This is a genomic window from Rothia koreensis, assembly GCF_004136575.1.
In the GTDB taxonomy this organism is placed as follows: Bacteria; Actinomycetota; Actinomycetes; order Actinomycetales; family Micrococcaceae; genus Rothia; species Rothia koreensis.
Genome location: NZ_NOIQ01000001.1, coordinates 1 through 114679 on the forward strand (window position 1 = coordinate 1; position 114679 = coordinate 114679).

The window sequence follows — 114679 nt, forward strand, 5'->3', positions numbered from 1 at the left end:
GGAGGTCCCGCGACTGCCGCCTCGGTGGGTGACGCCGCGGGTGGGTCTCGGTTCTGCCGCACTGTGAGACAACGTGGCACGAATCGTTATCGAATCGTCACCCGATTCCTGTGGTCCTCACAGGTCCGCATCCCACACTTGAATCATGAACACCTCATCGAGATTCAATGGGAGTCCTCGCGGCTCGTTGGCCGGTGCGAGAAAACGGCTCGCCGCCGATGCGGCCACGCACCGCGTCGTCTCGGAACGGTCGGTCGTGATCTCGCACAGCCGCCGGGCCTGGTCATCCAGCGAGCCCCAGTCCTTGATGGCGACGCCACGTGGCAGGCTCGTCGAGCCGGACCTTGTCCGGCGCCTGGACGGAGTCCGTGAAGACTTGGAAGCGTCTCTGTCTCGCGGTGAAATCACGCAGGAGCAGCTTGAGAAATTCCTCGATCGCATGGAGGGCCGGCTCCTGGAGGAACAGGGCTCGAATCCCAACTCCTAGCCCCGCTTCGCCCCTGCGACGCAGCGGGTGCCTTTGATCACAATGGAGATCCGGGCCCGCCCTCGGTTTGTGCATCCCGCGAGTCTTTGGGTACTGTTGAACCCGCTCCCGTTGCCGGGGGCATGGATCCTTCCGGGCCGAAACGGTTCGGTGGAACACTCGGCAGATTACCCGAGCGGCCAAAGGGGGCTGACTGTAAATCAGCTGGCACTGCCTACGGGGGTTCGAATCCCTCATCTGCCACCGCAGCACAAGCCGCGAACTCTCCGAAGAGTTCGCGGCTTGTTCGTTTTAAGACGTCGTCGGCCGGACAACCGTCCCGGACCCGGCACCTGATCACTGGTTCGCGTTGCGAATCGTACCCAGGAATGCGGCGGCCCGATCCTGCACCTGCAGAAAAGTCCCGGCGGGTGAGCCGTGGGTGAACGTCCTGGGCTGCTGGAATCTCGAAATGTAGTGTCGGGGCCATGCCGACTATTGAATTGACGCAAGACAACCTCAACGACACGATTTCGAACAACGACATCGTCCTGGTGGATTTCTGGGCCGAATGGTGCGGGCCGTGCAAGCAGTTCGCTCCGGTCTTCGAATCCGCATCGGAAAAGTACGAGGACGTCGTCTTCGGAAAGGTGGACACCGAGGACCAGCAGCAGCTTGCTGCCGCTGCGGGAATCACCTCGATCCCTACTCTGATGGCCTTCCGCGAGCAGACGCTCGTCTTCGCCCAGCCCGGCGCCCTGAACGGGTCGCAGCTGGAACAAGTGATTGAGGCCGTTCAGGGCCTCGACATGGACGACGTGCGCCGCCAGATGGCCGAGGCCGAGAAGGAAGCCGCCGAACAGCAGGGCCAGCAGGAGGCCGACCCCGGCCAGGCCTGATCCTTCCGGGGCGGTAGGCCCCGGGTCACAGACTTTTCATCACCCGGCGAGCGACCGAGGGGCGACCCTTGGTCCTCGCCGGGGTTCTTTAACGGTGGACAGACCCAGCAGACGGACCACACGCTGCCGATTTCCTGCCCAGGGTCTGAGCAATTCGAGCATGCGCGTGTCGTCGCCTCGACGTCCCTCCAGGGCGTAACAGACCCCGTGGGCCAGGTGGTAGTCGCCCACACTGATCGCGTCGGGCAACCCGTGCGACCTCTGCATTGCTTCGGCGATGGTCCACGCTCCGATCCCCGGAACGGCGGAGAGTTGGCGGGCGACGTCGCCCGGCCCGGCGGACTCAGCGAACCGCAGCAGCGACGGGGCCCGTTCGGCGAGGGAACGAACCGCGCGTACTCGATGCGCGTCCACGCCCGCACGGCGCCACTCCCAGGACGGGACGGACAGCCACTCCTGCGGCGTCGGGAACGCGACCATGCCTTCCGGTGGGTGCGGTACGCCGTGAGGGGCAGGCGCCGGATCGGAGCCGATCCGTCGCACCATCCGCTGCCAGGCACCGATGGCCTCGCTGCCGGTGACCCGTTGCTCGAAGATCGCAGTGACCGTCTGTTTGAAAATCCAGCCCGTCGAGCACAGACGCAGCCCGGGGTGCAATCGGTAGGCCGCCCTGGCATGGTGCGGGAGCAGGCCGAACTCGGGGGAGGAGGCGAAAACGGACCAGTCGTCCTCGAGACCGACGAGACGGCCTGCCGACGCCAAGAAGACGTCGACTTCGTCCCGATCCTGGCCCCAGGCCACGACGTCGATCGGAGCCCCCGCCAGGAGGCCGGACGTGGCCGACTGATCGAGAACCGCAGCGATCCCGTGCCCTTCGTGTTCCGGCACGCGCGCGGTCAGAAAGACTCGGGTCCGGTGAGGCGAAGTCTGCACGGAAATCGTCGGATCGTGGGAACCGCGACGAAGAACCGACACACTGCGTGCCAGGTCCACCGGTGCCTCGAAAGTCAGCCGGCGTTCGGCGCAGTATACGGTGGACATGCGCTCCATCATCGCACGAGCAGACAGGGACCGGGCAGTTCTTCGCCCGAGCCATGCCTTGCTCGACGAACCGACATATCCCGATGTCGCCGCAACCACGCCCCGACGACAATCCGCAGGCCACCCACATGAGCGATACCTCAGCGACACGAACCACCCACGGGCAGATCACCCCCACCTCTCCAGTGCGGTCGCATCTCTCGCGCCGAATTCCACGAGCGGTCGCGTGCGTGCTCGGCCTTGCGGCGGCGGCCGTCTACACGGCGATCTCGCTCGTGCAATGGGGGCTGATGGAGACGCCGTCGTGGGACCTGGCGATCTTCACCCAAGCCCTCAAGCAGTACGCCGGCCTCGCCCCGCCCGTGGTCAATATCAAGGGGTACGGCTTCAATCTCCTGGGCGACCATTTCCATCCCATCCTGGTGCTGCTGGCACCGCTCTACGCTCTCTTGCCTTCCGGGCTGACCCTGATGGTCGTCCAGGACCTCTTGCTGGCACTCGCCGTCGGCGTCTTCGCGTGGTACGGGACCCGGTACCTCGGTGTTGTGCGCGGTGCGTGCCTGGCTCTGGGATTCGCCGCGAGCTTCGGGGTCCTGGAAGCGATCCGGGTGCAATTCCACGAGGTCGCCTTTGCTGTGCCGCTCATGGCCCTGGCCCTGTGCTCGGTCGCGACCGGACGGTTGCGTGCCGCACTCTTGTGGGCGGCACCGCTGGTCTTCGTCAAGGAAGACCTGGGCGTTACCGCCGCCATGGTGGGGGTCCTGGTCGTCGCCCGTTATATCCGCGACGGCGGTCTGGGGATACGGTCGGGCCGGATGACGTACCGCAGGGCCATCGGCTCGCCGCTCGTTGTCCAGGGCATCGGGCTCATCGTCTGGGGACTTTCTTGGAGCGCGACCGCCGTTTTCCTGATCCTTCCGGCCCTGAATCCCCGCGGACACTTCGACTACGGCGGATCGGTGGACGTGTGGGGTGCGCTCGCCGACCCGTTGCAGGCCCTGGGGCTGATGTTCTTCCCCTGGGCCAAATCGCAGACGCTGCTCCTGCTGGCGGTGACCGGTGCCCTGGTATTCCTCAGGTCCCCGGTGGTGTGGGTCGGCGTCCCGACCCTGGTGTGGCGATTTCTGTCCGACAACCCCGGGTACTGGGAACCGACCTGGCACTACAACCTCGTGCTGATGCCGGTGGTCTTCGCGGCGGTGTTCGACGCCGCGCTGCGCGTTCGACCGATCCGGGCGACAAGTGTCGCGAGGGCTGTGGAGCGCATGACGGCGGCGGGCCCCGTGCTTGCGGCCGGGATCGCGGTTGTCCTGGTCGCGGGGTCGACCGCGAGTCCGCTGCTTTCGCCCGACCAGTCGCGGTCACCGGGCAGCATTGCGGCCAAACAAGAGGCCCTCCGCAGGATTCCCCAGGGCGCGAGCGTCGCGAGCGACCTCTCGGTGCTGACCTACCTGGTTCCTGACCATGACGTCCGGTGGATCGGGCACCGGTCGGACCCGGCCCCCGACTACCTCGTGCTCGACCGCACGACCGGAACGTGGAATGGGGCTGGCACGGAAGAACTCGAGGCGACCGCGGCGTCGATGTACGGCGGTCGTTACGCTGCGCTCCAGGACGATCACGGCGTCGTCGTCCTGGAGCGGAGGAGGTGAGCGATGCGTCACCATGGAGCGGAAAATCCCCGTGGATGCGGTAAGCTGGCGAATACTACCGGGATTCCCCGTTTTGTGCCGAGTCAGTCCCGAACCTTTTGAGGGACCCGGCCGTTGCATGACGTGTATTAGCTCGCCGCCGTGCCCACCCGAGACAACCGATCCTTGAGATCGACAGAGGTGCGCCCAGAGAAGAAACACCATTTCCTGAATGCCTCAGGAAGTGTTTGCGGGCAGATTCAAGGGGACAGAACCGGCCGCCGCCCATGAGGGACGGTGCGTGAAACCCCAACTCCATAAGGACCAATTGGTGACTCAACCCAACCAGACCCTGCCCGAAAACGCTTCCGCCGCCGCGACCGACGTCGCCGAGCCCGAGGACAACACCGTTCGCTTCACCGATCTCGGCCTCGACGGCCGCGTTCTGGGGGCTCTCGAGAAAGTCGGATACGAGAAGCCCTCACCGATCCAGGCCGAGACCATCCCGTTGCTGCTCGAAGGGCGCGACGTCGTCGGCCTCGCGCAGACCGGTACCGGGAAGACCGCTGCCTTCGCTGTGCCGGCCCTGTCCCATCTCGCCGAGCTTTCCGACGTCAACGGGACCAACCGCGACACCCAGGTGCTCGTCCTGGCCCCGACGCGCGAACTCGCCCTCCAGGTGGGCGAGGCCTTCTCGTCCTACGCGAGCGAAATGCCCGACTTCACCGTCCTGCCGGTCTACGGCGGTTCGCCCTACGGTCCGCAGCTGGCCGGGCTCCGTCGGGGCGCGCAGGTCGTCGTCGGCACTCCGGGCCGCGTGATCGACCACCTCAAGCGCGGCTCGCTGGACCTGTCCAACATCAAGCACCTCGTTCTCGACGAGGCCGACGAGATGCTTCGGATGGGCTTTGCCGAAGATGTCGAGCAGATCCTGGCCAAGACGCCCGAGGAAAAGCAGGTCGCCCTGTTCTCGGCAACCATGCCCAAGTCGATCCGCAAGCTCGCGGAACAGTACCTTCACGATCCGGTCGAGGTTCGCGTCGAGTCCAAGACGACGACGGCGGCCAACATCCGCCAGCGCTACATGCAGGTCATGCACTCCCACAAGCTGGACGCCATGACTCGCGTCCTCGAGGTCGAGGAGTACGACGGCGTCATCGCCTTCGTGCGGACCAAGAAGGAGACGGAGGAAGTCGCCGAGAAGCTTCGCGCTCGGGGCTTCCAGGCCGCGGCCATCAACGGTGACATTCCCCAGAACCTCCGTGAGCGCACCGTTCAGTCTCTCCGCGACGGTCGTGTGGACATCCTCGTGGCGACCGACGTCGCCGCCCGAGGCCTCGACGTCGAGCGCATCAGCCTCGTGGTCAACTTCGACATCCCGCACGACACCGAGTCCTACGTCCACCGGATCGGCCGTACGGGCCGCGCCGGCCGTGAGGGCGAGGCCATTCTGTTCATGACGCCGCGCGAGAAGTACCTGTTGCGCCAGATCGAGAAGGCCACGCGCCAGAAGGTCGAGCTCATGCACATGCCGAGCGCGGACGACGTGAACGCCACTCGTCTCCAGCGCTTCGCCCAGCAGATCACCGACACGATCGAGTCGGAGGATCTGACGGTCTTCAAGGACCTGGTCGAGAAGTACGAGAGCGAACACGATGTTCCTGCGCAGGACATCGCGGCCGCGATCGCCGTCATCGCCCAGAACGGCCGTTCCTTCCTCGTCGAGGAGCTGCCGACCAAGGCGGCCCCGCGCGGGCGCGAGGACCGCGGGGGTCGTCCCGAGAAGTCCGGTCGGAAGCGCAGCGACGAAGGCTTGACCACGTACAAGATTCAGGTCGGTCACGAACAGCGCGTGTCCCCGGGATCCATCGTCGGTGCCCTCACGAACGAAGGCGGCCTCGACGGGTCGCAGGTCGGGAACATCGATATCCGGGGCGGTTTCTCCCTGGTCGACCTCCCGAAGGACCTGAACCTCGGCGATCTGAGCGATATCCGCATCAACGGCAATCCGCTGGACATCCAGCCCGACCGTGGCGGCAACCGTGGTGGCGGTCAGCGCGGCGGACATCGTTCGGGCGGGTACCGTGGCGGACGCGGCGGCAACCGTGGGGACCGCGGCGGTCGCGACGACCGTGGCGGCTACCGCGGGGACCGTGGTGCGCGCAAAGGCGGCTTCCGGAAGTTCTAGACTTCCTTGTGAGTAACGGCACCCTGTACGGATTTGTCGGACTATCCGCTCGTCTGTATAGTTTTATGTCGTTGCCCCGATAGCTCAGTGGTAGAGCGCCATCTTGGTAAGATGGAGGTCCCGGGATCGATTCCCGGTCGGGGCTCTCATGTTGAGGGCCTGCGTCGAGCTCATGCTCGGCGTGGGCGCTTTCATGCCTGGCGGTGTAGCTCAGCTGGTTAGAGCGCACGACTCATAATCGTGAGGTCGACGGATCGAGCCCGTCCACCGCTACCAACAACGAACCCCGTTCCGCGAGGCGCCCAGCCGCGCAGGGACGGGGTTCTTCTGTGTTCGGGCGGTCCGCGACGAAGCACGGCAGCCCCGAGGACGGGCAATGGGCCGGGCGGTAAAGTGTTGGCGGAAGACTCATGCACCGTGGCCAGACCACATGCGGGTTCGGCGCACACGTGGTGCATCACGCCATGAACGACACAACATGAGGAGCAGCATGTCCGACACGAAGGGCATCGCCGAGGACCTCCAGGGGCGCGTCTACTCCAACGCCCCGGTCTACTCGGTGTCCCGCGAAAAGATCCGCGAATTCGCCCGAGCCGTCAAGGCCCAGTCCGCGGCACACCACGATGTCGCCGCGGCCCGCGAACTGGGCTACGCCGACGTGGTCGCTCCACCGACCTTCGCCATCATCGTGAGCCAGGCCGCCGACGCCGAGCTCATTCAGGATCCGACGGCCGGGATCGATTTTTCGCGCGTGGTTCACGCCGACCAGCGTTTTACGCACCATCGGCCCATTGTGGCCGGTGACGAGCTCTCGGCAACAGTGCACGTCGATTCCGTGCGAACGATGGGTGGTGGGGCGATGGTCACCACTCGAGAAGAGATCGTGGACCAGGAAGGAAACCCCGTGACCACGGCCCTTTCGTCCCTGCTGGTACGAGGCGAGGAATAGTATGCAGACACCGAATGCAGCATCAGTCGAAAAAGGCCAGTCCGTCGGCCGCCGGGAAATCCAGGTCAGCCGGGCCGATCTGGTTGCCTACGCGGGAGCCAGCGGCGACTTCAACCCGATCCACTGGAACGAGCGTTTCGCGCGGGCCGTCGGACTGCCGGGAGTCATCGCCCACGGCATGTTCACCATGGGTACGGCCGTCCAGCTCGTGACGGACTGGGTGGGGGATCCCGGGCGGATCCTGGACTACCAGACCCGATTCACCAAGCCCGTGCCGGTTCCGGACGCGCAGGCGGATGCGAGCCCGGCATCCGGTGGAACCACCATCACCGTCGAAGGAAAAATCGGTGCGGTCGACGAGGAGAAGGGAACCGCGCGCGTGGATCTCACGGTCTCGGCCCCCGACGAAGACGGCAAGGAGCAGAAAGTCCTGGTCAAGGCCCAGGCGCTCGTTCGCCTGTAGGACCCGAGCAGATGGCCGGGACATCTTGACTGGCCTCCCTGGGCTCGTCTGGAATTGAGTACCGACACATCGACGTGCCGGCCCCACATCGCGGAGTGGCCGAACGGCCATTTTCGCCCGTCGGGGACGGCACGTTCGTTGTCTGACCGGCCATGGTCCGGAAGCATCCACTCGCAGGCACACCAGAGGGAAAGAAGCTCGCCTATCTCATCGCACCAGATCACCACCAAGTCCTGGTTCTATTCCGTCCTGGGTATCTACCTGGTCAGCGGGCTCTCCATCTCCGCCTGGCTCGTTCGAGTGCCCGCGATCGCCCAGGAGCTGAACCTGTCCGCCGGGCCCCTGGGTCTCCTGCTGCTGACCCAGACGGTCGGTGCCTTCTTGTCCGTTTCCGCCTCCGGCATGGTCGTGATGAAGCTCGGTGCGCAGAAGACTCTGTGGCTCACCTTCGCCCTGATGATGGTCGGCGGCCTCGGCCTCGCGGTCGGGGTCTCCTTCCTGCACTCGGTCCTCGTGGCCGGAATCGGCCTGGGGCTCTTCGGCCTCGGCCAGGCCACCTATTCGGTCGGTGCGAACGTGCAGGGCGCGGCCGTTGAGCGTGCCCTGAAGAAGCAGCGTATGCCCCTGATGCACGGGTGCTTCTCGATCGGCACGGTCATCGGATCGATCGTCGGAACCGCGATGACAGCGGTGGGAGTCTCGGTGTTCTGGCACATGCTGAGCGTCTACATCGTGGCGATCATCCTGGTCGTCCTTTCCCTGCGCAACACCAGGCACGAGGGCGAGGACATCCACCCCGGCACCACGGGTCTCATGGCCATCGTCTCCTCGGACGAGGGACAGGGCACCTTCACGATCCGTCATGCCTGGTCCGAGAAGAGGACAGTCCTCCTGGGCATTTTCGTGCTCGGAATGGCCCTGGCGGAAGGTTCCGCCAACGACTGGGTGGCCCTCGCCCTCACCGATGGGTACGGCGCGAGCGCCTCCGTCGGCGCCGTGGGGTACGGGCTGTTCGTGGCGGCCATGACCACGGGTCGGCTCCTGGGCACCGGGTTGCTCAACATGTACGGGCGCGTCGCCGTCATGCGGGTGGCGTGCATCCTTGCCGTGATCGGCCTCGGGACCTTCGTCGTCTCACCATGGATCGGGCTCGGAATGGTCGCGATCTTCGTGTGGGGTACCGGCGCGGCCCTCGGATTCCCGGTCGGTATGTCCGCAGCCGCTGACGATCCCTTCCGGGCCTCCGCGAGGGTCTCGGTGGTCTCGACCGTGGGCTACGGCGCGTTCCTCGGTGGGCCGCCCCTGCTCGGCGTTCTGGGGGAGGCCCTGGGGGTCCGGAACGGCCTCGCCGTGGTGCTTGTGCTCGTGGTCGTGTCCCTGTGCCTCGTCCCTCAGCTCACGTCGCCCGACCGGCGCAACCGTCCCGAGCCCAAGGACGAGCCCGCGCGATGGGTCAACGAGGGCGAGGACCTGGCAGACGAGGACACCACCGAGAGGCCCATGTCCATGGACGATGCCCTGCGCGCCAGAAAGCGGCACGGGGACAAGAACGGGGACGAGTCCTGACGTTCTTCCTCACGTCACCGCTGGTCCGTTGCGGGTCGAGCGCTGGTTAGACTGGACCACGTGACTGAAACCCTTTTGAGTGAATTGACGACCCTCGGTGTGGGCGGACCCGCCGGATCCTATGTGCGTGCCGATGATGAAGAGAGCATCATCGACGCCGTCCGGGAAGCGGATGCGAGCGGCAAACCGTTGCTGGTGCTGGGTGGCGGATCCAATCTCGTCATTGCGGACCGCGGTTTCGACGGCACGGTCGTGCACGTCGCCTCCCGCGGATTCGACGTTCTCTCGGAGGACAACGGCCGGGTCAGGCTCTGGGCCGCCGCGGGCGAACCATGGGACGATCTGGTCCGCAGCAGCCTCGACCAGGGACTCAGCGGTCTGGAGACACTGTCGGGAATTCCGGGGATCACGGGCGCGACGCCGGTACAGAACGTCGGTGCGTACGGGACCGAGATCTCCCAGCACTTCGGGGCGGCCCACGTCTACGACCGCCGCACCGGAACTCGTTGCCGATTCACCGGGGACGACCTCGCCTTCGCTTACCGCACGTCCATGCTCAAGCGCGAGATCCATGACGGCTCACCCCGGTACGTGGTTCTCGCTGTCGAGTTCGTGCTCGAGAGAGCCCAGAACTCCCAGCCGATTCGATACGCCGAGCTCGCGCGCCGCCTGGGCGTCGAGGTCGGGGACCGCGCCCCGGCACCCACGGTTCGTGAAACGGTCCTGGAATTGCGTGCCGGCAAGGGCATGGTTCTGGACCCCGCGGACCGCGACACCTTCAGCACCGGTTCTTTCTTCACGAATCCGATCATTCCGGCGGACACGCAGCTTCCCGTGCCCGACGACGCCCCACGCTACCCCGTCCTGGATCCCGCGGGCAGGGTCGACGAATCCAAGACCAAGCTCTCGGCCGCGTGGCTCATTCAGCACGCGGGTTTCGACAAGGGTTTCGGTCTGGAAGGAGAGTCCGCCCGCATCGCCGGCGGGCGTGCGTCCCTCTCGACCAAACACACGCTTGCCATCAGCAACAGGGGAGCGGCAACCGCGGAGGACGTGCTTGCCATCGCCCGGGCTGTCAGGGACGGTGTGGCCGAGACCTTCGGCGTCCGGCTCGAGGCCGAACCCGTGATCGTGGGTGCGGAAATCTAGTAGCCTGCGACCTTTCCTGGTCAACTGTTCGCCGAGACTCGGGGAAATCACAGGTGGATCGGTCAAGCTGGGGTTTGAGCCCGGGGTTTGGTCACAGATCGACGGATTCTGGGACGGAAGCCAGTATGCTGGTCGTAGAAGTACAGGTCCCGCGGATCGTTCCTCCCTCAAGGAGTGGTCCAGGGTCCCGCACATCGGATTCCACTCAGGAGCAGGGGGTGCCCGTGGGAATCGAAAAGGAAATCGAACAAGGCCAACGCGAAGGCCGTTTGCACCATGCGCTGACACGGTTTCGTGCCTTCACCGGACGCCATCCGGTGCTTCGCCTGGTGCACAAGGTGTTGGTGTCCTTCCTCGGAGGCGTGATCGTTCTCGCCGGCGTCGTCATGCTCGTGACGCCGGGGCCGGGGTGGTTGGCGATCTTCCTGGGTCTGGGCATTCTCGCCACCGAGTACCCGATTGTGCACCGTTTCAACCAATGGGCGAAGTCCAAAGTGGTGGGCGTCTGGCATCGTTTCTCGGCGTGGCGCGCGGAACGCTCGGTGCGTCGTGCACGAGCCCAGGAACAACGGTCTCGGGACCGCATCGCGAAGAAACAGAGCAGAGAACTCCTGGAGGCCCAGTTCCGGCGCAGCCACAATTGCGCTCCGCACCGCCCGCTGGCGTCTCCCCGTCTGGTCATGCCTCGATCCGCGGGTCGAGCCCGCCGCATCGGCCGTATGCCGAGGGTCTAGGGGGAACAAAGCAGGTCCGGGTGGGCCCCAGTCACCCGGCTTGCGGTCAGGACCGAGAGCTCACTGCTCGGAGCTCAGCGGTGTCTCCTCGTCGATGACGCGACGAACCAGGGCCTCGGCCTCGTTCTGATTGAGGCCGATGTTCTTCAGTTCCGCGAGGAACTTGTGGGTCAGTCTCAGAGCCTTGTCTTCCACACTGGAACCCGCCCGGACGAAGCTCCCGGCGCGTCCCTTCGTCTCAACGACCCCCGCCGCCTCCAGCTCCTTGTACGCCTTGGCCACCGTGTTGTTGGCCAGATGGAGCGACGCCGCAAGTTTCCGCACCGGAGGCAAGCGTGTGCCCGACTCCAGCTCTCCCGTGTGCCGGGCCTCGACCACGCGGCGTCGAAGTTGGGCATACGGTGGTACCCCGGAATCGAGGCGCACGGAGAAGAACTCGCGAGCCGCGCCGTCGTCGGTCCAATCGATGGTCCTGGGCGCTTCCTGACCGGCCCTGGGTTCCTGATCCTTCACGGTGGTCTCCTAGAGGGTCCCGGTAGCGATGGCGAGCATGCGGCGGACGGGTTCGGCCGCGCCCCACAACAGCTGGTCACCGACGGTGAAGGCCGAGATGTACTCCGGCCCCATGGCAAGCTTGCGGATGCGTCCGACCGGGATGGAGAGCGTCCCGGACGCCGCGACCGGAGTCAGGGCGTCCATCGTCGCTTCCTTGGTGTTGGGGATGACCCGCGACCATTCATTGTCCCGGTCGATGATGTTTTCGATCTCTTCGACCGGCAGATCGTCGGTCAGCTTGATGGTCAGCGCCTGTGAATGGGACCGCATGGCGGCGATGCGGACGCACAAGCCGTCCATGATGACCCTGTCCTCGTCGGACAGCCCCAGGATCTTGTTGGTTTCGGCGTCGGCCTTCCACTCTTCGCGGGACTGCCCATTGCCCAGGTCGGCATCGATCCAGGGGATGAGAGAACCGGCCAGGGGCACGCCGAACTGTTCCGTGTCCATGCCGCCCGAGCGCTGGATGTCCAGGGCCTTGCGATCGATATCGAGGATCGCGGAGGCCGGGTCGTCGAGTTCCGCGGCCACGGACGCCGAGATGTCGCGGAATCCCTTGAGGACTTCGCGCATGTGCCGGGCCCCGCCACCGGATGCGGCCTGATAGGTCATGGCCGTGGTCCAATCCACGAGACCTTCCCGGAAGAGCCCACCCAGGCCCATGAGAAGACAGGAGACCGTGCAGTTTCCCCCGACGAAGTCCTTGATGCCGCGATCGAGACCCTGATCGATGACGTCGCGGTTCACGGGGTCGAGAACGATGACGGAGTCATCGTTCATGCGCAGCGTCGACGCGGCATCGATCCACAGCCCGTCCCAGCCTCGTTCGCGCAAGCGAGGATGGACCGATTTCGTGTAGTCGCCACCCTGCGTGGTCACGATGATCGGGAGCTTGGCCAGCTCATCGATGTCGTAGGCGTCCTTGAGCGTACCCGTGTCCGAGACGCCCGAGAAGCTCGGGGCAGCGCCGCCCGCGTTCGACGTCGAAAAGAACACCGGGTCGATTTGCTGGAAGTCCTTTTCTTCCTCCATGCGCTTCATGAGCACGGAACCCACCATGCCGCGCCAACCGACAAAACCTACAGAATCTCCGGACCGAAATGCCATGATGCTCAGTGTACCGACAGACCGAGGACTTGGGCCTCCGGTCGTGACACATGTCAATCTGCATCGTCACGCCCGGTCGGGCCTGTCTCGTTACCTGGTGAATTCGAGGAATCTGTAGGCGATGTGCGCCGGATGAAGGACGCCGTCGGCATCGGCGAGGCGGCCCCTTTCCTCGACTCCGGAGCCGAGCTCGGTCATGGCCCATTCGGAATCGAGTTCGGGGGCGCACCGGTCCCCGGGAACTGTGACGTCGAGTTCCGTGACCACGGCCCGGGTCAGTCGGCCGTCGATCACGCCCGGAAGGTCGGCGAGCCCCAGAGCCTGCTCGTAGACCCGCGAACCGCCGATGATCCACAGGTCGTTTCCGCTTCTCGGCGCTTCATTGGCCACGGAGAGGGCCTTGGCGATCGAGTCGGTCCAGATGGCGCCGTCATGATGAGCGTGTCCGTCGACCGTGTCGGCCGCCGTCGGGATCGAGCCTGTCAGGACGATGTTGGTCCTGCCCGGCAGCGGGCGGAATCGTTCGGGAAAGGACTCCCAGGTACTGCGGCCCATGATGACGGGACAACCCGACGTCGTGCTCTTGAAGAAGGCGAGGTCGGCGGGAACGGACCACGGCATGGCGCCGCCGAGGCCGATGACGCCGCCGCGGGCCTGTGCCCAGATGGCGGAAAGACGTGGGGGCTCCGTGCCGGCGGGGACTGATGTCATACCGCGATGGGAGCCTTGATCGGCGGGTGGGGATCGTAACCGTGGACGGAGAGGTCGTCGAGTTCGTAGAGGTCGATCGAGCTGCGATGGCCCACTTCGAGAGTGGGATACGGCCGCGGCTGCCGGGAAAGTTGTAATTCCACTTGTTCCCGGTGGTTGTCGTAGATGTGGCAGTCGCCGCCGGTCCACACGAAGTCCCCCGGAACCATGCCGACCTGGTCGGCGACCAAGTGGGTCAGAAGTGCGTAGGAGGCGATGTTGAACGGGACGCCGAGGAACATGTCGGCCGAGCGCTGGTACAGCTGGCAGGACAGCCGGTCCGGTCCACTCTCCACGGGCTCGACGTAGAACTGGAACAGCGCGTGGCACGGGGGAAGGGCCATCTCATCCACTTCGGCAGGATTCCAGGCGCTGACCACGTGGCGGCGGGAGTACGGGTTCGTGCGCAAGGACTCGATGACCTTGCCGATCTGGTCGATGGATTCCCCGTTCGGGGCCGGCCACGACCGCCACTGAGCGCCGTAGACCGGACCGAGGTCCCCGTTCTCGTCGGCCCACTCGTCCCAGATGTGCACGTTGCGGTCCTGAAGCCAGCGGATATTGGTCGAGCCCCGGAGGAACCACAGCAACTCCACGGCCACTGCTTTGAAACGGACCGTCTTGGTGGTCAGGAGAGGGAAGGCCGTCGAGAGATCGTAGCGAATCTGGCGGCCGAAGACCGACGTCGTGCCGGTTCCGGTCCTGTCTCCTCGGTGATTGCCGTGGTCCAGGATGTCTCTCAGAAGGTCTTCGTACGGAGTCGGTACGAGCTGCGGGCTAGTCGTCAAAGGGATCAATCTTCTCCAGGGATACGACACGGTCACGGTGCTTGAGGCTGATGTTCAGCACCAGCATCTGTCCCGGTGTCAGGTACGGGTCCTTGGTCGGTAGAGATTTACGCAGGTCCTTCGGCAAATGATGGCCGATGACCTTGAGGATGGTGGGCAGCACCGGCCGGTGCGTGCACAAGACCGTCGAGTGGTTCGACTCGAAGAGCGATTCCATCAATTTCGCGGCCTTGGCCGGCTTGCGCTTGTGCTCGGCTTCGGTCAGTCGGTTCTTTTCCTTGATGCCGAGACCGTTGGCCTTCGCGTAGCCCGCGACGGTCTGCATGCATCGTAGCCAGGGACTGGAGACGATCTTGCCGGGCTTCCAGGCGTCGAGCAACCTCCAGACGGCGTGTGCCTGGCGTTTGCCGGTCGCGGCCAGAGGGCGGTCGCTTTCGGCTCGTGACCACGTGGAACGCGGCTTGGCCTTGGCGTGCCGGACCACGATGATCTGTCGCGTCCTCAGGTCGCCGGCCTCGTGCAGCTCAAGAAGACAGTCGAGGGGCAAACGGTCCGAGGAATTCGTCAGCCGTTCCCTGGCGACGTCGGGGCGGACCCACTCGAGCCGGTCGACCTCACCGGCGTCCTCTTTCGCCGTGGTCCCCGGGGAGATCTCGGAGGCCCAGTAGTGGACTTCCTTCTTTCCTCGGGAGACCTTGTACTTCGTCCTGGCCAGGGGCGGCCCGAGAAGAATCTTGAGGCCGACTTCCTCACGAACCTCGCGCACGGCCGTCTCGGCGATGGACTCGCCGTCGTCCTGCTTGCCCTTGGGCCACGACCAGTCGTCGTACTTGGGGCGGTGGATGACAAGGACTTCGAGGCCCGCGCTCGACTCGCGCCAGCATATGGCGCCCGCGGCGACCACCGCCGGGGAGTTCTTGGAATCGTCTGACATCGAGTGTGAATCCTTCGGTGAAGTGCTGTGATGATGCGTGGGCGAGATCGGTCGACGACCCCGGTCACTGACCCGGGTACATGCCTCGTTGGGAGCGCGATTCCAACAACCTGGACTGGACGTCACGCAGGGGAGTCCCGTCCGCCGCGCGCGAGAATCGTGTCCAGGTTCCGTCCGATTCCAGGTGCCAGTTGGCCGTCTTCTCCGACATGTACATCCCGATCATGTCCAGAAGGTACCGGATATGCACCGGGTCCTTGATCCGCACCAGGGCCTCGACCCGTCGATCCAGGTTACGGTGCATCATGTCGGCCGACCCAATGTAGGCGACCGGTTTGCCTCCGTTCTCGAAAGTGAAGACCCGCGAGTGCTCGAGGAACCGGCCCAGGACCGACCTGACACGGATGTTCTCCGAAAGCCCAGGAACGCCGGGTCGGAGCGCGCAAATGCCTCGGACCACGATGTTGACCTCCACGCCGGCCTGCGAGGCCCTGTACAAGGAATCGATGATGGCTTCGTCCACCATCGAATTGCACTTGATCTGGATCCTGGCGTTCAGACCGGCGCGCTTGTGCGAGATCTCGCGGTTGATGCGGTCGATCAGCCCGGAGCGCAACGACCTCGGCGCGACCAGCAGCGACTTGTAGGCCGTCTTGGGCGCGTACCCCGAGAGCTGGTTGAACAGGCGCGAGACGTCCTCTGCGACCTGGGGGTCGCAGGTCAGCAGGCCCAAATCCTCGTAGAAGCGGGCCGTCGACGGGTGGTAGTTGCCGGTGCCGATGTGGCAGTAGCGGCGCAGGCCGTCCGATTCCTTGCGCACAACCAGGGACAACTTGCAGTGGGTCTTGAGCCCCACGATCCCGTAGACGACGTGCACCCCGGCTTCCTCAAGTTTGCGGGCCCACGAGATATTCGCTTGTTCGTCGAACCGAGCCTTGATTTCGACGACGGCCAGAACCTGCTTGCCGGCCTCCGCGGCCTCGATGAGCGCATCGACGATGGGGGAGTCTCCCGACGTCCGATACAACGTCTGCTTGATGGCCATGACCTGGGGATCCGACGCCGCCTGTTCCAGAAAGGCCTGGACACTTGTCGCGAAGGAATCGTAAGGATGCTGCAGGAGCACGTCGTGCTCCCGCGTCGCGGAGAACACGTCGGCCGCCTTCGCGGTCTCGGCGGCGTTGAGGAAACGGCTCGTGTGCGCGATGTGCTTGGGATAATGCAATGACGGCCGATTGACCTTGACGATGCCGGTCATGCCGCGCAGATCCAAGGGCGCGGGCAGACGGTAGACCTCGGCGTCGTCGACCCTCAATTCGGAGACCAGGAGGTCGAGGATGGCCGGATTGATGGTGTCCTCGACCTCGAGTCGCACGGGCGGTCCGAAACGACGCCGCAACAACTCCTTCTCCAGAGCCTGCAGGAGGTTCTCGGCGTCGTCCTCTTCGACCTCGAGGTCCTCATTGCGCGTCACGCGGAAGACGTGGTGCTCCACGACCTCCATGCCCGGGAAGAGCTCGTCCAGATGCTCGGCGATGATGGCTTCCAGGGGAATGAACCGTGCCGACCGAGACGGGGAATTCGCATGGCGGGAACCATCGACCGAAATCATCCGGTCCAGCTGGTCCGGGACCTTGATGCGGGCGAACAATTCCTTGCCGGTCTGGGGGTTGCGGACGATGACCGCGAGGTTCAGGGACAGACCGGAGATGTACGGGAAGGGGTGGGCCGGGTCCACGGCCAGCGGGGTCAGGATCGGGAAGACCCGTTCCCGGAACTGGCCCGAAAGCCTTTCCTGCGCCTGGGCTTCGAGATCGTCCCAGCCGACCACGTGCAATCCGGCTTTCTCCAGTTCCGGCAGGACCTGGTTGTGGAAGACTTCGGCATGGTGCTGTTGCAGGCGGTGAGCCGATTCGCTGATCAGCTCCATTTGCTCGTCCGGGGTCAGGCCGGAGGCCGACGGGACTGCGATGCCCGTGGCAATCCTGCGTTTGAGCCCGGCGACTCGCACCATGAAGAACTCATCGAGGTTGGATGCCACGATCGACAGGAAATTCAGGCGCTCGAGCAGGTACAAGGACGGGTCCTCGGCCAGTTCGAGGACTCGGGTGTTGAAATCCAGCCACGAGGACTCGCGGTCCGCAAACCGTTCCGGGCCGAAGTCCCCCTGGAGCAGCGGTGTCGAGAACTGCTCCGGAGCGTCGATGCGATCTCCGCGAGTTTCGGCGCGCTCGATCTTGGCGATGTTTGTGGCCTGGCCGGGGTGGGTCAGATTGTTCTGCCCGGTCTCCGTGACCGCCTCGGGGTCGGCATGGACCGTGTCCTCATCGGTCACCGCGGACGACGGCGCGTACATCTTGTCCACGTCCCACGGACGGAATCCGAGGGACTCGTACAGCCCGACCGCGGCCGTGTTGTCCGCATCCACGTAGAGGACGATCGCGTCCAGGGGTTCCTCGGCGGAGTCGTCCTCACCGAAGCGGGCCAAGTAGTCCATGCCGATGACGGTCAGAGCCCGACCCAGCCCGGTTCCCTGTGCGTCCGGTGAGACGCCGACGGCGTAGACTTCCCCCTCCCGGGAGCCCTGGTCGGTGTCCTCGATCTTGGTCCAGTGGAAACCGAGCAGCGCCGGATTGCCGCTGGAGTCCTGTTCCGTCTCGGCCAGGAAGAAGCCTTCCGGCCTGAACCAGGAGTCGTTCTGCCGGGCGCGGAGGTCCTCGATGCCCAACTGACCCTGCTCCGGGTGGTCGGCGAAGGCCCGGGAATTGAGATCCACCCAGGCCTCGGCGTCCGAGTCCTGGAAGGTCCGGACGTGGACGGGCGGTTCGGGGGCGTGTTTCTCGGCGAGTTCCCGGATGCTCTGGCGGGCCTTGGCGGTGAGGTCCAACCGCATTTTCCACAGTTCGCGCACCGGGACATAGCCGAAGCTGTCGGCCAGAGACATCGCGGCCAACGGGGCCGAATACTCCCGCGAGCGACCGGCCACGCCCGAACCGTGAACCCACACCCGGTAGTCGTTGACCTGTTCTCCCAGGCCGCTATCGCCCAGAAGCATCTCGGCGACGGCACGCCCCAAACCGGAGCCCCGGTGCTTCGGGTCCACCATGCCCTCGACGGTTCCGGTGGACTCCGCGTCCTCGGGTGGGGTCGCGATTGCCGCGGCAACGAGGGCCTCGCCCTCGAACGCCGTGATGACCAGGGGTGCTGCGGATGCGCCGTCGCTCTGCTCGGCCGCCCGCCTGAGTTGGACCAAGGTTTGCTCGGACAAGGGCTGGGCGCCGTCGGCCGAATGTGCGCGCTGGGCCAGATTCTCGATCTGACCGACCAGGTTCGAGTCCGGACGTGTGCTGTCCAAGGAGTATCGAGAAGCCGCATTTCCGAGCGCTGAAGTCACCGCGTACCTGCCCATTCCGGTTAGCCTGCTGGTAGGCGGTGCCGTGGCACCGCCGTGTCTTTCTCCACTCTACAAGCCGGCACCAGGGCCGGCCCCGCGAAGCGTGCTGCCCAGGGAGAAATGTGGACGAACATTTTCTGACTGGCATCGGCTGATTCCGCAGACGGTCACTCCTGCGGCGTCGGCCGTGCCTCGGTGAAGCTGTATCCCACGTTGCGCACCGTCGTGATCAGCTGGTCGTGGTCAGGGCCCAATTTCGCGCGCAGCCGACGGATATGGACGTCCACGGTTCTCGTTCCCCCGTAATAGTCGTATCCCCAGACCTCGGAGAGCAGCTGCGCCCGGGTGAACACGCGGCGAGGATTCTGCACCATGAACTTGAGGAGCTCGAACTCTTTGTAGGTGAGGTTGAGCGTGTGCTGACCGGCGCGTGCGGAGTAGGTGGCTTCGTCCACGATGACGTCCCCGCACCTGATGACGTCTTCCTGAGCGGCCGGCCCCTGGGGACCCGCCGCCGCGAGCCTGATGCGTGCCTCGACCTCGGCCGGACCCGCCGAGTCCAGCAGGATGTCGTCCACCAGCCAGTGGGGTGAGACGGCGGCCAGGCCTCCTTCGGCAAGGACCATGACCGTGGGAGTCTCCAGGTCGCTTCCGCCGAGCATTTGGACGGTATTCCGGGCGTTCACCAGGGCCCCGGTGCCGTCGACGAGAAGCAGTTCCGGGGAGCGGGAGGCGATTTCTGCGGGCGAGGCGGCCAGAGGGCGGACCTCCGCCTCGTGCGGCAACAGGGCCAGGGCGGGAACGACGTCGGCGGGCGAGCTCGCGCCGTCGCTGAGCATGAGCATCTTGACCATTGGCGTCGTCCCTTCCGGAGGTTTCACTCGTTCCGGACGCGCGGATCCGGGAGCTTTCTGATCGTTCCCGGTGCCGTTCGTGCGAAACGGGCCGGGACACGGGGAGGCTCCGTTGCCATGTGATCGCCAGTATAAGGCCAGATTGCCGAGCGGGCGGCATGCTACATGTCGTTGCCGCGTCCCACCCCACGGATAGACTGGGCGCAAACGACGGGCAAACGCCCTGGCGGGGGCTCAAGCTCCGTCCCACTCATGAACGACCCTGGAGGATCTGTGGCTCCCAGCGACGTGCCGACCGGAACCCACGCATTGCGGACCGTGGGGACGGAAGGAAGGCAACGCTATTGGCTCGTGGCGTTGTCGAGCCTGATTGCCCTCGTCGTTTCCTTGGTCGGGGCGGTTCTCTCGCCCGTGGTCTCCCTGGTGGCAACGGTTCTGCTGGTCGCTCTCATCGCGTGGGGGTGGCCCGCTGCTTCCGGTATCGCCGAATTGCGAGGAATCAAGAACGTTCTTGCGCACAGCGTGATCTTCGCGCTCTGTGGCTGGGCAGGTTGCGCACTGGTCTATCTTGCGCCGACGGGCAAGCTGCTGACCCTGTTGCCCGCGGTCGTGGCCGTCGGCGTCGTCGTGGTGTTTCTGGCCGAATTGGTTCGGGGAGAGGGCGCCGCCGCCCGGCTCGAATCCACGATCAGCGGAGCCGTGGGCGTCTTCACTGCCGTGAGCGCCTCGGGATGGGTGGGGATGGCGTTGATCCACCATCGCACCGAGACGGGGGCCAGCGTTTGGGGCGCCGGCGCGATTCTTGCCCTGTGCATCGGCATCGTGGGAGCGCGAATGATCGCTGCGGGGCCCGAGGGCGGATTGCGGCGCGGGGCCATGACACTCGGCGTCACACCGGTCGCATTCTTGGGGGTCCTCGGGTATGCGGGCACGCTGGTCATCGATCGCGTGATAGCTTGGTTGCCATGATCATTGCACTCGAAATCCTGTTCCTCACGTTGTTGGGGCTGGCATCGTTGTCCATCCTGGGCTGCGCCGCGCTCGTGGTCGGTGGGCTCTTCCGAGGCCAGAAGTAAAGCACTCAGCGTAGTCAACGGCCCGGGCGTGGATGCTCGGGCTTTTGGCGTTTAAGATGGGTGCATGGCTATTGAAATCCCCACGGATCTGACCCCTGAACTTGTGCCCTTCGCGTGGCTGCTCGGCCACTGGGAAGGCGTCGGAGTCCTCGGCTACGCCGACGAAGAAGAGAGGCAGTTCGGGCAGATCGTCGACTTCTCCCACAACGGCCTGCCATACCTCGAGTACCGCGCCGAGTCCTACCTGTTGGACGACCAGGGCAACCGGACCCGCCAGATCAGCGTGGAGACCGGTTTCTGGCAATTGGACCGCAAACAGGGCGATGAGGACTCCGGTCCCGGGTTGTTGCCCGGCGCGGAGAAGCCGCTCCTCCAAACCGCCGCAGATGTCGAGAAGATGCGGAATGACGACGAAGCCTTCGACATCCTCGCAACGATCAATCATCCGGGTGGGGTGAGCGAGCTGTACGTCGGCGTCATCGATGGCCCCCGGATCCAGATGGCCACGGACGCTGTGATGCGCGGCGCCAACGCGAAGGAATACACTGCCGCTTCGCGTATGTACGGTCTGGTGAATGGGGAACTCATGTGGGCCTGGGACATGGCGGCAGCCGGTCAGCAGATGAGCTCGCACGCATCGGCGCGTTTGCGCAAGGTTGACGTGGCCGCATGACCTGGTCCTCACCTCTGCTCTCATTGGACGGTGCCGTCGAAGCCGGCGGCCAGGACAGCGGCGTCGCCGCGCACTATGGGGATCCCATCCGCGAGCAACGCGGTCTCGCCCGGGCAACGGTCGAACGGCCCGTCGCCGTCGATCTGTCCAACCGCGGCGTCGTCTCCGTGTCTGGGGAAGACCGCGCCAGCTGGCTGACAACGTTGTCATCTCAGGTCATCGACGGTCTGCCGGCGGGGGCGAGCACCGAGACCACGTTGCTGTCCGGCCAAGGACGCATCGAGTACCAGCCGCACGTTGTCGTGTCCGAGGACATGGTGTGGCTCATCGTCGAAGCGGGCCAGAACGAGGGCCTCGCCGAATTTCTCGAGTCGATGCGTTTCATGCTCAGGGTCGATGTCAGGGACGAGACGGCCGACGTCGCCGTCATCGGATCCACGGTCGACCTCCGCGGACGCGCAGGCGTCCCCGCGGAAGCCGTGGCGTGGCAGGATCCCTGGCCCCAGATCGGCGTCGGGGGCACGACCTACGCCGGCACGAGCCCGCATCCCGGCGAGGGCTGGCAGTACTGGGAGATTCTCGTCCGGAAATCGGATCTCGCATCGCTCCGTCCCGAGTGGGCAGGAACCATGGCGCTGGAAGCGTTGCGGATCGAGGCCTGGCGGCCCCGGTATGCCACCGAGGTCGACGCTCGAACGATCCCGCACGAACTCGACCTGATGCGGACCGCCGTGCACATGTCGAAGGGGTGCTACAAGGGGCAGGAGACCATCGCTCGGGTGCACAACCTGGGGCACCCGCCGCGGCGGCTCGTGTTCCTCGACCTGGACGGTTCCGAGCACACGCTCCCCGAGCCAGGCTCCGAGGTCTTCGCCGTCGGAGGGAAAAGGGCCGTGGGTCGAATCACGAGCGCCGCGTTGCACCACGAGGCGGGTCCCATCGCCCTGGCGGTGATCAAGCGGACGGTGGATCCGGAGGCTCAGCTGGTGGTCCGTGACGACACCTCGCACGTGGCAGCGGAGGACGCCGGAGACGACTCGCCAGAGCCTGCCGTCGTCGAGTACGCGGCCGCGCAAACCGTGATCGTCAGCCCGGATGCGGGACAGGCCGTGGGGCGGCGCAACAGGGACGACTTCCTGAAACCCTGAGAACCGGTCGTCGCGGCGGGGGCTTTCGGCCGGAGCCGGACGCCGCGCCGTCCGGAGCGGTCGGGGTCACCGCCCGAAGAGCACCTTGGCTTCGTCCCACCGCGCCTGGGGGACCGTCTTGAGCCCACTCAACGCTTCCTCGAAGTCCACGCGGGTGATGTCGGTGCTGTCCAGGCCGACCATCTTGCCCCATTGGCGGTCGTGCACCAGGTCGACCACGGCCATGCCCATGCGCGTGGCGAGCACTCGGTCGAAACCGGTCGGTGCACCGCCCCTCTGAATGTGACCCAGGGTCGTGTTCCTGGCCTCGATGCCAGTCATCCGCTCGATCTCGTGGGTTACGTATTCGCCGATTCCGCCGAGGCGAGGCCGGCCGTCCTGCTCGAGGCCCTTCTCGTGGACGACCTCGTCGAGCCCCTCGGGGATGAATCCTTCAGCCACGACCACCAGGGGAGAGCGCCCGCGTTCGTGGACCTCGCGAACCCAGTCCGCGACCTGGGTCATGGGGACTTTCTGTTCGGGAATCAACACGGCGTGAGCTCCCGCGGACATGCCGGAGTGCAACGCGATCCACCCCACGTGCCGGCCCATGACCTCCGCGACCATGCAGCGGTGGTGGGATTCGCCCGTGGTCCGCAACCGGTCCATGGCGTCGGTCGCGATGGAAACGGCCGTATCGAAACCGAAGGTGTAGTCGGTCGCGTTGAGGTCGTTGTCGATCGTCTTGGGCACGCCGACCACGGGGAGGCCCGCATCGGAGAGCCTCTTGGCCCCTGCAAGCGTTCCCTCGCCGCCGATCGCGACGATCGCGTCGATCGCGTGGCGCTCGAGCATCACCGAGATGTTCTCCGGACCGCCCTGCGGCCCATCGAAAGGGTTGGTGCGTGACGTCCCCAAGATGGTTCCGCCCGTACGGGCCAACCCGCGAACCCGCGTTCGGGGCAGATCCATGATGTCGCCCTCGACGACCCCACGCCATCCGTCGCGGAAACCGACGAACTCGTCATCGTAGGTCTTGACCCCATTGAGCACCGCACCACGAATCACCGCGTTGAGCCCGGGGCAATCTCCGCCACTGGTCAGAAGTCCGATTCTCATGGGGTGTCTCCCTCGCTACGAGTCGAAGTATTCAACGCCTCTCAGTGTAGCGAATAGTTGGGAACTTGTGGATGTCCACATCGAGCGAAAGCGGCAGGTCTGCCCCGGAGTCCCGAGAGGCTTCCGGCTCACCTCGTCGGGCCAGTGTGGGTTTGTGTTGGTTTCTGTTCTGGTTCCGCAAACGTCGGCCCCGGGCCACGGAACGGCCCGGGGCCGCGGATTGTCAGCGCGACGCGGTCGCCAGCAATTTCTGGATTCTTTCCACACCCGCGCGGAGGTCGTCATCCGCCAGCGCATAGGAGAGTCGGAGGTATCCGGAAGGGCCGAAGGCTTCGCCCGGAACTACCGCAACTTCGGCTTCGTCCAGGATCACGTCCGCGAGGTCCGCGGACGAGGAGATCGTGCGTCCGGCGATGTTCGACCCGAGCAGGCCGGTGACGTCCGGGTAGGCGTAGAAGGCGCCCTGGGGAGTGGGGCAGGTGATTCCGTCGATCGCGTTGAGCCCCTCGACAATGGCCCTGCGCCGCCGATCGAAAGCGGCCCTCATCTCGTCGACGGCGTCCATCGGTTGGGTCACGGCCGCCAGGGCCGCCCTCTGTGCGATGTTGTTGACGTTCGACGAAAGGTGCGACTGCAGGTTCGACGCGGCCTTGACGACGTCCGCGGGGCCGATCAGCCATCCGACGCGCCATCCGGTCATCGCGTAGGTCTTCGCGACACCGTTCAGGATGATGACGTTTTCCCGAAGCTCGGGGGAAGCGGTGGCGATCGAGGTGAAGGGGGTGCCGTCGTAGGTCAGGTGCTCGTAGATCTCGTCGGCGATCACGAAGATCCCCTTGTCAGCCGCCCAGCGTCCGATGGCCGCGGTCTCCTCCGGGCTGTACACGGCGCCCGTGGGGTTCGACGGCGAGACGAAAATCAGCGCCTTCGTCCGGTCCGTGCAGGCCGCCTCCAATTGATCGACGGTGACCTTGTAGCCTTGCTCGGACCCCGCAAATACTTCCACCGGGTTGCCTCCCGCCAGACGGATGGCCTCGGGGTAGGTCGTCCAATAGGGGGCCGGAAGAAGGACGTCGTCGCCCTCGTCGATGACCGTCGCAAAGGCCTCGTAGACGGCCTGCTTGCCGCCATTGGTCACGATGACCTGCGAAGGATCCACGGAGTATCCGGAATCCCGCAGTGTTTTCTCGGCAATGGCCTGGCGCAGTTCGGGGAGGCCGGCAGCCGGCGAGTACCGGAAATTGGCCGGGTCGTCCAGCGCCTCGCGGGCCGCTTCCACAATGGGGGCCGGGGTCGCGAAATCGGGCTCTCCCGCACCGAAACCGATCACGGGGCGCCCTTCGGCCTTGAGTGCCTTGGCTTTGGAATCCACGGCCAAGGTGGCGGACGGGGCAATGGCGGCGATGCGTGCCGAGATGCGCTCCTGGGACGGCATGGTGCTCACTTTCGTTGAGAACGGTTCCGGAATCGCGGCCCGTCGGGGTGTGCCCGCGGGTGCTGCTCCAATCCTATGCGCAGCCCGGTGCCGAGGACATGCGCAGAACATGCTTGTGGAAACATTGCTCAAGACCGGGCCGGCGGGATCCACGGAACCCGTCTCCGTCCCCAGCGAATTGCGGGCACTCGACAAAGTCGCTAAAGTTGAACTCCGGTGCTCGCCACCGAGGATCGCTTATGCCCGAGGGCACCAGCGCGGACCTGAAGAGCTGAGGGCGGTATCCCGTCGAAGGGCAGTGGCGCAATTGGTAGCGCAGCGGTCTCCAAAACCGCAGGTTGCAGGTTCGAGTCCTGTCTGCCCTGCATTTTCATCCCCTCACGAAGACCCATTCGTGGCATATAGTCGACAACGTTGTACAACGTCCAAGCCATAACGTCAGAAAGGGGCGGTACCGAATGGCTAAAGCTGCTGCTGCGGGAGCCGCCGATCAGGAGTCCAGTACCGAGAAGCGAGGCTTCTTCGGGAGGATCGTCCTCTTCCTCAAACAGGTCATCGGCGAGCTGAAAAAAGTCGTCAGCCCGACTCGTCGGGAACTCCTCAATTACGTGATCATTGTCCTGGTTTTCGTCGCGTTCATGCTGTTGCTGATCTTCGGCCTCGACTACCTGTTCGGGCAGGGAGCCTTCTGGCTCTTCGGTGACGGCGGCTTCGGTCAGAAGCCGCAGGGCCCCCAGGGCTAAACTGAGAATTCAGACGAATCCGCCTCGCGGCCGTGCCAATGGGTTGCGGGGATGCGAAGACCCCCAAGAAAGCAGGAAACGCAGTGTCCGAGCAGGAACTCGATAACTCCGCCGAGGAGAACCAGGTCGATCAGACCTCTCCCGAGCAGGCAGAGCAGGCCGACGCCGCGGAGCAGTCCAGCCAGTCCGGCTTCGAACAGACGGAGTCCGCGTTGGTCTCCTCCGCTCAGGATGATTCTGAGAACGCGGAGGACGCATCCGGCGACTTCGACGACACCGTCGAAAAGGTCTCGGAAGCGGCCGAAGAGGACGCGGACGTCGACCCGATGCAGGAATTCCGTTCGAAGCTCCGTCGCCAGGAAGGCGACTGGTACGTGATCCACACGTATGCCGGTTACGAGAACCGAGTCAGGACCAACCTGCAGACCCGTGCCCAGTCGATGAACATGGAGGACGATCTCTTCGAGATCCAGGTCCCCATGGAAGAAGTCGTGGAGATCAAGAACGGGCAGCGCAAGACCGTGCGCCGCGTGAGGATCCCGGGCTACGTGCTGGTCCGCATGAACCTGACGGACGAGTCCTGGGGCGTCGTGCGCCACACGCCCGGCGTGACCGGATTCGTGGGCCAGGATGCTTACAACCCGGTGCCGCTCCGGCTCGATGAGGTTGTCGACATGCTCGCCCCGGTTTTCGAGGCGGAGCAGGCCGAAGCGGCCAAGGACGCCGGCGAACCGATCCCGGCCGAGGTTGCTCCTCAGGTCAACGTCGGCTTCGAGGTGGGCGAGTCGGTCATCGTCAAGGAAGGCCCCTTCGAGACCCTCCCGGCGACCATCTCCGAGATCAAGCCCGAAGCGCAGCAGCTCGTGGTTCTCGTTTCGCTCTTCGAGCGCGAGACCCCCGTGAGCCTGGGCTTCAATCAGGTCACCAAGATCTGATCAATTTCTTCTCGCACGCAATGCGCGGTCCCGCCCACAAAGCGGTGACCGCGCATTCGTTCGTGATGCAGTGATATTGCTCCCCCTGAGTGGAGAAAACCATTCGTGCGGGACTACACTGAGATTTTGCGTGTGCTCGTGCGCTTTGGCGTGCTCACGCGCGGTCGCCGCGCCACGGTGACCACCCGCCGTCGTACGCTCCTGTGCGTCGGTCAGCCCCAGAAGAAAAGGACCTCAATTGGCTCCCAAGAAAAAGGTCGCAGGCCTCATCAAGCTGCAGATCCAGGCAGGTGCCGCCAACCCGGCGCCCCCGGTTGGTCCCGCGCTCGGTCAGCACGGCGTCAACATCATGGAATTCTGCAAGGCGTACAACGCCGCCACGGAATCCATGCGCGGCAATGTCGTGCCCGTCGAGATCACGGTCTACGAGGACCGCTCGTTCACCTTCATCACCAAGACTCCTCCGGCCGCCGAGCTCATCAAGAAGGCCGCCGGCGTCGCCAAGGGCTCCGGAGTTCCCCACACCAACAAGGTCGGCAAGATCAGCATGGACCAGGTCCGTGAGATCGCCGAAACCAAGATGCCCGACCTCAACGCCAACGACATGGACGCGGCTTCGAAGATCGTTGCCGGTACCGCTCGTTCGATGGGCATCACCGTCGAGTAGTCCCGCGGGATTTCCGACGTTCATTCAATAAATCATTCAGCCCGCTCTCGCAGCGGGGGTCCGCCACATGAGCGGGCCAGTGGCAGGGCCGGCGCGGTCCGACAGACCACAACTGCACAAGGAGAAACAAGCAGATGGCAAAGCGCAGCAAAGCGTACCAGGCAGCCGCAGAGAAGATCGATCAGGACAAGCTCTACGGCATCGGTGAGGCAATCCGCCTCGCTCAGGAGATCAACTCCTCCAAGGCCGACACCACCGTGGAGGTCGCATTGCGCCTCTCGGTCGACCCCCGCAAGGCCGACCAGATGGTTCGCGGCACCGTGAACCTCCCGAACGGCACGGGCAAGACCGCGCGCGTCGTCGTGTTCGCCCAGGGTGACAAGGCTGCCGCGGCCGAGGAAGCCGGCGCCGACTACGTCGGTTCGGACGAGCTCATCGGCAAGGTCGCCGACGGCTGGGTCGATTTCGACGCCGCCGTGGCCACTCCGGACATGATGGGCAAGGTCGGTCGCCTGGGCAAGGTCCTGGGTCCCCGCAACCTCATGCCGAACCCGAAGACCGGCACGGTGACCATGGATGTTGTGAAGGCCGTGGGCGACATCAAGGGCGGCAAGATCGACTTCCGCGTTGATCGCAACTCCAACCTCCACTTCATCATCGGCAAGTCCTCCTTCGACGCCGCCCAGCTCGAGGAGAACTTCCAGGCAGCGATCGAGGAGATCGCGCGCCTGAAGCCCTCCGCCTCGAAGGGACGTTACGTCTCCAGGATCACCGTGGCCACGACCTTCGGCCCCGGCATCCCGGTCGACCCGTCGGTGGCCGAGAAGTAGGAATCCGGATTCGATCGGAACGGTCACGAAGACCTTGACGATCGTGCCGACCACGAGGCCCCGCACCGTCCTTGGCGACGGTGCGGGGCCTTTGTGCGTGCCCAAGGGAGTGAAGCCCGCGCGAGGCGCGTGCACCAACGGCGAAGGAGCGAAACCGCTGTGAGTCTGGTCTTCGAGGCAGTCAGCAAATCGTTCGGTGGCGAGCCGGTCCTGCGAGAGCTCGACCTCACCGTCGGTACTGGTCAGCTCATGACGGTGCTCGGTCCGTCAGGTGGGGGCAAGACCACCATGCTCAGGATTGCGGCGGGGCTCGAATCGCCGACGTCGGGCGTCGTCCACCTGGACGGGAAGCCGGTGCGACTGGGCGATTCGTCGGTCGCGTTTCAGGACACCCCGCTCTATCCCCACCTCTCGGTCCTGGACAACGTCCTGTTCCCGCTCCGACTCAAGGCGGCCCGGGGAAAGAACTCGCGGTACAGGACCGACCGGGAGCGCCGCGCCGCGGCGTCGGACGCCCTCGAGATGATGCACATCCCGGACTTGGGGCCGCGGCGGATCAATCAGTTGTCCGGCGGCCAGCGGCAGCGCGTCGGTATTGCCCGCGCGCTCGTGCGCGACGTCGGCCTGTACCTGTTCGACGAGCCGCTCGCGCATTTGGACCAGGCGTTGGCCCGCGACATTCGTGAGGACCTGCGTGCCGTGCAGCGAGAGAAGGGGCTGACCATGGTGTACGTGACGCACCAGGTGGAAGAAGCCTTCGCTCTCGGGGACACCGTCACGATCCTCAATGACGGCCGTCTCGAACAGATCGGCCCGCCCCAGGAGCTCTGGCAGAGGCCTGCGACGCGATTCGTCGCCGGATTCCTCGGCGGACATTCCATGAATTTCGTGCCCGGCGAGGACGGGATCGTGCGAGGTTTCCGGCCTGAGAACTGTCTCCTCCAGGACTTTGCCGGGGTGCGGACCGACCGGGGCAATGAGTCCGTTCTGCGCTTCAACGGCACGGTCGTGGGGTCGTCATTCCTGGGGGAGCAGACGCTCGTCGTCGTCGACGCCGGGTCCGGAATGCGGCCCCTTCGGGCGTTGCTGCCCTCGGTGCGTTTCGGTGAGCCGGTCGACCCGCCCGCCATCGGGGAGAAGGCCTGCGTGCTCGTCGATGGGGTGAATGTGCACGAATTCGACGCGGCAACCGGGCAACGGGTTCTTGCGGCTGACTCCCGCGGAGGAGCCATCGCAAAACCCCAGTGATGTGCGTCCCATCGGGCTCCTCCGGGTGGCTCCGTCGCCGGACGTGTGGTTTACTGGAATTACCAAAGACCGCCGGTCGTAGGTTTTGCACGCCCCCGGGCGTGTTTATCCGCCATAAGAGTTCCCGCAAGGAACGGCCAGCGCAGGTGAACGTGACACAATCGGACTCCGTGCATTCTCATGCGCGTTGAGATTTCGCTGTGCCCCGCCATCTGCGCGGGGCATTTTTTGTGGGCTCATGGGCGCCCGGCAATCAGACCGGAAGGAGTACCATGGCGACACCGGAAAAGGCGGCCGCTGTATCGGAGTTGAGGGAGCTTTTCTCCAACTCGGACGCTGCTGTTTTGACTGAGTATCGTGGTCTCACCGTGAGCAAGCTCGGAGAGCTTCGTCGCTCGCTCGGTGAGAACGCTGAATATGCCGTGGTGAAGAACACGCTGACCGCCATCGCGGCCAGGGAAGCCGGCGTCGAGGGCCTGAACTTCGACGACCTCAACGGCCCCACCGCAATCGCCTTCATCACCGGGGAACCGGTTGAGGCGACCAAGAGCCTGCGTGACTTCGCCAAGCAGAATCCCCAGCTGGTCATCAAGAGTGGTTACTTTGAGGGTAAGACTCTCGGTGAAGCTGACATCCAGAAGCTTGCGGATCTTGAATCTCGCGAGGTGCTGCTCGCCAAGGTTGCGGGTGCCGCAAAGGGCTCCCTCTCCAAGGCCGCCGCACTGTTCCAGGCACCGCTGTCCAAGACTGCTCGTACCGCAGAGGCTCTGCGCACGAAGGTCGAGGAGCAGGGTGGAGAATCCGCTGCCTGAGACGTCCTCGGACGTCACCAACGGGAACCCGTTGGCCCTGCGCCTCAGCCTGGGGAGCAGGAGAATCCAAGATCCGTTGCAGGAAACCTCTGCAACCAGACATAAGAAGGAGCCAAACACATGGCCAAGCTGACCACTGAAGAACTCATCGAGGCTTTCAAGGAACTGTCCCTGATCGAGCTGTCCGACTTCGTCAAGGCCTTCGAGGAGACCTTCGACGTCACCGCTGCTGCCCCCGCCGCCGTTGCCGCTGCACCGGCCGCCGGTGGTGATGCAGGTGCTGCCGAGGCTGAAGAGCAGACCGAATTCGACGTCGTGCTCGAGTCGGCCGGCGACAAGAAGATCGGCGTCATCAAGGAAGTTCGTGCCCTGACCTCCCTCGGCCTCAAGGAAGCCAAGGACCTGGTCGACGGCGCTCCGAAGCCGGTTCTCGAGGGTGCTTCCAAGGAAGACGCCGAGAAGGCCAAGGAGCAGCTCGAGGGCGCTGGCGCTACCATCTCCCTCAAGTAATTCCTTCCGGAATTCTTTGGTCGAAGGCTCTCCCACCCGCGCGGTGGGGGAGCCTTCTCCCGTTTAAGGCCCTCGAGTCAAAACCCTTGGCATGAGCTGCGGTCGGGCTCAGACCCTCTCACGCAGTTCGGAATACAGGAGGAGCGCGGATCAGTCGAGGGGTAGGCAGTCGATGCGCTGCCCGTCTGTGGCCCCCTCCGGTGGTATGACGGCCAGAACATCCGCGGCAGCGAGGCCCGAGAGCATGTGGGACCGGGTTCCCGCGCAGGGGCGAGCGACGTCGTCGTCCAGAACGCAAGGGGCAAGGGTCGTGACCGCCTTGCGCGAAGGAGGCACGTCCCGGCCCAGCACCGCGGTCCGAAGGCGGGGCATGGTCCGACCCAGGAACCCCGCCAGGGCCACGGGCGCCAGCCCGTAGAGGGATGTGTGCGCCGCGAGAGGATTCCCGGGAAGGCCCAGAACAAGACGGTCGCCCGGCAGGCGTCCGACGATCGTCGGGTGTCCGGGGCGGACGGCGATCGACGTCGCGACGAGCTCCGTGCACATATCCTCGAGGATCTGCCGCACGAAGTCCTGGCTCGAGGACCCTGAACCTCCCGTGAGAATCACCAGGTCCCCGCTGGCCCAGGAGATCCACTCGCGGATGACGTCGTGGTCGTCGTGCAGCCTCGTGCGTTCGCTGATATCCGCGCCCCAGCCGCGCAGCAGGTGCGGGAACTGGGCGGAGAAGGCATCACGGACCTCCCCGGGCTGCGGAACGCCCGAGTCGATCACTTCGTTGCCTGTGAAGGCCATGCTGACGGACATGGGCCGCCGGGCGGAGACGACGTCGATGCCGCAGGCCGCGAGCAGAGCAACGTGTCTGGGGCCGAGAACGGTGCCCGCGGCGACGAGTTCGGCACCGCGTTCCATTTCCTCGCCGCGTCGCCTCATGTCGCGGCCTGGGTTGTAGGGATGGTCCGGGAGGCTCCGGACCGTCGTCCCGCGGGTTTCGGCGTGCTCGATACGGACCACACCCTCGGTTCCTTGGGGCAGAACCGAACCGGTCAGGACCGGCCAGGCTTCCCCGACGCCGATGCTGCCGGATCGACGATGGATATTGCGTTCCCCCGAGGACCGCACCGGATCCGAGACCAGGCGCCACGGACCCGGTCCGGCCACGGCGTATCCGTCCATGGCAGAGGACTCGAAGTGGGGAACCGGTATGGGGCTCACGATCGGTGCGGACGTCGTCGTGCCGAGAGCGTCCTCGAGCCGCAGATTCTCCGGACGATCCAGGCTCCGGCCGATCTCTCCCGCCAGCTCGTACAGATCCTCGCGGACCGTGGTCCAGTCCCGCCTCACGTTCGACTCCCTGAGAAGCGTCCGGCGGTCCCGTCGACGAAGCCCAGCGATACGGCGTCGTCCCACGTGTCGATGTCCTTGCTCGAGCCGGTCGGAAGCTCGACGTCCACGGGGGAGAGGCGTTTGAGCCGGGACATCACGGACTGAGATTCCGCGGGTTCCGTGAAGGCTTCCAGGGCGCGGTCGAGACGCAGAACCGACATGAGCGGTTGCCACCTTCCGTCCTCCACCCCGATGAACGCGGTCTCCTCGGAGCCGTGGGCGAGGACGGCGCGGCGAAGTTCGGCCAGGCCAGGGCCGGGGTGAGGCATGTCAGCGGCCACCACGAAGACCCAGGCGCGTCGGGCGGCGTCGGGGCCGCTGTCCCGCACATCCGTGCCGTCCATGAAGGACAGGCCGGCGCGGATCGCCGCGGCCGGACCCGAGTAGGGCGGATCCTCCCGAACGAGTCCCGCGTCCGCCGGTAGTGGGATATTCTCCGGGCCGACGACGACGCATTCGGCGGCGCCCACCTCGGCGAACCGGTCCAGGTCGGTGAGCACGGCGTCCACCAGGGTCAGGCCGTCTCTGGACAGGAGGGGTTTGTCAGGAGTCGGGCCGGGGGCCGACGCGTGGAGCCGGGAGGATCGGCCACCCGCGAGGACGATCGCTCGGAACCGGATCGGAAGGAACGGGGCCATCGGTCAGCCTCCGGCGAAGGGCGGCATGATATCGATGCGCTCGACGTTCGCGAGAGGAGCCGACGGTTCGGCTCTGCGCCCATCGGCCAGGAACGTGCATCGTCCGAAGACCTCCGCCAGCGTCAGGCCTGCGGCTCGGTGCTCGGTGTGCTCTCGTCCCAGCGTCTCGACCAGATCCGCGAGGGTCACGAGACCGTTCGCCCCGGCGTCGACGGTTTCGGTCGACTGGCCGCGGGCCGCCCGCGCAGCGGCGAAGTAGTGGATGTCGACCAATTCTCAGCCTCCGATGGCGCTCATGCTGCGATCGGGCTGAACAAATTCGGGCGTACCCAGACCGACCTTGGTCTGCCCGTGGGCCTTGGGCTTGGTCCACATCGCGGCCTGCCAGATTTCGGCTATCCGCTCGTCCGTCGACCCGTCCCTGAGCGCCTCCATCAAGTCGGTTTCCTCGTGGGAGAACAGGCAACTGCGGATCTTGCCGTCGGCCGTGATCCTGGTCCGGCTGCAGGCTTCGCAGAAAGGCTCGGTGACCGAGGCTATGACGCCGACCTGGCCGAGGATCGGTGCCGGATTCCCGGCGTCGGCCGCGCCCAAGGGATACACGTCCCACAGCTCGGCGGGCGCCGATCCCCGGGGCTCGGCCTGGGGCACCAGGTCGAAGTCCTCGGAAATGCGATCCCTGACTTCCCCGGCCGTCACCATGCCGCTGCGCGTCCATTCGTGGTCGGCGTCGAGCGGCATCTGTTCGATGAACCGGAGCTGGAAGTCGTGGCGCAGGGACCACTCGAGCAACTCGCCGGCCTGGTCGTCATTGACCCCGCGCATCAGGACTGCGTTGATCTTGATGGGATGAATCCCCGCCTCGGCTGCGGCCTCGAGGCCACGAAGCACGTGAGGGAGCCGGTCCCTGCGCGTGATCTTCGCGAAGGTTTCGGGGCACACCGTATCGAGGGACACGTTGATCCTGTTGAGCCCTGCCTCGACGAGACGATCGATCTTCTTTTCCAGCCCGATGCCATTGGTGGTGATCGACATCGGCAAAGTGGGGTGGAGTTCGCGCAAGTCACCGAGGATCGTTGCCAGATCGGCGCGAACGAGCGGCTCGCCGCCGGTGAATCTGACCTCGCGGACTCCCAGGAGCCTGACGCCGATGTCAGCGATGCGGACCGCTTCGGAGGCACTCAGGAGCTCGTTCTTGCCGAGCCAGTCCAGCCCTTCGGCCGGCATGCAGTAGGTGCACCGCAGGTTGCACTTGTCGATGAGTGAAAGTCGGAGATCGTTGGCTACGCGACCCCATTGGTCTTCCAAGAGTCCCAATGCTGCCTCCTCGGATGTATTGCTCCACTACCCACGGTACTCGGGTTCACGGCTTCCTTGGAACCGAGCCGGCATTCACCCTCGGTGTTGACCAGGCGGAACAGAAAGAAGAGTGCGGAGCCGGGCTGCCCCGTATTCGATAGGAAGGTGATGTACATTTCCATGGGGAGCCATGTCACACGATAATTCACTCGAGAGGAAGCACCTATGAGCAACGCACAGCAGCCCACGTCCGGGAACCGGGTGCGACGCGGCCGTCGCACGAGGTTTGGTGCCGGCCTTTCGGTGGCCGCAGCCGGTGCCCTGTTGCTCGCGGGCTGCGGCGGGTCCTCCGGGGATTCAGGATCGGATGACTCGGAGACGGTGACGGTGTTCGCTGCCGCCTCGCTGAACAAGGCGGGTGACGAGCTGGCCTCCAAGTACAAGGAAGACCACCCGGAGACCGACATCAAGTGGAACTACGCAGGATCCTCCAAACTGGTCCAACAGATCGATCAGGGCGCCTCCGCCGACATGTTCATCTCCGCTGACCAGCAGAACATGGACAAGGCCCTGGCTCTGGACGCCTTCAAGGACTCCCAGGACACCTCCGTGATCGCAACCAATACGTTGCAACTCGTGACCGCACCCGGCAACCCGGGTGACATCCACTCGATCCAGGACGCCTCGGGCAAGCCGGTCGCCGTCTGCGCGCCCGAGGTTCCGTGCGGGACCCTCGCTCAGCAGGCACTGGACGCCGCGAGCGTCGAACTCGACGACGCGAGCCAAGAAGCCAACGTGTCCGCCGTCTCGACCAAGATCAGTCAGGGCGAGGTCGATGCCGGATTCGTGTACTCGACCGACGCGTTGAACATGAAGAAGAACAGCGAAGACGTCGAAGCCATCGACCTCAAGGGCATCGAGAAGAACAAGTACCCGGCAGCCATCACCGATTCTGGCTCGAAGAACGACGGTGCCAAGGACTTCTACAAGTGGCTCGAGAGCGACGACGCCAAGAAGATCCTCAAGAAGTACGGCTTTGGCTCGGGGCAGTAATTCCAACTACACGTTCCCCGCGTGGCTGTACGTCCCCGCGGGGATCGCGTTGCTCCTGGTCCTCGGGCCTCTTCTCGGCCTCGTCGTCAAAATTCCCTGGTCCGAGGCCGGAAGCCTCCTGTCCGAACCGTCGGCGGTTCAGGCCCTCGAGCTGTCCCTGACCACGTCCTGCATCTCCACGGTGTGCTGCATTCTGGTGGGTATTCCGCTGTCCCTCATGCTGACCAGGTCGGGGAAGGCGCGTGCCTCCGGGTCGGGGAGGGCCGGCTCCGGTGGGCTGGCTTCCGCGTTCAGCGGCCCCATGGCCTTCATCGTCTATGCCCCGCTCGTGCTGTCTCCGGTGGTCTCGGGCCTGGCTCTGATGTTTTTCTGGGGTCGCAACGGGTTGCTCGGCAAACTGTTGGCCGAAGGCAACGTGACGATCGCGTTCACCTCGTGGGCGGTCATCCTCGCCCAGGTCTTCGTCTCGATGCCCTTCTTCGTCTCCACGGCCGTCACCGCCCTCACCGCGATTCCCCGAAGGTACGAGGAGATCGCCGCGACGGAAGGAGCAACGCGCAACGAGGTGGCCCGCAAGGTCCTGTTGCCGCAAGCCCTTCCCGGCCTGCTGACCGCGGGGCTCCTGAGCTTCGCACGGGCCCTGGGCGAGTTCGGGGCGACCATCACGTTCGCGGGGAATATCGAAGGAACAACCCGCACCATTCCGTTGAACATCGAAATCGGGCTCAGCTCCAACGACGTCGACGCCGCGCTCGGAAGCTGCATCATGCTCCTGGCCCTGTACGTTCTGGTCGTAGGACTTTTGCTGATGGCCCGTTTCCTGTCCTCGCTCCGAAAGGCGGACACATCCCATGCATGACGCGGAACCCTTCGCTCCTGCGGAATACCGTGAACACCTCGTCAGCCTGGCCCGCGACCTGGGAGCCGGGCCCAGGGCCGAACGGGTCGAATTGGCCGCCGCCGTGGGGCGTGTGCTGGCCGAGGACGTCGTCGCCCCGGCAGACTCGCCGCGTTTCGACAATTCGCAGATGGACGGGTATGCGCTCAACGCGGACGCGGTGGGCCGCGAGGACAGGTTCTTCGGCGCCGGGCCCGTGGTTCCTGCCGGGACCGATCCGGCGAAGGAATACCCTCTGGGACTCGACCGGGCGGATACCGTCTGCCCGATCATGACCGGGGCCAAGCTGCCCGAGGGAACCTGCGCCGTCGTCCCCGTGGAAAAATGCGATCCGCCCGAATTCGCCGCCCTCGGTGCCCAGGTGCGTGTCCCTCGGCCTCCGGAGGGGCAGTTCGTCCGTCCCGCGGCGTCGGACCTGCGGCGCGGTGAGACCCTGGTATCCGAGGGGCGAACCGTGACCCCTCAGACCGTGGGGGCTCTGGCCAGCCAGAACGTACGCTCTGTTGAGGTCTGGGCCAGACCGCGCGTGCTGATCTGCACCGGAGGAGAGGAAATCTCCCAGTCCGAAGACCTGGACCAGGCGCAGCTTCCGGACGCCAACGGCCCGATGCTCGAGGCGCTCGCCGGACACCACGGACTCGAGGTCGTCCAGAGGATCGTGACGGGAGACGACCCGCACGACCTGAGAAACAGGCTCGACGACGCCATGACGCGAAGGCGCCCGGACCTCGTGGTGACCTCCGGCGGAATCAGCCACGGCGCCTTCGAAGTGGTGCGACAAGTTCTGGAGGGCCGACCCCGGGCATGGTTCGGGCATGTGGCACAGCAACCAGGCGGGCCCCAGGGTTGCGCGGCGCTCGCGGGCGTGCCCGTGGTCGCCCTGCCGGGAAATCCGGTCAGCACCTTGGTCTCATTCCGCCTGTTCGTGGCGCCCCTGGTGGCGCAGGTCTGGGGCGCCGCCGCGGAACCAACGGTCCTGGCAGCACGCTTGTCCGCCGATGTCGAAGGCGTTCCCGCCAAGACCCAGTTCCGCAGGGGGCGACTCGCGCTGGGAGAGGACGCGACCGTATCGGTCGAGGTCGTCGGTGGGGCTGGCTCTCACCTGCTGGCACAATCGGTGGGAGCCGACTGCCTGATCGAGGTACCACCGGCGAGTCACCTGTCCGGAGGAGACGTGGTCAGCGTCCACCCACTGGCACCGCACCCGCATCACGAGGAGCAAACATGACGAACACCGAGCAAGGCCTGACGCACGTCCGGGAGGACGGGTCCGCGCACATGGTGGACGTGACTGGGAAGGACGACACCAGCAGGGAAGCCGTGGCGGTCGGCGTCCTTCGGACCAGGCCCGACGTCGTCGAGCTCATGTACGCGGCCGACCTGCCGAAAGGCGATGCCCTGCCCGTGGCCCGCATCGCCGGCATCATGGGGGCGAAGAAGACCCCGGAGCTGATTCCCTTGTGCCACCCGCTGCCGTTGGGCAAGATCACGGTGGATTTCGAGCGTCTCGACGACGGCGTGCGCATCGAGGCCAAGGTCAGGACGCGGGGAGCAACCGGCGTCGAGATGGAAGTGCTCACCGCGGTCAGCACCGCCGCGCTCGCCCTGTACGACATGATCAAAGCCGTCGACAAGCACGCCGTGATCGGCGACATCCGTGTTCTCGCGAAGTCCGGCGGCAAGTCCGGTTCGTGGACTGTTGAGGAGGAGCGATGACGAAACGCACGGCGTTGGTGTTGGTTGCTTCGACTCGGGCCGCGCAGGGGGTCTATGAGGACCGCTCGGGGGAAATCCTGGTCGACTGGCTTCGATCCGAGGGATTTGAGGTTCCCGACGCCGTCGTGGTCGAGGACGCTCGCTTCGGGCAGACGTTCGGAGACGTCGTCCGGGAACCGGAGGAACGACCGCGGCTCGTCCTCACCTCCGGAGGGACGGGGCTCAACGCGGACGATCGGACGGTCGAGACGGTGACCGAGTGCCTGGATTACGAAGTCCCCGGGATCATGCACGCGCTGTGGCAGAAGGGCCTGGAATCGACCCCGACGGCCGTGCTCTCCAGGGGAGTCGCCGGAGTCATCGGCGAGAGCCTGGTCGTCACGCTTCCCGGGTCTCCCGGCGGAATCAAGGACGGCATCGCGGTGCTCGGCGGCCTGTACGAGCACGCCCTGGACCAGTTGGAGGGCCGACGTGGGCACTGACAATCCGCAGGATCCCGCCTACGTGGCGGAACAGACCGGCGTCATCGTGCGCGCGGACGTGATCGGAGAACCGCTCGAGGACCTGGCCCGCGAGGCCCGCGACGCAACGATGACGCGTGCGATGGGTGCGCTCGTGGTCTTCGACGGGGTCGTCCGGGACCACGACCAGGGGCGCGGCGTCCAGGGCCTGACCTATAGCGCGCATCCGCAGGTCGTGGACGTCATGCACGACGTCGCCGGCCGCGTCTCTGCCCGGCACCCGGACGTCCGATTGTGGGCCGTGCACCGCATCGGCCCGCTCGAGATCGGGGAATCCGCCCTGACCGTGGTCGCCGCGGCGGCCCACCGAGGTCCGGCGTTCCGGGCCTGTGAGGACATGGCCGACACGATCAAGGCGGAGGTCCCGATCTGGAAGGAACAGGTGCTCGACGACGGCACGGTCGACTGGGTCGGGCTGCATTAGGCGACCCCGGGAGGCAACCGCGGGTACGGTCCCTACCTTTCCGGGACGGTCGGCGTCTCTTTGGTCAGCGGGTCGGCGACGTCTTCCAGCCCCTTGTTCTCGGCGTCGATACCCAGGAACCAGGCAACCAGACCGCCGGCCATCATGATCGCCGAGCCCATGAGATAACCCCAGACCAGAGGACCGCGCGCCTCGCCGGTGCCGATCAGGACGCCGTAGATTGCCGGGGCGAGTGCGCCGGCGATCTGCGCGATCGAGAAGAAGTAGCTGATCGCCTGGCCCCTGACCTCGATGGGGAAGATCTCGGACACGGTCAGGTAGGCGGCCGAAGCACCCGCGCTCGCGAAGAAGAACGCGACGCACCAGAAGATCGTGTGGGTCACCGGTCCCAGCACGTTGATCGAGAAGAGGACAGCAGAAACGGCGAGGATCACGGCGGAAATCCCGTAGGTCGCGAAAATCATCTTCCGCCGGCCGATCGTGTCGAAGAGCCGGCCCAGGAGGATCGGTCCCAGCAGCGAGCCCAGGGCGAACGGGATCATGTACTTACCGGCCGAGGAATGGCTCACCCCGTAGAACGTCTCGAGCACGATCGCGTAGGTGAAGAAGATCGCGTTGTACAGGAACGACTGGGTGACCATGAGCGTGATGCCCAAAACCGTCCGTTGGGGATAGAGCTTGAGGAACACGTGGGCGAGCTGTCTGAACGGCAGTTTCTCCTCGGGTTTGATGGTCAGGGCCTTGGACTCGTCCACGGCGGGGATCTCGTGGCCCTTGTCCTGCACGTCCTTCTCAATGCCTTCGACCACTGATTCGGCCCTGTCGCCCTGGCCGTGGGTCAGCATCCAGCGGGGAGATTCCGGGATGTGGCGGCGAATCATGATGAGGATCAGCCCGAGCACGGGTCCGATGAAGAACCCGATGCGCCAACCCCAATCGATGGGGAATATGGCCGGATCAAGCAGGAAGATGGTGGCGATCGCGCCGATCATGACGCCGCCCCAGTACGTGCCGTTGACGATCAGATCCACGCGTCCCCGGTATTTGGAGGGAATCAGCTCGTCGATGGTCGCGTTGATCGCGCTGTACTCGCCGCCAATGCCCGCGCCCGCCACGAACCGCCAGATGTAGAGGAACCAGACGGAGTTGGACAGGCCCGCGATGCCGGAGCCGACGAGGTACACGGCCAGAGTCAGGATGAACAGCTTCTTCCGGCCGATGCGGTCCGTGAGGGCACCGAAGACCAGAGAACCGACGACCTGGCCCACGAGGTAGACCGTCGCGGCGCGCGTGATCTGCTCCGTGGACATGTCGAGCGTCTCCGCGAAACCGTTGGCGGCAACGATCTGGACTTCGAGGCCGTCGAGGATCCAGGCCGTTCCCAAGCCGACGATGATCATCGTGTGGAATCTGCTCCACGGCAGCCGGTCCAGGCGGGCCGGAATCAGGCTGGTTACTGTCTTCATAGTGACCAACATAACGTCACTATGTGTCCTGGGCCAGGTTCCGCGGGCGACGGGTCGGTGCGGCGGGCGCTGGGCCGGAGTGGCGGGCCGGTGTGGTGGATCGGTGTGGTGGGCCGGAGGGGTGAGCCTCGAGGTGGCAATTTTGTGCGTCGGCGGTCGGCGAGGTGGCAATTTTGTGTGCCGCAACTCGCGAGGTGGCGGTTTCGTGCAGGGGCGCGCCACGAGGTGGCAGATTCGTGCGTCGGGCCTTCGCCGAGGTGGCGCATTTGTGCGCGGCATCCGGCGAGGTGGCAATGCCGTGCAAGATTTCCGGCGAGGTGGCGAATTCGTGCGCGAATTGGCCCGTTTAACGCACGCCACTGCCACCTCGCGCTCGGATCCGCACGCCATTGCCACCTCGCGAGCTGCTGCGCTAAAAACCGCCACTTCGTCCCGGAACCCGCACAGAATTGCCGCCTCGACCTCCCGACCGCCTGACACTGCCAGGATGCCGGCGGACCACCGGCCGAACGACGCCGCCACCCCAGCCGCCGAACGATGCAGAGACCCACTCCACCCGCCGTACGACGACGCGGCCGCCACACTCACTCACCCCGCCATCCGCCGAGCGACGCCGCGGCCGCCACACCCGCCCCGCCGAACGACGCCACGCCCACCAGCGCGTTCGCATCCGGGTCGCTCGTGTCCGTGGGATGTGGCACACTTAAGTCCAATTGCCGCATACGCACTGCGGGAGAGCCTCGGCTGGTCCGAGCGCCGAAGGAGCAAACCCTCCCCGGGAAACTCTCAGGCCAATGAACCGTAGTGCGAGGCAACTCTGGAAAGGGGTCCCATGACCCCGCCGAAGGGGCAAGGTTGGGCGAGCACCGGCCGAAAACTCTCAGGTCGAGGCACAGAGCGGGGAGGACAGTTCAGCACACCCTCGGAGAGATGATGTCCTTCCTCGAACGCCACCTCGGACCCCGCGCCGAAGAGATCACTTCGATGCTCGACGTACTCGGATACGACTCGCTGGATTTTCTGGCCGACGCCGCCGTGCCGGGGTCCATTCGCCGTGGCACACCGCTCGAGCTGCCGGGGCTGCCGGAGGCCCTCAGCGAGCACGAAGCCACCGCACGCATCAGGTCCTTGGCCGACCGCAACCAGGTCAAGGTCCAGATGATCGGCCAGGGCTACTCCGAGACCATCACGCCGGCCGTGTTGCGGCGGAATATCCTCGAAAACCCGGGGTGGTACACCTCCTACACCCCGTACCAGCCGGAGATTTCGCAGGGCCGGCTCGAGGCCCTGCTCAACTTCCAGAACGCCGTCATGGACCTGACCGGTATGGACATCGCGAACGCGTCGATGCTGGACGAGGCCACCTCGGCGGCCGAGGCGGTCGTGATGATGCGTCGCGCCAATCGGAAGGTCAAGAACGGCAAGGTCGCGGTCGACTCCCGCCTCCTTCCTCAGACGCTCCGGATCATCGAGGGTCGTACGTCCACCTTGGGCATCGACGTCGTCGTCGCGGATCTGTCGCACGGTCTGCCCGACGAAGACCTGTTCGGGGTGCTCGCCGCGCAGATCGGTTCGGAGGGCCAGGTCATCGACAACACCGATCTCGTCGAGGCGGCGCATGCCCGCAACGCATTGGTTGCGATCGCGACCGATCCGTTGGCACTGGCCCTGCTGGTCTCGCCCGGGACTCAGGGGGCCGATATCGCCATCGGCAGCACCCAGCGGTTCGGCGTTCCGCTGTTCTTCGGCGGCCCCCACGCAGCATTCATCGCGGTTCGGCGCGGCCTCGAGCGGTCTCTTCCCGGACGGCTGGTCGGGGTCAGCACGGATTCCTCGGGCCGGCCGGCGTACCGTTTGTCGTTGCAGACGCGCGAGCAGCACATTCGTCGCGAGAAGGCGACGTCGAACATCTGCACCGCCCAGGCACTCTTGGCCGTGGTCGCGGGCGCGTATACGGTCTACCACGGGCCGGAAGGCCTGCGGAGAATCGCCGAGGAGATCCACGACAAGGCCGCGTATCTGGCCGCCGGTCTGGCGGCGGGCGGCATCGAACTGGCCCACACCGCGTTCTTCGACACCGTGACCGCGGTGGTTCCGGGACGTGCCGACGACGTCGTCGCGGCGGCTCTGGACAAGGGCATCAACCTGCGTCGAATCGACGACGATCGCGTCGGGGTGAGCGTGGGGGAGCCGCACACCTTCGACCAGCTCGACGACGTCCTGGCCGCTTTCGGCGCCGGACGTTCGGACTCGCAGCAGGACTTCGATCTTCCCGCTTCCCTTCTCCGCCAGGACGAGTACCTGACCCACCCCGTGTTCCACGGCCACCGCAGCGAGACGTCAATGATGCGTTACCTGCGAGAGCTCGCGGACAAGGACCTCGCCCTGGACCGCACGATGATCCCGTTGGGCTCGTGCACGATGAAGCTCAACGCCGCCTCCGAGATGGAGCCGATCTCGTGGCCGGAATTCGCCAACATCCATCCGCTGGCCCCAAGAGACCAGGCCCAGGGCTGGCTCGAGCTGATCGATGATCTCCAGCGCTGGCTCACGGCAATCACCGGCTACGATGCGGTCTCCCTCCAACCGAATGCCGGATCCCAGGGCGAATACGCGGGACTTCAGGCGATCCGTGACTACCACCGCGACCGTGGGGAAGGGGACCGGGACATCGTCCTGATTCCCGCCTCGGCCCACGGGACCAATGCCGCGTCCGCGGTCATGGCGGGCCTCCAGGTCGTCTCGGTCGCGACCGCCGAGGACGGCTCGATCCTGCTCGACGATCTGAAGGACAAGCTCGACAAGTACGGTCAGAGGCTCGCAGGCATCATGATCACCTATCCGTCCACGCACGGAGTCTACGAGGAGACCGTGACCGAAGTGTGCCGGTTGGTCCACGAAGCCGGTGGGCAGGTGTACCTCGACGGCGCCAACTTGAACGCCCTCGTGGGCCTCGCATCGCCGGGAGAGTTCGGCGGCGACGTGTCCCACCTCAACCTGCACAAGACCTTCTGCATCCCGCACGGCGGAGGCGGCCCCGGCGTCGGTCCGGTCGCCGTGGCCCCGCAGCTTGCGCCCTACCTCCCGGGCGACGCCGCGGAGATCGACGCCGAATCGGGAGCGGACTCCAAGCGGGTCGAAGCCGTGTCCCAGGCCTTCTTCGGCTCGGCGGGCGTGTTGCCGATCTCCTGGATGTACATCGCGATGACCGGGGGAGAGGGCCTGCGCAGCACCGCGCAGGTCGCGGTGCTCAACGCGAATTATTTGGCCAAGAAGCTCAACGACTTCTTCCCGGTGCTGTACACGGGACCCTCGGGCCTGGTGGCCCACGAATGCATCCTGGACCTGCGGCCGATGACCCAATCGTCCGGGATCACCGCGGAGGACGTGTGCAAGCGCCTCATCGACTTCGGGTTCCACGCTCCCACTCTGGCTTTCCCCGTGGCGGGGACGCTCATGGTCGAACCGACGGAGTCGGAGGACCTGGAAGAACTCGACCGGTTCATCGAGGCCATGGCGCAGATCCATGCAGAAATGACGGACGTGGCCGAGGGGCGGGCGAAGGCGGAGACCTCGGTTCTTCGCATGGCTCCCCACACGGCCGAAGTGTTGACTGCGGACGAGTGGGACCGGGAATACTCGCGAGCGTCGGCTGGTTATCCCGTCGCTCGGTTGCGGCGCGCCAAGTACTGGGTTCCCGTCGGTCGCATCGACGGTGCTGCGGGCGACCGCAATTTCGTCTGCGAGTGCCCGCCGATCGAGGCCTTCGACATCGAAGTCGACGAGTCCGCGGCCGAGTGACCCTCACGAAGGAGAGAGTGAGTTCATGACTATCCAGAATCAGGATTACATTCCGGAGACCGAAGGCCCTCGCCGGACCGCGCTGTACGAGGTGCACGAATCGTTGGGGGCTTCCTTCACCGACTTCGGCGGCTGGGAAATGCCGCTCAAGTACGACAACGACGTCGCCGAGCACAAGGCGGTTCGCGAGGCCGCGGGTCTGTTCGATCTGTCCCATATGGGTGAGATCCGCATCGCGGGTCCCGAGGCCTCAGCGCTTCTGGACCACGCCCTGGTCTCCTCGTTCGGGAAGCTCGCGGTCGGACGCGCCAAGTACTCCGTGATGGCCAACGACCGGGGCGGGCTCGTCGATGACCTCATCACGTACCGAGTGGCCGACGAGGAGTATCTCGTGGTTCCGAATGCGGCCAACGCCGACGCCGTTCTGCGCGAGTTCACGGTCAGGGGCACGGATTTCGAGGCAAACGTTCACGAGGAAACAGCGGCAACGTCGCTCATCGCTCTTCAGGGCCCGGTCGCCGCGTCGGTGATCGCCGAAGTCCTCGACGACCTCCGGCTCGCTGACGGCGGAACCGATCTGGCCGGGCTCAAGTACTACGCCGCCGCTCCGGCCGTCCTGGGAGGCATCGAGGTGCTCCTGGCCCGGACGGGGTACACGGGCGAGGACGGCTTCGAACTGTACGTGCCCAATGAGTCAGCTCCAGCACTCTGGGCCCTGTTGGCCGAGGCCGGCAGGGACCGCGGCGTCGTGCCGGCGGGTCTCGCGGCACGTGACTCGCTCCGCCTCGAGGCCGGCATGCCCCTGTATGGTCACGAACTTGGGCCGGAGCTCTCGCCCTACACGTCCGGACTGGGAAAGATGGTCGACGCGGCGCTGCGGAACAAGGAGGAGTTCGTCGGAAGGGACGCCCTGGAGAAGGCCCAGTCGGCGGCTCAGGACGAGGGGCACCGCATCCTGGTCGGCCTGAAAGGACTGTCCAAGCGCCCCGCACGCGCTGGGTCGGTCCTCGTCGAAGGCGAGGGGGAGGACCGTCGGGAGATAGGAACCGTAACCTCGGGCATTCCGTCGCCGACGCTGGGGCACCCCATCGCGATGGCCTTCGTCGACTCCCGGAACGCCGAGACGGGAACCACGATCGCGGTCGACATTCGCGGACGGACCCAGGACTTCGAGGTCGTTGACCTCCCGTTCTACCGGCGGTCCGAATAGACGCATGACCGACGTCGCGAGCAACGGAGCCGTACCAACCTGGGGAGGTGTGGAAAGCCATGATGAGCACCACAGACATCAGCATTTTCGATTTGTTCAGCATCGGGGTGGGACCGTCGAGCTCCCACACCGTCGGCCCGATGAGGGCGGCCAACCGGTTCGTCACGGAGTTGATCGCGGGAGGTCGCCTGAACGACGTCGCCGGCATCAAGGTCGACCTGTACGGTTCGCTCGCCGCGACGGGTGCGGGGCACGGAACCATGTCGGCGACCATCAAAGGGCTGGCGGGCTGGGTCCCCGAGACCATTGATGTCCGCGAGTCCGAACAGATGGTCGCCGACAACCAGGCCACGGGAAAACTCGTGCTGGCCGGTTTCGGCCCGGACTGCGTCAGGTCCGAAGCGACTCGGGATGACCTGGTCGAGGGTCCGGAGGTCGCCATCAGCGAGAAGGAGATGGTCCTCCGCCCGCTGACGGTCCTCGAACGCCACACCAACGGTATACGCTTCACCGCGACCGATACCGACGGCCTCATGCTCGACGAACGGACGTATTTCTCCGTGGGCGGCGGATTCGTGATCGAAGAAGGCGAGGAAGCCGCCGGGGGAGACAGTCTGACGGATGTGCCCTACCCGTTCGACTCGGCCGAGGAGCTGGTCAGCCAGGCCAACGAGGCCCGGATCTCGATCGCGGAACTCAAAATGGCCAATGAGATGACGGCGAGATCCCGGGACGAGGTCGAGGCCGGGATCCTCCACATCTACACGGTGATGAGGGAATGCATCGGTTCGTCGCTGTCCCGCATCGGTTACCTGCCCGGTGCGCTCAAGGTCCGGTGCCGTGCCCAACGGTGGCACAGGGAGCTTCTGGAAGAGGATCCGAACAAGGACCCGCAGTACTCCATCGACTGGGTCAACCTCATCGCGCTCGCGGTCAACGAGGAGAACGCCTTCGGTGGCCGGGTCGTGACGGCGCCCACCAACGGCGCGGCCGGCATCGTGCCCGCCGTGCTGCACTACGCCGTGCACTACATTCCCGAGATCCGTCACGGCGGCCGCAAGGCCAAGGAGCGTGCCGTCATCGACTTCTTCCTGGCGGCGTCCGCGGTCGGATCCTTGTACAAGAAACGCGCGTCGATCTCGGGGGCCGAGGTCGGTTGCCAGGGCGAGGTCGGCTCGGCGTCGTCGATCGCGGCCGGCGGTCTGGCCCAGGTCCTCGGCGGCAATGTCGAGCAGGTCGAGAACGCGGCGGAGATCGCAATGGAGCACAATCTCGGGCTGACCTGCGACCCGGTGGGCGGTCTGGTCCAGATTCCCTGCATCGAGCGCAACGCGATGGCTGCGGCCAAGGCGGTGAACGCCGCCAAGATGGCGATGCGCGGCGACGGTGAGCACCGCGTGTCTCTCGACCAGGTCATCGAGACCATGCGTCAGACCGGCGTCGATATGTCCAACAGATACAAGGAGACCTCGCTGGGCGGGCTGGCGGTCAACGTCGTCGAATGCTGATCTCCGTTCGACGGAGGCGCCCACTGGACAGACCCCCGGAAAGCATGTAGAGTAAAAATTTGCGCTTTCCCTAAATTTTTGTGCCTTCATATAGCGGTGGGTACAACTGATGGATCCAGCTCACGCTTCCAGGCAACCACGACCACCGACACGCAGAGACAGCTCGCCTCCGAGCGCGTCTCGTGCGCCTTGAGATCGCCCGCCGGAATGCGTGAACCCCGTGGATCCGGGCAAGCCTTCGTGTACAGACAGGTCTGTGGAAGGATCCAATCTTGGTCGCCTCGAGCACCTCCAATTATGATGCCGCTCACGCGGAGGGAAACCCGCACGACGGTTCCGCCTCACGCATTTCATTCGCAAAGATTCACGAACCACTCAGTGTTCCCAACCTGCTGGCCCTGCAGACGGAGAGCTTTGACCGCCTGGTCGGCAACGAGCGCTGGATCGAGCGCCTTGCCGAGGCGGACGAGAAGGGCGACAACTCCGTCTCCCGCGTCTCCGGCCTGACCGAGATCTTCGAAGAGATCTCGCCGATCGAGGACTTCCAGGGCACGATGTCCCTGTCCTTCTCGGAGCCGGAATTCGCCGATCCGAAGTACTCCATGGAGGAGTGCAAGGACCGCGACGCAACCTACTCGGCGCCGCTGTACGTCAAGGCCGAGTTCATGAACAACGAAACCGGCGAGATCAAGCAGCAGACCGTGTTCATGGGCGACTTCCCGCTCATGACCGAGTCCGGAACCTTCGTGATCAACGGTTCCGAGCGCGTCGTCGTCTCGCAGCTGGTTCGTTCTCCCGGCGCATACTTCGAGAAGGCCGTCGACCGCACCTCGGACAAGGACATCTTCTCCGCCCGCATCATCCCCTCGCGCGGTGCATGGTTCGAGCTCGAGATCGACAAGCGCGATCAGGTCGGCGTCCGTCTGGACCGCAAGCGCAAGCAGTCCGTGACCGTTCTCCTCAAGGCCCTCGGCTGGACCGACGCGAAGATTCTCGAAGAATTCGGCGAGTACGACTCGATCCGTGCGACCCTCGAGAAGGACACGGTCGAGACCCGTGACGAAGCGCTGATCGATATCTACAAGAAGCTTCGCCCGGGTGAGCCGCCGACGGTCGATGCGGCCCAGTCGCTGCTCGACAACATGTACTTCACCCCGAAGCGCTACGACCTGGCCAAGGTCGGTCGGTACAAGATCAACCGCAAGCTCGGTGTGGACAAGCCCATCGAGGACAACGACTCGTCGGTCCTGACCCAGGACGACATCGTCGCGATGATCCGCTACCTCGTGACCCTGCACGCCGGCGGCAAGTCCATCAAGGGCAAGCGCGACGGCGTCGAGCAGGACATCCTGGTCGACACGGACGACATCGACCACTTCGGCAACCGCCGCATCCGTGCGGTCGGCGAGCTGATCGAGAACCAGATCCGCACGGGCCTGTCCCGTATGGAGCGCGTGGTCCGGGAACGCATGACGACCCAGGACGTCGAGGCCATCACGCCCCAGACCCTGATCAACATCCGACCCGTCGTCGCCTCCATCAAGGAGTTCTTCGGCACCTCGCAGCTCTCGCAGTTCATGGACCAGAACAACCCGCTGGCCGGGCTGACGCACAAGCGTCGTCTCAACGCCCTCGGCCCCGGCGGTCTGTCCCGTGACCGCGCGGGCATGGAGGTTCGCGACGTGCACCCGTCCCACTACGGACGCATGTGCCCGATCGAATCCCCCGAAGGTCCGAACATCGGTCTGATCGGCTCCCTCGCGACCTTCGCGCGCATCAACCCGTTCGGCTTCATCGAGACCCCGTACCGCGAGGTCTCGAACGGCAAGGTGACCGAGAAGGTCGTCTACCTCACCGCGGACGACGAGAAGGGCAAGACCATTGCCCAGGCCAACGCCCCGTTGACCGAGGACCAGACCTTCGTCGAGGACTACGTCCTCTGCCGCGCCGCCGATGGCTCGGGCGAGGCCGAGGCCAAGCCGGCCGGCGACGTCGAGTACATGGACGTCTCCCCGCGCCAGATGGTCTCGGTCGGTACGTCGCTGATTCCGTACCTGGAGCACGACGACGCGAACCGCGCCCTCATGGGTGCCAACATGCAGCGTCAGGCAGTGCCGCTGCTCGAGTCCGAGTCCCCGGTCGTGGGCACCGGCATGGAAGGCTACGCCGCGATGGACTCCGGCGACTCCGTGCTGGCACAGAAGGCCGGTGTGGTCCGCGAGGTCTCGGCCGACATGGTCGTCATCGCGAACGACGACGGCACCACGACGTCGTACCCGATCGCGAAGTTCCTGCGCTCCAACCCCGGCAACTGCTACAACCACCGCGTTGTGGTCTCCGAGGGCGACCGCGTGGGTGCACGCGGCCTGATCGCGGACGGTCCGTCGACCGACCAGGGCGAATTGGCACTCGGCAAGAACCTGCTCGTGGCCTACATGTCCTGGGAGGGCCTCAACTACGAGGACGCGATCATCCTCTCGCAGCGCATGGTCTCCGACGACGTCCTGACCTCGATCCACATCGAGGAGCACGAGATCGACGCCCGTGACACCAAGCTCGGTGCCGAGGAGATCACTCGTGACATCCCCAACGTCTCCGAAGAGGTCCTCTCGGCCCTCGACGAGCGCGGCATCATCCACATCGGTGCCGAGGTCGAGGCCGGTGACATCCTGGTCGGGAAGGTCACGCCGAAGGGCGAGACCGAGCTGACCCCGGAGGAGCGCCTGCTGCGCGCCATCTTCGGTGAGAAGTCCCGCGAGGTTCGCGACACGTCGCTCAAGGTCCCGCACGGCGAGTCCGGCACCGTCATCGGCGTCCGCGTGTTCGACCGGGACGAGGACGACGAGGACATGCCTCCCGGCGTCAACCAGCTGGTCCGCGTCTACGTGGCCCAGAAGCGCAAGATCACCGACGGCGACAAGCTCGCCGGCCGTCACGGGAACAAGGGCGTGATCTCCAAGATCCTGCCCGTCGAGGACATGCCTTTCATGGCCGACGGAACCCCCGTCGACGTGATCCTGAACCCGCTGGGCGTTCCCGGCCGTATGAACATCGGCCAGGTCCTGGAGGTGCACACCGGCTGGCTCGCCAAGCAGGGCTGGAAGATCGAGGGCAACCCCGAGTGGCTCGACAACCTTCCGAACTTCCCGAAGGAATCGGGCCCGACCAAGGTTGCGACCCCGGTGTTCGACGGTGCGGACGAGCAGGAGATCTTCGATCTGCTGGACCACACGAACCTCAACCGCGACGGCGAGCGTCTGATCGACAGCACGGGCAAGGCCCTGTTGTTCGACGGTCGTACCGGCGAGCCCTTCCCGGAACCGATTTCGGTCGGTTACCAGTACATCCTCAAGCTGCACCACCTGGTGGACGACAAGATCCACGCGCGTTCGACCGGGCCGTACTCGATGATTACCCAGCAGCCGCTGGGCGGTAAGGCCCAGTTCGGCGGTCAGCGTTTCGGTGAGATGGAGGTGTGGGCACTCGAGGCCTACGGCGCTGCCTACACCCTGCAGGAAATCCTGACCATCAAGTCCGACGACGTCCACGGACGCGTCAAGGTCTACGAGGCCATCGTGAAGGGCGACAACATCCCCGAACCGGGTGTTCCCGAGTCCTTCAAGGTGCTCATCAAGGAAATGCAGTCTCTGTGCCTGAACGTCGAGGTCCTCTCGACCGAAGGCAATGCGATCGAAATGCGCGACTCGGAGGACGAAGGATTCCGGGCTGCCGATGAATTGGGTATTGACCTCTCCCACAACGAGCCCAGCTCGGTCGAGGAAGTCTAGACCTCACTCATCCACCCCAGATCCTTCACGAGTTTTTGAGAGAAAAGGACCCCATGTCCAACGAATCTTCACTTGGCCTGATGCGGATTGGCCTGGCCACCGCGGAAGACATCCGAAACTGGTCGTACGGTGAGGTCAAAAAGCCGGAGACCATCAACTACCGAACCCTGAAGCCGGAGAAGGAAGGCCTGTTCGACGAGCGGATCTTCGGACCCACTCGCGACTGGGAATGCTACTGCGGCAAGTACAAGCGCGTGCGCTTCAAGGGAATCATCTGCGAACGCTGCGGCGTCGAGGTCACGCGTGCCAAGGTGCGCCGTGAGCGCATGGGCCACATCGAGCTCGCCGCTCCCGTGACGCACATCTGGTACTTCAAGGGTGTTCCCTCCCGTCTGGGATACCTGCTCGATCTGGCGCCGAAGGATCTCGAGAAGATCATCTACTTCGCCGCCTACATGATCACGTGGGTCGACGAGGAAGGCCGTCACGACGACCTGCCGAACCTGCAGGCCGCGCACGACAAGGACAAGAAGGCCCTCGAATCCGAGCGCGACACCGACATTGCGGCGATCGCCAAGGAGACCGAGGAAGAGCTGGCCCGCATCGAGGCGGAAGGCGGCAAGGCCGCCGAGAAGCGCAAGCTGCGCGACTCCTCGGAGCGTCAGATGGCCCAGGTGCGCAAGCGCGTCGACGCCGAGATTGCCCACATGGACCAGGTCTTCGAGCGCTTCAAGAACCTCAAGGTCAGCGACCTCGAGGGCGACGAGGCGCTGTACCGCTCCATGGTCGACAAGTACGGTATGTACTTCGAGGGTTCGATGGGCGCCGAGTCCATCAAGAACCGTCTCGAGAACTTCGACATGGCGGCCGAGGCCGAGGCCCTGCGCGAGGTCATCCAGAACGGCAAGGGACAGCGGAAGACCCGTGCGCTCAAGCGCCTCAAGGTCATCAACGCGTTCCTGACGACCAACAACTCGCCGCTGGGCATGGTCCTGGACGCGGTCCCCGTGATCCCGCCGGAGCTGCGCCCGATGGTTCAGCTGGATGGTGGCCGCTTCGCGACGTCGGATCTCAACGATCTCTACCGCCGCGTGATCAACCGCAACAACCGCCTGAAGCGTCTTCTGGATCTCGGTGCCCCCGAGATCATCGTGAACAACGAGAAGCGCATGCTCCAGGAGGCCGTCGACTCGCTGTTCGACAACGGCCGCCGCGGACGTCCGGTCACCGGACCGGGCAACCGTCCGCTCAAGTCGCTGTCCGACATGCTCAAGGGCAAGCAGGGTCGTTTCCGTCAGAACCTGCTCGGAAAGCGCGTCGACTACTCGGGTCGTTCCGTGATCGTCGTCGGACCCCAGCTGAAGATGCACCAGTGCGGTCTGCCCAAGCAGATGGCCCTGGAGCTGTTCAAGCCGTTCGTGATGAAGCGCCTGGTCGACCTGAACCACGCGCAGAACATCAAGTCGGCCAAGCGCATGGTCGAACGGTTCCGCCCCCAGGTGTGGGATGTTCTCGAGGAGATCATTACCGAGCACCCCGTGCTGCTGAACCGTGCACCAACCCTGCACCGTCTGGGCATCCAGGCGTTCGAGCCGCAGCTCGTCGAGGGCAAGGCCATCCAGCTCCACCCGCTCGTTTGCTCGGCGTTCAACGCCGACTTCGACGGTGACCAGATGGCCGTGCACCTGCCGCTGAGCCCCGAGGCCCAGGCCGAGGCGCGCGTCCTGATGCTGTCCTCGAACAACATCCTGAAGCCCTCCGACGGCCGCCCCGTGGCGGTTCCCTCGCAGGACATGATCATCGGCCTGCACCACCTGACTACGGTCCGCGAAGGCGAGAAGGGCGAGGGCCACGCGTTCTCGTCCCTGGCCGAGGCCCTCATGGCCATGGAGCGCAAGGAGATCCACCTCAACTCGCGCGTCAAGATCGTGCTCACGGACTTCGTGCCCTACGAGGGCTGGGAAGCTCCCGAGGGCTGGGAGCAGGGCCAGCCGGTCCTGGTCGAGTGCACGGTCGGGCAGGTCCTGTTCAACGAGACCCTCCCCGCCGACTACCCGTGGTTCACCGGCATCGCCGACAAGAAGGGCCTCGGCCAGCTCGTCAACGATCTGGCGGAGAACTACCCGATGGTCGACGTCGCCCGGACCCTGGACAACCTCAAGGACACCGGTTTCTACTGGGCCTCCCGCTCGGGCGTGACCGTGGCCGTCTCCGATATCGCGACGCCTCCGGCGAAGCGCGAGATCATGGCCGGCTACGAGAAGCAGGCGGACGAGATCCAGGGCCAGTACGAGTTGGGCCTGATCGACGACGACGAGCGTCGTTCGGAACTCATCGACATCTGGACCAAGGCGACCGACGAGGTCGCCGAGGCCATGCGCGAGAACCTGACCGATCTGAACACGATCAACCGCATGGTTTCCTCGGGCGCCCGAGGAAACTGGATGCAGGTGCGCCAGATCGCGGGTATCCGTGGTCTCGTGGCCAACACACGTGGCGAGATCATGCCCCGCCCGATCAAGTCCTCCTACCGCGAGGGCCTGTCGGTTCTGGAGTACTTCATCGCTACCCACGGTGCCCGTAAGGGCCTCGCGGATACCGCGTTGCGTACCGCAAACTCCGGTTACCTGACGCGTCGTCTTGTCGACGTCTCGCAGGATGTCATCGTTCGCGAGCTGGACTGCCAGACTCGCCGCGGCCTGAACCTGCCGCTCGTCCAGATCGACGAGGACACCGGTTCGGTCATGCTGCACGAGGACGTCGAGAACTCGATCCACGGTCGTATCCTCGCGGTCGATGCCAAGGACGAGAACGACAACGTGCTGGCCAGCGCGGGCGACGACGTCTCCGACGCCGTGATCCGCAAGCTGTACCAGGCCGGCGTCCAGAACGTGCGCGTGCGCTCCGTGCTGACCTGCGAGTCCGCCGTGGGTGTGTGTGCGAAGTGCTACGGCCGGTCGATGGCCTCCGGCAACCTGGTGGACATCGGCGAAGCCGTGGGCATTATCGCCGCCCAGTCCATTGGTGAGCCCGGTACCCAGCTGACCATGCGTACCTTCCACACCGGTGGTGTGGCCTCCTCGGAGGACATCACGCAGGGTCTGCCGCGTATTCAGGAGCTCTTCGAGGCGCGTACCCCGAAGGGTGTCGCCCCGATCTCAGAGATCGCCGGACGCGTGTCCATCGAGGACACGGACAAGGCCCTCAAGATCATCGTCACCCCGGACAACAAGGACGACGAGGCGATCGCTTACCAGATCCTTCGCCGTGCCCGTCTGCTCGTGGACGAGGGCGACCGCGTCGAGGTCGGCCAGCAGCTGGTCTCGGGCGCCGTGGACCCGAAGGAAGTCCTTCGTATCCGCGGACCGCGCGAGGCGCAGAAGCACCTGGTGGACGAGGTCCAGGGCGTGTACCGCTCGCAGGGTGTGGGCATCCACGACAAGCACGTGGAAGTCATCATCCGCCAGATGACGCGTCGGATCACCGTCATCGAGTCCGGTGACACCGCGTTGCTGCCGGGTGAGCTCGTCGAGACCGTGGCCTTCCAGCAGGCCAACAAGACGGCGATGATCAACCAGCAGCGTCCCGCCGCGGGCCGTCCGGAGCTCATGGGCATTACCAAGGCTTCGCTGGCCACCGACTCGTGGCTCTCCGCGGCCTCCTTCCAGGAGACCACTCGCGTCCTGACCCAGGCCGCGATGGAGGGCAAGTCTGATCCGCTGGTCGGGCTCAAGGAGAATGTCATCATCGGCAAGCTCATCCCGGCCGGTACCGGCCTCGATCGCTACAACACGATCGACGTCGAGCCGACCGAGGAAGCACGCGAGAAGCTGTACGCCAATTCGACAGGGTTCGGCGACTTCAGCTACGCGGCGGAGAACGACGCCTCCGTGGCCGCCGAATTCCAGGCCATCCCGCTGGATGACTACGACTTCGGCAGCAACTGATTCGACCGCAGAATCGAAGCGGGCGTTGAGGCACTGAGCCCTCGCGTCCGATGACAACGGCCGGTTCCCTCCCTACGGAGGGGACCGGCCGTTGTCGTTCGCATGGCGTACATCGAGTCACATCACGAACGGGCTGCCGGTAGATTGGCGACGGGGCGAGTCAGGCATCACAGTTGCCCCGGAAGGAGATCGACATGGCGGTCGAAGACCACGCAGAGAAGAACCTGGATGAAGAGAACTTCACCGCGCCGACGGTGACCGGCCCCGACGCCGCGGCCGACCGTCAGGCAGACATCAACAGGGAAGTCCGGCAGCACCAGGAGCAGTACCGGGTGTCCGGTGCCCGCGAGAGCCAACCGCGGCTCGACTACGCCCCATATCGCAGTTCGGTGCTGCGGCACCCGACCAAGGACCCGCACCACACGGACCCGGAACTGATCGAGCTGACCTCTCCGGCGTTCGGCCACCGCGATGTCCACGACCTGGAATCGGATCTGACGGTTCAGGGCGGGGGAGAACCGATCGGGGAGCGCATCAAGATCCGCGGTCGTGTCATGGACTCCGCGGGCCGCCCCGTCAGGAACCAGCTCGTTGAGATCTGGCAGGCCAATGCGGCCGGACGCTACATCCACAAACGAGATCAGCACCCGGCACCGTTGGACCCCAACTTCACCGGCGTCGGCCGCTGCCTGACCGGTGATGACGGTTCCTACGAATTCACGACCATCAAGCCCGGTCCGTACCCCTGGAAGAACCACCGCAACGCGTGGCGCCCTGCCCACGTGCATTTCTCCTTGTTCGGGACGGATTTCACGCAGCGGATGATCACCCAGATGTACTTCCCGGGTGACCCGCTCTTTGCCCTTGACCCGATTTACCAATCGATCGTCGATCCCAAGGCCCGGGAGAGACTGGTCGCCTCGTACGACCACGACGTGTCCGAGCACGAGTGGTTGCTCGGCTACACCTGGGACATCGTGCTGGGCGGGAGCAACCGCACCTGGATGGAACCGGAGGATGAGAACTGATGGCACGCGAAGAACTACGAACCCCCGTCAGCCGTGGTCGGACCGTCGAGAACCCGCCCGCCGACCTGACCCCGACGCCGGGACAGACGATCGGCCCCTTCTTCGGCTACGCGAACGCGCACGAGGAGGTGGGCTTGCCCTATCGGGGAGGGCCCGAGCTCGTGAGCCGCGCCCACCCGGAGGCGTCACGACTTCACGGGCAGGTGTATGACGGCGCAGGTGATGTCATCCCGGACGCGATGCTCGAAATCTGGCAGGCGGATCCGCAGGGGCGGATACCCGAGGAAACCGGTTCACTGAACCGGGACGGGTACACCTTCACCGGGTGGGGCCGTCAGGCCGTCGACCGGTTGGGCACCTACAGCTTCACGACCCTCGAACCGGGCGCACCGGGACAGGGCCACGCGCCGTACTTCCTGATGGTGATCTTCGCGCGCGGACTGCTCAACAGGCTCTTCACCCGCGTCTACCTGCCCGACGACGAGCAGGCTCTGGCGGACGATCCCTTGCTGGCCTCGCTTCCTGCGGAGCGCCGCCGGACCATGATCGCGACACGCCTCGACGACGGCTCCCTGCACCACGACATCCGTCTCCAGGGCGACCGGGAGACGGTCTTCTTGGCCTACCCCGGGATCGAGAGCTAGTCATGGTTTTCACCGATCTCCTGGTCCCCGGCGGTCAGCGGGCCGAGCCCGTGATCGGCGACGCCGCCGTGGCGCGCGCGCTCGTCCGAGCCGAATCGGCCTGGGTTCTGGCCCAGGCCGACCTGGGGTGCGCGGATGCACCGACCGCGGTGCGGGTGGCTTCGGTCCTCGACACCGTGGGGGACGAAATCCTTGTGGAGATTGCCTCGGAGGCCGAGGGCGGAGGCAACCCCGTGATCGGTCTGGTCCGGCGCCTCAAAGCTGAGGTCTCGGACCCTGACGGCGGGCAGGACGCCGCCCGGGAGCTCGTGCACCGGGGGCTGACGAGCCAGGACGTCATGGACACCGCGCTCATGCTGCTGGTTCGTGATTCGCTCGGGGCCGTTCACGAGGCTCTCGGGTCCGCGGCGGACGAGCTCGAGGGGCTCGCCTCATCGCACGCCGAGACCCCCATGGCCGCGAGGACTCTCGGTCAGCGCGCCCTCCCCACGACCTTCGGGGCTCGGGCGGGACGCTGGCTGGATGCCGTGGCGGCGGCCCATGCCGCGACGGACCCGGATCGTTTGTGGCTCCCGGTGTCAGGGGGAGGGGCCGCCGGGACGAACGCGGCCGTGCTCGATCTCGCGGGGAGCTCGAACGACGACGGGCTCAGCATGCCAGTTCCCGATCGGCTGGGGCTCATGTGGGCCCAGCGGTTGGGGCTCAATGCCCCGGCCTCCGAACAGGTCTGGCACACGCGGCGTCGGCCTCTGATCGACGCCGTTGAGCCGCTCGCGAGGGCAGCCACCGCGTGCGGCAAGATCGCCGGCGACGTCGTGATCTCATCCCGCAACGAGATCGCCGAACTCGCAGAGCCGGCGGCGAAGGGGCGAGGGGGATCCTCGTCGATGCCGCACAAGCGCAATCCGAGCATGTCGATCCTTGTCCGTCGCTCGGCGGTCGCCTGTGCTCGGGCCATCGGCGAACTGCTCGAGTCCGAGGCCCTCGCGGTCGAGGAACGATCGGACCTGGCCTGGCACCTGGAGTGGGAACCGATTCGTACTGCCGCCCGGCACAGCATCATCGCGTCCACGATGACGGCCGAAATGCTCGCGGGCCTCGAGGTGGATGCCCAAGCCATGAGGTCCCATCTCGGCCAGGATCCCGTCGAAACGGCCGGCTCCCCGGGGACGGGGAACAGTGCAGACCAGGCCCGAGCGGCCGCACGCCGTTGGAAGAACGCGAAGGAGAAGAAATGACCGTACCGGACCTGACTCCCGTCGCACTCGGGGACAACCTCACGGGCTCGCAGCCCGAGGACCACGCCCGCCAGGACAAGCCGCTTCTGATTCTCGGACCCTCGTTGGGCACCGCCGTGACTCCGCTGTGGGCGCCGGCCGCGGCTCACCTGAAGGATCGCTTCGAGCTGATCGGATGGGAGCTTCCCGGGCACGGTCGCGGAAGCGTGGTCGCGGACGAATTCGATGTCGAGGATCTCGCGGAGGGCGTGCACCGCCTGGCCGATCGTCTTCGCCAGGAGCGCGGCACCCCGGACAAGAAGTACTTCTACGCGGGGGTCTCGGTCGGGGGTGCCGTGGGGCTTGCCCTGTCCCTCGCTCATCCCGACGCCGTACAGGCCGTGGCCGCGATCTGCACGGGTGCCAAGATCGGGGAGCGCGCCGGGTGGATCGAACGGGCCGAACTGGTCGAAACCTCCGGGACACCCACGCAGGTCATCGGATCCGCGGAGAAATGGTTCGCGCCCGGTTTCCTGGAACGGCAGCGCGTCATTGCAACCGAGCTCCTCCACAGCCTCCAGGAAGCCGATCGGAACGACTACGGCCTGGTGTGCCGGGCCCTGTCACGATGTGATCTGCGTGATCGTCTGGGCGAGATTTCGGTCCCGGTGCTGACCCTGGCTGGTGCGCACGATGTGGCAACGCCCCCGGAAAGTCTCCAGCAGGTGGCCGACGGCGTCGCACAGTCCGCGTCCGTGGTCTTCGACGATGCCGCCCATCTCCTCCCCGCGGAACGTCCCGAAGATACCGCCCGGGAGATCGCCGCGTTCTTCCTTCCCGACGACGGCCGGTCCGGTGGGTCGTCCGACGTTCGGTCGGAGAATGCGGCCTCTGGGACGGAATGGCCGGCCCTTCCCGACCCCGTTGCACCTCGGTCCAGGGTCAAGGAAGAAGGCATGACAGTGCGCCGGGAGGTCCTCTCGGACGAGCACGTGGACCGTGCCGAATCCCGGACCACGGAGTTCACCGCACCGTTCCAGGACCTCATTTCCCGATACGCCTGGGGAGAAATCTGGACCCGCCCCGGGCTGGACCGGAAGACGCGCAGCGCGATCACCCTGACGGCCATGATCGCCCTCGGTCACTGGCAGGAATTCGACATGCACATCAAGGCCGCGCGCAGGAACGGCGTCGGGATTCCCGAGATCCAGGAGATCATTCTCCAATCCGCGATCTACTGCGGTGTCCCTGCCGCCAATACCGCCTTCTCCCGGGCCCAGTCGGTCCTGGACGATCTGGGCGACCTCTGAATTCAGAGTCACGACAACAACCCCTCCGGAAGGAACCCATGAACGAGTTGCATCCCGCGTACGTCTACGACGCGGTCCGGACGCCCTTCGGCAAATACGGCGGCGGGCTCTCCGGCACGCGCCCCGATGACTTGGCGGCCTTCGTGGTTCGTCGCATCGTCGAACGCGCCCCTGGTCTCGCCGGCGAGTCGGTCGATGAAGTCTTCCTCGGAAACGCCAACGGCGCGGGGGAGGAAAACCGCAATGTGGCACGCATGGCGACCCTCCTCGCGGGCCTGCCGGAATCGGTGCCCGGGACCACGATCAACAGGTTGTGCGGATCCTCGCTCGATGCCGCGATCCAGGCGAGCCGGGCCATCAGCCTGGGCGAGGCCGACGTCGTCGTCACGGGCGGCGTGGAGTCCATGTCCCGGGCACCGTGGGTTCTGCCGAAGACCAGCAAGCCTTTCCCCGCGGGGGACCTGAACCTGGCGTCCACGACCCTGGGCTGGCGGCTGGTGAACCCGGAGATGAAGGATCGTTGGACGGTTTCTCTCGGCGAGGCCACCGAGCGCTTGGCCGAGAAGTACGGTGTGCGGCGCGAGGCCATGGACGAGTTCAGCGCCCGCTCGCATCGGTTGGCAGCCGAGGCCTGGTCCTCCGGTTTCTACGACGACCTGGTCGAACAGGTCCCCGGGACGGACCTGGAGCGCGACGAGTCGATGCGGCCGGACAGCACGCCAGAGACTCTTGCAGGCCTGCGTACGGTGTTCCGCAAGGACAACGGTCAGGTCACCGCGGGCAATTCGTCGCCCTTGAACGACGGCGCCTCCGCGGCCCTGCTCGGCAGTGAGAAGGCCGCGGAGACGGTTGGCCTCGATCCGCTGGCGCGTCTTGCCGGCCGGGGCGTGGCCGCCAACGAGCCACAATATTTCGGTTATGCCCCCGTCGAGGCAGCGAATCGTGCCCTGGAACGGGCCGGGATCACCTGGGACGACGTCGGCACCGTCGAACTCAACGAGGCTTTCGCCGCGCAGTCCCTCGCGTGCATCGACGCATGGGGCATCGATCCGGAGATCGTCAATCCGCACGGTGGCGCTATCGCGATCGGGCACCCGCTCGGAGCCTCGGGAACGAGGATCCTCGGCACCCTGGCCCGCTCCATGAAGGCCTCAGGCACCAGATGGGGCGTGGCCGCGATCTGCATCGGCGTCGGTCAGGGCCTGGCCGTGGTGCTCGAGAACGAAGAAGGAAGGTGAGAGGCCAGTGGTGAACTTCGTGACGAGCGCGGAAGAGGCCGTTCGAGGGATTACGGACGATTCGACGGTCATGATCGGCGGATTCGGGGTCGCCGGCCAACCGGTGGAGCTGATCGACGCCCTGATCGACCAAGGGGCGACCGGACTCACGGTGGTCAACAACAACGCGGGAAACGGTGACGTCGGATTGGCGCGCCTGATCGCCCTGGGTCGGGTCAGGAAGATCATCTGCTCCTTCCCGCGGCAGTCGGATTCGTGGCATTTCGACGAGAAGTACCGGGCGGGGGAGATCGAGCTCGAAGTCGTGCCGCAGGGAAATCTGGCGGAGCGGATCCGCGCCGCCGGAGCGGGGATCGGGGCCTTCTTCACCCCGACCGGATACGGCACGGAGCTGGCCGAGGGCAAGGAAACCAGGGAGATCGACGGCGTCCACTACGTCCTCGAGTACCCTCTTCGGGCGGACTTCGCGTTGACCAAGGCCTGGACGAGCGACGACGTCGGCAACCTGACCTACAGGAAGACGGCGCGGAATTTCGGCCCGATCATGGCGGCCGCTTCAAGCCATTCGACCGTTCAGGTCTCCCGCAGGGTCTCCGCCGGAGACATGGACCCGGAGGCCGTGGCGACCCCCGGAATCTATGTGGACACGGTCGTGAACATTCCGGAAGCATCGACGAAAGGCCAGGACTCATGAGCGCGCTCAGCACGACTCCTCGCACCAGTGACAATGCCCTGGACCGTGAGGCCATGGCCCGATTGGTTGCCGAAGACATCCCCGCGGGGGCCTTCGTGAATCTCGGCATCGGTCAACCGACCAAAGTCTCGAACTACCTGGATCCCGAGCACGGTGTAACTCTTCACACCGAGAACGGGATGCTCGGTATGGGTCCCCAGGCCCACGACGAGGACATCGATCCCGATCTCATCAATGCTGGAAAGATCCCGGTCAAGGAGACGCCAGGAACCTCGTATTTCCACCACGCCGATTCGTTCGCGATGATGCGGGGAGGTCACCTGGACATCTGTGTTCTCGGTGCATTCCAAGTCGCCCAGAACGGTGACCTCGCGAACTGGTCCACGGGGGCACCGGGAGCCATCCCTGCGGTCGGCGGGGCGATGGACCTGGCCATCGGCGCGAAGCAGACGTTCGTGATGATGAACCTGCGGTCGAAGGACGGCACCCCGAAATTGGTCCGTGAGTGCGATTTCCCGTTGACCGGGGTCGGATGCGTGTCCCGTGTCTACACGGATGCGGCGGTGTTCGAATTGGCCGACGGCGTCGTCCACGTCCGGGAGACCTTCGGCATCGACGCGCAGGACCTCGCCCGTGAGCTCGACGTGGACTTGCAGGGCCCGCTGGACACCGAGGGCACGGGCAACACTTCCGGTGCCGGAACCACGACGGGCACCCGATGAGCGAAGCCTATGTCCAGTCCCTGGCGCGCGGCATTTCCGTGCTGCGGGCCTTCGACGCCGACCACGCCAGCATGTCCCTGTCCGAGGTGGCCCAAAAAACCGGGCTGACCAGAGCCACGGCCCGCAGATTCCTCCACACTCTCGTGGAACTCGGATACGTCCACGCGGACGGCAAGGTCTTTCGGCTGAGCCCGACGGTCCTGGGCATCGGGTATTCGTATTTGTCCAGCCTGTCCCTGCCGGATCTTGCGTATCCGCACCTGAGGGAACTCTCCGGGCGGGTGGGGGAGTCCACCTCGATGTCGGTCCTCGAGGGCGACGACATCATCTACGTCGCTCGGGTCCATGCCCGGCGCATCATGCACGTGGCGATCAGCGTCGGGACCAGTTTTCCCGCCCACGCGACGTCGATGGGCCGGGTCCTGCTCGCGGGGTTGGACGAAGAACGGCTCGAGGCGTACCTCGAGCGGCAGGAACCCGAAGAGCTGACGGGGCACACGGTCACCGATATCGACGAGCTGCGTGCGCGCATCCTGCGGGTCCGGGAACGCGGGTGGGAGATCGTGGACCAGGAACTCGAAATGGGTTTGCGATCGGTAGCCGCCCCGGTGACGGACGCCAAGGGCCGCCACATTGCCGCCGTCAACGTCTCGATGCGGGTCGGCACGGAGAATGCCCGAGCCGACAAGATCAAGGAGAAGATCCTGCCGAGGCTCAGGGAGACGGCCCTCCGCATCGGCCACGCCTATCGGTCCGGGGCCGGGCTGAGTCTGCCGTCCTGACGCGGAGGGACCAGTCGTCGCGTGCCTCACAGTCATTCGCCAACGGGCCGATTCTGGGGTATCGTTGATGTCGAAGTACTCAGTCTCAGTGCGAGTGTGCTGTGCGCGAAGGCTTGTGACCCCGTTCGACGGACCGCTGAAGGTCTGTTGGCGCAGGTCGGGAAGACCGCCACGGTATGCGACAGAGGCGGGCTTCGGAATCAATGGCAGGTATGGATACGGTCCTCTGGCACACTTTTTATTTTTTTGTGCCAAAATGCCATCGGTTAACCGTGCCCATTTCTCGAAAACGCTAGACCGGTTTATCAGTGCTCTCAGCGCGGTCGCACCGCACGAGGCATACATTTCAAGGCCCTCCTTGGTGAGGGCCAAGATCAAACGGAGAACTCAACAGTGCCTACAATTCAGCAGCTGGTCCGGAAGGGCCGGACTCCCAAGGTCGTGAAGACCAAGGCGCCCGCTCTCAAGGGCAGCCCCATGAAGCGCGGTGTCTGCACCCGCGTCTACACCACTACCCCCAAGAAGCCGAACTCTGCTCTGCGCAAGGTTGCTCGCGTCAAGCTCAACGGCGGCGTCGAGGTCACGGCATACATCCCCGGTGAGGGCCACAACCTGCAGGAGCACTCCATCGTGCTCGTCCGCGGCGGTCGTGTGAAGGACCTCCCCGGTGTTCGTTACCGGATCGTTCGCGGCGCTCTCGACACCCAGGGTGTCAAGGGCCGCGGTCAGGCACGTTCCCGCTACGGCGTGAAGAAGGAGAAGAAGTAATGCCTCGTAAGGGCCCCGCTCCCAAGCGTCCGCTCGTCGTCGACCCCGTCTACGGGTCGCCCCTTGTGACTCAGCTGATCAACAAGGTTCTGCAGGACGGCAAGAAGTCCACCGCCGAGCGCATTGTCTACGGCGCGCTCGACGGCGTCGCCCAGAAGACTGGCACCGACGCAGTGACCACCCTCAAGAAGGCGATGGACAACATCAAGCCTTCGCTCGAGGTTCGTTCCCGCCGCGTCGGCGGCGCCACCTACCAGGTGCCGGTCGAGGTCCGTTCCGGACGCGCGACCGCTCTCGCCCTCCGCTGGCTCGTGGGCTTCTCGAAGCTCCGCCGCGAGAAGACCATGACCGAGCGCCTGATGAACGAGATCCTGGATGCCTCCAACGGTCTCGGTGCCGCTGTGAAGCGTCGCGAGGACACCCACAAGATGGCCGAGTCCAACAAGGCCTTCGCCCACTACCGCTGGTAATTTCTTCCTGTGGGCCCGCCGCTGTCCGGCGGGCCCGATGGTCGATCCACCTGAAAGGGAAACATCGTGGCACTTGACGTGCTTACCGACCTGAACAAGGTCCGCAACATCGGCATCATGGCCCACATCGATGCCGGCAAGACCACCACTACCGAACGCATCCTGTACTACACCGGCATCAACCACAAGCTCGGTGAGACCCACGACGGTGCATCCACGATGGACTGGATGGCCCAGGAACAGGAACGCGGCATCACCATCACCTCCGCGGCGACGACGTGCTTCTGGAAAGACACCCAGATCAACATCATCGACACCCCGGGCCACGTCGACTTCACCGTTGAGGTGGAGCGTTCCCTGCGCGTGCTCGATGGCGCCGTTGCCGTCTTCGACGGCAAGGAGGGCGTTGAGCCGCAGTCCGAGACTGTCTGGCGTCAGGCCGACAAGTACGAGGTGCCCCGCATCTGCTTCGTCAACAAGATGGACAAGCTGGGCGCGGACTTCTACTTCACCGTCGACACCATCGTGAAGCGTCTGGGTGCGACCCCGCTCGTCATGCAGTTGCCGATCGGTGCCGAGAGCGACTTCGTCGGCGTCATCGACCTTCTCGAGATGAAGGCCTACGTCTGGCCCGGCGACGCCAAGGGCGATGTTTCCTTGGGTGCGACCTACGAGATCCGCGAAATCCCGGAGGAGCTTCAGGAACGTGCCGCGGAGTACCGTGACAAGCTCGTCGAGCAGGTCGCGGAGTCCTCCGAGGAACTCATGGAGAAGTACTTCGAGGGCGAAGAGATCACGATCGACGAGCTCAAGGCCGGTGTGCGTGCTCTGACCGTCGCCAACGAGGCCTACCCGGTCTTCTGTGGTTCGGCGTTCAAGAACCGTGGCGTGCAGCCCATGCTCGATGCTGTCATCGACTACCTGCCGTCCCCCCTGAACGTGCCCCCGATGGTCGGTCACGACCCGAGGAACGAAGAAACCGAGCTGGTCCGCCGGCCGGCGAAGGACGAACCGTTCTCGGCTCTGGCCTTCAAGGTGGCCGCACACCCGTTCTACGGGCAGCTGACCTACATTCGCGTGTACTCCGGCATCGCAACCTCGGGCCAGCAGGTTCAGAACTCGACCAAGGGTCGTCGCGAACGTATCGGCAAGCTCTTCCAGATGCACTCCAACAAGGAGAATCCGGTGGAGGAGATCCAGGCCGGTCACATCTACGCCGCGATCGGTCTCAAGGAGACCACGACCGGCGACACGCTGTGCGACCAGGCCAACCCGATCGTTCTCGAGTCGATGACCTTCCCGAAGCCCGTGATCTACGTGGCCATCGAGCCCAAGACCAAGGGTGACCAGGAGAAGTTGTCGACCGCGATCCAGAAGCTCTCGGCCGAGGACCCGACCTTCACGGTCTCCCTCAACGAGGAAACCGGTCAGACCGAGATCGGCGGCATGGGCGAGCTCCACCTCGACGTGCTGGTCGACCGCATGAAGCGCGAATTCCGCGTCGAAGCGAACGTCGGCAAGCCGCAGGTTGCCTACCGCGAGACGATCAAGAAGGCCGTCGAGAAGGTCGACTTCACCCACAAGAAGCAGACCGGTGGTTCCGGTCAGTTCGCGAAGGTGCAGGTCGATTTCGAGCCGATCGCTCTCGATTCCGAAGAGCTCTACGAGTTCGAGGACAAGATCACCGGTGGCCGCGTGCCCCGCGAATACATTCCTTCGGTGGATGCCGGCATCCAGGGTGCGATGCAGCTCGGTATCCTCGCGGGATACCCAGTGGTTGGCGTGAAGGCCACCCTGGTGGACGGCGCCTACCACGACGTCGACTCCTCCGAGATGGCCTTCAAGATTGCCGGTTCGATGGTGTTCAAGGAAGGCGCTCGTCGCGCCAACCCGGTGCTGCTCGAGCCGCTGATGGCAGTCGAGGTCCGTACTCCCGAGGAGTACATGGGCGATGTCATCGGCGACTTGAACTCGCGCCGTGGACAGATCCAGGCCATGGAAGACGTCGCCGGCGTCAAGCTGGTGACAGCCCTGGTTCCGCTGTCCGAGATGTTCGGCTACATCGGTGACCTGCGTTCGAGGACGCAGGGACGTGCGGTGTACTCGATGACTTTCGACAGCTATTCAGAGGTCCCGAAGGCAGTTGCCGACGAGATCATCCAGAAGAGCCGCGGGGAGTAGATCTCCGCACGGCGGCTCTTCCGGGCCGCCTTCCCATCCAAATAATCAAAGCCTAGAAACTTGCGCTGGTTTTCGTGCGGGATGAATTTTCCGTTATTGTTGATCAGGAATCCGTCTTCAACCACGGACTGCGCAGAAAGCCAGCGCAAGTTTCCATCAAACGTTCTAGGAGGAACATAGTGGCTAAGGCAAAGTTCGAGCGCTCCAAGCCGCACGTCAACATTGGTACCATCGGTCACGTCGACCACGGTAAGACCACTCTGACTGCTGCGATCTCCAGTGTTCTCGCGAAGAAGTTCCCGGACCTGAACGAGCAGCAGGACTTCGGTATGATCGACGCCGCTCCCGAGGAGCGCCAGCGCGGCATTACCATCAACATTGCTCACATCGAGTACCAGACCGACAAGCGTCACTACGCTCACGTCGACGCCCCGGGTCACGCTGACTACGTCAAGAACATGATCACCGGTGCCGCTCAGATGGACGGTGCGATCCTCGTGGTTGCCGCAACCGACGGCCCGATGGCCCAGACCCGTGAGCACGTTCTGCTCGCGCGCCAGGTCGGCGTCCCCACCCTCATCGTTGCGCTGAACAAGGCCGACATGGTTGAGGACGAAGAGCTTCTCGACCTCGTCGAGATGGAGGTCCGCGAACTGCTGTCCTCGCAGGAGTTCGACGGTGACGAGGCTCCCGTCGTGCGCGTCTCCGCTCTCAAGGCGCTCGAGGGCGACGAGCAGTGGGTCAAGTCGATCGAGGACCTCATGGAGGCAGTCGACGACTACATCCCGGACCCGGTTCGCGACAAGGACAAGCCGTTCCTCATGCCGATCGAGGACGTCTTCACGATTACCGGCCGCGGCACCGTCGTGACCGGCCGTGCGGAGCGCGGTACCCTGGCCCTCAACTCGGACGTCGAGATCATCGGCATCCGTCCGGTCCAGAAGACCACCGTGACCGGTATCGAGATGTTCCACAAGCAGCTCGACGAGGCGTGGGCCGGCGAGAACTGTGGCCTGCTCCTGCGTGGTCTCAAGCGTGACGACGTCGAGCGTGGTCAGGTTGTTGCTGCTCCGGGTTCGATCACCCCGCACACCAACTTCGAGGCGAACGTCTACATCCTCTCCAAGGACGAGGGCGGCCGTCACAACCCGTTCTACTCGAACTACCGTCCGCAGTTCTACTTCCGCACCACGGACGTTACCGGCGTCATCACGCTGCCCGAGGGCACCGAGATGGTCATGCCCGGTGACAACACCGAGATGAGCGTTGAGCTGATCCAGCCCATCGCTATGGAAGACGGACTCGGCTTCGCCATCCGTGAGGGTGGCCGCACCGTTGGTTCGGGTCGCGTTACCAAGATCACCAAGTAACATTTCTTTGTGATCCCGACGGCCGGCGCATGACACCGCGCTGACTACCGTCCGAAAGGGCCCCGGCTTTTGCCGGGGCCCTTTCTTTTGCTTTTCTATCCTTTTTCTCGGTCACCTCGGAAAATGGTGCAAACCTTGCCTCCGAAACCGGTTGGATTCTGCCGCAGAGATATGCGTGACGGCCAGAGAATAGCGTCCCCATGCGGATTCGGCGCCGGCGGGAGAGGGGTTCCGCTCGGAAATTTTCGGGTGAAGAATTCGAGAAATGTATAAAATAAGAGCGACTCGTTTCTTACGAGGTTCACCTATTACTCGCACTTCAAAGGGTGGAACTATGTCGTTCAACATAACTCGCAGAACTCTTCTCAAGGCTTCGGCCATCGCCGCGGCCGCCGCACCTGCCGACGCCGTTTCCGGACAGCCGGCCGTGGCCACCGGGGGCTCCAACCGGATCGCCATCATCGGCTCCGGATACGGGGGAGCGGTCGCCGCGCGGAAGTTGGCGCAGGCGGGCAAGCAGGTCGATCTCATCGAGATGGGCACGGACTGGGAAAAGATGAGCCCCATCAAGGGCCGGATTTTCACGACGATGACCTCGCCGTCCGCCCGTTCCATGTGGTTCAAGACCCGCACCGACATGCCTTTCAGCTATCTGGGCGGAATGGACCTGGTCAACCGGCGCATTGACCGGGGCGCAGGTGCACTGGACATCGAATACTTCGCCAACATGAAGGTCTACGTGGGGCGGGGCATCGGCGGCGGCTCCCTGGTCAACGGCGGCATGGCCGTGACTCCGCGTCGTTCCTTCTTCGAGAAGGTTCTGCCGCAGGTCGATGCGGAGGAAATGTACAACGTGTACTTCCCGCGTGCGAACAGCGGCCTGCGGGTCAACGATCCCGCGATGGACGTGGTCATGAACTCGCCCTGGTACCAGTTCGCCAGGGTCAGTGCCGACCAGGCCAAGCGGGCCGGCATCGGCCATGTCATGGTCCCGAACGTGTACGACTTCGACTACATGCGCAAGGAAGTCTATGGCCAGGTGCCGCGATCGGCACTCGACAAGCAGGTCATCTTCGGCAACGACTACGGCAAGAATTCCCTGCCCAAGACGATCCTGAAGGAAGCTCTGGCCACGGGTCGGGTCAACGTGATTCCGATGACCGAGGTGCGATCCATCGAGCGCGCTCCGGAAGGGGCCTTCCGGCTCCAGACCAAGACCATCGATTTCAACGGGAATCTCATTGAGAACCGGACTCGGGAGTACGACCGTGTGGTCCTGGCCGCTGGGTCGATCGGCACCACCCGACTGCTTCTCTCCGCTCAGGGGGAGGGCACCATCAACGGGTTGCCGGATGCCATTGGCCGAGGTTGGGGCCCGAACGGCAATACCATGCTCGCGCGCAGACTCAGGACTCGGTCCGGGTGGCGCCAGTCCACGATCCCGGTCATGGGCCTGTCCAACTGGGACGACTCCACGGACTCGGTGTTCGCCGAGATCGCTCCGTTCCCGGCAGGCATCGACCTCAGGACTGGCGTCTACCTGGCCCTCACGAACAATCCGCACACGGGAACTTTCACCTGGAACCGCGGCAGCCAGAAGATGTTCTTGGACTGGGGGCCGAGCCACGCGGAGCCTTCGGTGCGTGCGGCCCAGAAGTTCTTCGATCGGATCAACCGGGCCAACCCGGGGACCGGATACCGCTCCGATTTGTTCGAGAAGCACAAGACGTTCTCGGACTACTTCACGTACCACCCGCTGGGCGGAGCGGTGCTGGGGGAGGCCACCGACCTGCAGGGCGAAGTCAAGGGCGTGCCCGGTTTGTTCGTTATGGACGGTTCGTTGATTCCCGCCAAGATCGGGGTCAATCCCTTCGTGACGATCACCGCCCTCGCCGAGCGGAACATGGACCGTCTCGTCGACGCGCAAAGGTTCTAGTCGACATGGGGAATATGGCAGAACCCCGCCATACCCGGCTCAGGCGGCGGACCCTCGTGGGGTCGGCCGCTTGGGCCGTGCCCGTGCTCGTCACGGCGAATGCCGTACCCGCGGTCGCGAGCAGCATGAAGACCGACCTGGCCGTCGACGTCGTGGATCCCCCATACGATCTGGATCATTGGCGGCCGAAGGACGAGGTTCCCGTCTACAGGGGGCCCAGGGGACACAGGATCGCAGCGCGAGGCTCGCTGCCTCCATCGATCCGTATCACGAACGTCGGTCGGTTGACCGCCGTCGACCCGAGCGGCAGCGTCGAGATCATCATCCGAGACTACGGAAATGACAGGGCGTCCTCGGCGCCGGGCCGGCTCAAGGCGGGAACCACCAACCCGAGCGTGATGTGGACCGACACCACGAACCAATCCGGCGCCAAGTACAAGTACACGTGCCGCGGGGAGCTCCGACCGGGGCAGAGTATCGACATACCGCTGAGATACTTCGTCAACCCTCCTTTCCTGCACGCCGAGTTCAATGTGCTGGTAGCCGCCTGGGTCGAGGACCAACAGGAAGGCGACTACGACGACAACAGCCTCAGAATCGGACATGTACCGTGGATCAGCGTGTTCTGACTGCTTCGCTATGACGTCCGACGCGGACGGTCCGAGGCACGGCGGCCCCTGACCGAGAACAGGCAGGGGCCGCCGTGCCGCCACCGGAGTGTCTTTCGCCACTTCGCCGGTCCGGGCTTGCGCCTTCTCGCGAGCCTCTGGCAGGATAGACAACGTTGTTCAAGCGCTTGTCGGCGTTGACCTGCCCGAATCCCAGGGATGCGGGGCAGTTCCGTCCAAGCCCAAAATGACCCGGTCCGAACGACTCTGGAATGTCGTGCGCGAACACTTCGCGACACGCCCGAGTGCGGGGGTCGGTGCTTCAACGGATTGAGGAACCCGGGAATGCCGGATTCAGTTCGTGTGAGGCGGCGCCAGGAATCGAACGCCGGAATGGCTGGAGCGAGACGATCGCAACGCCGTTCGCATCGCCCGGTTTCTGCCAGAAGACGCCATACAGAGGAGTCCCCAGAGACTCCTACACAGGGAAGTACTTGAAGAAAGAGAGTCCGACAGATGGCGGGACAGAAAATCCGCATCCGGCTGAAGTCGTATGACCACGAGGTCATCGACTCCTCGGCTCGGAAGATTGTTGAGACGGTGACGCGTGCTGGTGCGACGGTTGTCGGCCCCGTGCCGCTGCCCACCGAGAAGAACGTGTACTGCGTAATCCGCTCGCCGCACAAGTACAAGGACAGCCGCGAGCACTTCGAGATGCGTACGCACAAGCGGCTGATCGACATCGTCGACCCCACGCCCAAGGCCGTTGACTCGCTCATGCGCCTGGACCTGCCGGCAGACGTGAACATCGAAATCAAGCTGTAAAGAGGATCGCATCCCAATGACTACCACATTCGAGCGCCAGGTGAAGGGCCTGCTGGGCACCAAGCTTGGCATGACCCAGGTCTGGGACGAGAACGGCAAGTTCGTGCCGGTTACCGTCGTCAAGGCCGATTCCAACGTTGTCACCCAGCTGCGCGACCAGGCCACCGATGGCTACAACGCCATCCAGATCGGTTTCGGTGCGATTGACCCGCGCAAGGTCACCAAGCCCCTCGCCGGACACTTCGAGAAGGCCGGAACCACTCCGCGCCGTCATCTCGTCGAGGTTCGCACTGCGGACGCTTCCGAGTACTCCCTCGGCCAGGAGCTGACCGTTGAGCTCTTCGAGACCGGCCAGCACGTCGACGTCGTGGGCAAGACCAAGGGCAAGGGCTTTGCCGGTGTCATGAAGCGTCACGGCTTCAAGGGCGTCGGTGCCTCGCACGGTCAGCACAAGAACCACCGCAAGCCGGGTTCCATCGGCGGTGCCTCCTACCCCGCACGCGTGTTCAAGGGAATGCGCATGGCCGGGCGTATGGGCAACAACCGCCACACCACCCAGAACCTCACGATTCAGGGTGTCGACACCGAGAACAATGTTCTGCTGATCAAGGGCGCCATCCCCGGCCCCAAGGGCGGAGTCGTTCTGGTTCGCACTGCTGTGAAGGGAGCCTAACTCCAATGGCTACTGAAACCGTAAAGGTTGAGCTGCCGGCCGATGTCTTCGGCGTCGAGCCCAATGAGGCTCTGATGCACCAGGTCGTCATCGCGCAGTTGGCCGCCGCCCGCCAGGGCACCCACAAGGCGAAGAACCGCGGCGAGGTCTCCGGTTCGGGACGCAAGCCGTTCAAGCAGAAGGGCACCGGCCGCGCCCGTCAGGGTTCGGTCCGCATGCCGCAGCACACTGGCGGCGGCATCGTGCACGGTCCCGTGCCGCGCAACTACTCGCAGCGCACGCCCAAGAAGATGAAGGCCGCCGCCCTGCGCAGCGCCCTGTCCGATCGTGCGACGCACGGCCGCATCCACGTGGTCAGCTCGCTCGTCGAGGAGATCTCGACGAAGGCCGCCAAGGCAGCCTTGAGGGATCTGACCTCTCGCAAGAACGTGCTGGTTGTTATCGACCGCAAGGAAGACAACGTTGCCCTGTCCGTTCGCAACCTTGAGTTCGCCCACGTCCTGTACGCGGACCAGCTCAACACGTACGACGTGTTGCGCGCCGACGACGTGGTCTTCACCAAGGATGCCTACGACGTGTTTGTGGCAATCGCCAGCAAGGCTGGAAAGAACCAGGAGGACGCCAAGTGAGCGCCACCATCAAGGATCCCCGTGACGTCATCATCGCGCCTGTCGTCTCGGAGAAGAGCTACGGGCTGATCGACGAGGGCAAGTACACCTTCGAGGTCGACACTCGCTCGAACAAGCTGGAAATCAAGGACGCCGTGGAGCGCATCTTCGGCGTCAAGGTTTCCACCGTGAACACCATCAACCGTGCCGGCAAGCGGAAGCGTACGCGCTTCGGCTGGGGGTCTCGCAAGAGCACCAAGCGTGCCATCGTGACCCTGAGTGAAGGCAGCATCGATATCTTCGGCGGTCCGCAGGCCTAGCGCCGCGGAGACCACTTTAACGAGGAACTGAATTATGGCTATCCGTAAATACAGGCCGACAACGCCGGGCCGCCGCGGCTCGAGCGTTGCCGACTTTGCAGAAATCACGCGATCGACTCCCGAGAAGTCGCTGTTGCGCCCGCTGAACAAAAACGGCGGACGCAACAACAGCGGTCGCATCACCACCCGTCACAAGGGCGGCGGACACAAGCGGGCCTACCGTTTGATCGATTTCCGCCGTCACGACAAGGACGGCGTCGATGCCCGCGTTGCGCACATCGAGTACGATCCCAACCGCACGGCGCGTATCGCGCTGCTGCACTACGTTGATGGCGCCAAGCGCTACATCATCGCCCCCAACCGCCTGAAGCAGGGCGACGTTGTCGAGTCCGGCCCGAACGCGGACATCAAGCCCGGCAACAACCTGCCGCTGCGCAACATCCCGGTCGGTACCGTGATCCACGCCGTCGAGCTCCGCCCCGGTGGCGGCGCGAAGCTCGCCCGCTCGGCCGGTGCCTCGGTGCAGCTCGTCGCCAGGGAAGGCAAGTACGGACAGCTCCGTCTGCCCTCCGGCGAGATCCGCAACGTGGACGTTCGTTGCCGCGCGACCATCGGTCAGGTCGGCAACGCCGAGCAGATCAACATCAACTGGGGCAAGGCCGGTCGTAACCGCTGGAAGGGCGTTCGCCCGACCGTTCGCGGTGTTGTCATGAACCCTGTCGATCACCCGCACGGTGGTGGTGAGGGCAAGACGTCCGGTGGTCGTCACCCCGTCAACCCGAACGGCAAGCCCGAGGGACGCACCCGTCGCCCCAACAAGGAAAGCGACAAACTCATTGTGCGTCGTCGTCGTACTGGCAAGAACAAGCGCTAAGGAGCCTGAAACATGCCTCGTAGTTTGAAGAAGGGCCCTTTCGTTGACCAGCACCTCTTCCTGAAGGTTGCCGCTCAGAACGATAAGGGTTCCAAGAACGTCATCAAGACGTGGTCCCGCCGCTCGATGATCGTCCCCGACATGCTCGGACACACGATCGCCGTGCACGACGGACGCAAGCACGTTCCCGTGTTCATCACCGAGTCGATGGTCGGGCACAAGCTCGGCGAATTCGCTCCCACGCGGAGTTTCCGCGGCCATGTGAAGGACGACCGCAAGGGTAAGCGTCGCTGATTCGGTTTCGACCGATCCAGCAGCGTGTAACTCTTCGGCATTAGACGAAAGAGAGATAGGCAATGGAAGCCAAGGCATCTGCGCGCTTCGTACGCGTGACGCCTATGAAGGCCCGGCGCGTCGTCGACCTGGTTCGTGGCAAGCAGGCGAATGAGGCACTGGCGATTCTGAAGTTTGCTCCGCAGCAGGCTTCGGACCCGGTTTTCAAGGTCGTCGAGTCGGCTGTGGCCAACGCCCGCCAGCTCGCGGAACGTGACAGCGTCGCGTTCAAGGAAGAGGAACTCTTCATCAGTGAAGCGTTCGTCGACGAAGGCCCGACCATGAAGCGGTTCCAGCCGCGAGCCCAGGGTCGCGCATACCGCATCAACAAGCGAACCAGCCACATCACCGTGGTTCTCGCTACCCCGGACAATGAGGAGGACCGCTAAGTGGGACAGAAAATCAACCCGCACGGATTCCGACTGGGGATCACTACGGACCACAAGTCGCACTGGTTCGCTGACTCCAACAAGGAAGGCCAGCGCTACAAGGACTTCATCCGCGAGGACGTGAAGATCCGTGAGCTCATGTCGAACGGCATGGAGCGCGCAGGCATCGCCAACGTCGAGATCGAGCGCACCCGCGATCGCGTCCGTGTGGACATCCACACTGCGCGTCCGGGCATCGTGATCGGCCGCCGCGGAGCCGAGGCCGACCGCATTCGCGGCGAGCTCGAGAAGCTCACCGGAAAGCAGATTCAGCTGAACATCCTCGAGGTCAACAACCCCGAGATCAACGCTCAGCTGGTTGCCCAGGGAGTTGCCGAGCAGCTCGCTTCGCGCGTCGCCTTCCGCCGCGCGATGAAGAAGGCCATCCAGTCCGCTCAGCGGGCCGGGGCCAAGGGCATCCGCATCCAGTGCTCCGGACGACTCGGCGGCGCCGAGATGTCCCGCTCGGAGTTCTACCGAGAGGGCCGCGTTCCCCTGCACACCCTCCGCGCCAACATCGACTACGGCTTCTTCGAGGCCAAGACCACCTTCGGTCGCATCGGTGTCAAGGTGTGGATCTACAAGGGTGATCTGACCGATAAAGAACTTGCTGCTCAGCAGGCCGCACAGGGCAACCGCCGTGGCAACGACCGCCGTGGAGGCGGCGAGCGTCGTCGTCGCAACGCCGGTGGAAACGCCGGTCGCCGCGGTGGGCGCAACGAGCAGCAGAACAGCGCTTCGGAGGCCCCCGCCGCTGAAGCCAAGACTGCAGAAAACGGTGAGGCATAAATGCTGATTCCCCGTCGCGTAAAGTACCGCAAGCAGCACCACCCGAAGCGCACCGGCGTCGCCAAGGGCGGCACCACCGTGTCGTTCGGTGACTGGGGCGTTCAGGCGCTGGCACCCGCGTATGTGACCAACCGTCAGATCGAGGCTGCCCGTATTGCCATGACCCGCTACATCAAGCGTGGCGGCAAGGTCTGGATCAACATCTTCCCGGACCGCCCGCTGACCAAGAAGCCTGCCGAAACCCGTATGGGTTCCGGTAAGGGTTCGCCGGAGTGGTGGGTTGCCAACGTCAAGCCGGGCCGTGTCGTGTTCGAACTGGCCGGCGTGAGCGACGAAGTCGCGAAAGAGGCCCTGCGCCTGGCAATCCACAAGCTCCCCATGAAGGCACGCATCGTGCGTCGCGAAGGTGGTGAATAGAAATGGCAGTAGGATCCAAGGATCTCTCCATCGACCAGCTCGCCGAACTGGACAACGGGGCTCTCACCGAGAAGCTGCGTTCGTCCAAGGAGGAGCTGTTCAACCTCCGTTTCCAGAAGGCCACCGGGCAGCTCCAGAATGCGGGCCGCTTCAAGGCTGTCAAGCGCGATATCGCGCGCATCTACACGGTGTTGCGCGAACGCGAGCTGGGCATCCGACCCGAGGCCGAGGGCAACGCCCAGGCTTCTGACAAGAAGGCCGACAAGAAGGCTGCAAAGGCAGCGAAGAAGGCCGATACGGCTAGCGCTACCGAAGGTGATGCCAAGTGAGTGAACAGAAGACGGAAGAGCGCAATCTCCGCAAGACCCGTCGTGGATACGTCGTCTCGGACAAGATGGACAAGACCATCGTCGTCGAGGTCGAGGACCACGTGACCCACGGTCTCTACGGCAAGGTCATGCGCCGCAGCCACAAGGTCAAGGTGCACGACGAGCAGAACACCGCCGGAATCGGCGACCTCGTTCGGATCATGGAGACCCGCCCGATGTCAGCCAACAAGCGTTGGCGCATCGTGGACATCGTCGAGCGCGCCAAGTAAGGCTCGCTGGGCGTCCCGCTCCTGAGAACCCCCTCCCGCTTCGCGCGGGAGGGGGTTTTTGCGTTTAAGAAGACCAGGTGGGTTCTTCGGACCGGGGCACGACGGCGATTGCGCCGTCCTGCTCAACCGCATCGCAACGTCTGCCCATGCCAGGTACGCAATGACAAGAGGCGCGAAATCGCAGTAAACTTAGGGGTGCCATATCGGGGGATAAGGGGACGTTTAATAATGGATCAACACGTGCGCCGGCGTGATGGCAATCCACGGACGTGGTTGAGGACGATCATTGGCCTCGTGGCCGCCGCGGCCATCCTGTGTGGCCTCACCGGATGCGGCGTCTTTGCTTCCGGAGGGTCCACCGAGAACGCCTCGGAGCGCGTGGTCAAGGACATCGACGACGCCGAAGTGCGCGTCCCAGACAACCCGAGTCGCGTCGTCGCGCTCTCGGAGCCCACCCTGGACGCCGCACTTGCGCTCGGAGTGACCCCCGTGGGCACCGTCTCCGGCCGAGGACAGAATTCCGTTCCGGGCTACCTCGCGGACAAGGCCAAGGACATTCCCTTGGTCGGAGGCATCGGGGACCTGGATTACGAGAAAATCTCCAGCCTCGAGCCCGACCTGATCATCGTGGATGGGACGAGCGTCAACAACAGGCCCGACGTTCTGGAGATCCTCCGGCAGATCGCCCCCTTGGTTTTCTGCGGGTACGCAGGCGGTCCATGGGAACTGAATTTCGACACCACGGCCCGCGCGCTCAACCTGGAGGCGAAGGGCGAAGAGGTCAAGTCGGCTTTCCGGGACAAGGTCAGCAAGGGCAGAGCCCAACTCGCGCCCACGTACGGGGACAAGACCTTTTCGATCGTGCGGTGGCAGGGGAGCGGACCTTCCCTGATCCTCAAGGAGCTTCCCGCGGGGCAGGTTTTGGAGGGGCTCGGTCTGAAGCGGCCGCAATCCCAGGACCGAGAAGGGAGAGGGCATTCGGACCCGGTCTCCTTGGAGAACCTCTCGACCATCGACGCGGACTACATGTTCTTCGGAACGCTCGGCGGCGCAAGCCAGGCGAACCCGCATTCGGACTCTACGTCCGATCGAGAGGGTGCGGCTCAGGCGCTTGAGACGGCCGAGGAGACGTCGGGCTTCACGGATCTGTCCGCCTACAAGAACCACCACATCATCACCGTCGATGGGTCCCGTTGGACCTCAACCGGTGGCCCCTTGCTGCTGAACGGCATCGTCGACGACATCCTGGCCGAGCTCGCCTGAGCGACGCCATCCGCCGGGGCCCACAGTCTCCGGCGCCCTTCCTTCCAGTGACCGAAGAAACTCCATAACCCATGATGAACATCGGAATCTCTCGTACCAGCGCGCGATCTCGCACCCACATCAGACGGCTCCTCTCGCTCCTCCTCGCCGCGGTTCTCGCCCTGGCCGCGTGCCTGATTCTGCCCAGCGCCTCGGCCGACGACGCATCGAACAGGCAAACCGTCACAACCAACGAGAAGACCGCCGAAGTCTCCGGGCCCCTCACGGTCGACGTCGCCGGCACGATTCATGTCGAGGGCCGGGACTGGAAGAATTCCCTCGCCGGGGGAGCGCGGATCGCCGTGAAATACGACAAAGGCACCGTGGCCGTGAACGGCGAGAGCGTGGTCACCCAATTCGAGGCCAGGACCGACGGGACCTTCTCTGCAGAGCTTCCCGTCCCCACCCAAGCAAACTCGGACAAGCCGTGGTTGCCCGGAACCAAGCACACGATTCATTTCCTGAGCGGAAGCCTCAAAGAGGGGGACCTGCCTCGCAATGCGGTTCTGAAGGTGTCAGTGGCTGGACAAGCTGAGTCGCCCGCACAGACGCCGTCGTGGGTTTCGGCGACGTCGACGGTGAACTCGGGTTCGCCCGCGACCATCGACGTCGCCCCGTTCACCACCGGGAAAGACGCTGCCCTCCACCTGATCGGCAAGGGATGGAAGACGGCGGACGGGAGGTCCGGCTCCATCGTCTCGATCAAGGTCAACTACCAGACGCCGACCGGGAAAATCGACCAATACGCCAGGGAAGACCAAGTCATCAGCGATCATTTGGCTTCTCTTGGAAAATCCAAGGATCCGACGTCCTGGGTCCTGCTCGTCCCGAAGGGCACGGCCACGCAGGATCCCGAGCACGGCTTGTACACGATCGACCAGACCGGTTCCTTCGACATCACGGTCAAGGCGCCCGAAGAGCTGCGCCATGGCAAGCCGGGGCAATACGTGACCATCACGGCGCAGTCGGGGCGGAACCTGGAAGGGGACGTGCAGCGTCGGGCAGTCACCGACCCGATACCGGTCGATGGAGAGGCAGCGCAACCCATTCAGGACATTTCGGAGGTCCGCTGCAGTACTCAGGCGCCCCAACCGACCGCACGGGTGGAGAACCAGTTCATGCAGCGGGGCGACAAGCTTCACCTGGTCGGCGAAGGGTGGTGCAACCCTGGGGGCAGGACCGGCGCCCCGAAGGTTGCGGTGAAGCTCGACGAAGGCGAAATCTCCCATCCGGACACGGCGCTCCACTCCAACAGGAGCATCTGGGCACTCGTCGACCCTGATCCGGCCACGGGTGTTCTCGATGCCTGGATCGAGTTGCCGGACGGTACCACCACAACCTCCGTGCCCGAGTTCCCCGAGGGCGCCCACAGCCTGCGCCTCCTTTCGGGCTCCCTTCGCCATGGTGATCTTTCCATGACCTTCGGCGGTCGCGGCACCCTGGACTTCACCGTGGGCGAGTACCGCCCCAATGGAATGGCACCGGCCCTGGGCCTCGATGAGCTCACGGAGGATTCGCGTCACGATGTCCGGGTCAACCGCGACGGCCCGCGGATCACGGTGGAGGTTCCCGGAGCACGACCTGGGCAATGGGTCAGGGCAACGCCCTACGCCGAGGCTGCGCCTCGCAACCAGTGGGGAAGCGGATGGGTGCGCCTGGACGACCACCGTTCGTTGAGCTATGACCTGCCCGATGACGCGGCGGCAGGAGACTACCGGCTCGTTGTCCAGAACGGGGAGCGCGAGGACTTCGGGACGTTGCTGGGTTGGGGTCAGCTGACGATTCCCGAGAACGCACGCGGTTCGCGCGCGGAGGTCGGCCCTGCCCACGGCCGCGGCGCCCAGGGAACGTCCGCGCGCCGGTCTGCGGCGCATGCGGCACCGGCGTCGGGCCTCAACACCGGATCGGGCCAGACCAGCGCTGCCCGTGCGGTTCCCGCGAGCCCGGCGGCCGTGCGGGAGATGACGAGTCTGGGCCGGGTCCGGAGCCGGGCCCCGCACCGTGCCCGCGTTCTCCGCGCTCCGGGCGTACCTGTCTATCCCTGGGTGCGCGCGGCCCGCCACCCAGTCCATCGAGTGGTGGCTTCGCTCCGGGACGCGGAGAAGGACGCCCACCATCACGCACGTCCCCTAGCCTCGCCGTCCGCCCGGAGTCAGGCTCTGGATTCGGAGTCCGACTCTCAGGGGACGAATGCGGGACGGGAGGAAGCAAAGGTCACCCTGAAGATCCTGACCTGGAACAACGTGTTGCTCGCGCTTGCGGGCGCCTTGCTCCTGGCCATGGTCCTGTACCTGACCCACAAGCCGCACCAGGCGGCGTCACAGGCTTCCGAGGCTTCGGCGACCCCAGAGGCAGAGGCTTCGGACGACTAAGGAAGGAACCGAAAGCATTATGAACACCTTGTACTTCCGGCGAGCCCTCATGGCACTGATAGCCGCGGTGGTGGCGTTTCTGGTGGGATTCAGTGGCGTCTCCGCGCTCCCACCGGGCGGCGCCAAGGGAAGCAAGCCAGGCACCTCCTCTACCGTTTCGCCGGGGACCCTCAGGGCGGGCGACACTCTTCATTTCACCCTGAGCGGCTTCCCCCGAAACGAACAGGTCTTTATCAAGATCGACAACGGAGACGCGTGCCCCAAAGACGCCCGTCAAGGTGCCTGCGTGGTGCACCAGCAGAAATCGGATGGGAATGGACACGTGGAGGGTTCGTTCGTCCTGCCCAAAGACCTGAAGGACGGCAAGCATACCCTCCGCTTCCTGGCCACGGAGGTCATCCCAGGCTTGGGAAGCCAGGGCTTCACCAACCTCAGTCCCGAGTTCACCACCGCGGGCGTCAACCAGAACTCCTCGGGCGGCCAGCGGTACAACGTCACGTCCGAAGACATCCTCTCCGGAGGGACGCGACAGGATTCCGGCTCCGGTGGAGCCCCGGCGAATCGAGGCAACGGCGGAGGAACGGCCGGGAACGGCCAGCAGTCGAATGGCGGACAGCCCGGAGGACAAGCTGGGGGATCCGGCGAGAGCGGTCAGGGCGACGAAGCGGTCGAGTACGTCGACGCCGACGGCAACCCGATTTCCAAGGAGGAATACGACCGGCTGATGGCAGGTTCCTCGGGTGCGGGAGAGGAGTCCGGCTCGGAAGACCAAGCCGCGGAGCACAAGGATGCGGAGAGCGGAAAGAACGACGGCTCCAAGGGCACGAAGAAGCGCAAGGCCACCGCGAGCCCAGGGGCCAAGGCCAAGAACTCCGGGGACCATGCCGAGAACGCTTCGGCCGAAAGCGCGAAGGACTCCGCCGGATTCCCCTGGGTCGGCACCATCGCGTTCGTCGTCATGGCCTTGACCGCCGCGACCGTCTGGTATGTCAGGCACCGGCGCTCAGGTTCTCAGGAATCCTAGGCGGTGATGCGAGGTGATCACCCCTCCCATCGCGCCGCCGTCGAGATCGAGCCCATGACGGCGTCGGTCGTGCGGAGGCGGTCGCTGGCCCGAGTCGCGTGGTGCGGACTGTTCGCCGCCTGTGCCGCGGCGGCCGTTCTGGCGTCGTTGCGCTTCGGTTCCAACGGGCTGTCAGGTTCCGACGTCGTCGAGGTCTTCCGCGGCGCGGGCTCGGCAACGGCTCGAACCATCGTGATGGAACAACGGATACCCCGCACCCTTCTGGGCCTGCTCTGCGGTGCGGCGCTCGGAGTCGCCGGATCCCTCATGCAGTCGCTGACGCGCAACCCTCTGGCGGAACCAGGGCTGATGGGCGTCAACGCGGGTGCCTCCGTCGCCGTCGTGCTCTCGGTGGTGCTCTTCGGCCCGCAGAACATCCACGTCTACATGTCGGCGGCGCTCGGAGGAGCGGCCGTGGCCGGCGCCGGGGTCTTCGTCCTGGGTCGTGGGGAAACGGGGTCAATCGTCCGGCTGGCGCTCGCGGGTGTCGCTCTCTCCGCGGCCCTGGCCGCGGCCAACCAGGCGTTGGTCCTGTCCAACCGGGACGCCTTCGATGAGTTCCGGCTCTGGGTTGCCGGCTCCCTCGAAGGGCGGGATGTCACGGTCGTGGAGTCGATCGGCCCCATGGTCGCGGTGGGTTTGGTCTTGGCCGTGGCCATTGCCCCTTCGATCAATGCGTTGGCTCTCGGGGAGGAGTCCGGCGTCGCCCTCGGCGTGCGGCTCGCCAGGACTCAGACGATCACTCTTGTCTCCGTGGCTCTGCTGACGGGTGCGGCCACCGCGGCGATGGGGCCGGTGGCCTTTGTGGGACTTGCCGTCCCGTTCGTGGTCCGCCGGGCGGTGGGAAATGACGTCCGCTGGGTCAATGCTGGGTCCCTGCTCCTGGGCCCCGCGTGGTTGCTGGCCGCTGATGTTCTGGCTCGAGTCGTCATCGCCCCTGAGGAAACGCAGGTGGGAATCATCGCGACCCTGGCCGGCGGCCCGCTGTTCATGGCGATGATGTCCGGTCGGCAGGTGAGGTCGCTGTGAGTGCCGCAAGGAACCGCTCTGGCGGCGGCAGAGGGCTGTTCCGCAAGGACATGTCGGGCCGATCCGTTGTCTCGATCAGGCGGGTCATCCACGCGGACTTCCCGGTCCGCCAGCTGGTCGTGCACCTCCTTCTGGCTCTGCTTCTGGCGGCGGTCGCGGGTTGGGCCATGACACAGGGCGAACGAAACCTTGGCCCCTCCGGCGTCTACGAGGCGCTCATGGGCAGGGGAGACCGTCTCAACGTCTACTTCGTGAACCAAGTCCGGCTGCCCCGGGTGGCCGCGGCGATCGCGGTGGGTGCCGCGCTGGGTCTTTCCGGTGCGACGTTCCAGATTCTGTCCGGGAACCCCCTGGGCAGCCCCGATGTCATCGGCTTCACTCATGGCGCGGCCACGGGGGCGTTGCTGCAGATTCTCGTGTTCGACGCCGGCCCGTTCGGCGTCGCGGCAGGAGCGATCCTCGGCGGATTCGGCACGGGCCTCATCATCTACCTGTTGACCCGGCACACCGGTCTGCGAGGATACCGCCTCGTTCTGATCGGAATAGGCACCGGTGCGACCTTGGGGGCAGTCAACTCACTCCTGGTGGTTCGGGCGTCGTTGACGCAGGCGCAGACGGCGGCCTCCTGGCTCGCCGGGTCCCTGAACACCATGAATTGGAGCAAGACGCTCTTGATCGCGTCCGGGCTCCTGATCCTGTCGCCGGTCCTGATGAAGGCTTCCGGTCCGCTGGCGATGCTCCGGTTCGGGGACCAGCTCGCCGTCGGAAGGGGAGTGCGAGTCAACGCGTGGCGAGTCACGGGCATGTTCGTCGGAGTTCTCCTGGTCGGTCTGGCCACGGCGATGACCGGTCCGCTGGCGTTTGTGGCCCTGGCAGCCCCGCACATCGGCAGGAGCCTCACCGCGTCGCGTGGCGCGGGACTCACGACCGCGGCACTGATGGGCGCGGTCATCGTTCTTTGCTCGGATGTCGCGGGCCAGCACCTTCTCCCCGTTTCGCTCAATGCGGGCGTGGTAACCGGCGCTCTGGGCGGGCTGTATCTGGTGTATCTGATCATCGTGGAACGGAGACGAGCGTGAGCAGCATGAACGCACGGGCGAGCAGATTGCGCGCAGAGGGGATGACCGTGGGCTACGGCCACGACGCCGTGCTCTCGAAACTCGACTTCCAGGTTCCCGACGGCGAGCTGACGGTGATTCTGGGGCCGAACGCTTGTGGGAAGTCGACCCTGCTCAAATCGTTGTCACGGGTGCTGACCCCATCGGCGGGGAAGATCTTCCTGGACGACGTCGCCATGGAAAAGAGCCGCACCAAGGACATCGCCCGGGTTCTGGCCATGTTGCCGCAGATTCCGGAGGCTCCCTCGGGGGTGAGCGTCGCCGACGTCGTCGCTCGCGGGCGCTACCCGCATCAGTCTCTATTGCGCGCGTGGACCGACGACGACGAACGCGCGTGTGTCGACGCGATGACCGCGGCGAATGTTCTACCGCTCAGGGAACGGTCGCTGGAAGAGCTCTCCGGCGGTCAACGCCAGAGGGTCTGGATCGCGATGACTCTGGCTCAGGACACGCCCCTGATCCTCCTCGACGAACCCACCACGTATCTGGACATCACTCATCAGATCGAGGTGCTCAATCTGACTCGCCGGCTCCACGGGGCCGGCCGCACGATCGTCATGGTTCTCCACGACCTCAACCTCGCGTTCAGATATGCCACGCGGGTCGTGATGATGCGGGACGGGCGGATCATCTCCGAGGGCAGCCCCCACGAGATCGTGGACGCTGACCTGATCGCCCGGGTGTTCGACCTCGAGGCCTTGGTGGTGGCCGATCCGGTGACTGGTGCACCCATGGTCGTCCCCGCGGAAAGTACTTTGTAACCGATACTAAGGTTACCTTAAATGCGAGAGTAGGCTACCTTAAGCATGTACCAAGGGTCGGCGTTATCACGGTCTGGTTCGACCGCGCGAGTGCGGGTCGCGACCGGACACCGTTACGGCCTCTGGGCACCATTCGCATTCAGAAAACTATGAGGATCACTATGTTTTCCTACAACAACTTCCGCCCTCGGGGCTTCAAGGTATGGGCGACTGTCTCCGCGGCAACGGCCCTGACTTTCGCAGGAACGTTGACCGCGGCTCAGGCCGACGGGGCAATGTCTCCGGCGGCTCCGGCTCACGGCTCTGCTTCGGCAACGTGCGAATACCGCAGTTTTGACGTCCGTGCCGAACAGACCCAAGGTCTGCCAGGGCAGTACCAGCTGGCGTATTCGAAAAAGAACGACGCGCTCTGGGCAACCGGTACCGTCCTTGGCGGAGCAAGCACCACGGCCACTCTCGCCAAGATTGATCCGCAGACCATGAAGGTCGAGAAGACCGTTGCTCTGGACACCGTGCCCTACGTTCCGAAGCACGCGACCGAGCCCGCCGGCGTCCAACTCAAGGGAGCCTTCGGGATCGATGTTGACGATGCGAACAACACCGTATGGGTGACCAATACCGTCGCGAATGAGGTCACGGTATACGACCAGGCCACCCTGAAGGAGGTCTTCTCCACCTCCAAGCTCTCGCAGGACGAGCGTGCGAAGATCGACTTCGCCCATCCGCGCGAAGTTCGTGTTGCCGACGGCAAGGCATTCGTGGGCGTTCGTGGTTCCGTGCTGGTCTTCGACACGAAGACTTACGCATTCCTGCAGAAGATCACCGTGGCCGATGTTGAGGACAAGACCACCGCCGTGATGAATATGTGGGTGGACGAGTCGGAGGGGAGGGCCTACTTCCCGGTGCGTATGAGGGATGAGGTCAAGATCTATGACCTGAAAGATCTCTCGCAGCCGCTTCAGGTGGTCAAGCTCCACAAGCAGGACCCGGGGGCCAATCTCTACGCATCCGATGTTGTGGTGGATCACTCCCTCAACGAAATATACGTTTCGTCCCAGGGCGACAAGGGGAAGAACTCTGGTGTGGGCGTCTATGACAAGACCACGGGCGAGTTCAAGGCGTGGATCGATCTTGGTGGAAGGGCGCTGTCTCTGGATGCGGATGAGGACAACGACGTCGTGTACCTCACCGATTTCGATGGCAAGTCTACGGACAAGGGCGTCTACGTGATCGACGGCCGTACCCACACGGTTGCGGCCTCCGTCGCCAAGAATTCCTCGGATGCTCCCTTCGGCGTCAACGATGTTGTTGTGACACCCAAGGGCGTGTTCGCCGTGGACAAGGGCGGGGCATACAAGAACGCGGAGGTTCCCTTCACGATCGATTACCGCACCGGAAAATTCACCACCGCGTCGACGTCCGTCAAGGGCGTGCAGAACAAAGCCTCTGAGGGTGCACCCGCCGACTGGCAGCCCGCCGAGCCGACCCCGATCAACGCTGACACTCTCGTCAAATTGACCGCGTCGCCGACTGGAACCGTCAAGGGCCAGACGAAGACTGTGACGGGCTCCGAAGCGAACGTCAAGACGGTCGAGTCCAGGCAGGATGCAGAGGCCAAGGTCACGGGTGCCACCGTGGTCTCCGAGGGTCAGGCCATCAAGGTGTCGGGGACGGGGTGGAAATACCCGAAGGGGGCTGAAGGGTCCACGATCGCCGTCAAGTACGACCGCGGCAAGGTCTCCATCAACGGCGATGCAGTGATTGGCACCGTGGAGGCAGACGCCGAAGGCAATTGGTCTATCGAGCTACCTTACCCGACCGCCGACAATTCCACCGTCAAGGACGCGTCCTGGGGCCCGGGAACCTCGCACACGCTCTCCTTCCTCTCGGGCTCCATCAAGGAGGGTGATACGTCCCGTGGCGCGAACCTCGACATCACCATCGCCCAGCCGACCTGTGGCGCACCGGAAACGATGCACGTGACCCCAACGAACAGGGACTTCCAGGGATACGGAACACTGGTCGATTCGAAGGTCGGTGAAATGGCGCCTGCTCCTGCCGACCCGGTGAAGCCGGAACCGATGCCGGCTCCGAGCCCGAGTGAGCCGGTCAAGCAGGAACCGATGCCGAACCCGAGCCCGAGCGAGCCGGTCAAGCAGGAGCCGATGCCGAACCCGAGCCCTAGCGAGCCGGTCAAGCAGGAGCCGATGCCGGCTCCGGCGTCCTCGACCGACGGAGATTCGAAGGGTTCTGGCGCAGGAAACACCGAGCAGGACCCCGGGAAGAGGGCTTCCGAGGCCGGTGGCCAGGCCCAGGGCCAGCCGGGCGCCGGGCAGCAGGGCGCCGGGCAGCAGGGTCCCCAGGCCGGTGGCCAGGGGCAGACCCAGGTTCAGCAGGACCCCGGGCAGAAGACCCCCGAGGCAGGTGGCCAGGGGCAGACCCAGGGTCAGCAGGGCTCCACCACGAAGTCCACCGGGGCGGCCCCCGGTGAGACCGGAGATGGTGCCAGCACGAAGGAAGGCGGATCGTCCGCCGCCACGGGAGATCCTGCAAGCGCCGGCGATGACGGCCAGAAGGCTCCGGAGAACAACGCTCCCGAGAATTCTGGCGATCACGGTAACGCCGGTGCCGCCGCAAGCGGCAACACCATGAACAACAACGGCGGGGCGTCGGGCACCTCCGGCTCCCCGAGCCAGAGCGGGACGAACGGGTCGGGAACGGCTTCCCAAACCTCGACCCCTTCGAACAACTCCGCGCCTGCCGCGCAGTCCAGCCTGGCCCACACCGGTGCCGGGAAGCTGATGTGGGTTGCCGGATTGGGTGCCGCGGCACTGGCCACCGGTGTTGCGGTGGTGGCGCTCCGACGCAAGAAGGCCCACTGATCGGGTGACGCGCTGAGCGCACCCGACGCATCCCTCTGGGCGTCCTGAGAATCGGGGCCGAGGCGGTTCGTGCTGTTCCGCCTCGGCCCCGGTCATCGTTTCGAATGAGGCAGGGGTGACGAACGTCAAGTCCTTCCCGGCGTCTCGGCTCGTCTGGCCCTGTCCGGGTGGAGTTCGCTTGTGATAGCCTTGAATACTTGTGTGGGCCCACTCGGCCTGCGCTCAACCACGGGTTTTTCGTGCCAGTGCATAATGCCGCTGTCAACGGGCGCATTCGCCCGCCATCGAAGCGGGACCAGATGTTCCTGGCATGGACGGCCCCAGGCGCAACCGCCAACTTCCGTTCCTCGAGATACGGCAGACCGGTGCGTCAACCATCCCGAACACAGTGTTCCGCAAGGCCCACGTCGCGTCAGTCGGGCAACCGACGGCGTCGTGAGAACCAGCGAGACGACAGGAGTACTCAGTGATTCAGCAAGAGTCACGGCTCAAGGTCGCCGACAACACGGGAGCCAAGGAAATCCTTGCTATCCGTATTCTCGGTGGATCAGGCCGTCGCTATGCAGGTATTGGTGACATCATCGTCGCCACCGTCAAGGACGCAATTCCTGGCGGAAACGTCAAGAAGGGTGACGTCGTCAAGGCAGTCATCGTTCGTACCAAGAAGGAGACCCGTCGTTCAGACGGTTCCTACATCAAGTTCGATGAGAACTCGGCAGTGATCCTCAAGAACACCGACGGCGACCCCCGCGGTACCCGTATCTTCGGGCCGATCGGGCGCGAGCTGCGCGAGAAGCGGTTCATGAAGATCATTTCGCTTGCTCCGGAGGTGCTCTAACTTATGGCCAAGATCAAGAGCGGTGACCTCGTGCAGGTCATTTCTGGTTCCGAGAAGGGCAAGCAGGGCAAGGTCCTGAAGGTGTTCCCCGCAACCAACCGCGTGCTCGTCGAGGGCGTCAAGGTTGTCACCAAGCACACCAAGGCCAACCCCAACACCGGTGAAGGTGGCGGCATTCAGAAGGTCGAGGCCGCGATCCACGTTTCGAACGTCGCGATCGTCGACCCCGAGACCAAGAAGCCCAGCCGCGTTGGCTACCGCGAAGAGACCGTAGAGCGTGACGGACGCAATCGCACCGTTCGCGTGCGCGTGTCCAAGAGCTCGGGTAAGGACCTCTAATGACCGAAACCAAGATCACCCCAAGCCTCAAGACCAAGTTCAAGGACGAGGTTGTCCCCGCACTGCAGGAGCAGTTCAACTACGGCAACCCCATGCAGTCGCCGAAACTCGTCAAGGTCGTCGTCAACATGGGTGTCGGAGAAGCAGCACGCGACTCCAAGCTCATCGATTCGGCCGTCCAGGACCTGACCCTGATTACGGGTCAGAAGCCGCAGGTGACCCGCGCCAAGAAGTCGATCGCCCAGTTCAAGCTGCGCGAAGGCCAGCCCATCGGCTGCCACGCGACTCTTCGCGGCGACCGTATGTGGGAGTTCCTCGACCGTCTGATCTCCCTGGCCCTCCCGCGAATCCGCGACTTCCGCGGCCTCTCGGACCGCCAGTTCGACGGCAACGGCAACTACACCTTCGGTCTGACCGAGCAGTCCATGTTCCACGAAATCGATCAGGATTCGATCGATCGCGTGCGCGGTATGGACATCACCGTGGTCACCACCGCCAAGACAGACGACGAGGGTCGCGCGCTGCTCCGCCAGCTCGGCTTCCCGTTCAAGACCAACTAACTGCTACGTTTCAGGTCCGCCTTCGGAACTCCGGAGAGCGGAAACCGTAACGGGGAAGGGCAAGTGCCCACATGACCATGACAGATCCTGTCGCAGACATGCTGACGCGTCTGCGCAACGCAAACTCGGCACACCACGATTCCGTGTCCATGCCGTACTCCAAGCTCAAGGCCCGGATCGCTGACATCCTCAAGGCCGAGGGCTACATCAAGGACTGGCACGAGGAAGAGGCCCGGGTCGGCAAGACCCTGGCCCTCGAACTCAAGTTCGGTCCCAGCCGCGAGTCCTCCATCGTCGGAGTTCGTCGCATTTCCAAGCCGGGCCTGCGCGTCTACGCAAAGTCCACCAACCTGCCCCAGGTTTTCGGTGGACTCGGCATCGCCATCCTGTCCACCTCTTCGGGGCTGCTGACCAACAAGCAGGCCTCCAAGAAGGGCGTGGGCGGCGAAGTCCTGGCGTACGTCTGGTAGTCGGTCACAAGAGAAAGGAAGAGAATAATGTCACGTATTGGACGTCTCCCCATCTCGGTGCCGGCTGGTGTTGAGGTCAAGATCGACGGCTCCCTCGTGAGCGTCAAGGGTCCCAAGGGAGAACTCTCCCAGGAGATCGCCTCGCCGATCACCGTCTCCCTCGATGGAGACACCCTCACTGTCAACCGTCCCGACGACGAGCGCGAATCCCGTTCGCTGCACGGCCTGAGCCGGACGCTGATCAACAACATGATCGTCGGCGTCTCCGAGGGCTACACCAAGAAGCTCGAGATCGTCGGCACCGGTTACCGCGTGCTGGCCAAAGGCACCGACCTGGAATTCGCTCTGGGCTACAGCCACCCCGTCTTCGTGAAGGCTCCGGAAGGAATCACCTTCACCGTGGAGGGCAACAACAAGCTCACCGTTTCCGGTATCCACAAGCAGCAGGTCGGCCAGGTGGCCTCCAACATCCGTAGCCTCCGCGCGCCCGACCCCTACAAGGGCAAGGGTGTTCGCTACGAGGGCGAGCAGATCCGCCGCAAGGTCGGAAAGGCTGGTAAGTAAACATGGCTAACAAGACGAAGTTCGCCGCTCGCAAGCGTCGCCACGTGCGCGTTCGCAAGCACGTCTCGGGCAGCGCCGCGCGTCCCCGTCTCTCGGTGTTCCGGTCGACCAAGCACATGTTCGTGCAGGTCATCGACGATACCCAGGGCAACACGCTGGCTTCGGCCTCCACTCTGGAAGCCGAACTGCGCTCCGCAACCGATATGGACAAGACCGCAAAGGCCAAGCGCGTGGGCGAACTGATCGCCGAGCGTGCCAAGGCAGCCGGTATCGAGTCCGTCGTATTCGATCGTGGCGGCAACAAGTACCACGGCCGTGTGGCCGCTGTTGCTGAAGGCGCCCGGGAAGGTGGGCTGGCACTGTGAGCGAGCAGACCGCAAACGAAAAGGAAAATCAGGTGGCAGAGAACAACGCTGCAACCGAGAACTCCGAGAATGACAACTCCTCGAAGCGCGACGACCGTCGCGGCGGCAACCGCGGTGAGCGCGGCGGCCGTGGTCGCAATGACCGCAATGATCGGGGTGGCCGCGGTGGACGCGGTGGCCGCGATGAGGAGAAGGACAAGTACATCGAGCGCGTGGTGACCATCAACCGCGTGTCGAAGGTCGTCAAGGGCGGCCGTCGCTTCAGCTTCACCGCTCTCGTCGTCGTCGGCGACGGCAGCGGCCTGGTGGGCGTCGGCTACGGCAAGGCCAAGGAAGTTCCCTCGGCCATCGCCAAGGGCGTCGAGGAAGCGAAGAAGAACTTCTTCCGCGTTCCCCGCGTCGAGGACCGCACCATCCCGCACCGCGTGCAGGGTGAGGCGGCGGCCGGCGTCGTCATGCTCCGTCCCGCAACCGCTGGTACCGGTGTTATCGCCGGTGGTCCGGTGCGTGCGGTACTCGAGTGCGCCGGCATCCACGATGTGCTGTCCAAGTCCCTCGGTTCCGCGAACCAGATCAACATCGTGCACGCGGCCATCGAGGCCCTGCGTCAGCTGGAAGAACCCGCTGCTGTTGCGGCCCGCCGTGGCCTGCCCAACGACGAGGTCATCCCCAGCTACCTTCGGCGCGATGAGAAGGCAGGTGCGTAATGTCCGGTAAGCGTATTCAGCCCAGCGATTCCCAGCTGGAGATCACGCAGATGAAGTCCTATGTCGGCCAGAAGCAGAACATGCGCGATACTCTGCGCTCACTGGGGCTCAAGCGTCCGGGCAACAAGGTTGTCCGCACCGCCGACCCGGTGACCTGCGGTATGGTCAACACCGTCGCTCACCTCGTGAAGGTTGAGGAGGTCAAGTAAACATGGCAGATACCAACGAAGAGCGCCAGGCCATCAAGCTCCATGATCTGCGTCCGGCCCAGGGATCGCACAAGGCCAAGACCCGTGTGGGTCGCGGCGAAGCATCCAAGGGCAAGACCGCTGGTCGTGGTACCAAGGGCACCAAGGCTCGTTACCAGGTCCCGGCAGGTTTCGAGGGCGGGCAGCTTCCGCTGCACATGCGCCTTCCGAAGCTGCGCGGCTTCAAGAACCCGTTCCGTGTCGAGTACCAGGTCGTGAACCTGGCTCGCATCGCGGAGCTCTACCCCGAGGGCGGCGACATCACCGTCGAGTCCCTCGTGGAGAAGGGCGCGGTTCGCAAGAACCAGCCCGTCAAGGTTCTGGGCGAGGGCGAACTGACCGTCAAGGTCAACGTCACCGCCGACAAGTTCTCCGCTTCCGCTGCGGAGAAGATCCAGGCCGCCGGTGGTACCGCCACCGCGACAGGCAAGTAGAACTGCGATCGAGCTGATGCTCGAAGCCAGTATGTAGAGGCGAGGTCCCTCCCCGGACGCCCCGGGGAGGGGCCTCGCCTTGTCTGCACCCGAACGTGGTTCAACGGGGTGACAGACGCAATCGACCCCCTGCGACGCATTGCCGTTAGACTTACGGGGGACATGGGGGACTGATGTCTGCTCCACCTGGAGCATCGACACCAGTCCCAATGAACGAATTCTTACAGGAGGCCAAGTGCTCGGCGCTTTCGGACGGGCGTTCAAAACCCCCGACCTACGACGCAAGCTGCTGTTCACGCTCGCGGTCATTGTGATTTACCGCGCCGGTACTTTCGTGCCAGCGCCGGGCGTTGACTACGGGAACGTGCAACAGTGCATCGCCATGGGAGGCACCACCGGCGGCATCTACGACATGGTGAATCTCTTCAGCGGTGGCGCACTCCTCCAGCTGTCGATCTTCGCCCTGGGTGTGATGCCCTACATCACGGCGTCGATCATCGTGCAGCTCCTGCGCGTGGTCATCCCCAGATTCCAGGAGCTCCACGAAGAGGGCGGCCAAGGGCAGCAGAAACTGACCCAGTACACGCGCTATCTGACCATGGGGCTCGCGCTGCTGAACGCGACGACGATCATCTCGTTGGCTCGCTCCGGCGCGCTGCTGGGGAACTGCCCTCTGCCGGTCATTCCCGACGACTCGATCATCATGATCCTCGTGATCATCGTGACCCTGACCGCCGGAACGGGCCTCATCATGTGGCTCGGTGAGCAGATCACCGAGAAGGGCGTCGGCAACGGCATGTCCTTGCTGATTTTCACCTCGATAGCTGCATCCTTCCCGTCGGCCCTCGGCCAGATCTTCAAGACCCAGGGCTGGGGAGTCTTCGCCGCCATCCTCGGAATCGGCTTGCTGGTGATCATTGCCGTGGTCTACGTGGAGCAGTCCCAGCGCCGAATCCCGGTGCAGTACGCGAAGCGCATGGTCGGCCGCAGGACGATCGGCGGTACGACCACGTACATTCCGCTCAAGGTCAACATGGCCGGCGTGATCCCCGTGATCTTCTCATCGTCGCTGCTCATGTTGCCTGGGCTCGTCGGCCAGTTCGCAACCCCCAAGGACGGCACTCCGCCACCCGAATGGGTCAACTGGATCAACTCGAACCTCGTCAAGGGCGACCATCCGCTCTACATGATCCTGTACTTCCTGCTGATCGTCGGATTCGCGTACTTCTACGTGTCCATCACGTTCAACCCGCAGGAAGTCTCGGACAACATGAAGAAGTACGGCGGCTTCATTCCCGGCATCCGTGCGGGCAGGCCGACCGAACGGTACCTTGGTTATGTTCTGAATCGCATCACGCTTCCGGGCTCCCTGTATCTCGGGATCGTTGCGCTCATCCCGCTGATCGCATTGGTGATGTTCAACGCGAACCAGAACTTCCCGTTCGGCGGCACTTCGTTGCTGATCGTGGTCGGCGTCGGTCTGGACACCATCAAGCAGATCGATGCCCAGTTGCAACAACGACACTATGAAGGACTTCTGCGATGAATCGTCTGCTCATCGTCGGGCCGCCAGGCGCCGGCAAGGGAACCCAGGCCGCCAGGATCTCGGAGGAGTTGTCCGTCCCGGCCATCTCCACCGGGGACATCTTCCGGGCCAATATCAAGGAAGAGACTGACCTGGGCCGCGAGGCCAAGCAGTACATGGACGCCGGCAACCTGGTTCCGGACTCGGTCACCAACCGTATGGTGCGTGACCGTCTCGGTCAGGAGGATGCCCAACAGGGTTTCCTGCTGGACGGATACCCCCGAAACACCGCGCAGGTCGAGGAGCTCGATTCGATCCTCGAGGACCTCGGCCAGAAGATCGACGGGGTGCTCCTCCTGACGGCCGACACCGAGGAGCTCGTCCAGCGTCTGCTCGGACGTGCGGAACAGCAGGGCCGCAGCGACGACACGGAAGAAGTCATCCGGCACCGCCTGGACGTCTACGCCGAGGAAACGGAACCCATTGTGGGACTGTACGAAGCCCGCGGCATCGTGACCCGGGTGGACGGCCTCGGAAGCATCGATGACGTGACCGACCGACTGCTGGCCGCAGTCCGGTAGTTTCGACTGCGCGCTCACGAAGCGCCGGCTGCGGGCCCCTGACCCTCCTGGTCAGGGGCCCGCAGGTCTTTCTGGCCGTCCGTTGCGCTGTCGAGCTCAACCTGGCGGTCACAGCCAAACCATCCCTACTCCCGGAAAGCCGCACCCATGTTCGGTCGACGAAAAATCCAGTACAAGACCAACCAAGAATTGCGCGCGATGGTGCGCGCCGGCGTCGTCACCTCCCAGGCCCTCGACGCCGCCGTGGAGGCCACGGCCCCCGGCGTCACGACCGCCGAACTGGATCGCACCTTCCGCGACGTTCTGGACCGGAACGGCGCGACCTCCAATTTTCTGGGGTACTACGGCTTCCCGGCGACCATCTGCGCCTCGCCGAACGACGTCGTGGTGCACGGCATCCCCAACGATCGGCCGCTCGAGGACGGTGACATTGTCTCCATCGACGGGGGAGCGATCGTCGATGGATGGCACGGTGACTCCGCGCGTACGGTCCTCGTCGGCGAGACAAGCCGCCAGGACGCAGAGCTGTCCGAGATGACGCGGGCAGCCATGTGGCGGGGAATCGCGGCCGCGGCCACAGCCCAGCGTGTCGGAGAGATCGGAGCGGCCATCGAGTCCTTCGTTCGCAAGGAAGCCGGCGGAACCTACGGAATCGTCGAAGAGTACGTGGGCCACGGCATCGGAACCGAAATGCACATGGCGCCGGACGTTCCCAATTACCGGACTCGTGATTCAGGTCCCAGGATCAAGCCTGGAATGGCTCTGGCCATCGAACCTATGCTTGTGACAGGATCGACGCAGACCGAGGTCCTCGACGACGACTGGACGGTCAAAACCGTTGACGGCTCGCATGCCAGCCAATGGGAACACTCGGTCGCCTTCCACAGGGACGGCATCTGGGTTCTCACCGCAGAAGACGGCGGCGCGAATGAGCTGGCCGCGCTGGGGGTCACCGTGGCCCCGATTCCCGACTGATCATCGCATCACACACCGCACACAGGAAAAGGGGCACCTCCGTGTCATCCGAGACTTCTACCCCGGTAGAGATCACCGCCAAACCCGAACCGGGAAAGATCCTGCTCAAGGCACCCCGTCGGGGCAAGCCGCCGCGCCATATCGCCGACATGGATCTCGCCGGGCGCAAGGAGTTCCTCAAGGAACTGGGCCACCAGCCGTTCCGTGCCTCCCAGCTCTCCAAACACTACTTCGAGCGTCTGGTGGACGATCCTCAGGAAATGACGGATCTCCCGGCGAGCTCGCGGGAGCAGATTGTCGCGGATGCGATGCCCAACCTGCTCACGACCGTCAACACTCTCGAGGCCGACGGCGGCGACACCCTCAAGATGGTGCACCGCCTCTTCGACGGTGCCCTGGTCGAGTCCGTGATCATGCGCTATTCGAACAGGGTGACGATGTGCATCTCCTCCCAGGCGGGGTGCGGCATGAACTGTCCCTTCTGTGCGACCGGTCAGGCCGGCCTGACGCGCAACCTTTCGACCGCCGAAATCGTCGAGCAGGTGGTTGCGGGGGCTCGCATGGTCAAGAAGATGAGCGGACTGGACGGTGCCGAGGACGGTCCGGAGGAAACCAAACCGCTGCGCATCTCCAACATCGTGTTCATGGGCATGGGGGAGGCCCTGGCGAACTACAAGTCCTCTCTGGGCGCAGTGCATCGATTGATCGACCCGTCCCCCGAGGGAATGGGGATTTCGGCCCGGAACATCACAATGTCCACGGTTGGTCTCGTCCCCGGGATGTACAAGTTCACCCAGGAGAACATCCCCGTGACGCTCGCATTGTCCCTCCATGCTCCGGATGACGAGTTGCGTGACGAGCTCATTCCCATCAACAACCGGTGGAAGGTCGATGAGGCGCTGGACTCGGCCTATGACTACTACCGCAAGACCGGTCGTCGGGTCTCGATCGAGTACGCGCTGATCAGAGACATCAACGATCAGGGCTGGAGAGCGGACCTGCTCGGAAAGAAACTCGCCCAGCGCGGCCGTGGGTGGGTCCACGTCAACCCGATCCCACTCAACCCGACGCCCGGATCCAAGTGGACGGCGTCGCGCCCCGGCGTCGAACAGAACTTCGTCGAGCGTCTTCGCGCACACGGCATCCCGACCACCGTTCGTGACACCCGTGGTTCGGACATCGATGGTGCCTGCGGGCAGCTCGCTGCCGCGAGCTGACGGACTCGCCGTCTGGCGAGGAACGTCACAGCCCTTCGCGGGGTAGCTCGGAGTTAACATACCGCCAGGTATGGCGTACACTTGTGTGTTGGTTGTGTCTGCCGTGTGCGCGCACTGCGCGCCGAGGCGGCAGAAAGAATCATTCAATTGCTCCTCGCCCACTGCGTGGAGCACCGACGTTAGCGGAGGATATGGCCAAGAAAGACGGCGTAATCGAGATAGAGGGCTCTGTGCTGGAGGCTCTGCCCAACGCGATGTTCCGCGTTGAGCTGGACAACGGCCACAAGGTTCTCGCACACATCTCCGGAAAGATGCGTCAGCACTACATCAGGATCCTTCCCGAGGACCGTGTTGTTGTTGAACTCTCTCCGTACGATCTCTCGCGTGGTCGCATCGTCTACCGCTACAAGTAGATCTCATGCCCGCCTCGAGCGGAGTGTGAAGGGCACCGCCCCTCAAGGGTGGTGCCTGTCTGCGTGGACGGGATTCGACGACGCGTGGAATCCCGTAACAACTACAAGTTGCAACAACGCAAAGGAAAGCGATGAAGGTTCAGCCGAGCGTGAAGCCCATCTGCGATAGCTGCAAAGTGATCCGCCGCCACGGCGTGGTCATGGTTATCTGCAGTAACCCGCGCCACAAGCAGCGTCAGGGCTAATAGCTTTCGACGCAGCCGGTCACCGCCGGCACCCAGGAAAAGGCACCGCTCCCCATCAGTGGGATACCTCCGGATACAGAGGCCGGAGACCGGGGAAACCCGGGCAGTGATGCTGTAAACCTCTGGATCAACTACAAGGAGAACCGCCACTATGGCTCGTCTCGCAGGAGTGGATCTTCCCCGCGAAAAGCGCGTGGAAATTGCTCTCACGTACATTTACGGCGTGGGTAGGACCCGCGCACTCGAGGCCCTGACCAGCACCGGCGTCAGCCCGGATATCCGCGTCAAGGACCTCTCCGACGCCCAGCTCGTTCAGCTGCGTGACTACATCGAGGAAAACCTCAAGGTCGAGGGCGACCTCCGCCGCGAGGTAGCCGCCGACATTCGGCGCAAGGTCGAGATCGGCAGCTACCAGGGACTCCGCCACCGCCGCGGCCTTCCCGTGCACGGACAGCGCACCAAGACCAACGCGCGTACCCGCAAGGGACCGAAGCGCACGGTTGCCGGCAAGAAGAAGTAATCACACTTTCGCGTAGGAGAAGTTTTTAATGCCCCCAAAGACTCGTGCTGCGGCCGCTCGTAAGCCTCGCCGCAAGGACAAGAAGAATATTGTTGCCGGTCAGGCGCACATCAAGTCCACGTTCAACAACACCATCGTTTCGATCACCGACCCCTCGGGTGCCGTGATTTCCTGGTCCTCGGCCGGTGAAATGGGCTTCAAGGGTTCGCGCAAGTCGACCCCGTACGCCGCCCAGATGGCTGCCGAGTCCGCTGCAAAGCGCGCTCAGGAGCACGGCGTCCGCAAGGTTGACGTGTTCGTCAAGGGTCCGGGCTCGGGCCGCGAAACCGCTATCCGTTCGCTCCAGGCCACTGGCCTCGAGGTCGGGTCCATCTCCGATGTGACCCCGAGCGCGCACAACGGTTGCCGCCCCCCGAAGCGTCGCCGCGTCTGATTCAGGCGCAGCCGTCCGCCAGGCTGGTGTATCCCGTGTTTGGGAAACGCAGGCCTGGGTCTCATGGCTCTCGTCATGAGGCATCCGGGTGCCGCAACCGCGGCCCCTTATCCCTTGTTTTCCCCAACCTGTGTTGCGTCATATAGCGGATGCTCGCTGAAAGGAAACATCAGTGCTCATTGCACAGCGCCCCACCCTGAGTGAAGAAGTTGTAGCGGACAACCGCTCGCGCTTCACGATCTCGCCCCTCGAACCCGGATTCGGCTACACGCTGGGCAACTCCCTGCGTCGCACGCTCCTGTCCTCGATCCCCGGTGCCGCCGTGACCAGCATCCGCATTGACGGCGTGCTGCACGAATTCTCGACGGTGGACGGTGTCAAGGAAGATGTCACCGAGATCATCCTGAACATCAAGCAGCTGTCGGTCTCCTCCGAGAACGACGAGCCGGTCATCGCCTACCTGCGCAAGCAGGGCCCGGGCGAGCTGACCGCTGCAGACATCGAGGTTCCGGCCGGCGTGGAGATCCACAACCCGGAGCTGCACCTCGCAACCCTGAACGCTCAGGGCAGCTTCAACGCGGAGCTCACGATCGAGCGCGGTCGTGGTTACGTTTCGGCATCGCAGAACAAGGCCGGAACCGGTGAGTCGGAGGTCGGCAGGATCCCCGTCGACTCGATCTACTCCCCGGTCCTCAAGGTCACCTTCCGTGTGGCCGCGACCCGTGTCGAGCAGCGCACCGACTTCGACAGCCTCGTGCTCGACGTCGAGACCAAGGAAGCCATCGCCCCGCGCGATGCCGTCGCCTCCGCAGGAAGCACCCTGGTCGAGCTGTTCGGTCTTGCTCGTGAACTGAACACCGAGGCCGAAGGCATCGAGGTCGGACCGTCCCCCGCGGACGAGTCCATGGCCGCCGACATGGCACTGCCCATCGAGGACCTCGACATGTCCGTGCGTTCGTACAACTGCTTGAAGCGTGAGGGCATCCACACCGTGGGTGAACTCGTGACGCGTTCCGAGGCAGATCTGATGGACATCCGGAATTTCGGTGCCAAGTCCATCGACGAGGTCAAGGACAAGCTGGCTGAGCTGGGGATGTCCCTGAAGGATTCGCCCGCGGGCTTCGACCTGGCGGCCCGCGCGGCCGAGGCCGAAGAAGTCGACGAGGAAGACTCCTTCTGACCCCTCGGGCGGTGACCAGCCGACCACAGCCAACATCAAATCTTTGGTCCCCGCGAGGTGAGTTCGCGGGAACCATGACCAATGGAGAGAAACTGATATGCCTACTCCCACCAAGGGGCCGCGCCTCGGCGGCAGCCCCACGCACCAGCGCCTGATTCTGGCGAACATGTCCCAGCAGCTCTTCGAGCACAAGCGCATCACCACCACGGTGACCAAGGCCAAGCGTCTTCGCCCCGTGGCCGAGCGTCTGATCACCTTCGCCAAGCGCGGGGATCTGGCCGCCCGCCGTCGTGTGATGCGTTCCCTGACCGACAAGTCGGTTGTGCACGAACTGTTCACGACCATTGCCCCGGCCATGGCGGATCGCCCCGGTGGCTACACCCGGATCACCAAGATCGGTGCTCGCCAGGGTGACAACGCTCCGATGGCCGTCATCGAGCTCGTCATGGAGCCCGTTGCGTCCAAGTCCGTGGTGGACGAAGCCACGCAGGCGGCCAACGCTGCCGCGACCGCAAACCAGTCCGGCGCCGCTGAGTCCGCTCAGGCTCCGGCTGAGACTGCGGCCGCAGAGCCCGTCGTCGAAGAGGCAGCCGCCCCGGCCGCCGATTCCGACCTCCCTGCAGGTGCCCACGCTCCACTCGAGTCCGGAGAAGCCCCCGAAGGGTTCGAGGTCAAGGGCAACCGCGATTCCATGAAGTACCACGTTCCCGGTTCGCGCTGGTACACCAGCACCCGCGCCGAGATCTGGTTCGACAACGCTGAGTCCGCCGTGGCCGCCGGTTACGCGCCGGCAGGCGGCGCCGCAGCCCAGAAGGTCTCCGAGTAGGGACCGCTATCGCGTGCACTGCACGCGGCCCTCATGGCCCCGTCCACCCGTGGTGGACGGGGCCATTTCTTCGATGGTGTGAAACCCCAGCATGAAGGAAGAACGATGACCCCTACGGAGAACGACGGCGGGCCTCCCGAGATCCGAGCCTCCACTCGCCTCAACGAGGCTCCGGAGCCCGGCCGGAGCCTTGGAGCCGAGTCGCCCCTGGGCGCCGACGAGCGACCTGCGACGCAGCACGCCGCCGGCGACAATGGTCCATTGATCCGTCGTATTCGTATGGACCTTGCCTACGACGGTTCGGTCTTTTCGGGATGGGCCAAGCAGCCCTCGCTCGTGACGGTCGAGGGCTCCTTGGAAGAAGCGGCCCGCCTGGTCCTGCGTCATGATGTGAGATTCACGGTCGCGGGACGCACCGACGCGGGTGTGCATGCAGATCACCAGGTCGTGCATTTCGACGTGCCCGACTTCGTATGGGAGGGGCTGGCCGCGAGACGGGCCAAGAGCGGCGACGGCCAGTCCGATACGCCCGAGCAGGCCCTGGTGCGCAAGATGAACGGTGCCCTGGGCCGGGTCCTGTCCGCGGTCGCGGCTCCGCTGCGTCCGGGAGCGCGAGGAGCTGCGTCGGGCGCCGTCGTCGTTCGTTCGGCCAGAGCCGTGCCGTCGGATTTCGACGCCCGCTTTTCGGCGCTGTCGCGCTCATACACCTATCGGATCGCGGATGGCCTGGAGAGACAGAGCCCTCTGAACAGGACGACGTCGTATTGGTGCCGTCAGCCGCTGGAGATCGATGTGCTGAATGCGGCAGGGGAGCGCCTGCTCGGTCTCCACGATTTTCTGTCCTTCTGCAAGCCCCGTCCTGGAGCCACGACGATCCGGGACCTGCACTCGGTGCGGTTCGAGCGCAATGACCAAGGGCTCATCGAGGCGAGAATCAGCGCCGATGCCTTCTGCCACAACATGGTCCGGTCGATCGTGGGGTCTTGCGTTCTCGTGGCTCAGGGAGTGCGCGACTTCGACTGGCTCGATTCCAGGATCGAGACGCCCGCCCGCGATTCCAGCGTCCGCTTGGCGCCCCCGGAAGGCCTGGTCCTCGAATCCATCAGCTATCCGGCCGATCCGAACGAGTGGGGCCCGCGGGCCCGAATGACTCGTTCCCGGCGCCCGGAGCGTTGAGCGGCCGACCATGAAGCGTGGTCTCCGTGCGACTGATGTGGGCGAAATCGCCATGGTATGGCTCCTGGCTGTGGATTAAGCGCAGATACTCCGGTATAGTTACTAGCTGTTGTGCGTGTCCCACCTCGGTTCATGCGTTGTGTCTTGTCCGCCCAGTTGCAGGGCAGAGGGATGAGCCCAACGGCGAGACTTCGGGACGGAACGGATGTTGTCTGGCCCTCACCCAGACCCCTTCGAGCGCACCTGATCTGGCGTGACACCCAACTAGCGCCAATGAAGTAATTCCGACACGAAGGCAAAATAACGTGCGTACGTACACTCCGAAGCCCGGCGACATCGATCGCCAGTGGCATGTCATCGACGCCACCGACGTTGTCCTGGGTCGCCTTGCCAGCCAGACCGCAACACTGCTGCGCGGCAAGCACAAGCCGACCTTTGCTCCCAACATGGACACCGGTGACTTCGTCATCATCATCAATGCCGAGAAGGTTGCTCTGACGGGTGCCAAGCTCGAGAAGAAGCGCGCCTACCGCCACACCGGTTACCCGGGTGGCCTGCGTTCCGTCTCCTACACCGAGTTGCTGGAAAAGAACCCGGTCAAGGCCGTCGAGAAGGCCGTCAAGGGCATGCTTCCCAAGAACAAGCTCGCGGCCGAGCAAATCAAGAAGCTCAAGGTCTACGCCGGTGCCGAGCACCCGCACGCTGCCCAGCAGCCCAAGACCTACGAGTTCGAGCAGATCGCCCAGTAATCGGGCCTACGAAGACAACTACAAGGAGAAATCGTGGCTCAGGATACTGAAGACCAGATCACCACCGAGGGCGTGGAGGCGACCAGCTACACCTCAGAGTCCTCCGCCCCCGTCGTCGAGACCGCTCCGACCGAAAGGCCGGCCCTGACCGTTTCGGGCGCTGCCGTCGGTCGTCGCAAGCAGGCCGTCGCCCGCGTTCGCGTCGTCCCCGGATCGGGACAGTGGACCGTCAACGGCCGCCCGCTGGACGTCTACTTCCCGAACAAGCTGCACCAGCAGGAAGTCAACGACCCGTTCAAGCTCCTCGAGCTCGAGGGTGCCTACGACGTCATCGCCCGCGTTCACGGTGGTGGCCCCTCCGGCCAGGCCGGTGCGATGCGTCTCGGCGTTGCTCGTGCACTGAACGAGATCGACCTCGAGAACAACCGTCCGGCCCTGAAGAAGGCCGGCTTCCTGACTCGTGACGCCCGCGTCATCGAGCGCAAGAAGGCAGGTCTCAAGAAGGCCCGCAAGGCTTCGCAGTTCTCCAAGCGCTAAAGCTTCCGGAGTACTCCTCAACCCCTCGCCGTCCTCCGGGCGGCGAGGGGTTTTGCGTGTTCAGGGACCTCCGAAGCTCTCGGCCCCGGCGTCGGTTCGGCCCCCGGTGCGAGGTCTGTGCCGCGGGACCGCATAAAATGGGCGTGTCCGCACTGGGGAAAGGAAAGAGGTTCAATGTCGAACACTCATCGAAACAAGGCGTCCAAGTCTTCCGGCACGGAAGCGACGAGCCACGCTGCTGAACCGCAGGTTTCCGAAGCGAGTCGGCGCGCTGCCGAACAGGTCACGGTCCGGGGCACCCGAGACCGAGCGAGCGGTGAGGAAGCCACGCCGGCGGTGGCCGAGGCCCTGAAAAAGCAGGAGAGGCGAGTCTCGGTCACGGAGGACTACGCCGCCGAGCTGGACGAGATCGCCTCGCTGCAGCATCGGCTCAAGAAGGAGCACTCGACGTCGGAAGTATGGAAGATCGGCTATCCGTACGAAGAGAAGCTCAAGCGCAAGGAGTACGAGAAGGCCAAGCGCGCCCTTCAGATCGAGTTGCTGAAACTCCAATTGTGGGTCAAAGAGACCGGGCAGAAGATCCTTCTCATCTTCGAGGGCCGTGACGCCGCCGGAAAAGGTGGCTCCATCAAGCGGTTCACGGAGCATCTGAACCCGCGTGGGTCGCGAGTGGTGGCTCTGGAGAAGCCGACTGAGATCGAACAGACCCAGTGGTACTTCCAGCGATACGTCCAGCACCTTCCTTCCGGCGGCGAAATCGTGCTGATGGACCGTTCCTGGTACAACCGGGCCGGTGTCGAACGTGTGATGGGGTACTGCACCCCGCAGCAGTACTACGAGTTCATGAGGCAGGCCCCGGAGCTGGAGCGGATGCTGGTCAACTCCGGAATCAAACTCATCAAATTCTGGTTCTCGGTCACCCGCGCCGAGCAGGTGGCCCGCTTCGAGGCGCGACGGACCGATCCCGTGCGCCAGTGGAAACTTTCCCCGACGGACTTGGCGTCCCTGGACAAGTGGGACGACTACACCGAGGCCAAGGAAGCCATGTTCTTCTACACGAACACCGGCGATGCCCCGTGGACGATCGTGAAATCCAATGACAAGAAGAGGGCCCGGCTCGAAGCGATGCGGTACGTGCTGTCCCAATTCGAATACCCGAACAAGGATCACGAGGTGGTTGGGTCTCCCGACCCACTGATCGTTGGCCCCGCCTCGGACGTCTTCGAAGCGGAAGAGGGCAACAACCGGGATGGGTTTCCGGTAGTCAAATCGGAGGATAGCGGTTCACATGCGTAGAATGTCTTGCGATGTCTAGATTATTTGGAACCGACGGTGTGCGTGCGCGCGCCAACAGCGAGCAGATGAGCGCCCGCTCGTCGCTCGAGTTGGCCCAGGCCGCCGCCGTCGTACTCGGATTCGACCAGGTTCCCGGTGGGGAACGACCCAAGGCAGTCATCGCCCATGATTCCCGCGTCAGCGGTGAGTTCATCGGGGCGGCCATCATGGCGGGACTGGCGTCCTCGGGGGTCGACGTCTACGACGCCGGGATGCTTCCGACACCCGCGGCGGCCTACCTGGTGGCGGATCTGGAGGCCGACTTCGGCGTCATGATCTCCGCCTCGCACAACCCCTTCTACGACAACGGGATCAAGTTCCTGGCGCGGGGCGGGAAGAAGCTTCCCGACGCCGTGGAGGACAGGATCGAGACCCTCTTCAGGTCGCAGGATTTCCGGTTCCCGGACGGCGGCCAGGTCGGCAAGATCTCTCGATTCTCCGACGCCGAGGACAGGTACGTCACGCACCTGCTGTCGACGTTGCCCGGTCGGCTCTCCCTGGATGGGCTGAACATTGTGGTCGACTGCGCGAACGGTGCTGCCTCCGGATGCTCTCCGGACGCCTTCCGCATCGCCGGCGCGCGGGTTCACGTCGTCGCTGCCGAACCCAATGGTACGAACATCAACGACGGCGTCGGATCCACTCACTTGGAAGGACTCCAAGCCAAGGTCAAGGAGCTGGGCGCGGACCTCGGGATCGCTCACGACGGCGACGCCGACCGCTGCCTGGCCGTGGACGAACGCGGTGAGGTCGTGGACGGGGACACCATCATGTCAGTTCTCGCGCTGGCTCGCAGGGACGCGGGCAAGCTCAAGGACAACACACTGGTGGCGACCGTGATGACCAACCTCGGCATGGAGAAGTACCTGGAATCCGAGGGCGTGAAGATGGTGCGCACCAAGGTGGGGGACCGCTACGTCCTGGAAGCCATGAACGACAACGGCTACACCCTGGGCGGCGAACAGTCTGGTCACGTCATCATGAGCGACTATGCCACCACGGGTGACGGCATCCTCACCGGGCTCCACCTGGCGGCCGAGGTGAGCCGCACGGGGCTCTCCCTGTCGACGCTGTCCCACAGGTTCGAGCGTGCGCCCCAGACCATGATCAACGTCCCCAACGTCGACAAAACCGCGACCGGCACCTGCGAGCCCGTCCAGAACGCCATCAAGGCCGTGGAAGACGAGCTCGGCAAGGACGGTCGCGTTCTTCTGCGCCCGTCCGGTACCGAGCCCCTGGTTCGAGTCATGGTCGAGGGCCCCGACCAGGAGACCGTGGACCGTCACGCGGCACGATTGGCCGACGTCGTGGCCAAGGAACTGGCGCTGGTGACTGCCCCGTAACGGACTCGCCCCGGCGACTGTCCACGACTAAGGCCCCGCACCGACGAATCGGTGCGGGGCCTTCTTGGTTCCTGACTGTGAAATGCGCCGCGGCTACAAATATTCTTCGACGACGGCGTCCGGCGGAGGCTAGTTCTTGTTGGCCTCAGGGTCGACGTAGGAGGACGCACCGGTGACGTTCTTGTTGGAGATCAGTGCGTCGCGAATCTCGGTCAGCAGGGCGACCTCCGGCTCGGTCTCGTCCTCCTCCTCGAGTCCGAGCTTGCGGGCACGACGGGCGTTCATAGTGTTGATGGGCATGACGATGCAGAAGTACAGGGCCGCCGCAACCAGCAAGAAGTTGACAAGGGCCGTGAGGAATACCCCGACCTTGATCTGACCGAAGACCAGGAAATCGTCGAAATTGGGCGAGCCAACGAGCATGGAAATGGCCGGCATGATGACCGACTCGACGAGGGCGTTGACGACGGTGCTGAACGCCCCGCCGATAATGACACCGACTGCCAAGTCGATGACATTGCCGCGCATGATGAAATCTTTGAAACCTTTGAGCATGCGGACAATCCTAGCCAAGACTTGGGCAAATGCGCATGGGGAAATGCAGAATTCTGTGTCGGTGCGTCACACACGGCCCCGTCGAGAACCGACAGTACGGGAATCGGGCGGGTCGATCAGTTTTTTCGCAACAGGACGCGTCGCGTCGAATGGTCCGCATCCTTCGAAAGAATCAATTTGGCCCTGCCTCGTGTCGGGCGCACGTTGTGCAGGAGATTTGGCTCGTTGATCCGACGCCAAATATCGAGTGCGGTGCTGCGTGCTTCGTCGTCGGAGAGGTTCGCGTACTTGCGGAAGTAGGACTCAGGATCCGTGAAGGCCGATCCGCGCAGCTTGAGGAACCGGTCAACATACCACTGCTCGATATCGCTGGTTCGCGCATCAACGTAGATCGAGAAATCGAAGAAGTCACTCAAGGCGAGTGCGGCCTTGTCATCGGGGCGCAATTGCGCCGGTGCCAAAACATTGAGCCCTTCGACGATGAGGACGTCAGGTCGGGTGACCACCGTTTCGTCGTCCTGGAGAATGTCGTACGTCAGATGGGAATACTTGGGGGCCGTGACCACGGGGGCCCCGGACTTGATCTCGGAGACGAAGCGGAGGAGTGCTCGACGATCATAGGACTCCGGGAACCCTTTCCGTTGCATGAGTCCCCGAGCCTCGAGCTCCGCATTGGGGTAGAGAAATCCGTCCGTAGTGACGAGCTGAACATTCGGCGTCGTCGGCCAGCGACTCATGAGGGCACGGAGGAGACGGGCCGTGGTGGACTTGCCCGCTGCCACCGAGCCGGCGACGCCGATCACGAACGGCGTCCGCTGATGGTGCTCGTGAAGGAAGTCATTCGTTTTCTGGTTCAGGTCGCCGACCGAATTCACATACAGATTCAACAACCTGGACAGGGGGAGGTAGACCTGACGGACTTCCTCGACGTCGAGGGTCTCGCCGAGGCCACGGAGTCTTTCGATCTCGGTCGATGAGAGTGGTACATCGATTTCGTCCGAGAGTCGCGACCAGGTCTCCCGGTCCAGCGACACGAACGGAGAAGTGCGTGATACTGCCGTCGCTTGGCTCATTGAAAAGAGTGTACGGCGATTCACGCGCCATGTCCGAATTCATTGCGGGGAGATATCCGGTCCACAGGTGTACTTCGCCAGGTGTGCAAGCGGTTATGCTACTCCCAAGCCGGAAAACGTATAGCCCATTCGAAAGCCGGTGAGTCCGCAGCCGCTGTCTCGGCTTCGGAGCGCGGTATCCGTGCGGAACCGGTGGCGCTTCGGAACCCCAGGCCGCATGCCCGTCGAATCTGGAGTCATCGTGTCAACCGCATCCACTGAAGCCACCGAAAAGAAGAAGGTCGGGGCGCGCGTCCGCGTGCAGAAATTCGGAACCTTTCTCTCCTCCATGATCATGCCGAATATCGGTGCCTTCATCGCGTGGGGGCTGCTGACGGCATTGTTCCTCTGGTCGGACGATCCGGGCGGGGGACAGGGTCCCTTCGCCAACGAGCACATCAACGCCGTCCTGAACCCGACGGTCACGTACCTGTTGCCGATTCTGATCGCTTACACCGGCGGCAAGCTGATCCACGACGTCCGGGGCGGCGTCGTTGGCGCCGTAGCCACCATGGGCGTGATCATCGCGACCTCGAGCCCGGTCTTCATCGGCGACAACCCCGGGTCGCCGATGTTCCTCGGGGCCATGATCATGGGGCCACTCTCCGCGTGGGTCGTCAAGAAGTTCGACCAAATCATGGAGGGGCACATCAAACCCGGGTTCGAGATGTTGGTCAACAACTTCTCCTCGGGAATCATCGGTGCGGCACTGGCCATTGCCTCGATGTTCTGGCTCGCTCCGATCATGCATCTTCTGATGAATGCCGCCGGTGTGGCCGTCCAGTGGCTCATTGACCTTCGTCTCCTGCCTTTGGCATCGATCCTGATCGAGCCTGCCAAGGTGCTGTTCCTCAACAACGCGATCAACCACGGGATCCTGACCCCGCTGGGCACGGATCAGGCGCTTCAACAGGGCAAATCGATCCTGTTCCTCCTGGAATCAAACCCGGGCCCCGGCTTGGGCGTTCTCTTGGCCTACATCATTTTCGGCCGTGGCAGCGCACGGGCATCGGCACCGGCCGCTGCACTGATCCACGCCTTGGGCGGCATCCACGAGATCTACTTCCCGTACGTTCTGATGAAGCCCCAGCTCCTCCTGGCCACGATCTTCGGAGGAATGTCCGGGGTCTTCGTGGAACTGCTGTTCGACGCGGGGCTGCGCTCGCCGGCCGCACCCGGGTCATTGATCTTCCTGTACGTGAATGCGCCCCCGAACGCGATGCTCGGGGTCACCTTCGGGTGGATCACCGCGACCATCGTCTCTCTGGTGATTGCCTCCGTGATTCTCAAGGCGTCGAAGCAGGGCGAGGACGACCTGGCCCAAGCGACGGCCGACATGGAACGCATGAAGGGCAAGAAGTCCTCCGTCGCCGGAGCCCTCGGGGGCGACCAGGCCAAGAACTCGAGGATCGAATCGATTGTCTTCGCGTGCGACGCCGGTATGGGGTCCTCCGCGATGGGCGCTTCGGTTCTGCGCAACAAGATCAAGGACGCGGGGTTCGGCAGCGACGTCACGGTGGTCAACAAGGCCATCAACTCGCTCACGGACGACTACGACCTGTTGGTCAGCCACGAGGACTTGGCCGACCGCGCCGCGGCGCCTACTCCCTCCGCAACGCACGTGGCCGTCGACAACTTCATGAGTTCGCCGCGTTACGACGACATCGTCGACCTGATCAGCCAGCAGCGAGGAGGCGACAACGGGCAGACCGCGGCTGCATCTGCCGAAACCTCCGCAGCATCCGCTCAGGGGAGCGAGGACCAGGAGATACTGGCCACCTCCTCGATCATCCTCGGCGGGACCGCGGACGGCAGGGACGACGCCATCGACGAGGCCGGCAAGCTCCTCGTGAGCACCGGGAAGGTCGATGCCTCGTATATCGACTCGATGCACGAACGCGAAGGATCAGTCTCGACGTTCATGGGCAATGGCCTCGCCATTCCCCACGGAACCAACGACGCGAAGTCGGCCATTCATTCTTCGGCGATGTCCTTCGTGCGCTATGACGAAGGGATCGACTGGAACGGCAAGACCGCGCGCTTCGTCATCGGCATTGCGGGTGCGGGGGGAGAGCACCTCTCCCTGCTCCAGAAAGTCGCCAAGATCTTCTCGAACAAGGAATCCGTGGCCCAGCTCGAGGCCGCCAGCACTCCGGAGGAGATCCTCGAGATCTTCGGAAAGGTCAACGCATGAAAGCACTCCATTTCGGGGCCGGGAACATCGGCCGCGGTTTCGTCGGCGTACTGCTCCACGAGGCTGGCTACGACCTCGTGTTCGCCGACGTCGCACAACCCCTGATCGACTCCCTCAACACCGAGGAGTCGTACACGGTGCATGAGGTGGGCAACCAAGCGCGCGATATTCGTGTCACAGGGTTTTCCGGCGTCAACTCCGCTGCGGACCCCGAGGCTCTCACGGAGCACATCCGAACCGCGGATATCGTGACCACGGCCGTGGGGCCCACGGTGCTTCGGCTCATCGCGCCCGCGATCGCCGAAGGTCTCAGGGCGCGTGCCGCCTCCGGCGCAGGCAAAGTCGCCGTCATGGCCTGTGAGAATGCCATCAACGCGACCGACGGCCTGGCCGAAGCGGTACGGGCCGTATATCCGGAAGCCGACGAAGCAGCGATCTTTGCGAACACCGCGGTGGACCGCATCGTGCCGAACCAGGAACCCGGACAGGGTCTCGATGTGACCGTGGAGACATACCATGAGTGGGCCGTCACCTCAGCTCCATTCGGCGGGACGACACCGGACATTCCCGGAGTCACGTGGGTCGACGACCTGGCTCCGTACATCACGCGCAAACTGTTCACCGTCAATACCGGCCACGCCGCGACGGCGTACTTCGGATTCGGGGCGGGAATATCCAAGATCTCCGATGCACTCGAGAATCCGGGTGTGCGCGCAAAGGTCGAGTCGGTTCTGGCCGAAACGAAACAATTGCTGGTTGAGAAATTCGGGTTCGCCCCCGAGGTCCAGCAACAGTACGTGGAGAAGATCCTGACGAGGTTTACCAACCCGCACCTCCCGGACACCGTGGATCGTGTGGGACGCGCACCGTTGCGCAAGATCTCGCGCCAAGAGCGTTTCGTCGGGCCGGCCGCCGAACTTGCCGAGAACGGGCATCCGGTTGAAGCGCTCGTTACGGCGATCGGTGCGGCCCTGGCTTTCGACGTACCCGAGGACGCCGAGTCGGCCGAGATGCGCAGGCGTTTGGCCGAGGCGCGAGGCGACCGTTCCGCGACCAATGCGTTGGTGACGGAATGGACGGGGATTGATGCGGCTCACCCGCTGTACGAACCTCTGTCCGAGGCTTTCTCCCGGGCCTGAATCGACCCGTGGACCAGTTCGACGCGGTCCCGTTCCCACCAGGGGAGCGGGGCCGCGTTCCGTGTCACTCCCGAGCGGACGGCATCATGCTCTGGCGTGGGATAACATGAGCACATGTGTGGAATCGTTGGATACGTAGGCGAGCCCGGCTCGTCCGAACGTCAGTACTATGCACTCGACGTCGTTCTCGAAGGGCTTCGTCGACTCGAGTATCGCGGTTATGACTCGGCCGGCGTCGCCGTGGTCGCCGATCACCGCATCGGCAATCGCAAGAAGGCGGGCAAGGTGGCCGCCCTGGATGCCGAACTCGAGGCGAATCCGTTGCCGAACGCCGTGCTCGGCATCGGTCATACCCGGTGGGCCACCCACGGCGGACCCACCGACGCGAACGCCCATCCGCACGTCGTCGACCACGGTCGTCTGGCTGTCGTGCACAACGGCATCATCGAGAACTTCTCCGAGCTGCGGTCCGAACTCGGCGGCAAGGGATACGACTTCGTGTCGGAAACCGACACCGAAGTCGCCGCGACCCTCCTCGCGGACTACTACAACAACGACGCCGACCACGATCTGTCCGTGGCGATGCGCATGACCTGCCAGCGCCTGGAAGGCGCCTTCACCCTCTTGGCCGTCCACGAGGAGCACGAGGACCGGATCGTCGCGGCGCGACGCAACTCGCCCTTGGTCATTGGTCTCGGGGAGAACGAGAATTTCCTGGGATCCGACGTCTCGGGCTTCATCGACTACACCAAACAGGCCGTCGAGATGGGCAACGACCAGATGGTGACCATCACGGCCCAGGACTTCGAAATCACCGACTTCGAGGGGAACCCCGCCGAGGGGAAGCCGTTCGAGGTCAAATGGGATGCCACCCAGGCCGAGAAGGGCGGGTTCTCGTCCTTCATGGACAAGGAGATCCACGATCAGCCGGCGGCCGTGCGGGACACGCTGCTCGGCCGCTTGGATGAGAAGGGGCGTCTGACGCTGGATGAACTGCACATCGACGAGTCGGTGCTGCGTTCCGTCGACAAGATCGTCGTCATCGCCTGCGGCACCGCGGCCTATGCCGGGCACGTCGCCCGTTACGCCATCGAGCACTGGTGCCGGATCCCCACCGAGGTCGAGCTGGCTCACGAGTTCCGCTACCGCGATCCGATCGTGACCGAAAAGACCTTGGTCGTGGCGCTTTCCCAGTCCGGCGAGACCATGGACACGCTCATGGCCATCCGCCACGCCCGCGAACAGGGCGCCAAGGTCATCGCCATCTGCAACACCAACGGTTCGTCGATTCCCCGCGAATCGGACGCATCGCTGTACACCCACGCGGGTCCCGAGATTGCCGTGGCCTCCACCAAGGCGTTCCTCGCCCAGATCACCGCCGCCTACCTGCTCGGCCTCTACCTCGCCCAGCTGCGCGGCAACATGTACTCGGACGAGGTCATCGAGATTCTCGACGAGCTGCAGAAGATGCCTGAGAAGGTCCAGGAAGTCATCGACAACGAGAAACAGGTCCAGGACCTGGGCACGCAGATGTCCGATGCATCCTCGGTGCTCTTCCTCGGTCGCCATGTCGGCTTCCCGGTTGCCCTCGAGGGGGCGCTCAAGCTCAAAGAAATTGCCTACATCCATGCGGAGGGTTTCGCGGCCGGGGAGCTCAAGCACGGTCCGATCGCCCTGATCGAGGAGGGCCAGCCCGTCTTCGTGATCGTTCCGTCCCCGCGGGGCCGCGATTCCCTGCACGCGAAGGTCGTCTCCAACATCCAGGAAATCCGCGCTCGTGGGGCAATCACGATCGTCATTGCGGAGGAGGGCGACGAGGACGTCAAGCAGTACGCCAACCACATCATCTATGTGCCGCAGGCGCCGAGCCTGATGCAGCCGCTGCTGGCCACCGTGCCGCTTCAGGTCTTCGCGTGCGCTCTCGCCGGTGCGAAGGGCTACGACGTCGACCAGCCGCGTAACCTGGCCAAATCGGTCACCGTGGAATAAGTGGTCCCTGGAGAACGCCCGTTGCAGTCATGCGGCGGGCGTTCTCTTGTATCCCGGGTATCCGAACCAGAAGAACAGGAGTTCCGCGTTGATCATGGGAACCGGAGTCGACGTCGTGGACATCGACCGATTCGCCGAAATCATTCAGCGCACACCCCGGTTGCGCGATCGGCTCTTCACTCGGGAGGAACACGACCTTCCGGCCCGTTCCCTGGCCGGTCGTTTCGCGGTCAGGGAGGCGGTGGCCAAGGCCTTGCACGCCCCTCCCGGGATGATCTGGAGGCATTGCTGGGTCCGCAAGGATCGGTACGGTGCCCCGAGGCTCGTGGTCACGGGCACGATTCGGGAAACCGCCGAACACCTCGGCATCAACAGGTGGCATGTCAGCATTACCCACGATGGCGGGGTAGCCATGGCGAGTGTGATTGCGGAACGCTTGAATGAAGAAGAACTGCTTCTTGCGCAACGACTCGAGGAGACGACGTGGGGCTGAGGACGTACACCGCCGAACACATCACGCAGACCGAGAAACCGCATCTGGACGCGGGAGTTCCCCTCATGGACCGGGCCTCCCACGGGCTCGGAGAGACTGCGTCACGGCTGTTGGCCGAACGCACGGGCACATCCTTCGGGAAGCACGCGCTGTTGCTGGTCGGCAAGGGCAACAACGGTGGTGACACTCTGTATGCGGGGGCGTACCTGCGATCGGAGGGCATGAAGGTCACCGCCGTCCTCCTGGCCGACGGTTGTCACGATGAGGGGCTGGAATCCTTCACTCGGTCTGGGGGACACGTGCTCCGGGTATCGGACATGTCCGAATCGGATGCTGTGCGCAGCGTCGTCGACGAATCGGATCGGGCGGATCTGATCATCGACGGAATTCTCGGTACCGGCGGTCGCGGCGGCCTGAGGAGCCCCGCGCGCGACGTCGTCGCGGCACTCGGTGCGCGGCACGGCACGTCGGAAGCAAGGAATCGCGACCGGAAACCCCTGGTCATCGCGTGTGATGTTCCTTCGGGGCTGGACGCGACCACCGGCCAGGTTCACGGTCCGGTTCTCCCCGCGGATGTCACGGTGACTTTCATCGGCGCGAAGACCGGGCTCGTCGCCACCCCGCGGCGTAGTCTCGTCGGCCGCATCGTCGTCCTGGACCTCGGAATCGGCGAGGACCTCCCCGCAGCCGACGCCGAGGTCATGCAGAATTCGGATTTCCCCAGCGTGTGGCCGATGCCGCGTGAAGGGGACCAGAAGTATTCCCGGGGCGTCCTGGGCACCGTGGTCGGCAGCGACGATTTTCCCGGCGCGGGACTCATGTGCCTCAGGGCTGCGATCAACGCCGGCGTCGGGATGGCCCGGTATACCGGAGGCGACTTCCTTGCCGGAACCGTCGCGGTGGCCTGTCCGGAAGCCGTGCGGACTGAGGCGGTCGGCGTCGACAGGGTTCAGGCCTGGGCCATCGGATCCGGAGCCACGGGGTCGGTTCGAGAACACGATATCCGGGCCGCGCTGGACTCCGGGCTTCCTTTGGTCGCCGACGCCGCCGCCATCGATATCCTCGCCCGCGACGCCGCCGACGACTCCCGATCCGCCCCACACGTTGTCATGACGCCCCACGCGGGCGAACTCGAGCAGGCACTCGAATGGTTCTCTCGACTCAACTCCAAGGGCGCCGAACCGTTGAGACAAGCCGCGGAGGATGCGGGATGGCCTCGCGAGGAATTCCCCGAGGAGGGGTATCCGTCTCGCGAGACCATAGAATCCAGCCCGCTGGTGTGGGCCCGTGCAGCACAGACAGTCCTCGGCGGGACGATTCTGCTCAAAGGCCCGACCACGGTTGTGGCGGGTCCGGGGCGCACGTGGGTGCATTCCGGAAACAGCTTCTGGCTTGCGACAGCCGGTTCGGGTGATACTCTGACCGGCATCCTCGGAGCCGGCATCGCCGCGTACGCGGCACGCGTCGAGAACGGCCAGGCGGACCCCGCCGACCATGACGCCTGGGCGCGTGTCACCGCTGCCGGTCTGCTGGTTCAGCGTGCGATGAGCCGGGTCGCTCCCGGACCGGTGCCGCCGACCGTGGCCGCGGAACGGATTCCTCAGGCGTTGGGCAACCTGGCCGGACGCTGACCCAGCCGGTCAGTGCGCTCCCACGGCGGTGAACACGGCTCGGACGGTTTTGCACAGCACGATGATGTCACCGATGACGGACCAGTTTTCCACGTAGTACAGGTCCAGCCGGGTTGACTCCTCCCAGGAAAGGTCGGAGCGGCCCGAAACCTGCCACAGGCCGGTAATGCCGGGTTTGACCAGAAGGCGGCGGTGGACATCCTCCTCGTACCGACGAACCTCATCGTCCAGGGGCGGGCGCGGGCCGACGAGAGACATGTTGCCCGTCAGCACGTTCCACAGCTGGGGCAACTCGTCGAGCGAATAGCGACGCATGAATCGCCCGACACGGGTTACTCGCGGGTCGTCCGCGATCTTGAACAGAACTCCCTGGCCCTCGTTCCGGTCCATGAGTTGGGCCTTGAGCTCCTCCGCATTGGGGACCATCGAGCGGAATTTGTACATCGAGAACGTGGAGCCGTGGTGCCCCACGCGCTTCTGGGCGAAAAACACCGGCCCCTGCGGGGAATCCAGCTTGACCACGAGGGCCAGCACTGCCAGCAGGGGTGAGAGCAGCAGCAGCCCGAGCGCACTTCCGACGATGTCGAGCAGGCGTTTGACGAATGCGGCGGGTCCCCGCATGCGGGGCGTCGACACGTGAATCAAGGGAAGGCCATTGAGCGGCTGCGTATGGAAACGCGGTCCCGCAATGTCCGTGAGCGCGGGGGCCATCATGAGGCCGACATGCTCGTCGGCGAGCAACCACCCCAGCTTGCGCATGTTCCGCGGCCAGATGAGATGCCCGGTCGACATGGCGACGACGTCGATCGCGTGCTCCCGCACCACGCGCAAGATTTCCTCGGGGTCCGTGCTGTGCCCCAGCAGAGGGACGTCGCGGTGAGCGGCAAGCTTCTGCGCATCGGGCAGACCTGCGAAATAGATGCCCGCGGGAACGTAACCGTAATTGCGGGCGCCGTCCATGGTCTCGACCAGGTGCGCCGTGGACTTGGCATCGCCGATGATCAGGGCCCGGATCAGAGCCCGCCCCAGAGTGCGGCGTCGAACGATCCACGTCCGGAACATGAGGCGTTGCATCAACAGCAAGAGGATGCCCAGGGGAGCGGCGATCAACACGTACCCACGTGCCAGCTGGGCGCCGACGGCGTAGGCAAGAATCGCGATTGCCGCGAAGACCGCCAACGAGGACGTGACGACTTTCCGGTATTCGTCATTGCCGGCTCCGAGGATGCGCGAAGTCCGTGCGCCCCCGAGCCACAGTGTGACCCACCAGATGACTCCGAGGCCCGAGGAAATGATGCCGTACGCGATCGGATCGTTGCCCCTGATGGGCAGCGTTTCATCGAGGTCCGTGCCGAACCGAAGTGTCTGGGCGACGAACACGGCGATCGCGATCGCGATCGCGTCCGTAACGGACAAAACCTGGACGGCCTTGGTGTTCCACGTCATTCGGTGAGCCCGAGGCGACGCCGTCGACGCCTCGGCCACCGAGCCGGCCGCCGAATCAGAATCCCCCGAAGCGATGGCCACCGGCACTTTTTTGGGCGCGCCTGAGCCCCTCATTGTCGTCATTGTCAGCGGATCCCCCTACCGCAACATGTCGAAAGGCAACAGATCGCCGTGTTCGTGCGAGACGGCGAAAAATTACCGAAGAGTATGCATCGCTACTATAGCCCGACGTCCTTCGAGGGGAGGAGTCCGTCCACTATGTAGTTGGTTACTTTCGAGTAATGATGCGGGACAACATTGTCGTCCATCGGGACGCAGACTTCGAGCGCCCCCTGCGCTTCGGAGACAAACAGTCCCGGATCGTTGCAATCCGCGATGCCGATGGTCGGTATTCCGGCCGAAGCGGCGGCTCCGGCCCAACCGTGGTCCGCCACCACGACATCGGGGCGCGAACCTCGGGCGGACAGCTGCTCCAGGACCAGGCGCATCGGGTGCGGGAAGTGAGTATGCGCCAGCGAGCCGTACTGCTGGAACATGACGACGTCGTTGATCTGGCGGATGTCGCCCCCGTCGAACGCCATGCCCTCCTCGATACCGATCACGGAGGCGCCGCCTTGGCGGGCGGCGTCGGCCATGTGCTGGTAGATCGGGAACAGGCCTGCAGGATGACCGGTGGCGAACAGGATGGCATCTCCGGCCTCCACGGCCTGGCGGAAGCGCTCGCGGTAGCGGTTCAGGGCGCGAAGGCACAGGTCTGTCCCGATGGTGTCCTGGCCTTCGACGTGACTTCGGTCGGCGACGATGCCGCACCGCGTGACCATCAGGTCGAAGACCTCGTCCCAGCTCCACTCCCGTGTGAGATCGACTCCGAATTCGAGGTGT

The 114679-nt window shown here is 64.5% G+C and carries 110 protein-coding genes, 4 tRNA genes, 1 pseudogene and 2 riboswitches (1 of these 117 cut by a window edge); of the genes and pseudogenes, 95 read left to right on the forward strand and 20 right to left on the reverse strand.

Annotated features, from left to right (window positions below; translation table 11 throughout):
* Positions 1 to 145 precede the first annotated feature (145 nt).
* The 3 genes from EWU68_RS00005 (at position 146) to trxA (ending at position 1365) form a co-directional block, all read left to right on the forward strand.
* Positions 146 to 487, forward strand: a complete 342-nt coding sequence (locus EWU68_RS00005; RefSeq protein ID WP_129313842.1) for a hypothetical protein — start codon at positions 146 to 148, stop codon at positions 485 to 487.
* A 161-nt stretch (positions 488 to 648) separates the two neighbouring features.
* Positions 649 to 730: transfer RNA gene (locus EWU68_RS00010), tRNA-Tyr, on the forward strand.
* A 224-nt stretch (positions 731 to 954) separates the two neighbouring features.
* Entirely contained in the window at positions 955 to 1365 is a 411-nt protein-coding gene (trxA, locus tag EWU68_RS00015; protein WP_129313843.1) for a thioredoxin, read from the forward strand.
* A 39-nt stretch (positions 1366 to 1404) separates the two neighbouring features.
* On the opposite strand, the gene EWU68_RS00020 is transcribed toward trxA, so the two are convergent.
* On the reverse strand, positions 1405 to 2406 hold the full coding sequence (locus EWU68_RS00020) for a DNA-3-methyladenine glycosylase family protein (RefSeq protein ID WP_129313844.1): 1002 nt from the start codon (positions 2404 to 2406) through the stop codon (positions 1405 to 1407).
* Positions 2407 to 2534: 128 nt separating this feature from the next.
* Here EWU68_RS00020 and EWU68_RS00025 point away from each other — a divergent pair, with 128 nt between their 5' ends.
* The 9 genes from EWU68_RS00025 to EWU68_RS00065 all read left to right on the forward strand — a co-directional run bounded on the left by EWU68_RS00025 (position 2535) and on the right by EWU68_RS00065 (position 11086).
* Positions 2535 to 4058, forward strand: a complete 1524-nt coding sequence (locus EWU68_RS00025) for a DUF2079 domain-containing protein (protein WP_162421317.1) — start codon at positions 2535 to 2537, stop codon at positions 4056 to 4058.
* A gap of 211 nt (positions 4059 to 4269) precedes the next feature.
* Complete coding sequence (locus EWU68_RS00030; RefSeq protein WP_129313846.1) at positions 4270 to 6225, forward strand: DEAD/DEAH box helicase; 1956 nt, start codon at positions 4270 to 4272, stop codon at positions 6223 to 6225.
* Between the two features lie 73 nt (positions 6226 to 6298).
* Positions 6299 to 6370 (forward strand) — tRNA-Thr (locus EWU68_RS00035).
* Positions 6371 to 6424: 54 nt separating this feature from the next.
* Positions 6425 to 6501 (forward strand) — tRNA-Met (locus EWU68_RS00040).
* 214 nt (positions 6502 to 6715) lie between these two features.
* Positions 6716 to 7174 carry an FAS1-like dehydratase domain-containing protein gene (locus EWU68_RS00045; protein ID WP_129313847.1) on the forward strand — a complete coding sequence of 153 codons (459 nt, stop codon included), beginning with the start codon at positions 6716 to 6718 and terminating at the stop codon, positions 7172 to 7174.
* Between the two features lies 1 nt (position 7175).
* Positions 7176 to 7637, forward strand: a complete 462-nt coding sequence (locus tag EWU68_RS00050) for a MaoC family dehydratase (protein WP_129313848.1) — start codon at positions 7176 to 7178, stop codon at positions 7635 to 7637.
* 138 nt (positions 7638 to 7775) lie between these two features.
* Positions 7776 to 9203: an MFS transporter gene (locus EWU68_RS00055; RefSeq protein WP_238692218.1), complete on the forward strand. Its 1428-nt coding sequence runs from the start codon at positions 7776 to 7778 to the stop codon at positions 9201 to 9203.
* Positions 9204 to 9263: 60 nt separating this feature from the next.
* Positions 9264 to 10352: a UDP-N-acetylmuramate dehydrogenase gene (locus EWU68_RS00060; protein WP_129313849.1), complete on the forward strand. Its 1089-nt coding sequence runs from the start codon at positions 9264 to 9266 to the stop codon at positions 10350 to 10352.
* Positions 10353 to 10576: 224 nt separating this feature from the next.
* Positions 10577 to 11086, forward strand: coding sequence for a PGPGW domain-containing protein (locus EWU68_RS00065; RefSeq protein ID WP_238692219.1), 510 nt, complete (start codon positions 10577 to 10579; stop codon positions 11084 to 11086).
* A gap of 60 nt (positions 11087 to 11146) precedes the next feature.
* On the opposite strand, the gene EWU68_RS00070 is transcribed toward EWU68_RS00065, so the two are convergent.
* From EWU68_RS00070 to EWU68_RS00100, 8 genes and pseudogenes are all read right to left on the reverse strand, one after another.
* Positions 11147 to 11599 (reverse strand): GntR family transcriptional regulator, encoded by a 453-nt coding sequence (locus EWU68_RS00070; protein ID WP_238692220.1) that lies wholly within the window; start codon positions 11597 to 11599, stop codon positions 11147 to 11149.
* Between the two features lie 9 nt (positions 11600 to 11608).
* Complete coding sequence (asd, locus tag EWU68_RS00075; protein ID WP_129313851.1) at positions 11609 to 12748, reverse strand: aspartate-semialdehyde dehydrogenase; 1140 nt, start codon at positions 12746 to 12748, stop codon at positions 11609 to 11611.
* Between the two features lie 90 nt (positions 12749 to 12838).
* Positions 12839 to 13459, reverse strand: coding sequence for a dihydrofolate reductase (locus EWU68_RS00080; protein WP_129313852.1), 621 nt, complete (start codon positions 13457 to 13459; stop codon positions 12839 to 12841).
* Complete coding sequence (locus EWU68_RS00085; RefSeq protein ID WP_129313853.1) at positions 13456 to 14286, reverse strand: thymidylate synthase; 831 nt, start codon at positions 14284 to 14286, stop codon at positions 13456 to 13458. Before EWU68_RS00085 ends, EWU68_RS00080 begins: the two co-directional genes overlap by 4 nt.
* Entirely contained in the window at positions 14276 to 15220 is a 945-nt protein-coding gene (locus tag EWU68_RS00090) for an NUDIX hydrolase (protein ID WP_129313854.1), read from the reverse strand. Before EWU68_RS00090 ends, EWU68_RS00085 begins: the two co-directional genes overlap by 11 nt.
* A 64-nt stretch (positions 15221 to 15284) precedes the next feature.
* The gene (locus EWU68_RS13180; RefSeq protein WP_420852868.1) at positions 15285 to 17576 is read right to left on the reverse strand and encodes an RNA degradosome polyphosphate kinase; all 2292 of its coding nucleotides are present in this window, start codon (positions 17574 to 17576) and stop codon (positions 15285 to 15287) included.
* Positions 17577 to 17582: 6 nt separating this feature from the next.
* Positions 17583 to 18629, reverse strand: a pseudogene (gene mshD, locus EWU68_RS13185) (mycothiol synthase); the annotation flags it as partial.
* Between the two features lie 152 nt (positions 18630 to 18781).
* The gene (locus EWU68_RS00100) at positions 18782 to 19468 is read right to left on the reverse strand and encodes a winged helix family transcriptional regulator (RefSeq protein ID WP_129313856.1); all 687 of its coding nucleotides are present in this window, start codon (positions 19466 to 19468) and stop codon (positions 18782 to 18784) included.
* Positions 19469 to 19741: 273 nt separating this feature from the next.
* On the opposite strand from EWU68_RS00100, the gene EWU68_RS00105 reads away from it, so the two are divergent.
* From EWU68_RS00105 to ygfZ, 3 genes are all read left to right on the forward strand, one after another.
* Positions 19742 to 20437, forward strand: a complete 696-nt coding sequence (locus EWU68_RS00105; RefSeq protein WP_238692221.1) for a hypothetical protein — start codon at positions 19742 to 19744, stop codon at positions 20435 to 20437.
* Positions 20438 to 20608: 171 nt separating this feature from the next.
* Positions 20609 to 21217 (forward strand): nitrobindin family protein, encoded by a 609-nt coding sequence (locus tag EWU68_RS00110; protein WP_129313857.1) that lies wholly within the window; start codon positions 20609 to 20611, stop codon positions 21215 to 21217.
* Positions 21214 to 22365, forward strand: a complete 1152-nt coding sequence (gene ygfZ / locus EWU68_RS00115; protein WP_129313858.1) for a CAF17-like 4Fe-4S cluster assembly/insertion protein YgfZ — start codon at positions 21214 to 21216, stop codon at positions 22363 to 22365. The genes EWU68_RS00110 and ygfZ overlap by 4 nt, the downstream gene beginning before the upstream one ends.
* A gap of 66 nt (positions 22366 to 22431) precedes the next feature.
* On the opposite strand, the gene EWU68_RS00120 is transcribed toward ygfZ, so the two are convergent.
* Together EWU68_RS00120 and EWU68_RS00125 are read right to left on the reverse strand one after the other, a co-directional pair.
* Positions 22432 to 23463, reverse strand: coding sequence for a 6-phosphofructokinase (locus tag EWU68_RS00120; protein WP_129313859.1), 1032 nt, complete (start codon positions 23461 to 23463; stop codon positions 22432 to 22434).
* Between the two features lie 223 nt (positions 23464 to 23686).
* Positions 23687 to 24898, reverse strand: coding sequence for a pyridoxal phosphate-dependent aminotransferase (locus tag EWU68_RS00125; protein WP_129313860.1), 1212 nt, complete (start codon positions 24896 to 24898; stop codon positions 23687 to 23689).
* A gap of 292 nt (positions 24899 to 25190) precedes the next feature.
* Between EWU68_RS00125 and EWU68_RS00130 the strand changes: the two genes are divergently transcribed.
* The 8 genes from EWU68_RS00130 to rplL all read left to right on the forward strand — a co-directional run bounded on the left by EWU68_RS00130 (position 25191) and on the right by rplL (position 30643).
* Positions 25191 to 25263: transfer RNA gene (locus EWU68_RS00130), tRNA-Trp, on the forward strand.
* A gap of 93 nt (positions 25264 to 25356) precedes the next feature.
* Positions 25357 to 25641 (forward strand): preprotein translocase subunit SecE, encoded by a 285-nt coding sequence (secE, locus tag EWU68_RS00135; RefSeq protein WP_129313861.1) that lies wholly within the window; start codon positions 25357 to 25359, stop codon positions 25639 to 25641.
* Positions 25642 to 25724: 83 nt separating this feature from the next.
* Positions 25725 to 26576, forward strand: coding sequence for a transcription termination/antitermination protein NusG (gene nusG / locus EWU68_RS00140; protein ID WP_238692222.1), 852 nt, complete (start codon positions 25725 to 25727; stop codon positions 26574 to 26576).
* A gap of 238 nt (positions 26577 to 26814) precedes the next feature.
* A complete protein-coding gene (gene rplK / locus EWU68_RS00145; RefSeq protein ID WP_129313862.1) occupies positions 26815 to 27243 on the forward strand; it encodes a 50S ribosomal protein L11 in 429 nt (142 codons plus the stop codon).
* 134 nt (positions 27244 to 27377) lie between these two features.
* The gene (gene rplA, locus EWU68_RS00150; protein WP_129313863.1) at positions 27378 to 28073 is read left to right on the forward strand and encodes a 50S ribosomal protein L1; all 696 of its coding nucleotides are present in this window, start codon (positions 27378 to 27380) and stop codon (positions 28071 to 28073) included.
* Between the two features lie 159 nt (positions 28074 to 28232).
* Entirely contained in the window at positions 28233 to 29321 is a 1089-nt protein-coding gene (locus EWU68_RS00155) for an ABC transporter ATP-binding protein (RefSeq protein ID WP_129313864.1), read from the forward strand.
* Positions 29322 to 29593: 272 nt separating this feature from the next.
* The gene (gene rplJ / locus EWU68_RS00160) at positions 29594 to 30133 is read left to right on the forward strand and encodes a 50S ribosomal protein L10 (RefSeq protein ID WP_129313865.1); all 540 of its coding nucleotides are present in this window, start codon (positions 29594 to 29596) and stop codon (positions 30131 to 30133) included.
* A 120-nt stretch (positions 30134 to 30253) separates the two neighbouring features.
* Positions 30254 to 30643 carry a 50S ribosomal protein L7/L12 gene (gene rplL / locus EWU68_RS00165; protein ID WP_129313866.1) on the forward strand — a complete coding sequence of 130 codons (390 nt, stop codon included), beginning with the start codon at positions 30254 to 30256 and terminating at the stop codon, positions 30641 to 30643.
* Between the two features lie 150 nt (positions 30644 to 30793).
* Here the strand turns inward: rplL and EWU68_RS00170 are convergent, their stop codons facing one another.
* The 4 genes from EWU68_RS00170 to moaA are packed head-to-tail and all read right to left on the reverse strand — an operon-like array spanning position 30794 to position 33984.
* The gene (locus EWU68_RS00170) at positions 30794 to 31987 is read right to left on the reverse strand and encodes a molybdopterin molybdotransferase MoeA (protein WP_156265256.1); all 1194 of its coding nucleotides are present in this window, start codon (positions 31985 to 31987) and stop codon (positions 30794 to 30796) included.
* Positions 31984 to 32667, reverse strand: coding sequence for a molybdenum cofactor guanylyltransferase (gene mobA, locus EWU68_RS00175; protein WP_129313868.1), 684 nt, complete (start codon positions 32665 to 32667; stop codon positions 31984 to 31986). Before mobA ends, EWU68_RS00170 begins: the two co-directional genes overlap by 4 nt.
* A gap of 3 nt (positions 32668 to 32670) precedes the next feature.
* Positions 32671 to 32940: a MoaD/ThiS family protein gene (locus tag EWU68_RS00180; RefSeq protein WP_129313869.1), complete on the reverse strand. Its 270-nt coding sequence runs from the start codon at positions 32938 to 32940 to the stop codon at positions 32671 to 32673.
* Positions 32941 to 32943: 3 nt separating this feature from the next.
* A complete protein-coding gene (gene moaA / locus EWU68_RS00185; protein WP_129313870.1) occupies positions 32944 to 33984 on the reverse strand; it encodes a GTP 3',8-cyclase MoaA in 1041 nt (346 codons plus the stop codon).
* 207 nt (positions 33985 to 34191) lie between these two features.
* Here moaA and modA point away from each other — a divergent pair, with 207 nt between their 5' ends.
* Genes modA through EWU68_RS00215 form a run of 6 tightly spaced genes read left to right on the forward strand, consistent with a single transcriptional unit; the run spans position 34192 to position 38578 of the window.
* Positions 34192 to 35019, forward strand: coding sequence for a molybdate ABC transporter substrate-binding protein (gene modA, locus EWU68_RS00190; RefSeq protein WP_129313871.1), 828 nt, complete (start codon positions 34192 to 34194; stop codon positions 35017 to 35019).
* Positions 35003 to 35878 carry a molybdate ABC transporter permease subunit gene (locus tag EWU68_RS00195; protein WP_129313872.1) on the forward strand — a complete coding sequence of 292 codons (876 nt, stop codon included), beginning with the start codon at positions 35003 to 35005 and terminating at the stop codon, positions 35876 to 35878. The genes modA and EWU68_RS00195 overlap by 17 nt, the downstream gene beginning before the upstream one ends.
* Positions 35871 to 37145 carry a molybdopterin molybdotransferase MoeA gene (locus EWU68_RS00200; RefSeq protein WP_129313873.1) on the forward strand — a complete coding sequence of 425 codons (1275 nt, stop codon included), beginning with the start codon at positions 35871 to 35873 and terminating at the stop codon, positions 37143 to 37145. The genes EWU68_RS00195 and EWU68_RS00200 overlap by 8 nt, the downstream gene beginning before the upstream one ends.
* Positions 37142 to 37633, forward strand: coding sequence for a cyclic pyranopterin monophosphate synthase MoaC (gene moaC / locus EWU68_RS00205; protein WP_129313874.1), 492 nt, complete (start codon positions 37142 to 37144; stop codon positions 37631 to 37633). The genes EWU68_RS00200 and moaC overlap by 4 nt, the downstream gene beginning before the upstream one ends.
* Positions 37630 to 38115 (forward strand): MogA/MoaB family molybdenum cofactor biosynthesis protein, encoded by a 486-nt coding sequence (locus EWU68_RS00210; protein WP_129313875.1) that lies wholly within the window; start codon positions 37630 to 37632, stop codon positions 38113 to 38115. The genes moaC and EWU68_RS00210 overlap by 4 nt, the downstream gene beginning before the upstream one ends.
* Positions 38105 to 38578, forward strand: coding sequence for a molybdenum cofactor biosynthesis protein MoaE (locus tag EWU68_RS00215; RefSeq protein WP_129313876.1), 474 nt, complete (start codon positions 38105 to 38107; stop codon positions 38576 to 38578). The genes EWU68_RS00210 and EWU68_RS00215 overlap by 11 nt, the downstream gene beginning before the upstream one ends.
* A 32-nt stretch (positions 38579 to 38610) precedes the next feature.
* Here the strand turns inward: EWU68_RS00215 and EWU68_RS00220 are convergent, their stop codons facing one another.
* Positions 38611 to 40044, reverse strand: coding sequence for an MFS transporter (locus EWU68_RS00220; protein ID WP_238692223.1), 1434 nt, complete (start codon positions 40042 to 40044; stop codon positions 38611 to 38613).
* A gap of 720 nt (positions 40045 to 40764) precedes the next feature.
* Positions 40765 to 40856, forward strand: a riboswitch (glycine riboswitch).
* Positions 40857 to 40950, forward strand: a riboswitch (glycine riboswitch).
* A gap of 27 nt (positions 40951 to 40977) precedes the next feature.
* On the opposite strand from EWU68_RS00220, the gene gcvP reads away from it, so the two are divergent.
* The 61 genes from gcvP to glmM all read left to right on the forward strand — a co-directional run bounded on the left by gcvP (position 40978) and on the right by glmM (position 103238).
* Positions 40978 to 43845: an aminomethyl-transferring glycine dehydrogenase gene (gene gcvP, locus EWU68_RS00225; protein ID WP_238692286.1), complete on the forward strand. Its 2868-nt coding sequence runs from the start codon at positions 40978 to 40980 to the stop codon at positions 43843 to 43845.
* Between the two features lie 25 nt (positions 43846 to 43870).
* The gene (gene gcvT / locus EWU68_RS00230) at positions 43871 to 45055 is read left to right on the forward strand and encodes a glycine cleavage system aminomethyltransferase GcvT (RefSeq protein WP_129313878.1); all 1185 of its coding nucleotides are present in this window, start codon (positions 43871 to 43873) and stop codon (positions 45053 to 45055) included.
* Positions 45056 to 45114: 59 nt separating this feature from the next.
* Positions 45115 to 46563, forward strand: a complete 1449-nt coding sequence (locus tag EWU68_RS00235; protein WP_129313879.1) for an L-serine ammonia-lyase — start codon at positions 45115 to 45117, stop codon at positions 46561 to 46563.
* A gap of 272 nt (positions 46564 to 46835) precedes the next feature.
* The gene (rpoB, locus tag EWU68_RS00240; protein WP_129313880.1) at positions 46836 to 50351 is read left to right on the forward strand and encodes a DNA-directed RNA polymerase subunit beta; all 3516 of its coding nucleotides are present in this window, start codon (positions 46836 to 46838) and stop codon (positions 50349 to 50351) included.
* A 53-nt stretch (positions 50352 to 50404) separates the two neighbouring features.
* The gene (locus EWU68_RS00245; protein WP_129313881.1) at positions 50405 to 54298 is read left to right on the forward strand and encodes a DNA-directed RNA polymerase subunit beta'; all 3894 of its coding nucleotides are present in this window, start codon (positions 50405 to 50407) and stop codon (positions 54296 to 54298) included.
* 194 nt (positions 54299 to 54492) lie between these two features.
* Positions 54493 to 55326, forward strand: coding sequence for a protocatechuate 3,4-dioxygenase subunit beta (pcaH, locus tag EWU68_RS00250; RefSeq protein WP_129313882.1), 834 nt, complete (start codon positions 54493 to 54495; stop codon positions 55324 to 55326).
* On the forward strand, positions 55326 to 55970 hold the full coding sequence (gene pcaG, locus EWU68_RS00255; protein WP_129313883.1) for a protocatechuate 3,4-dioxygenase subunit alpha: 645 nt from the start codon (positions 55326 to 55328) through the stop codon (positions 55968 to 55970). The genes pcaH and pcaG overlap by 1 nt, the downstream gene beginning before the upstream one ends.
* Before the next feature lie 2 nt (positions 55971 to 55972).
* Positions 55973 to 57208 (forward strand): lyase family protein, encoded by a 1236-nt coding sequence (locus EWU68_RS00260; RefSeq protein ID WP_129313884.1) that lies wholly within the window; start codon positions 55973 to 55975, stop codon positions 57206 to 57208.
* The gene (gene pcaDC / locus EWU68_RS13460; protein ID WP_129313885.1) at positions 57205 to 58497 is read left to right on the forward strand and encodes a bifunctional 3-oxoadipate enol-lactonase/4-carboxymuconolactone decarboxylase PcaDC; all 1293 of its coding nucleotides are present in this window, start codon (positions 57205 to 57207) and stop codon (positions 58495 to 58497) included. Before EWU68_RS00260 ends, pcaDC begins: the two co-directional genes overlap by 4 nt.
* 47 nt (positions 58498 to 58544) lie before the next feature.
* Positions 58545 to 59735 carry a thiolase family protein gene (locus EWU68_RS00270; RefSeq protein WP_129314460.1) on the forward strand — a complete coding sequence of 397 codons (1191 nt, stop codon included), beginning with the start codon at positions 58545 to 58547 and terminating at the stop codon, positions 59733 to 59735.
* A 7-nt stretch (positions 59736 to 59742) separates the two neighbouring features.
* The gene (locus EWU68_RS00275) at positions 59743 to 60429 is read left to right on the forward strand and encodes a 3-oxoacid CoA-transferase subunit A (protein WP_129313886.1); all 687 of its coding nucleotides are present in this window, start codon (positions 59743 to 59745) and stop codon (positions 60427 to 60429) included.
* Entirely contained in the window at positions 60426 to 61151 is a 726-nt protein-coding gene (locus EWU68_RS00280) for a 3-oxoacid CoA-transferase subunit B (RefSeq protein WP_129313887.1), read from the forward strand. Before EWU68_RS00275 ends, EWU68_RS00280 begins: the two co-directional genes overlap by 4 nt.
* Positions 61148 to 61933 carry an IclR family transcriptional regulator domain-containing protein gene (locus EWU68_RS00285; RefSeq protein ID WP_129313888.1) on the forward strand — a complete coding sequence of 262 codons (786 nt, stop codon included), beginning with the start codon at positions 61148 to 61150 and terminating at the stop codon, positions 61931 to 61933. Before EWU68_RS00280 ends, EWU68_RS00285 begins: the two co-directional genes overlap by 4 nt.
* Before the next feature lie 393 nt (positions 61934 to 62326).
* A complete protein-coding gene (gene rpsL / locus EWU68_RS00290; RefSeq protein ID WP_129313889.1) occupies positions 62327 to 62701 on the forward strand; it encodes a 30S ribosomal protein S12 in 375 nt (124 codons plus the stop codon).
* Entirely contained in the window at positions 62701 to 63171 is a 471-nt protein-coding gene (gene rpsG, locus EWU68_RS00295; protein ID WP_129313890.1) for a 30S ribosomal protein S7, read from the forward strand. Before rpsL ends, rpsG begins: the two co-directional genes overlap by 1 nt.
* 66 nt (positions 63172 to 63237) lie before the next feature.
* Complete coding sequence (gene fusA / locus EWU68_RS00300; RefSeq protein ID WP_129313891.1) at positions 63238 to 65352, forward strand: elongation factor G; 2115 nt, start codon at positions 63238 to 63240, stop codon at positions 65350 to 65352.
* Positions 65353 to 65531: 179 nt separating this feature from the next.
* Complete coding sequence (gene tuf / locus EWU68_RS00305; RefSeq protein ID WP_129313892.1) at positions 65532 to 66722, forward strand: elongation factor Tu; 1191 nt, start codon at positions 65532 to 65534, stop codon at positions 66720 to 66722.
* A 334-nt stretch (positions 66723 to 67056) separates the two neighbouring features.
* Complete coding sequence (locus tag EWU68_RS00310; RefSeq protein ID WP_129313893.1) at positions 67057 to 68658, forward strand: GMC oxidoreductase; 1602 nt, start codon at positions 67057 to 67059, stop codon at positions 68656 to 68658.
* Between the two features lie 14 nt (positions 68659 to 68672).
* Positions 68673 to 69287 carry a hypothetical protein gene (locus EWU68_RS00315; RefSeq protein WP_129313894.1) on the forward strand — a complete coding sequence of 205 codons (615 nt, stop codon included), beginning with the start codon at positions 68673 to 68675 and terminating at the stop codon, positions 69285 to 69287.
* A gap of 495 nt (positions 69288 to 69782) precedes the next feature.
* Positions 69783 to 70091 (forward strand): 30S ribosomal protein S10, encoded by a 309-nt coding sequence (rpsJ, locus tag EWU68_RS00320; RefSeq protein WP_030015043.1) that lies wholly within the window; start codon positions 69783 to 69785, stop codon positions 70089 to 70091.
* A 16-nt stretch (positions 70092 to 70107) separates the two neighbouring features.
* Complete coding sequence (rplC, locus tag EWU68_RS00325; RefSeq protein WP_129313895.1) at positions 70108 to 70764, forward strand: 50S ribosomal protein L3; 657 nt, start codon at positions 70108 to 70110, stop codon at positions 70762 to 70764.
* Between the two features lie 5 nt (positions 70765 to 70769).
* On the forward strand, positions 70770 to 71393 hold the full coding sequence (gene rplD, locus EWU68_RS00330) for a 50S ribosomal protein L4 (RefSeq protein WP_129313896.1): 624 nt from the start codon (positions 70770 to 70772) through the stop codon (positions 71391 to 71393).
* Entirely contained in the window at positions 71390 to 71692 is a 303-nt protein-coding gene (gene rplW / locus EWU68_RS00335; protein ID WP_129313897.1) for a 50S ribosomal protein L23, read from the forward strand. Before rplD ends, rplW begins: the two co-directional genes overlap by 4 nt.
* A gap of 34 nt (positions 71693 to 71726) precedes the next feature.
* Positions 71727 to 72566, forward strand: coding sequence for a 50S ribosomal protein L2 (gene rplB, locus EWU68_RS00340; RefSeq protein ID WP_129313898.1), 840 nt, complete (start codon positions 71727 to 71729; stop codon positions 72564 to 72566).
* 12 nt (positions 72567 to 72578) lie between these two features.
* Entirely contained in the window at positions 72579 to 72860 is a 282-nt protein-coding gene (gene rpsS / locus EWU68_RS00345; RefSeq protein ID WP_129313899.1) for a 30S ribosomal protein S19, read from the forward strand.
* 62 nt (positions 72861 to 72922) lie between these two features.
* On the forward strand, positions 72923 to 73288 hold the full coding sequence (gene rplV, locus EWU68_RS00350; RefSeq protein WP_129313900.1) for a 50S ribosomal protein L22: 366 nt from the start codon (positions 72923 to 72925) through the stop codon (positions 73286 to 73288).
* A complete protein-coding gene (gene rpsC, locus EWU68_RS00355; RefSeq protein ID WP_129313901.1) occupies positions 73289 to 74116 on the forward strand; it encodes a 30S ribosomal protein S3 in 828 nt (275 codons plus the stop codon).
* A complete protein-coding gene (gene rplP, locus EWU68_RS00360; RefSeq protein WP_129313902.1) occupies positions 74117 to 74533 on the forward strand; it encodes a 50S ribosomal protein L16 in 417 nt (138 codons plus the stop codon). It begins immediately after the preceding gene.
* A gap of 2 nt (positions 74534 to 74535) precedes the next feature.
* Complete coding sequence (gene rpmC, locus EWU68_RS00365; RefSeq protein ID WP_129313903.1) at positions 74536 to 74862, forward strand: 50S ribosomal protein L29; 327 nt, start codon at positions 74536 to 74538, stop codon at positions 74860 to 74862.
* Positions 74859 to 75131: a 30S ribosomal protein S17 gene (rpsQ, locus tag EWU68_RS00370; RefSeq protein WP_129313904.1), complete on the forward strand. Its 273-nt coding sequence runs from the start codon at positions 74859 to 74861 to the stop codon at positions 75129 to 75131. The genes rpmC and rpsQ overlap by 4 nt, the downstream gene beginning before the upstream one ends.
* 228 nt (positions 75132 to 75359) lie before the next feature.
* Complete coding sequence (locus tag EWU68_RS00375; protein ID WP_129313905.1) at positions 75360 to 76394, forward strand: ABC transporter substrate-binding protein; 1035 nt, start codon at positions 75360 to 75362, stop codon at positions 76392 to 76394.
* 71 nt (positions 76395 to 76465) lie between these two features.
* Positions 76466 to 78805: a hypothetical protein gene (locus EWU68_RS00380; protein WP_129313906.1), complete on the forward strand. Its 2340-nt coding sequence runs from the start codon at positions 76466 to 76468 to the stop codon at positions 78803 to 78805.
* 19 nt (positions 78806 to 78824) lie between these two features.
* The gene (locus tag EWU68_RS00385; RefSeq protein WP_129313907.1) at positions 78825 to 79829 is read left to right on the forward strand and encodes a plasmid partitioning protein; all 1005 of its coding nucleotides are present in this window, start codon (positions 78825 to 78827) and stop codon (positions 79827 to 79829) included.
* Between the two features lie 6 nt (positions 79830 to 79835).
* On the forward strand, positions 79836 to 80897 hold the full coding sequence (locus EWU68_RS00390; protein WP_238692224.1) for a FecCD family ABC transporter permease: 1062 nt from the start codon (positions 79836 to 79838) through the stop codon (positions 80895 to 80897).
* On the forward strand, positions 80894 to 81976 hold the full coding sequence (locus EWU68_RS00395; RefSeq protein ID WP_238692225.1) for a FecCD family ABC transporter permease: 1083 nt from the start codon (positions 80894 to 80896) through the stop codon (positions 81974 to 81976). The genes EWU68_RS00390 and EWU68_RS00395 overlap by 4 nt, the downstream gene beginning before the upstream one ends.
* 5 nt (positions 81977 to 81981) lie before the next feature.
* Positions 81982 to 82776, forward strand: coding sequence for an ABC transporter ATP-binding protein (locus EWU68_RS00400; RefSeq protein WP_129314463.1), 795 nt, complete (start codon positions 81982 to 81984; stop codon positions 82774 to 82776).
* A 161-nt stretch (positions 82777 to 82937) separates the two neighbouring features.
* Positions 82938 to 85658 carry a YncE family protein gene (locus EWU68_RS00405; RefSeq protein ID WP_129313908.1) on the forward strand — a complete coding sequence of 907 codons (2721 nt, stop codon included), beginning with the start codon at positions 82938 to 82940 and terminating at the stop codon, positions 85656 to 85658.
* Between the two features lie 466 nt (positions 85659 to 86124).
* A complete protein-coding gene (gene rplN, locus EWU68_RS00410; RefSeq protein ID WP_129313909.1) occupies positions 86125 to 86496 on the forward strand; it encodes a 50S ribosomal protein L14 in 372 nt (123 codons plus the stop codon).
* A 3-nt stretch (positions 86497 to 86499) separates the two neighbouring features.
* On the forward strand, positions 86500 to 86835 hold the full coding sequence (gene rplX / locus EWU68_RS00415; protein ID WP_129313910.1) for a 50S ribosomal protein L24: 336 nt from the start codon (positions 86500 to 86502) through the stop codon (positions 86833 to 86835).
* Positions 86835 to 87395, forward strand: coding sequence for a 50S ribosomal protein L5 (gene rplE, locus EWU68_RS00420; RefSeq protein ID WP_129313911.1), 561 nt, complete (start codon positions 86835 to 86837; stop codon positions 87393 to 87395). The genes rplX and rplE overlap by 1 nt, the downstream gene beginning before the upstream one ends.
* A 71-nt stretch (positions 87396 to 87466) precedes the next feature.
* The gene (rpsH, locus tag EWU68_RS00425) at positions 87467 to 87865 is read left to right on the forward strand and encodes a 30S ribosomal protein S8 (protein WP_129313912.1); all 399 of its coding nucleotides are present in this window, start codon (positions 87467 to 87469) and stop codon (positions 87863 to 87865) included.
* 27 nt (positions 87866 to 87892) lie between these two features.
* Entirely contained in the window at positions 87893 to 88429 is a 537-nt protein-coding gene (gene rplF / locus EWU68_RS00430) for a 50S ribosomal protein L6 (protein ID WP_129313913.1), read from the forward strand.
* A 2-nt stretch (positions 88430 to 88431) separates the two neighbouring features.
* Positions 88432 to 88794, forward strand: coding sequence for a 50S ribosomal protein L18 (gene rplR, locus EWU68_RS00435; protein ID WP_129313914.1), 363 nt, complete (start codon positions 88432 to 88434; stop codon positions 88792 to 88794).
* Entirely contained in the window at positions 88791 to 89501 is a 711-nt protein-coding gene (gene rpsE / locus EWU68_RS00440) for a 30S ribosomal protein S5 (protein WP_129313915.1), read from the forward strand. Before rplR ends, rpsE begins: the two co-directional genes overlap by 4 nt.
* Positions 89501 to 89710, forward strand: coding sequence for a 50S ribosomal protein L30 (gene rpmD / locus EWU68_RS00445; RefSeq protein ID WP_129313916.1), 210 nt, complete (start codon positions 89501 to 89503; stop codon positions 89708 to 89710). Before rpsE ends, rpmD begins: the two co-directional genes overlap by 1 nt.
* Positions 89711 to 89712: 2 nt before the next feature.
* Positions 89713 to 90183 (forward strand): 50S ribosomal protein L15, encoded by a 471-nt coding sequence (gene rplO, locus EWU68_RS00450; protein ID WP_129313917.1) that lies wholly within the window; start codon positions 89713 to 89715, stop codon positions 90181 to 90183.
* 235 nt (positions 90184 to 90418) lie between these two features.
* Positions 90419 to 91729 (forward strand): preprotein translocase subunit SecY, encoded by a 1311-nt coding sequence (gene secY, locus EWU68_RS00455; RefSeq protein ID WP_129313918.1) that lies wholly within the window; start codon positions 90419 to 90421, stop codon positions 91727 to 91729.
* Entirely contained in the window at positions 91726 to 92289 is a 564-nt protein-coding gene (locus EWU68_RS00460; RefSeq protein ID WP_129313919.1) for an adenylate kinase, read from the forward strand. Before secY ends, EWU68_RS00460 begins: the two co-directional genes overlap by 4 nt.
* A 147-nt stretch (positions 92290 to 92436) precedes the next feature.
* Complete coding sequence (gene map / locus EWU68_RS00465) at positions 92437 to 93264, forward strand: type I methionyl aminopeptidase (RefSeq protein ID WP_129313920.1); 828 nt, start codon at positions 92437 to 92439, stop codon at positions 93262 to 93264.
* Positions 93265 to 93305: 41 nt separating this feature from the next.
* Positions 93306 to 94481: a dual-specificity RNA methyltransferase RlmN gene (rlmN, locus tag EWU68_RS00470; protein ID WP_238692226.1), complete on the forward strand. Its 1176-nt coding sequence runs from the start codon at positions 93306 to 93308 to the stop codon at positions 94479 to 94481.
* Between the two features lie 191 nt (positions 94482 to 94672).
* Positions 94673 to 94894 carry a translation initiation factor IF-1 gene (gene infA, locus EWU68_RS00475; protein WP_129313922.1) on the forward strand — a complete coding sequence of 74 codons (222 nt, stop codon included), beginning with the start codon at positions 94673 to 94675 and terminating at the stop codon, positions 94892 to 94894.
* A 131-nt stretch (positions 94895 to 95025) separates the two neighbouring features.
* Positions 95026 to 95139 carry a 50S ribosomal protein L36 gene (gene rpmJ, locus EWU68_RS00480; protein WP_030014999.1) on the forward strand — a complete coding sequence of 38 codons (114 nt, stop codon included), beginning with the start codon at positions 95026 to 95028 and terminating at the stop codon, positions 95137 to 95139.
* Between the two features lie 151 nt (positions 95140 to 95290).
* Positions 95291 to 95659: a 30S ribosomal protein S13 gene (gene rpsM / locus EWU68_RS00485; RefSeq protein ID WP_129313923.1), complete on the forward strand. Its 369-nt coding sequence runs from the start codon at positions 95291 to 95293 to the stop codon at positions 95657 to 95659.
* A 28-nt stretch (positions 95660 to 95687) separates the two neighbouring features.
* On the forward strand, positions 95688 to 96092 hold the full coding sequence (rpsK, locus tag EWU68_RS00490) for a 30S ribosomal protein S11 (RefSeq protein WP_129313924.1): 405 nt from the start codon (positions 95688 to 95690) through the stop codon (positions 96090 to 96092).
* Between the two features lie 172 nt (positions 96093 to 96264).
* Entirely contained in the window at positions 96265 to 97272 is a 1008-nt protein-coding gene (locus EWU68_RS00495; protein WP_129313925.1) for a DNA-directed RNA polymerase subunit alpha, read from the forward strand.
* Positions 97273 to 97369: 97 nt separating this feature from the next.
* Positions 97370 to 98098: a 50S ribosomal protein L17, sunset domain variant gene (gene rplQ / locus EWU68_RS00500; RefSeq protein WP_129313926.1), complete on the forward strand. Its 729-nt coding sequence runs from the start codon at positions 97370 to 97372 to the stop codon at positions 98096 to 98098.
* A 105-nt stretch (positions 98099 to 98203) separates the two neighbouring features.
* Positions 98204 to 99274 (forward strand): tRNA pseudouridine synthase A, encoded by a 1071-nt coding sequence (locus tag EWU68_RS00505; RefSeq protein WP_238692227.1) that lies wholly within the window; start codon positions 98204 to 98206, stop codon positions 99272 to 99274.
* Positions 99275 to 99579: 305 nt separating this feature from the next.
* Complete coding sequence (rplM, locus tag EWU68_RS00510) at positions 99580 to 100023, forward strand: 50S ribosomal protein L13 (protein ID WP_129313927.1); 444 nt, start codon at positions 99580 to 99582, stop codon at positions 100021 to 100023.
* A 33-nt stretch (positions 100024 to 100056) separates the two neighbouring features.
* On the forward strand, positions 100057 to 100560 hold the full coding sequence (rpsI, locus tag EWU68_RS00515; RefSeq protein ID WP_129313928.1) for a 30S ribosomal protein S9: 504 nt from the start codon (positions 100057 to 100059) through the stop codon (positions 100558 to 100560).
* A gap of 174 nt (positions 100561 to 100734) precedes the next feature.
* Positions 100735 to 101856 (forward strand): polyphosphate kinase 2, encoded by a 1122-nt coding sequence (gene ppk2 / locus EWU68_RS00520; RefSeq protein WP_129313929.1) that lies wholly within the window; start codon positions 100735 to 100737, stop codon positions 101854 to 101856.
* Between the two features lie 11 nt (positions 101857 to 101867).
* On the forward strand, positions 101868 to 103238 hold the full coding sequence (gene glmM / locus EWU68_RS00525; RefSeq protein ID WP_129313930.1) for a phosphoglucosamine mutase: 1371 nt from the start codon (positions 101868 to 101870) through the stop codon (positions 103236 to 103238).
* A gap of 129 nt (positions 103239 to 103367) precedes the next feature.
* Here the strand turns inward: glmM and mscL are convergent, their stop codons facing one another.
* Together mscL and coaA are read right to left on the reverse strand one after the other, a co-directional pair.
* Positions 103368 to 103793, reverse strand: coding sequence for a large conductance mechanosensitive channel protein MscL (mscL, locus tag EWU68_RS00530; protein WP_129313931.1), 426 nt, complete (start codon positions 103791 to 103793; stop codon positions 103368 to 103370).
* Between the two features lie 116 nt (positions 103794 to 103909).
* Entirely contained in the window at positions 103910 to 104866 is a 957-nt protein-coding gene (coaA, locus tag EWU68_RS00535; RefSeq protein ID WP_129313932.1) for a type I pantothenate kinase, read from the reverse strand.
* A 241-nt stretch (positions 104867 to 105107) separates the two neighbouring features.
* Between coaA and EWU68_RS00540 the strand changes: the two genes are divergently transcribed.
* The 5 genes from EWU68_RS00540 (at position 105108) to EWU68_RS00560 (ending at position 112351) form a co-directional block, all read left to right on the forward strand.
* Positions 105108 to 107099: a PTS mannitol transporter subunit IICBA gene (locus EWU68_RS00540; RefSeq protein WP_274542728.1), complete on the forward strand. Its 1992-nt coding sequence runs from the start codon at positions 105108 to 105110 to the stop codon at positions 107097 to 107099.
* Positions 107096 to 108238 (forward strand): mannitol-1-phosphate 5-dehydrogenase, encoded by a 1143-nt coding sequence (locus EWU68_RS00545; RefSeq protein ID WP_129313934.1) that lies wholly within the window; start codon positions 107096 to 107098, stop codon positions 108236 to 108238. Before EWU68_RS00540 ends, EWU68_RS00545 begins: the two co-directional genes overlap by 4 nt.
* Positions 108239 to 108352: 114 nt before the next feature.
* Positions 108353 to 110227: a glutamine--fructose-6-phosphate transaminase (isomerizing) gene (gene glmS, locus EWU68_RS00550; RefSeq protein ID WP_129313935.1), complete on the forward strand. Its 1875-nt coding sequence runs from the start codon at positions 108353 to 108355 to the stop codon at positions 110225 to 110227.
* Between the two features lie 88 nt (positions 110228 to 110315).
* Positions 110316 to 110720, forward strand: coding sequence for a holo-ACP synthase (locus tag EWU68_RS00555; protein ID WP_129313936.1), 405 nt, complete (start codon positions 110316 to 110318; stop codon positions 110718 to 110720).
* Positions 110711 to 112351: a bifunctional ADP-dependent NAD(P)H-hydrate dehydratase/NAD(P)H-hydrate epimerase gene (locus EWU68_RS00560; protein WP_129313937.1), complete on the forward strand. Its 1641-nt coding sequence runs from the start codon at positions 110711 to 110713 to the stop codon at positions 112349 to 112351. Before EWU68_RS00555 ends, EWU68_RS00560 begins: the two co-directional genes overlap by 10 nt.
* 9 nt (positions 112352 to 112360) lie before the next feature.
* Here the strand turns inward: EWU68_RS00560 and EWU68_RS00565 are convergent, their stop codons facing one another.
* Entirely contained in the window at positions 112361 to 113878 is a 1518-nt protein-coding gene (locus tag EWU68_RS00565) for a sugar transferase (RefSeq protein ID WP_238692228.1), read from the reverse strand.
* A gap of 137 nt (positions 113879 to 114015) precedes the next feature.
* Positions 114016 to 114679, reverse strand: partial view of a phosphatase gene (locus tag EWU68_RS00570; RefSeq protein ID WP_129313938.1) — the 3' portion only. Its footprint extends 122 nt past the window's final position; the window shows 664 of its 786 coding nt (coding positions 123–786); its start codon lies beyond the right edge, outside the window; it ends in the stop codon at positions 114016 to 114018.

What these genes read in the sequence shown, in the direction of transcription:
- EWU68_RS00005 (WP_129313842.1), top strand. Translation starts at nt 146, where the DNA reads ATGAACACCTCATCGAGATTCAATGGGAGTCCTCGCGGCTCGTTGGCC.
- trxA (WP_129313843.1), top strand. Translation starts at nt 955, where the DNA reads ATGCCGACTATTGAATTGACGCAAGACAACCTCAACGACACGATTTCG.
- EWU68_RS00020 (WP_129313844.1), bottom strand. Translation starts at nt 2,406, where the DNA reads ATGTCCACCGTATACTGCGCCGAACGCCGGCTGACTTTCGAGGCACCG.
- EWU68_RS00025 (WP_162421317.1), top strand. Translation starts at nt 2,535, where the DNA reads ATGAGCGATACCTCAGCGACACGAACCACCCACGGGCAGATCACCCCC.
- EWU68_RS00030 (WP_129313846.1), top strand. Translation starts at nt 4,270, where the DNA reads ATGCCTCAGGAAGTGTTTGCGGGCAGATTCAAGGGGACAGAACCGGCC.
- EWU68_RS00045 (WP_129313847.1), top strand. Translation starts at nt 6,716, where the DNA reads ATGTCCGACACGAAGGGCATCGCCGAGGACCTCCAGGGGCGCGTCTAC.
- EWU68_RS00050 (WP_129313848.1), top strand. Translation starts at nt 7,176, where the DNA reads ATGCAGACACCGAATGCAGCATCAGTCGAAAAAGGCCAGTCCGTCGGC.
- asd (WP_129313851.1), bottom strand. Translation starts at nt 12,748, where the DNA reads ATGGCATTTCGGTCCGGAGATTCTGTAGGTTTTGTCGGTTGGCGCGGC.
- EWU68_RS00080 (WP_129313852.1), bottom strand. Translation starts at nt 13,459, where the DNA reads ATGACATCAGTCCCCGCCGGCACGGAGCCCCCACGTCTTTCCGCCATC.
- EWU68_RS00090 (WP_129313854.1), bottom strand. Translation starts at nt 15,220, where the DNA reads ATGTCAGACGATTCCAAGAACTCCCCGGCGGTGGTCGCCGCGGGCGCC.
- EWU68_RS13180 (WP_420852868.1), bottom strand. Translation starts at nt 17,576, where the DNA reads ATGTACGCGCCGTCGTCCGCGGTGACCGATGAGGACACGGTCCATGCC.
- EWU68_RS00100 (WP_129313856.1), bottom strand. Translation starts at nt 19,468, where the DNA reads ATGGTCAAGATGCTCATGCTCAGCGACGGCGCGAGCTCGCCCGCCGAC.
- EWU68_RS00110 (WP_129313857.1), top strand. Translation starts at nt 20,609, where the DNA reads ATGGCTATTGAAATCCCCACGGATCTGACCCCTGAACTTGTGCCCTTC.
- ygfZ (WP_129313858.1), top strand. Translation starts at nt 21,214, where the DNA reads ATGACCTGGTCCTCACCTCTGCTCTCATTGGACGGTGCCGTCGAAGCC.
- EWU68_RS00120 (WP_129313859.1), bottom strand. Translation starts at nt 23,463, where the DNA reads ATGAGAATCGGACTTCTGACCAGTGGCGGAGATTGCCCCGGGCTCAAC.
- EWU68_RS00125 (WP_129313860.1), bottom strand. Translation starts at nt 24,898, where the DNA reads ATGCCGTCCCAGGAGCGCATCTCGGCACGCATCGCCGCCATTGCCCCG.
- secE (WP_129313861.1), top strand. Translation starts at nt 25,357, where the DNA reads ATGGCTAAAGCTGCTGCTGCGGGAGCCGCCGATCAGGAGTCCAGTACC.
- rplA (WP_129313863.1), top strand. Translation starts at nt 27,378, where the DNA reads ATGGCAAAGCGCAGCAAAGCGTACCAGGCAGCCGCAGAGAAGATCGAT.
- rplJ (WP_129313865.1), top strand. Translation starts at nt 29,594, where the DNA reads ATGGCGACACCGGAAAAGGCGGCCGCTGTATCGGAGTTGAGGGAGCTT.
- rplL (WP_129313866.1), top strand. Translation starts at nt 30,254, where the DNA reads ATGGCCAAGCTGACCACTGAAGAACTCATCGAGGCTTTCAAGGAACTG.
- mobA (WP_129313868.1), bottom strand. Translation starts at nt 32,667, where the DNA reads ATGGCCCCGTTCCTTCCGATCCGGTTCCGAGCGATCGTCCTCGCGGGT.
- modA (WP_129313871.1), top strand. Translation starts at nt 34,192, where the DNA reads ATGAGCAACGCACAGCAGCCCACGTCCGGGAACCGGGTGCGACGCGGC.
- EWU68_RS00200 (WP_129313873.1), top strand. Translation starts at nt 35,871, where the DNA reads ATGCATGACGCGGAACCCTTCGCTCCTGCGGAATACCGTGAACACCTC.
- moaC (WP_129313874.1), top strand. Translation starts at nt 37,142, where the DNA reads ATGACGAACACCGAGCAAGGCCTGACGCACGTCCGGGAGGACGGGTCC.
- EWU68_RS00210 (WP_129313875.1), top strand. Translation starts at nt 37,630, where the DNA reads ATGACGAAACGCACGGCGTTGGTGTTGGTTGCTTCGACTCGGGCCGCG.
- EWU68_RS00220 (WP_238692223.1), bottom strand. Translation starts at nt 40,044, where the DNA reads ATGAAGACAGTAACCAGCCTGATTCCGGCCCGCCTGGACCGGCTGCCG.
- gcvP (WP_238692286.1), top strand. Translation starts at nt 40,978, where the DNA reads ATGTCCTTCCTCGAACGCCACCTCGGACCCCGCGCCGAAGAGATCACT.
- gcvT (WP_129313878.1), top strand. Translation starts at nt 43,871, where the DNA reads ATGACTATCCAGAATCAGGATTACATTCCGGAGACCGAAGGCCCTCGC.
- EWU68_RS00235 (WP_129313879.1), top strand. Translation starts at nt 45,115, where the DNA reads ATGATGAGCACCACAGACATCAGCATTTTCGATTTGTTCAGCATCGGG.
- EWU68_RS00245 (WP_129313881.1), top strand. Translation starts at nt 50,405, where the DNA reads ATGTCCAACGAATCTTCACTTGGCCTGATGCGGATTGGCCTGGCCACC.
- pcaH (WP_129313882.1), top strand. Translation starts at nt 54,493, where the DNA reads ATGGCGGTCGAAGACCACGCAGAGAAGAACCTGGATGAAGAGAACTTC.
- pcaG (WP_129313883.1), top strand. Translation starts at nt 55,326, where the DNA reads ATGGCACGCGAAGAACTACGAACCCCCGTCAGCCGTGGTCGGACCGTC.
- EWU68_RS00260 (WP_129313884.1), top strand. Translation starts at nt 55,973, where the DNA reads ATGGTTTTCACCGATCTCCTGGTCCCCGGCGGTCAGCGGGCCGAGCCC.
- pcaDC (WP_129313885.1), top strand. Translation starts at nt 57,205, where the DNA reads ATGACCGTACCGGACCTGACTCCCGTCGCACTCGGGGACAACCTCACG.
- EWU68_RS00280 (WP_129313887.1), top strand. Translation starts at nt 60,426, where the DNA reads ATGAGCGCGCTCAGCACGACTCCTCGCACCAGTGACAATGCCCTGGAC.
- EWU68_RS00285 (WP_129313888.1), top strand. Translation starts at nt 61,148, where the DNA reads ATGAGCGAAGCCTATGTCCAGTCCCTGGCGCGCGGCATTTCCGTGCTG.
- rpsG (WP_129313890.1), top strand. Translation starts at nt 62,701, where the DNA reads ATGCCTCGTAAGGGCCCCGCTCCCAAGCGTCCGCTCGTCGTCGACCCC.
- EWU68_RS00310 (WP_129313893.1), top strand. Translation starts at nt 67,057, where the DNA reads ATGTCGTTCAACATAACTCGCAGAACTCTTCTCAAGGCTTCGGCCATC.
- EWU68_RS00315 (WP_129313894.1), top strand. Translation starts at nt 68,673, where the DNA reads ATGGCAGAACCCCGCCATACCCGGCTCAGGCGGCGGACCCTCGTGGGG.
- rpsJ (WP_030015043.1), top strand. Translation starts at nt 69,783, where the DNA reads ATGGCGGGACAGAAAATCCGCATCCGGCTGAAGTCGTATGACCACGAG.
- rplC (WP_129313895.1), top strand. Translation starts at nt 70,108, where the DNA reads ATGACTACCACATTCGAGCGCCAGGTGAAGGGCCTGCTGGGCACCAAG.
- rplD (WP_129313896.1), top strand. Translation starts at nt 70,770, where the DNA reads ATGGCTACTGAAACCGTAAAGGTTGAGCTGCCGGCCGATGTCTTCGGC.
- rplB (WP_129313898.1), top strand. Translation starts at nt 71,727, where the DNA reads ATGGCTATCCGTAAATACAGGCCGACAACGCCGGGCCGCCGCGGCTCG.
- rpsS (WP_129313899.1), top strand. Translation starts at nt 72,579, where the DNA reads ATGCCTCGTAGTTTGAAGAAGGGCCCTTTCGTTGACCAGCACCTCTTC.
- rplV (WP_129313900.1), top strand. Translation starts at nt 72,923, where the DNA reads ATGGAAGCCAAGGCATCTGCGCGCTTCGTACGCGTGACGCCTATGAAG.
- rplP (WP_129313902.1), top strand. Translation starts at nt 74,117, where the DNA reads ATGCTGATTCCCCGTCGCGTAAAGTACCGCAAGCAGCACCACCCGAAG.
- rpmC (WP_129313903.1), top strand. Translation starts at nt 74,536, where the DNA reads ATGGCAGTAGGATCCAAGGATCTCTCCATCGACCAGCTCGCCGAACTG.
- EWU68_RS00375 (WP_129313905.1), top strand. Translation starts at nt 75,360, where the DNA reads ATGGATCAACACGTGCGCCGGCGTGATGGCAATCCACGGACGTGGTTG.
- EWU68_RS00380 (WP_129313906.1), top strand. Translation starts at nt 76,466, where the DNA reads ATGATGAACATCGGAATCTCTCGTACCAGCGCGCGATCTCGCACCCAC.
- EWU68_RS00385 (WP_129313907.1), top strand. Translation starts at nt 78,825, where the DNA reads ATGAACACCTTGTACTTCCGGCGAGCCCTCATGGCACTGATAGCCGCG.
- EWU68_RS00390 (WP_238692224.1), top strand. Translation starts at nt 79,836, where the DNA reads ATGCGAGGTGATCACCCCTCCCATCGCGCCGCCGTCGAGATCGAGCCC.
- EWU68_RS00400 (WP_129314463.1), top strand. Translation starts at nt 81,982, where the DNA reads ATGAACGCACGGGCGAGCAGATTGCGCGCAGAGGGGATGACCGTGGGC.
- EWU68_RS00405 (WP_129313908.1), top strand. Translation starts at nt 82,938, where the DNA reads ATGTTTTCCTACAACAACTTCCGCCCTCGGGGCTTCAAGGTATGGGCG.
- rplX (WP_129313910.1), top strand. Translation starts at nt 86,500, where the DNA reads ATGGCCAAGATCAAGAGCGGTGACCTCGTGCAGGTCATTTCTGGTTCC.
- rplE (WP_129313911.1), top strand. Translation starts at nt 86,835, where the DNA reads ATGACCGAAACCAAGATCACCCCAAGCCTCAAGACCAAGTTCAAGGAC.
- rpsH (WP_129313912.1), top strand. Translation starts at nt 87,467, where the DNA reads ATGACCATGACAGATCCTGTCGCAGACATGCTGACGCGTCTGCGCAAC.
- rplF (WP_129313913.1), top strand. Translation starts at nt 87,893, where the DNA reads ATGTCACGTATTGGACGTCTCCCCATCTCGGTGCCGGCTGGTGTTGAG.
- rplR (WP_129313914.1), top strand. Translation starts at nt 88,432, where the DNA reads ATGGCTAACAAGACGAAGTTCGCCGCTCGCAAGCGTCGCCACGTGCGC.
- rpmD (WP_129313916.1), top strand. Translation starts at nt 89,501, where the DNA reads ATGTCCGGTAAGCGTATTCAGCCCAGCGATTCCCAGCTGGAGATCACG.
- rplO (WP_129313917.1), top strand. Translation starts at nt 89,713, where the DNA reads ATGGCAGATACCAACGAAGAGCGCCAGGCCATCAAGCTCCATGATCTG.
- EWU68_RS00460 (WP_129313919.1), top strand. Translation starts at nt 91,726, where the DNA reads ATGAATCGTCTGCTCATCGTCGGGCCGCCAGGCGCCGGCAAGGGAACC.
- map (WP_129313920.1), top strand. Translation starts at nt 92,437, where the DNA reads ATGTTCGGTCGACGAAAAATCCAGTACAAGACCAACCAAGAATTGCGC.
- infA (WP_129313922.1), top strand. Translation starts at nt 94,673, where the DNA reads ATGGCCAAGAAAGACGGCGTAATCGAGATAGAGGGCTCTGTGCTGGAG.
- rpmJ (WP_030014999.1), top strand. Translation starts at nt 95,026, where the DNA reads ATGAAGGTTCAGCCGAGCGTGAAGCCCATCTGCGATAGCTGCAAAGTG.
- rpsM (WP_129313923.1), top strand. Translation starts at nt 95,291, where the DNA reads ATGGCTCGTCTCGCAGGAGTGGATCTTCCCCGCGAAAAGCGCGTGGAA.
- rpsK (WP_129313924.1), top strand. Translation starts at nt 95,688, where the DNA reads ATGCCCCCAAAGACTCGTGCTGCGGCCGCTCGTAAGCCTCGCCGCAAG.
- rplQ (WP_129313926.1), top strand. Translation starts at nt 97,370, where the DNA reads ATGCCTACTCCCACCAAGGGGCCGCGCCTCGGCGGCAGCCCCACGCAC.
- EWU68_RS00505 (WP_238692227.1), top strand. Translation starts at nt 98,204, where the DNA reads ATGACCCCTACGGAGAACGACGGCGGGCCTCCCGAGATCCGAGCCTCC.
- ppk2 (WP_129313929.1), top strand. Translation starts at nt 100,735, where the DNA reads ATGTCGAACACTCATCGAAACAAGGCGTCCAAGTCTTCCGGCACGGAA.
- glmM (WP_129313930.1), top strand. Translation starts at nt 101,868, where the DNA reads ATGTCTAGATTATTTGGAACCGACGGTGTGCGTGCGCGCGCCAACAGC.
- mscL (WP_129313931.1), bottom strand. Translation starts at nt 103,793, where the DNA reads ATGCTCAAAGGTTTCAAAGATTTCATCATGCGCGGCAATGTCATCGAC.
- coaA (WP_129313932.1), bottom strand. Translation starts at nt 104,866, where the DNA reads ATGAGCCAAGCGACGGCAGTATCACGCACTTCTCCGTTCGTGTCGCTG.
- EWU68_RS00545 (WP_129313934.1), top strand. Translation starts at nt 107,096, where the DNA reads ATGAAAGCACTCCATTTCGGGGCCGGGAACATCGGCCGCGGTTTCGTC.
- glmS (WP_129313935.1), top strand. Translation starts at nt 108,353, where the DNA reads ATGTGTGGAATCGTTGGATACGTAGGCGAGCCCGGCTCGTCCGAACGT.